Consider the following 114,912-nt stretch of genomic DNA (forward strand, 5'->3'; position numbering starts at 1 on the left):
CAGATACCCATGCCCGACTGGACCATGCGTTTCATCTCGCCATCAGCGAGGCGTCACACAATCCCGTCCTGGTGCATACCCTCCAGTCGTTGAATGATCTGCTGCTCGGATCGGTGTTTGCCTGTATCGCCAACCTCTATCACCGCCCGCCGCAACGCAGGCAGATCGACCGCCAGCACACCCGCCTCTATCAGACTGTTACCCAGCGTTTGCCCGATCAGGCCCGTCGCGCGGCGCTCGACCATATCCACAGTATTCGTGACAATCTACGAGAGATCGAACAGGAAGAGCAACGTCTGGTTCGCGCAACAATGCGGCTGGAGGGATGGGTCTAACCATTCGGGCAGGTTTATTGCCCTATAGCCATTATTGCGACACAGTTCACGGTAATGTATGGTCTAGTTCGGCACTCTCCGCGCCCTGTTCTTCAAGGAAAGAAGGCTCAGCAGGATGCTGGACGCAAATGAAAGCCATATCACCCTTTCGCTCGAAGGCCTGTCGACAGACCTGCAGGTCCTGAGCTTTGAAGGTCACGAAGCCCTCAATCTGACGTATCGTTTCGATATCGAGCTTGTCAGCGAACAGCCTGATCTCGATCTGGAAAGCCTGCTGCACAAGCCGGCCTACCTTGCTTTTGGCCCTAGCGGCTGCGGTGTTCACGGGCTGGTCTACCGCGCCGCTCAAGGCGACTCAGGCAAGCGCCTGACGCGCTACCGTGTCAGCCTTGTGCCTCAACTGGCCTACCTGGCGCACCGCGTTAATCAGCGCATTTTCCAGCAGCTTACCGTCCCCAAGATCATCGAAGCGATCCTCAAGGAACACGGCTTGTTTGAAGGAGCCTACCGCTTCCAGCTCGGCAAGACGGTCTATCCACCGAGGGACTACTGTGTTCAATACGATGAGAGCGACCTACATTTCATCCAGCGTCTCTGTGAAGAAGAAGGCCTGAGTTACCACTTTCAACACAGCGGCAGCGGTCATGTGCTCGTTTTTGGAGACGATCAGACGGTCTTCCCCAAGCTCTCATCTGTGCCTTATCAGCAAGACTCCGGCTTAACGGCTCAACATGAAGTCGTTCGCCGTTTCGGTGTGCGCCTGGCGACGCGAACCAGTCGGGTTACACGCCGCGATTACAACTTCGAGAAGCCACGCCTGTTGATGGAGGCAGCCTACCAGGGTCCGTCCTCCCCTGATCTGGAGGACTATGACTATCCGGGCCGCTTTACCGATCGTACCCGGGGCAAACACCTTGCCCAACGCGCATTGGAGCGCCATCAGGCTGATTCACAACTCGCAGAGGGACAAAGCGACGCGGGCTTGGTCAGCGGATACTTTCTCCCGTTGAGCAACCACCCACGCACGTCCTGGAATGCCCTCTGGCTTATCCAGGAAGTCTTCCATGAAGGAAGACAGCCTCAGGTGTTGGAAGAGTCCGTCACCAGTGACGTCTCCAAAGAAGATGGTTTCACTCAGGGCTACCGCAACCGCTTTACCGCTACCCCATGGGACGTCCCCTACCGCCCGGCTCTTGAGCACCCAAAGCCTGCTGTTTTGGGAAGTCAAACGGCAGTCGTGACAGGTCCCCAAGGCGAAGAAATCCATTGCGATGAGTATGGCCGTGTAAAAGTCCAGTTTCATTGGGATCGCGAAGGCCAAGCTAACGAGCAGACCAGTTGCTGGCTCCGTGTAGCCAGTAACTGGGCCGGTGACCGCTACGGTGGCATCGCCATTCCCCGTATCGGAATGGAAGTACTGGTCACCTTCCTGGAGGCTGACCCCGACCAGCCCTTGATCACCGGCTGCCTGTATCACAAGGAGAACGTAGTCCCATACGACCTGCCCGCCAACAAGACGCGTACCGTCTTCAAGACCTTGAGCACTCCAGGCGGTGGCGGCTATAACGAGCTGCGCATCGAAGACAAGAAAGGTCAGGAACAGATTTATATCCATGCCCAGCGGGACTGGGACGAGAACATCGAGCACGACCAAAAGATCCGCGTCGGCCATGAGCGGCATGACCGCATCGAGGCAAACAGCTACACGGAATTCAAAGCCGAAGAGCACCACACAACAGACCTGGACCGTAAAACCGAGATCAAGGCCAATGACCACCTTACAGTGGGCCAGAATCAGCACATCAAGCTGGGTAACGGGCAATACATCGAGACTGGTAATGAGATCCACCTGTATGCCGGAAGCAAGGTCGTTATCGAAGCCGGGCTTGAACTCACCGCCAAGGCAGGCGGCGCCTTCATCAAGCTCGACCCCAGTGGCGTTACGTTGATGGGGGCAGCGGTAAACATCAACTCAGGCGGAAGCCCTGGTGTTGGCTCCGGCATTCAGATCCTGGGGCCGCTTGTTCCATGGGCAGCGGATAGTGATAAAGCGGGAAAACTACCCAAGCTAGCACTAGCCAATGTACAGCTGCAAATGGCTATAAGGGCCCGGCAGTTAGGTGCAAGCCGTTGCCCAATATGCGAGGCATGTCGTGAAGGTGTGTGTGATATAGGACATTCAGCAAGATGAGCCCTGTCTACTCATGGATCCAAACCCAAACAAATAAGCAGCGATCGCTTTATTTAATTATTGACTCATTAGCCGAACCTAACCCTATACCGGAGCTATTCGGCTCAGGGGCCATCAAGGAATACGCCAATCTTTACCAGGGCACGTCTTATGAAGAGCTTTCTGCCATCGCACCTTGGCTAATCAGAATTGAAGACATGGGCAACGTAGCTATTCAACGTCTAATTCAACATCCAGAAAGGGACTGGGGTTGGTTAGCCTGTACAGAATTTCATGAATTCTCTGCTATAAAAAAACACTTACAGGACAGGATAGAAATACATGAAGATGAGCAAATATCCCTTTACCGTTTTCAAGACCCCCGCGTAATAGCTAGAAGCCTCGCCTATTTGAAACGTGAACAAGCTCCTTATCTTCTAGGACCCTTTGAAAGTGTTTTATATTGGCACGCGGAAAAATGGAAAGAATATAACAATCCAACCCCTAGCCTCTCTCAGTTACCAGAGCCGCCTTTCCCTTGGCTCTACTCAGAACCAGACGAGATAAAGCAAGAAATTAAAATCTTAAACTTGGAACAGTGGCTATGGGAAAACCAACCAGCCGAAACAACTGAGCTGGCCAAGCAATTACATATACGCACGTGGCTGAAAGATTGTTTAGCTAAAGCTGGAATTTACCAATGGAAAGATGCATATCAGGTATTTTTTCTGCTTATGCAGAACAGACTAAAGCAACTCAATCACCCAGCATGGGAGCCCCTACCAGACGAGCCTCCCTTAGCACATTTTAATCGCTGCCAGAGTCTCTTTAGGCCTCAGGAAAAATGAAAAAAATTATCATATATTCATTCCTAGCGGCCCTTACAGCTTGCTCTTGGGTCGGAAACTCCATAAAGGAAGGCGCCATCAAAGGTGCCAGTTACCCCAGCAGTGCACTTTTTTATTTAAAAGGAAAAATCCCAGAAGATTACTCATTCAAAACTACCGCCTACTACCAACAGAGTGAACCAGCCGCATGCACATTCTATAGTGTAGGGATGGGTAGTTATGTTCCTCGCTCTCATATTGATCAGCATAAAGTCGAATACAAGGATAAACCCCAAGATTTTATCCATCAGATACCGCTGGCATATCACGAGGCCGGGTGCGAAATGAAGTTAGTCAATGTGGATCTAACTGTATTTGCTAAATATGGTTCTAAAGACGGGGAATTTGGCCGTGATGGAGGCCGAATAGGCGTTTATACAAGTTTGCCTGAAACCGTGGTTCACTTTCCCAACAGCAAAGAACTGAATTTAAAGGGAAAATGTATGTGGTTATTTCGACTAATGGGCAAAAATGATGTATTCGCCAAAGTTCTTACATGCCATGGAGCTGACGAAAACTGGCAAGTGCCTGACGACTATGATAAGCGCGGCGGAGTAGGCATCTCGCTAAGACGCGATGAGCTCGACGGAAAAACCATTAATGTTGAGTTCCAAAACTCTAAAGAAGAACGCCCTTACTTCCGGGGTACTTGGTTAAGAACAGAGTCTGGTTGGAAGCCTTGCATTAGAACATCAAAATACGCTCAATGCCAAACCCCGCCTACATTTAGAAAGTTTCGCATGGATAGCCGGGAGTGCACGGTCTACCCAAACTGCACGGAATAATAACATGGATGAATCATTTGCAAAATTAATTTCCAGCCCGGACCAAAATTGTCCATTAAAAAAGGCTTGGGTTAGTTTCAGATTAGTTGATGAGTTCGGCCAAGGCGAGCCTTATGCAAACTTATCTTACTCCTTAATAGATAGCCAAGGCAGCGAGCACATAGGAACTCTCGACGAGAAAGGATATGCGAGAGTTGACCCCATTTATTGTGGGCCCGCAATTCTTAGATTTTCTGAAAAATATAAAGGAAATATAGACGTTTGGTACGATGATTTAATAAATCGTCAAAGTTTTTCTCTTCCTATTACACAATTACAGGCTGTAGCAGAGCAGACTCAGAGGCGAAACAGCAACCAGTTAAGCCCAAACCCGAAAGTAGCAGCCAAGGAAAATGCTGAATTTTATCGAGTAGAGGTACGTGATTTAGTAGAGGTTAACAGTCATCTCCCGCCTGCCTCTAAAATTTTAGCACCTCGCCCCTCGATTGATCTTGCATCTAACTCAAATCAAAAGGATAGTAAAAAATTCGGCATTGGTCTTGCTCCCAACAAACATCATATATTGGAAATCAAAGCTTTAACAGCTTGGCGACCATTACTTTCTCTAACATCAGATTTTTCAGCACTTGATGCTTACCAACTTTCATTACTTACCACTCTGGCTTATGCAGATTTCGGAGAAAAATACAGTACTGGCCAAGAAACACCGCCAATTTACCCAGTCCCTGGAACTATTGGCTATGTTTTGAACAGTAGATTGGCCCACATAGAAACTGGCGCTTTAAATGAAGAGCCCCGCCGCTTTTCAAACGTCAACCCTTACCACCTTATTCTAGAAGAAGTCCCTTACTCCAAAAGACTGGAAGTAATCCCTTTCAATCCGGAATATTATAAAAAGCAAGACGAACAAAAAAACCCTGGGAACTTCATAACCTAAATGATATAGACACTAATACCCAAGCATATATCACTCATGACGACCGCATGGTTCTGATTAGTATAAGAGGGACGCAAGAAAACCCGCCTGACTTATTACGCGATATAGATGCGAAGCAAGTTCCCTATAAAGAAGGTGTAGGGCAAGCACATCGAGGGTTTTACGAGGCCTTTCTTGCTGTAAAAAATTTTGTAACGCCCTATTTACGGAACTTTTATACTGAACAAAAGATCGTCGTAACCGGCCATAGCCTAGGTGGAGCCATTGCACTTTTAGTAGCCGAATGGTTACGCCGTGATGCTCAAGGCTATGATGTATTACTGTATACATATGGCGCACCTCGCGCTGGCGATAGAAATTTTGTCGAAGGTGCATCCGAACTAATCCATCATCGGCTTGTTAACCATAACGATCCTATTCCAAGTTTACCTGCAACATGGATGGACACAGACCAGCGAATATTTATCCCTGGAATAGCGGCACTTATTACAGGAGCAACTGGAATAGGCGGTGCAGCATTCTTGGCGGGCATTGTCAATTTAAAAGGTGATAATTACCAGCACCACGGGACACTTCATCACTTTCTACCGCTCCCTATTGGCAGAGGGGAAACCACCTCAGTACTTTGGCAACCGGAATGTTCAGGAATTGAAGAAGCCGCGTGTACTTATTATGCAGCCAACATTAAAAATGACATGCCTGACAGAGCGCTATTCATTGCACAGCTAGCTTCCATGTCACAACACTTTACAGTAGCTGGATATGTTCCGGCTTGTCATGCAACGCTGTTACGCTGGAAAGCTAGCGCTGCGCAGGAAGGTCAAAGCTTGACCAAACGCGAGCAAGAATGGTTAGAAAAGGAAATCTATAGTTATCAAAAAAACTTAGAGTTATGGGAAAAGCAAGCCTGGCAAAAATATGACGCCCTACACCGACACCAAGAAGTTTCCTTAAGTCTACGCAGGCAGCAATTCGAACAGGCTATTAGCTTCGCCGCTGCCGAAAGGAGACGCTTACCCCGTACCTTAGGCCGTATCAGGGAGCTAGCTCAAAAGCCTATTTCGCTTGAAAATGTATACGGATCTCAAATAAACAATCCTATGCTTTTAAGCCTAATAAGCCGATGGCAACAACACGATGAAAACCTACCGTCCAAAACACCTCAACTAGCCTCTATACCTAGAACATATAAACCCAGTTACGTCTAGTTGTCCTACAAAAGGCTTAAGCTAACCGCTTCATAAGTGCGGTTAGCGGCCAATTTATTAGAAGACATATCTCTAACATCAAAAACATCAAAAACATCAAAACACCAACTTAATGTAAAACTTAAAGATCAAAAATCAGGCAATTTAAATATTTCTAACCGACAAACGATAAAATAATTTGCATCTAAATACTTACATGAAATTAGCTATAGGCGAAATTACAACCAACCATCTACATCAAAATTTACTTCTCTCATAGCTTAAATAAAAATTTGATAGATTCATAATCCTTATGCTCCTCTCGATCATTCGAGCAGCCTACCAATACGCCATGTGAGGTCTGCTACTAAAAATACGCTCCTAAAAGTCACATGAATACCGCATCTAATTGTAGATGAAATGGAGTCAGGACCGTACTAAATAGCATTAGCCAAAAGATATGGAAGCCCAACTAAGCTTTGCGGAGCCGTAGCAAATGCAAGCTCGACAAATTTTCTTGACCTCACCATATTACGGAAATATGAGAAATTATTACTTAGAAGATGTCGAATTCTTAAAAATCACCAAGCCGCAAGCGGATACGCCTGAAGAAGCCGAGTCAGTTGCAACTATGCTAATAGCTCGAAATGAGTTTATGGCCTGGATTCTTAATTATACAGCTGGACAGCCAATACAGCAGATCGAAGACTCTTTCGAAAAAGTAATTTCTGCCTACGAGAACTATCAACTAGCTCTCGGGCGTTATGAAAATGAACCCAGGATGTCGCCTCTAGGTCTTGACCAGCTTGAAGATTATGAAGACTGCCTCCAACTGATCGGAATAGCTGTATTACTTAATCGCAAGGATCTCCTAGAGCGTATTACTAAAATTGTTGATCCAGGATATGCAGCTGAAGATACGCTTTATGAAGAGCTTGTAGGAGGTGTACTACCCAATCGTGCAGAAATTGATGAATGGTACCATGATAAGCCTTACACTACCTTGATACATGCAATGTATGCCGAAACTAAAGATGAGGCCTCAAAACTTCTAAATCAGTATTGTAAAGAATGGTATCCGTCATTCAAACGTACAACGTGGCATGATACCCATCTTAGTATGACCTCAACCGAAGGTGCATATTTTGGTTACTGGGCTTTCGAAGCCGGCGCTGTGGCCTATCTTTATGGCATAGATGACAGCCAAATCAGCCACATGGTATATCCCAAAGACCTAGTCGCTTATGCTCGGAACCAAAAAAGAGCTGAATGAACCACAACTAAAGGCTCATACAGGAGAAACTCTCTTCTGACCAGACTCTTAATATTTAATACTAGGCAAACTCATTACAAGGTCTCTGCCTAATTATTAAAGTATCAAACAGAGGCAACGATCTAATAAATTATTCGAAGAAAAAGCGCTGTAGCTAAAACAGGACTGTATGAAGGCACATCTGGCGGTAAATACAGACCCCTATCCGAGATATCCAAGAAGTATGTAGACACACGGTATACCTTATAACTCTTGATAAATAAAATTTTTTAACACACAAATTAAATTAAGTTCTTCAAATTAAAGATGCCCACCCATTTAGGTGGGCGATCTTATTAGCACTCCATATAAACCACCTGCGTATGGGTATATTCATACAACCCATGCTTTCCATCCGCCCCGCCAACCCCTGACTTGCGCACACCTGCATGGAAGCCTTGCATGGCTTCGAAGTTTTCGCGGTTGATGTAGGTTTCGCCAAAGTCGATTTCGCGGCAGGCTTGCATGGCTTTGCTCAGGCTGCGGGTATAGACGGATGAGGTGAGGCCGTATTCGGAGTTGTTTGCCAAGGCGATTGCCTCGTCCAGGCTGTCGACGATCTGGATTGGTAGGACGGGACCAAAGATCTCCTCACGCATGATGGTCATGTCTTCACGGCAGCCAGCCAGTACGGTGGGTTCGTAGTGGAAGCCTTGGGGAATATCTGCGACCTTGCCACCAGAGATGACTGTAGCGCCCTGACTGACTGCCGTACGCACACGTTCTGCAACTTTATCGAGTCCGGCCTGGTTGATCAGCGGGCCCATTTCTACCGAGGGGTCGGCAAGCGGATCTCCGTAGCGCGTTTCACTCATGGCAGCACTGACACGTGAGATGAATTCATCGGCTACGCCACGCTCGACGTATACGCGCTCGGCACAGTTACAGACCTGTCCGGTATTGATGATGCGTGAGCCGCGAATGGCGCGGACGGCAAGGTCGAGATCAGCGTCGGCCAGCACGATGGCCGGTGCCTTGCCGCCGAGTTCAAGGTTGAGCTTGGTGAGGTTGGGTGCAGCCGACGCCATGATGCGGGCACCCGTAGCCACACTGCCAGTAAAGCTGATCATGTCGACACCGGCATGGGCGCTAAGCGTTCCCCCGACCTCCCCTGCCCCACTGACAACATTGAACACGCCGGGTGGTAAGTCCGTTTCGGCGACCAGTTTGGCAAATTCGAAACAGTTGATCGGCGTCTCTTCGCTGGGTTTGATGACGATGGTGTTGCCCGTTACCAAAGCTGGAGCCATCTTGCGGGCAATGAGGAAGAACGGGAAATTCCAAGGCAGGATGCCGGCGACCACCCCCAGGGGCTTACGGAACAGAAAAATGTTTTCGTTGGGCCGGTCGCTGGTGATGATTTCACCTTCAATGCGACGTGCCCATTCGGCCATGTAGTCGATGTAATCAGCCGTAAAGTTGACTTCGACTTCGGCCAAGCCGCTGACCTTGCCCTGCTCCTCAGTGATGATGCGCGCCAGCCGAGGCGCATGCTCGCGGATCTTGGCGGAGATTTTGCGCAAGTACCCAGCGCGCTCAATGGCAGGCCTTTTTGCCCAGGCTTTTTGAACAGCGCGTGCGGCCTCAATGGCACGGTTTACATCATTGCCATTAGAGGCAGGCACGTCGGTCAAGCGTGCACCAGTGGCGGGATTGAAAACCCCTAAATGTTCGCTGCTAGCCTGAAAGGCACCGTTGATGAAGTTCTGATACGGTTGGGTCATGGCCGATTCCTCTTGTTTTAGTAGGTTCGCGAAGGCGCGCTGACGGCCGGGCCTTCCTTGTAGCGACGCAGATTATCCAGGGCTGCCTGACGCATCAGGCTGATATCAATGCCCACTGCAATGAACTGGCAGCCCCAGCTCTGGTAGCGGCGAGCGTCATCCTCTTGGGGGGCAAGAATGCCGCTGACTTTGCCCGCCGCACGGGTGGCATCGATGGCATGACGGATCTTGGCCTGCACGTCGGGATGACCTGGATTGCCGGGATAGCCCAACCCAGAGGACAGGTCCGCTGGACCGACGAAGACCGCGTCGACGCCCTCTACCGCAGCAATCGCTTCGACGTTCTCGACCCCTTTGGCCGACTCAACCTGTACGATCAGGCAGAGCTCCTCATGGGCAGTAGCCAGGTAATCCGGCACACCATCCCAACGGGTTGCACGGGCCAACCCACCGCCAACTCCACGAATACCATGGGGTGGATAGCGCATGGCCCGGACCAGCTCACGCGCCTGCTCGGCTGTTTCCACCATAGGCACCATCAAGGTCTGGACGCCGATATCGAGTAGCTGCTTGATCAGCACGCTGTCACCGGTTACGGCCCTTACCACGGGCTGAGTGGCATAGGGTGCGACGGACTGGAGCTGCGCCAGGATGGTGGGCACGGTATTGGGTGCGTGCTCACCGTCAATGAGCATCCAGTCGTAGCCAAGGCTGGCAATGATTTCCGCCGCGTAGCCTGTAGCAAAGCCGGCCCAGATGCCGTAGGTGGTCTGGTCTTTCTTGAGCGCTGCCTTGAAGGCGTTGTGTGGCATCTGCATAAGAAGTCCTGTTGTGTTGAACGTTAGGGATCAGTGAGAAGCCAGATGGCCCCCTTTTTCAGGAAGCTTGACGACAAAGAAGTAGCTCGCAGCGCCAAGCAGTGCGATTAAAGCCGCAATGACTAGGGCAAGCGTGAAGGAGCCGGTTTGCTGAACGACCATGCCGGTCACCACAGGTGCAAAAGCACCGCCGAAATAGCCGCCAAAGTTCTGGATGCTGGCGAGGGAGGCCACCATGCGTGACGGTACTGCCACACTGACGAGGGACCATGTGCCGGCTACTGCTACATTCAGGCAGAACAGTGCCGCACTGAATAACGCCATGACCGGGACGACGCCCTGGGCATAGGCGCCAAGGACCGTGAAGAAGCCTGCGCCGATCAGGCCGCCGCAGATCGGCCATTTACGGCTGCGGCTGACGCTAGCGCCGCCACGGATCACGCGGTCAACCAGGAGGCCGCCGCTGATGACGCCCGCCGCTCCGGCCAGGAACGGAATGCTGGCGACCCAACCTGCGCTGGCCAGGGACAGATGATGGGTCCGCTCCAGATACGCAGGCAGCCAGGTCAGGTACAACGACAGCATGTAGATGATGCCGACGTAGCCAAAGACGATGCCCCAGGTCACACGCAGCTTGAAAAGCCCGCGCCATTCGGCAAAGGTCATACGGCCCGTGCTGTCACCCTTGGCCATGCCTTCGTCGAGATAGTGTTGTTCCTGTGCGGTAAGGCTGACCTCATCACGGTTGCGGTAGACGGCGTACCAGACGATTGCCACACCCACACCCATGACGCCCATGGCGATGAACATTGCCCGCCAGCCCAGGCCCAGAAGCAGCGCGGCGAGAATCGGCTGGGCAATTGCCGGCCCGAGGGAGGACGCCATGTTGAAGATGCCAGACGGCAGCCCTCGCTCCTTGATGTTGAACCACTCGCTGACAACCTTAGCGCCGGCCGGAAATTGAGGGGCCTCACCGATACCCAGACCGATACGCGCCAGGATCATGTGGTTCAGGCTACTGAGTAATCCCAGCATGCCCTGGGCAATCGACCAGAGGCAGATCCCCAGGCCCAGGGTCAGACGGGCACCAAAACGGTCGAGAATGCCGCCGATCGGCAACTGCGCCACGGCGTACGCCCAGGAAAAGACGGAGAGCAAAAGCCCCATTTCGGTCGGCGTGAAAGACAGCTCCTGGCTAATGGTCTGGTTAGCGATGGCCAGGGTGCTGCGGTCCAGGTAATTGACGAACCCCGCCAGCACCAGCAGTGTCAGCGCTACCCATTGAATACGCTTGAGCCGGGCACTCTTGACCGGGATCACGGTTTCCCGCGAGGTAGACGCAGTCCCCGTTGTTGCACTCGCTGTTGCCTGCATATTGTTGTTATTCATCAAGGCTCTCCAGGAATCGAAATGGAGCGGTGTTCCGAATAAACCCGGAACCGGAAACGCTATTGCAAGTTCACGAACATTCCCCCGTCTACCAGTAGGGATGCACCAGTGACGTACCTGGCCATGTCCGATGCGAGGAATACGACCGGGCCGGCCAGGTCATCCGGCTCCCCCAAGCGTCCCAGGGGTGTCCGTTTAATCATGTAGTCGCGTTTTTCCTGATCGGCCAGGTCGTCCTTGTTGATATCGGTCTCGATAGTGCCCGGCAGTACGGCATTGCAGCGTATACCGTACGGGCCAAGGGCAATGGCACAGGACTGCATGAGTGACAGCAGCCAGAAGTCGTCCCCCACCCGCTCACGCATAGTGGCTAGCGTTTCGATGTTCTTGCGCAGCCCCTCTTCACCTTAAGCAGGACCGTGCTAAAGCGCCAGCTTGCCGCCGATAAAACCCATTTTCTTGGACAGATCGGGCCATGCGCCGGTGGCATAAAACTGAAGCTCGTCCCGCACAGGGCCACCCAGGAGCTGATGGACCGGCCCCTGGCGAATTTTGCCGAGCAGGTCCCACAGAGCCAAGTCCACGCCGAAAATGATGTTGAGGACGATGCCCTTACGCCCGTAGTAGAGCGTGGCGTTGAACATCTAGTCCCAGATCTTGTCAATGTCCGTCACCCTGGCGCCTTCGATGAAGCGAGCCGGGTGCTTCTCGACGATAAACGTGCCCAGCTCACCTCCGGTTGTAACGGCAAATCCCACCGTGCCATCGCTGGCCTCCACCTCTACCACCAGCGTCTCCAGTACGTTGATACCAACGCTGCGGCGCCTCTGCCAGTATTCTGGGTACTTCGCCATGGACGTGGAGATATGGTCGTCGATCCAGTGGGCATCGCCCTGGTAATGATAATCCGCCCCGCCGCCCCGGAGGGTAAACGCACGGGCGTGTTTAATGGTGGGCATGCTTATGGACGTCTCCTTGCAGCGTATCGAAGGAAGCAGCGCGCGTAGTAGGCGCTGCGGGACTGAAGCGGTGTACCGCCAGGATCAAAAGGGCGGCCAGATGGCTGGCACCGGCAAGGAAGTAGAGGCCGGCAGCGGTGGAGTCAAAGGTAGTCTCGACCCAGCGTTTGAGGTTGGGAGCCATGAAGCCGCCCAAAGCGCCAATAGAATTGATCAGGGTAATGCTGCCTGCCGCCGCGCTACCAGCAAGGTAAGCTGAGGGAAACGTCTAGAAGATCGGTTAGACGGCAATGAACCCCGAGGCGGCGAAGCACAGAGCGATCAGCGCCAGCAGTGGCAAGCCGAACGCTACCGAGGCGGCAATACCCAGGCCACCCATGGCAACGGTAAGCGCCGCGGTTGCACGGCAATTGCCGGTGCGGTCTAAGCCAAGAGCTGGAAACCTTTCTGCAACTCTTGCGCCGACGCGCCAATGATCTCGGACTCAGGCCATAAGCCTGACTGTTAAGCTATGGACCTCTAACGGATAGATCACCTGATATGACCCCACGCATACCCTTCTGGCAAAACGCTGCGCAGCTCGACGGCGACGCTCCCCGCAAGTGGCTGTTTGAAGATGAGGGTTCCTTGACCCAGCGCCTGACGCAACTCAGCGGTAACCGCTTTGCGGTGGACGTCATTACTGAAGGATGGCAGCCGCTAAGGGCAGATGAATGCAAGGCCCTGGACGCGCCGCCGGAGACGCTCGGCTGGGTGCGCGAAGTTTTCCTGTTAGGTACGCAGACCCGCTGGGTGTTTGCCCGCAGCGTGGCAACGCGCGAGGCGCTCGAGGCCTCAGGGTTTGAGCTGGCTCAACTGGGCCAACGCCCACTAGGCGCTCTGCTGTTCAGCGATAACGCGTTTAACCGCGGCCCGCTGGAGGCCACGCGTTACCCTGCTGGCTGGCTTCCACAGGAAGAAGTGCAGGATCAGGAGCCGCTCTGGGCTCGGCGTTCGGTCTTTCGCCGGGACGGCCTTGGCGTACTGGTTGCCGAGGTGTTTCTGCCGGCGTTCTGGCAGTTTCTGAAAGATCAAAGGCTATAATCGGCCAGCCCACCGTGAAACGGCTCGGGCTTTCGTTCATTCCGATACGGCGCCGCAATGAAAAAGAACCGCTCCCGTAAAAAACCACAGCCCGCTGCCTCGCTTGCTACCGCCGCCCCGCAGAAAATCATCGGGACCACCCGGCCTAGCAGCCGCATCAAAGACTTCGCCCAACTGACGCGACTGGACAAGCCTATCGGCATCTACCTTTTGCTCTGGCCAACACTCTGGGCCTTGTGGATTGCGGGCGAAGGCCGCCCGAGCGTGAAGAACGTCATCATTTTCGTGCTGGGTGTCGCCCTGATGCGCTCGGCGGGGTGTGTAATCAACGACTTTGCCGATCGAAACTTCGACGGTCATGTCAGTCGCACCAAGGCGCGCCCGCTGGCGACCGGCAGGATAACAACCAAGGAAGCTCTGATTGCCTTTGCCGTGCTGGTTGGGCTCAGCTTCGTGCTGGTGCTGTTTACCAACGCCATCACCATCTGGATGTCCTTTGGCGCCCTGGGTATCGCTGCGCTGTATCCCTTCATGAAGCGCTACACCTATTACCCACAGGTGGTACTGGGCGCAGCCTTCTCCTGGGGAATGCCGATGGCCTTTACCGCCGAAACCGGCTCGCTTCCGCCTGAGGCCTGGCTATTATTCATCGCCAACGTGATCTGGACGGTGGGATACGACACCTATTACGCCATGGCGGATCGGGAAGACGATCTGAAGATCGGCGTGAAATCCACTGCCATCCTGTTTGGCGACGCAGACCGCATCATCATCGCGACGCTGCAGGGCCTTACCCTGCTCTGCCTGCTCCTTGCCGGTGCGCGCTTTCACATGGGCGCGTGGTTCTATCTGGGCCTTGTGGTGGCGCTAGGGTGTTTTGTCTGGGAATTCCTGAGTACACAGGACCGGGACCCCATGAAATGCTTCAAGGCTTTTTTGCATAATCACTGGGCGGGCCTGGCAATCTGGATAGGGATTGTGGTGGATTATTTGGTGCGCTGATCAAGCGGCTTCAGCTTTTTCCCATGCCTTCGGCGCTTCACGTTCTCTACACACTTACAGAGAACGTGAAGCCAGGGCGCAGCGCCTATTGGATACCGGAACAAGCGGTTCTGGTGACTTTACGGCGGCTTTCACGAATGACTCGCTTACCGCCTCCCTGGCACAGGCGATCACTCAGTCGGGCTTGATGAGACCCTGACCCAATCAATCTGCAGTGTTTCACCGCTTCCCATCCGCTGCAAATGATCAGCGACCACCCCTTCCATCCGCTCCAGCTCTTCAGCAGGAAACTCGATCTTTGCCAATAAGACGTCGCCTTGCGCCTCAAGGTGACAGGTTCCCGCCGGGAACTGAATGAAGCCCTTTCCGTCATCGAATTCCACCTGGAATTTATGCCCCCAGTGCTTGCATAACCGTGTGATGTAGCGGCCTGGACTGGCCGTGGCGATACGGGATTCGGACGATGCCATAATCGATCTCCTTGAAGAGGTGATGGGTTTGCGTGCACGCCGCTGTTGCCAGGCGACAGCCAGTCCGCTGAGGCTGATGATTGTCATACCGACCAGGGCGCCCTCGTCAGGTACATGACCAAAGAAAATGAATCCCATCAACCCTGCACAGATAATCTGTCCGTAGCTGAAGGGTGCGAGCAACGCGGGCGGCGCATAGCGGAATGCCTGGGTCAGCAACAAGTGTCCGCCCATTCCACATGCGCCTAACCCTATCATCAAAATGGCATGCGTCCAGCTCGGCGGCTCCCAGAAGAAGGGCAACAGTGATGTCATGATCACACTGTTCACCAGCCCGGCGATGAAATTGCTGGTGGTAGGGCTGTCGGTCGAGGAAAGAATGCGGGTCAGGATCTGGTAGATACCAAACATCACTGCAGACCCCAGCGGTAGCAGAACAGCTGGCGTAAACAGCGAGCTACCTGGGCGAATGATGATCAGAACACCAACAAAGCCGGTTACCACAGCGATCCACTGCGGCCGGGTCACCCGCTCTTTCAACAGGGGCACCGACAGAGCCGTTACGATCAGCGGAGCGAGGAAGTTGACCGCCGTGGCTTCTGCCAGTGGTAGATAACGCAGCCCGGCCGTAAAGAACAGGCTGGTCCCGATCAGGCACAACGCCCTGGCGATCTGCAGTCCGGGCCGCCGTGTGCGGATCACTCCCATCCCCATGCGAGGCCCGAAGACGCCCAGCATCAACACCGTATGGGAAACGTAACGGGCCCAGACGACCATCACGATCGGGTAGAACCCCGACAGGTATTTGGACATCGTGTCATGGCTGGCAAACAAGAGTATCGCGAGACAAATCAGCCCGATGCCCTTGAGCGGTTGCTCGGCAAGGCCGGAAGACGACTGAAGGCTCATTTATTGTCCTGATCGAGCACTACTGATTAGCAGGCTAAGCACTTGATCGCATAAAGGCCTGGCCCGCATAGGTAAGACCAGTATTGAACAGATGAGCCGGGAAAGAAAAGCAGAAACAGCCCTGGGCAAGCATAACCAGGGCCTAAGGGAATCAGGCCGGCTGCACCTGACGGGCACCGCCACAGGCATTGCGCAGGCTAAACTCACGCAGCTCGTGCTCTTCGGCTTCCAGAACGCCGGGCAGTCGCTCACGCAAGAACGCCACGAACGTCTTGATCTTGGCGTCCAGGTACTGGCGGGACGGATACAAGGCGTACACGTTCAATTGTTGCAGTTGATACTGCGGCAGGACACGAACCAGCGAGCCGTCACGCAACCCTTCGATGGCGGAGTAAATTGGCAGGATTCCAATGCCCAGGCCCGCCTGGATCGCTTCAGTCATGGCATCGCCCACGTTGACCTGGAACGAGGTTGTGCCGATGGTGACCATTTCCTGCCCGTTGGGTCCGTCGAAAACCCACTTTTCCAGCGGCACGACCGGACTCACCAGTCTCATACAGTCATGACTTGGCAGATCCGATGGGCTGCGAGGCAGGCCACGCGCTTCGACATAGGCAGGCGACGCACACAGGATGCTGTAGGTATGGCCGATGTTCTGGGAAACAAAGCCGGAATCCGGCAGCTCCGTCGCGACCACAATCGCCACATCGTAGCCTTCATCGAGCAGGTCCGGCATCCGGTTAGCCATGGTGAGGTCAAAGTTGACCTCGGGAAACTGCTGACGATAGCCCGCAATCGCCTTGATCATGTAATGCTGACCGATTCCGGTCATGGAATGGATACGCAGCTTGCCGGCCGGCCGCGCATGAGCATCGCTGGCTTCGGCTTCGGCTTCTTCAACATAGGCCAGGATCTGCTCGCAACGCAGCAGGTAACGCTGCCCCGCCTCGGTCAGGGCGATCCGGCGGGTGGTTCGATGGAGCAGGCGGGTACGCAGATGCGCTTCCAGGCTCGCAACGGCCCGGGAAACATGTGCGGTGGTGGTGCTCAGCACTTGCGCCGCGCTGGTAAAGCTGCCGCTTTCGGCAACACAGGCGAAAACGCGCATATTGTGCAATGTGTCCATGATGCCCCTCATTAGTTAGCAAATAAATTTTGCCATGAACGCAAGAGGGCCATTATTACAAAATGTGAGATAAACATTCACAAACCAGCCGGCTTATCTCAAGACAAGGGGTTTCCTAGAATTCACGTAGGTTTGAGCGACTCTCCCCTCGAATATCTGGACGCCTTCTGTGTCATTCCCCTGTAAGAATTCGCTGCTTGGCATAAGCTTTTTTGTTCTGACTTCAACAATCTCCGGCTGTATCAGTACCCACGGTATCGCGCCGGAGGCTCAACATGTCAATGCCGACACCCTGGCTACGGACGATGCTATCCGTGCGGCCAAGCTGGACGCCCAATGGCCGGCCAGCCAGTGGTGGCGCGCCTACCGTGACCCCCAGCTGGACCGGTGGATCGCTGAAGCCCTGACCAGCAATCCGTCACTGGCAGCCGCAGCGGCACGGGTACGCTCGGCCAAGGCAATGGCCGGACTGGTGGAATCCGCCGAGGCGCCCCACATAAACGGCAGCGTTGACCTGCGCCGTTACACCTGGCCTACGGATAACTTCTATGGCCCGGGCGAGTTGGCCGACCGTACCACCTGGAACAACACCGCCTCCCTGGGGCTCAGCTACAAGCTCGACCTCTGGGGACGCGAGCACGACGACAGCGAACGTGCTCTGGATCGTGCCCATCAGGCAGCTGCCGAAGAACGTGTTGCGGTGCTCGAGCTGACGACCAACATCGTGCGAGCCTACATCCAGTTATCGTTGCAATATGCGCAACGTGATGTGGCCCACGCGACCCTGGATCAGCAGGAGCAGATCGCCAAACTGGCGAAGCGTCAGCTGGAAGGCGGTATCGGCACCCAGTTTGAGGTCAGCCAGGCCGAAGCATTATTGCCGGAAACGCATCGACAGATCGAAGCCCTGGACGAAGCCATTGCGCTTTCTCGCAACCAGCTGGCCGCCTTGGCCGGTAAAGGCCCAGGCGATGCCGCCTCGCTGACACGCCCGCAGCTGCAACTGGGCGCCATGCCAACCCTGCCCTCACGCTTGCCACTGGAGCTGGTAGGTCATCGTCCCGACGTGGTGGCCAGCCGTTGGCAGGTTGCCATGAACGCTAAGGGTGTCGATGTAGCCCGTGCCGACTTCTACCCCAACATTGATCTGATGGCGAGTATTGGTCAGTCGATGACCATGGGCACCTTCAAGGAGTTGTTCACGGCCAAAAAGACAGGTTACTCCTTCGGTCCGGCTATCTCGCTGCCCATCTTCGATGGCGGTGAGCGCCGCTCGCAGCTTGGTATCGCATCAGCAGGCTACGACGCTGCGGTTGCACATTACAACCAGACCATCATCGAGGCGCTGAAGGACATCTCCGATAACCTGATTCGTCTCGACTCGGCCAACAAGCAGGCCGACATGGCCCGTGAGTCCGTGGAAGCGGCGCAGCGCACCTACGACATTGCCCGCAAGGCCTTCGAGCGCGGCCTGACCGATTACCTGCATGTACTGGACGCCCAGACCCGTCTGTTTGCCCAGCAGCGGGTGGAGCAACAGGTCCAGGCCATGCGCCTGAGCGCCCAGGCCGGCCTGATTACCGCTCTGGGTGGCGGTGCCATCGCGCCTGAAGACAGCCCGGACGAAAAGGACCTGAAACCGGCACGTGTTGATATTGCCAAAAAGCCCTAAGGCCCTCATGAAAGCAGAAACGACTTCCACCCCCTCCACCAGCGCGTTTCGCCAGGCGCTTAACGCCTGGGCGAGAAGCGACGGTGTCATGTGGATCTACCTGTTCAAGGTACTGATCGCAGCCGGCCTGACCCTCTGGCTTGCCATGCGCCTCCAGTTGCCGCACCCATCTTCAGCGGTCATCACCGTCTTCATCGTGATGCAGCCGCAGAGCGGCCAGGTGTTTGCCAAAAGCGTCTATCGGTTGCTGGGTACGGTAGCAGGCCTGATCGCCATGCTGGCGCTGGTTGCCCTGTTTGCCCAGGAGCGGGTGCCCTTCCTGGTCTGCATGTCAGTCTGGATTGGCCTGTGCACGGCCGGCGCCATGCGCTATCGCGATATGCGCAGCTACGGCTGTGTGCTGGCAGGCTATACCGCAGCGCTGATCGGCATTCCCGCTGTCATAAGCCCTGAAGGTGCTTTCATGTCAGCGGTTATGCGGGTGCTGGCGATTTCGTTGGCCATTATCTGCAGCGGTATCGTCTCGGCAGCCCTTTTTCCGCAGACCACAGGCGCAGCCATGCGCAACGCTTTGTACAACCGCTTTGGCACCTTTGCAGGCTACGTAGCCGATGTGCTGCGTGGCAAGCTGGAGCGGCATGTTGTGGAGAGCGGTGGAGTGCGCTATGCCGCCGAGGCCGTCGGGCTTGAAAACATGCGCAGCGCCACAGCTTTTGAAGATCCGCACATGCGCATGCGCAGCGGTCGTCTCTCGCGGCTGAACAGTGAGTTCATGACCATGACGACCCGTCTGCACGCCCTGAGTCGATTGCTCCTGCGGTTGCGCCAGCGGCAAGCTGACGTTGTACTGTCAGCATTCGACATGGCACAGGCTGCATTTCTGGAGCTCCTGGACAGCGTGCGTGGTCAGCCGCTGACACCACCGGACGCGGCAGCGGTCGCTGAACGTCTCTCGGCCTTGAGCGACCATACCCGCGTACGCATTCGGGAAGCCCGTGCTTCGCTACTTGCCAACGCGCCCTCCGAAGAAGATCGGCTGGACTTCGAGACGGCTGCCGAGCTGCTCTTCCGTTTGGTGGACGATCTGCACAACTACGTCCAGACCCACGCGTCCCTGGCCGCTCCGCACCATGTACGCGAGCAATGGAAGGCACGCTTCGTGGCCAAGGCCAATGCCATGGCAGCAACCGTGGCAGGCGTACGAACTGCCCTCATGGTGCTGCTGCTCAGCCTGTTCTGGATCATGACAGCCTGGCCCTATGGCGGCATGTTCGCCTCCAACGCGGCTGCCGTGGCCGCCCTCGCCTCGTCCAGTCCGATGCCCCACAAGACCGCCCAACAGATGGCCATCGGTGCATTTTTCGGCGTTACCGTGGGCTTTTTCATGAACTTCTTCGTCTTCACCCAACTGGATGGATACTGGATGCTCATGTTCGCCCTAGCACCCGTCTTCATGCTGGGCAGCTTTGTGGCCTTGCGTCCGGGTTATATGGGTTACGGGCTGGGTAGCATGGTGTTTTTCTGCTTTACCTCGATTCCCGACAACCCACCGGTGTATGACCCGTCAAACTTCATCAACAACGGTATCGCCGTACTGCTGTCCATGGCGACCACAGCCGCGATTTCCTCGATCCTGCTCCCACCCAACAGCGCTTGGCTCTGGCGACGCCTGGAGCGTGACCTGCGCCGTCAGGTCGTTCGTGTAACGAGTGACCCGCTGCCAGGGCTTTCGAGCCGGTTCGAAAGCGCCACGCGCGACTTGCTCAATCAGGCCTACGGTTTGGCCAATGGCCGTCCGCAGGTGCAGAAGGCACTGCTGGGCTGGACCTTTACAGTCCAGGAAGTCGGTCAGGCCATCATTGAGCTGCGTCAGGAGCAGGAGCGCCTACCGGCCGAGCCTCGATTTGCCGAAGCGTCCCCTTGGCGTCAGTCGATCCGCGCCATGGGACGTGCCCTGGCCCGCCTGTTCCTGAAGCCAAGCCAGACCAATCTGCAACGTGCGCTCACTGCGGTGGACCAGGCCATTGCCTGCGTTGAAGCGCAGCGTGAGCCCTATAGCCAGCATTTCGATGAGTCGCCGCTGCGTCGCATCCAGAGCTTCCTGCATTTCATTCGAACCTCCCTGCTCGACCCGCACGCGCCCCTGGCGCAATACGCTGCGCCGAGCGAGCCCGCCACAGGAATCGCCCATGCCTCGTGAGATTGCTTTCCACGGTGTGTACCTGCCCACCGTTACCGTGCTGTTCATTGTTGGCCTGCTGGTGATGTGGGTCGTTGATCGCCTGTTCGCCAGCATTGGGCTGTATCGCTTTACCTGGCACCCCTCCCTGTTCCGCCTGAGCCTGTTCGCCTGCATCTATGGCGTAATGGCGCTGACCGTCTATCGTTGAGAGCCTTGTTTCATGACCTTGAAGAACCTTTTTAGCGTATTGGCGACCCTGATCGTCGTGGTAGCCGCACTGGTGATAGGCCGGCTGCTCTGGGTGCATTACATGAACGATCCGTGGACGCGGGACGGACGCGTGCGCGCCGATGTCATCAACATCGCCCCGGATGTGTCGGGCCTTGTAGTCAACGTGCCAGTGCATGACAATCAGCTGGTCAAGAAAGGCGACCTGCTCCTGCAGATCGATCCGTCTCATTACGAAATCGCTGTGCACCAGGCCGAAGCCCTGGTCGCTTCGCGCAAGGCAACGCTGGACATGCGCCTGCAAAACGCCAAGCGCCGTGCCGATATCGACAGCTTGGTCGTTTCCAAGGAGAGCCGTGAAGACGCCAGCAGCATCGCTTCCTCAGCTGAGGCAGACTACAAGCAGGCCCAGGCTCAGCTTGAAGCGGCCCGCCTGAACCTGTCCCGCACCCGCGTGGTGGCGCCGGTGGATGGTTATGTCACCAACCTCCTGGTCTACCGTGGCGATTATGCTTCGGCCGGTGCACCCAAGCTTGCGATCATCGACAAGAACTCCTACTGGGTTTATGGCTACTTTGAAGAAACCAAACTGCCCCACGTGAAGATCGGCGCACCCGCCGAAATGCGAATGATGAGCGGTATGGTGCTCAAGGGCCATGTAGAGAGCATTGCCCGGGGTATCTATGATCGGGACAACCCGCAGAGCCGCGAGCTGATCGCCGATGTGAACCCGGTGTTCAACTGGGTGCGCCTGGCACAGCGAATTCCGGTGCGCATTGCCATCGATGAAGTGCCCGAGGGGATGGAGCTGTCGGCAGGCACCACCTGCACGGTCGTGTTGGATGACGGCACCGGTCATGATCACCACAACTGGCTGGGCTTTGCCGACTGATCTTGGTACGAGCCCTCTGCGTAATGCACTCCATAGAGTGATACTTCCGACTCGCACCGGCTGAACGCGCATACCCGAGTCTGTGTGCGTTACCGATCAGCCAATAAAAAGGGGCTGCGCCTAACGACGCAGCCCCTCTATCTGCTTTAGCCCGACTAATCAATAACCCAGAGCGAAATCCTCTTCCGCCACATCCATCAGGCTGCCAGCCCCTGCCAGCATCGCTTCGACATGCATGCGGGTACGTGGCAGCAGACGCTGATAATAGAAACGCGCGGTCTGCAGCTTGGCCTTGTAGAACGCAGCCTCATCGGTTCCGGCAGCAAGCTTCTCGCTGGCTACACGCGCCATATCGGCCCAGAAATAGGCTAGGCAGGCATAGCCAGAGTACATCAGATAGTCCACTGCGGCAGCGCCTACTTCCTCACGGTCCTTCATGGCAGCCATGCCGACCTTCAGTGTGATTTCGCCCCATTCCTTGTTCAGCTTGGCCAGTGGCTCGATGAACTCCTTGAGATCAGCATTGCCTTCCTGCGCTTGGCAGAACTTGTGAACGATCTTGGTAAAGCCCTTGAGCGACTCACCCTGAGTCATCAGTACCTTACGGCCTAACAGGTCAATGGCCTGAATACCGGTAGTACCTTCGTACATCATGGCAATACGGCTATCACGCAGGTTCTGCTCCATGCCCCATTCGGAAATGTAGCCGTGACCGCCATAGATCTGCATGCCATGGCTAGCGGCTTCGAAGCCCACCTCAGTCATGAAGGCCTTGGCAATCGGCGTGATGAAGGCCAGCAGCGCATCGGCTTTCTTTCGCTCTTCCTCATCCTGGCTGTAACGGGTCACATCTACCAGCTTGGCAGCAAAGTAGATCATGGCACGGTTGCCCTCGGCGAACGCCTTCATGGTCAGCAGCATGCGGCGGACGTCCGGGTGGACAATGATCGGGTCAGCAGCCTTCTCGGGCGCTTTTGGACCAGTCAGGGAACGCATTTGCAAGCGTTCACGGGCATAACGGATACCACCCTGGAAGGCGATCTCCGCATGGGCCAGACCTTGCAAGGCCGTCCCTACGCGCGCCGTGTTCATAAAGGTGAACATGCAGTTCAGGCCTTTATTTGGCGGGCCGATTAGAAAGCCTTTGGCACTATCAAAGTTCATCACGCAAGTGGCGTTACCGTGGATACCCATCTTGTGCTCGATGGAGCCACAGGTCACACCGTTACGCTCGCCTATGCCCCCTTCGGCATTGGGCAGGAACTTGGGTACGATGAACAGCGAGATACCCTTGGTACCCGCCGGTGCGTCAGGTAGGCGGGCCAACACGATATGCACGATGTTGTCGGTCAGGTCATGTTCACCGGCCGAAATAAAGATCTTGGTTCCGCTGATCGCGTAGCTACCGTCAGCCTGCGGCTCGGCACGGGTACGCAGCATACCCAGATCGGAGCCGCAATGAGGCTCGGTCAGGCACATGGTGCCTGTCCATTCGCCGGAAACCAGTTTGGTCAGGTAGGTGTGCTTCTGCTCGTCGGTACCATGGCTTTCAATGGTGTTCATCGCACCATGGGAAAGGCCTGGATACATGCCCCAGGACCAGTTGGCCTGGCCAATCATTTCCGACAAGGCAATACCCAGTGACTCAGGCAGACCTTGGCCGCCATGAGCAGGATCATGCGGCAGACTCGGCCAGCCACCTTCTACGAATTGCTGATAGGCCTGCTTGAAGCCTGTCGGCGTTTTCACGCCCGACTCGCTCCATACGCAGCCTTCCTTGTCACCGACACGGTTCAGCGGCGACAGGACCTGCTCGCAGAACTTGGCGCCTTCCTCAAGAATAGCGGCAACCATATCCGGGGTAGCATCCTGGCAGCCGGGCAAGCTCTGGTAATGCGCGTCATAACCCAGCAGTTCGTCACGGACAAAGCGGATATCACGCAAGGGAGCCTTGTAGTCAGGCATGACTGTTACCTCTGGAATGCATTTTTATGGGAAGGCGCCGCAGGGATCTCCTGACCGGCGTTAAACAGCTGTTTGAAACTTATGTTTTCCTCTGAGGCCTGTCAAGCGTGTCTGACCACAGGCGACACCTGGATACAAAAACGCCGCGAGTGGTTATCCACCCGCGGCGCTTGTATTACACCTTCTCCCCCTGGAGGGAACAGAGGTCAGGCGTAGGTATCGATAAGGCTTCCCAATGTTGCACTGGCTGCCTGGATAACTCGAGAGCCCGCCAGGGCCTCGCGCTTACCCGCTTGCAACTCGACCAGCTGTGCGGCCTTATCTGCCTGATTCTGAGAAGCTCCATCGACGCTGCGAACCTGGTCGACACGTGTCTGCGCATCATTTGGCAGGCTGCTGGCCGCAATGGCTGCACCGGCCTGATCGACACGGGACTGGCCCGCCTGATAGGCCGCCACCCCGTAAGTAAAACTGTTTCCGGAAATATTCATAAGCCGCTCCCTTTAACTGCTTGAGGCGTTTGGCCATTGAAGCAGATTCCGGCATCGAACCCTATGATTAAAACGTCATGCTTGCCGCTTCGCTTAGCGTCAGTTCGAATAACCAGGGGAACGGTATCAGCCGGGCAACGCCTTCTTGTTAATCTTGCGCGCCCGCCTCTGGTTGGCGCCGAGGAAAAGCCTGGACATCCACTGGTGACTGTGTGGGTCACCATAATGCAGCAGGACCGTTGCGCGCAGTGTATTAGGATCACAAGGCTCATTGGCATGTATGCTTCTATATCCCCAGAAGATATAAAGATTGCCAGGAACAAGTTTTATTTTGATGGGCTTGAGCAGATTGTACTTGATCAATAACGCTATGAACTTCTGACTTAATGGATTTTGAATAAGTGCTTTCTCGATAATATTGATGGCCACACTGCTCCTGATACGGCGGGTATTGGGAAACATAATAAAATCGCCACACTGGTCAGTATCATTTGGAATGAAAACAGGCACAAGCGCCGTTAATGCCGTGGCGTCATAATGAAAATAGTTGGACTCTTTAAGACCGGTTTTACCTTGCAGGCAACGCACGGCCGGAAAGATCTCTTCCTCTTCCGGTACCCGCCTGCCCAGACCGGCTTCCTGAACATCCGCCAGCATTTTCCTGAACCTCACCGAGGTGCTCAGCGCCTCGAAAAGACTGCCGGTTACAGACTTTATGCCATGTAGCGCAAAATATTCGGAGTTATGTTTGTGAGTTTCCCGCAGAACATAGTCACGTGCACTTTCAAGTTGTTCCGTCGAAAGAAAGTGTTCAATAACGGCATAGCCTTGCCTCTCGATGTCGAGCGCCAGCCGAGAAACGTCTTGAGCATCAATACGCTTGAAGACAGGCATACAAAATCCTTTTTCCATTCTTGATATTGTTATAAAACTGGAACTACCACCAACGTCTGAACACCATGAGCAACTATCGGTAAGTCGTATAGCAATAAATATTAAAGGCATACAGTCACGCGCCATGCCGCAATCAATCATTAAGAAGTGATTGACAGGCATAGCGAACAAACAGAAAGCACTCATAACCGCGACGAGAACATCTCTTTTAGATAAGGCGGGAAAGAGATCAATCGAGGCAAATGGACTATATGCGAAGCCGGAAAAAGCTGCGCAAAATTAAAGTAATCGCTGAAAAACTTTGTAATAAATAACGTCTATTCTGATATTAAAGTGCCTTATCACGAGCAGTCAGATACCAAAGGGGCATTAACGCGCCAATTGGCTTAAATCCAGATAATCCGCAACGGCCGCCGGCGTGGCTTCAGCCAGATAAGGAACAGTGCCCAGGCAAGGTGCAGGCAGGCGCTCATGAAGCGTGGCGAGGTTATCCTCCAGGCGTGATGTCTGCGGATCGACAATATTGGCAACCCAGCCGGCCAGGTTGAGCCCATCCTGTGCAATGGCTTCAGCAGTCAGCACCGCGTGGTTGATGCAGCCCAACCGTACACCCACCACCAGGATGACGGGAAAACCAATGGCCCTGGCTACATCGGACAGGTTCGCCTCCCCCTCCAGCGGTACGCGCCAGCCACCTGCACCTTCGACCAGCATGAAGTCGGCCTGTTTGGCCCGCATGGCCTGAATGGGCGCGACCAGGGCATCGACTGTCAAGGATGCTCCTACCTCACGGGCCGCCAGATGTGGAGCAATAGCAGGCGCAAAGGCCAGCGGATTGACCTCGGCGTAACTCAACGGCAACGAACACTCGCCCCAGAGCGACAACGCGTCGCTGTTACGCAGCCCCTCGGGCGTCATCTCGCAACCAGAAGCCACAGGTTTGACCGCTGCCGTGGAAAGCCCCGCAAGGCGGGCTACATGCAGCAGGCCGGAAGCAATGGTGGTCTTGCCGATTTCGGTATCGGTGCCGGTAATGAAGTAAGCAGACATAAGATCAGGATTCTTTCTGGAAAATGCCGTAAACCACGCGATAGCAGGCCGGGAGACCTTGGGGCTGGCGGAAGCGCTCATACGCTTGCGCCAGGGCATTCAGGCGGGCGCGTCCGGTCAAGCCAGTAGCGCGGCCAGGGTTCACGTTATGGGCGCCGAGCGCCTTGAGTTCATGGGTCAGGCTGCGGACATCCGGAAAATGCAGAACGCGTGTTTCGACGTCTAGCACCTTCTGCTTGAGTCCACTGGCCGCACAGACCCGCTGATAGTCTTCAAACTGGCGGAAACGGTTAACGTGAACGAAACCATCCACTGCCTGCCAGCTGTCCCGCAACTCCTGCAGTGTACCGGTACACAGGCTGGTGAATGCAAACAGCCCACCGGGCCGCAGGATACGCTGGGCCTCGGATAATACCGCCGAAAGGTCGCCACACCATTGAATGGCAAGGCTGGTAAACAGCAGATCGCACGCCTGGTCCTTGAGCGGCAGCCGTTCGGCATCACCCGCCACAAAGTGCTCGGCCCCGCCGAGTGGACGTGCATGGCGCAGCATGCCTTCCGCCAGGTCAACGGCGGTACCTTGCGCGTCGGGATAACGGGCCGCTAGCGCCCGGGTGAAGTAGCCTGTACCGCAGCCCAGGTCGACCCAGCGCTCTACAGCCTGCTCGGGCATACGCGCCAGAAGCGCTTCGCCGACATCACGTTGCAGGCTGGCAACGCCGTCATAGCTGGCCGCCGCCCGGGAGAACGAAGCCGCCACTTGCCTTTTATCCGGCAAGGAGGCGCCCTCCTGCATGGTTACAGGTAAAGCATCAGCCATCACGGCCCTCATAAATGAAACGTTCAATCGCTGCGGCAATCTCGTCCGGACGCTCCAGCGGCAGGCCATGGCTGGCCGGCTCGAAGACATGAACTTCGATGTCGGGTATCTCATCCATCAAGGCTTGCGCAGCCGATACCGGTACCAGTGCATCGTTTGACGCAAACAGGTGAAGTTGCGGACCGCTATACGCCTGAAGCGCCTCGCGTGTGTCCAGTTGCGCCAGCAGCTCAAGCCCGGCCACTGCAACTTCACCGGACGTCTCCGGCAAGGCCACCTGCAGCAGGCGCGCAAGCGTCTTGCGGTCCCGAGCCCCCTGGCTGACCAGATGGGTAAAGCGTTTGAGCGTCAGCTCCGCATCGAGCGTGCAAGCCTCGTAAAAATCGGTGAAGACACTGCGTGACATTGCGCTTTGCCAACCATGACGGGCAACAAAGCAGGGATTGCTGGCCATAGTGATCAACCCCAGGGTACGGTCGCCCCGCCGCCGGGTAAGCTCACTGGCGATCATGCCACCCAATGACCAGCCACCCAGCCAGACGTTATCCGGCAGCCGGGCGTCAATATCATCGAACCAGCCACTGGCATCGGCCATGTCCGGCAAGGGTTCGATCAGTACATCCAGATATGGTGCTATTTCGAGGAGCTCATCACGCAGCGGCTCCAAGGGGGCCGTGCCCAGACCCCACCCGGGCAGCAGCACTAAAGTGTCACGCATGTTCCGTTCCTTTCAATTCCGACCAAGCTTCGGCAAGTGCGGCGAGCAGACGATCGACGTGCTGCTCGCTGTGTGCGGCAGACAGAGTAACCCGCAACCGGGCACTATTGTTCGGAACCGTAGGGGGACGGATCGCCGTGACGAGAATTCCATGGCGTTTCAGGGCAGCCGAAAAAGCCAATGCCTGCTCGCTACTGCCGACCAGGATCGGTTGGATCGGGGTAAAGCTGTCCATCAGCGAAAGGCCGATAACCTGCGCACCAGAGCGGAATCGCTGGATCAGTGCATTCAAATGCTCGCGCCGCCAGGACTCTGCCTGGAGCAGCTCTAGTGCCTTCAAGGTGGCGCAGGCCACTGCTGGCGGCTGGCTGGTGGTATAAATGTAAGGACGTGCGAACTGGATCAAGGTTTCGATCAGCTCATCGCTGCCTGCTACAAAGGCGCCTGCAGTACCAAAAGCCTTGCCCAGCGTACCGACCAGTACCGGAACCTCATCCATGCCCAGTCCGAAATACTCAGCTACGCCGCCTCCCTGCCTGCCCAACGGGCCAAAGCCGTGGGCGTCATCGACCATCAGCCAGGCGCCCCGGTTACGTGTCACTTCAACCAGGGCCGGCAGGTCGGCCACATTACCGTCCATGCTGAATACACCGTCCGTTACGACCAGCGTATTACCTTCAGCCTTGTCGAGCCGGCTGGCTAGGCTTGCCGCATCGTTATGCAGATAGCGGGAGAAGCGCGCGCCGGACAGCAGTCCTGCATCCAGCAGAGAGGCATGGTTGAGCCGGTCCTCAAGGACCGTATCACCTCGGCCAACCAGGGCTGTCACGGCCGCAAGGTTGGCCATGTAGCCCGTGGAGAACAGCAGTGCCCGAGGGCGCCCGGTAAACTCAGCCAGCGCCTCTTCCAAGGCATGATGGGGGCCGCTATGGCCGATCACCAGATGCGAAGCGCCCCCGCCTACGCCCCAACGCTCGGCACCCTTTTGCAGTGCCGCGATGACGTCCGGATGATTGGCGAGGCCAAGATAGTCGTTGTTGCAGAACGCCAGGAGCGGCTGTCCGTCGACCACTACTTCAGGTCCTTGCGGGCCTTCCAGCAGCGGTCGGTGACGGTACAGCGCTTGCTCGCGGCGCTCGGCGAGGCGTCTGGCCAGGTCGAACGGCATGATCAGGCAGAAGCAGCGTCGTAGAACAGTGCAGAATTCTTCTGCTCGATCAGGGCCTGCTCAATCGCGGCCTGATGCACTTCATCATCGTGCTCTTCGCGCTCTTCCGGCTTGATGCCCAGACGCTTGAACAGAAGCATATCCTTCTCGGCCTGCGGGTTAGTGGTCGTTAGCAGCTTCTCGCCGTAGAAGATGGAGTTCGCACCGGCAAAGAAGGCCAGGGATTGCATCTGCTCGTTCATCTGCTCACGACCAGCAGACAGGCGCACATGGGACTTGGGCATCATGATCCGGGCAACGGCCAAGGTACGGATGAAGTCGAACGGATCGACGTCCTTCTCCTGCTCCAGCGGCGTGCCCTTCACCTTGACCAGCATATTGATCGGGACGGACTCTGGATGCTCTGGCAGGTTGGCTAGTTGAATCAACAGACCGGCACGGTCATCCACGGATTCACCCATGCCCAGAATGCCACCGGAGCAGATCTTCATGCCCGCATCACGCACATAGGACAGCGTTTCCAGACGGTCTGCATAGGTACGCGTCGTGATGATGTTGCCGTAGTATTCCGGCGAGGTGTCCAGGTTGTGGTTGTAGTAGTCCAGCCCAGCTTCAGCCAACGCCTGTGTCTGCTCGCGGTCGAGCTTGCCCAAGGTCATACAGGTTTCCAGGCCCAGGGCCTTTACGCCTTTGACCATCTGCAGCACGTAGGGCATGTCCTTGGCGGACGGATGCTTCCACGCCGCGCCCATGCAGAAGCGGGTCGACCCGATGGCTTTGGCCTCGGCAGCCGCCTTGAGCACCTTCTCCACTTCCATCAGCTTTTCTTTTTCAAGACCCGTGTTGTAGTGGCCGGACTGAGGGCAATATTTACAGTCCTCAGGGCAGGCACCGGTCTTGATGGAAAGCAGCGTCGAGACCTGAACGCGGTTGGGGTCGAAATGCTGACGGTGAACCGTCTGTGCCTGGAACAGCAGGTCATTGAACGGCAGTTCAAACAGGGCGCGGACATCGGCAAGGGTCCAGTCGTGACGCGTAGCGGTAGCGCTCATGGCTCAATCCTTCGGTATAAAAAGACGGCTGCTCAGGCAGCACACGAATAATTGCCGTCAACTTTATTCGATACGAAGGTTTACATCTGATCAAAAAACAATCAATAGCCTTATTTATTTAAGGTTTTTTGATGACTGACCCCTTCAATAAGAGAACCGACGGCAGAGTATGAAACTGTGAGCAGGATCGCTCGCTTGATTGAACCCATCGCTGGTAACGAACCCAACGGCATTTACAGGTTCCAAGCGACAACATGAGGACAAGGAAAGAAACATGCGTACAGAAGGGTTCTTCGACTGGCTTGGCCAAGCCCTTGGTCAGGTCATCCGCTTCATCATCGATCTGTTCAGCACCGTACTCAATGGCATTGGCGATGCCGTCCATGACTTCCTGCAAGGCATGGCTCGCGCCATCGGCATGGATGACTCCTACATCAGCTTCGTGGTACTGATCGTCGGACTGATTCTGCTCTATGCCGCGGTTCGTGCTTTTATGCGCCGCTCCATTATTGGCGGCATCATCTGGTTGGTGTTGGGCCTGATGGTCATGAGCTGGCTCATTCGCTGAGCCTCTTGCACGCCAGGGAGCGCCGTGCCTGATCCCAATTGATCGATACCGGCAAGGATGCCTATGAATCGCCTGACTACCCTGCTTGCTTACCGTCCTGTCTGGCTTAAACCTCACACGAACTGCGGGTTCTGCGGCTCAGGTGTAGAGTCCAGCCTGCCGCTATGCCTTGGCTGCGAGACTGACCTGCCCTGGCTGCTCATGGGGCATTGCCTTCATTGTGCGATTCCGCTGCCTGACGAGGGGCTGATCTGCGGGGCGTGCCTGAAAAGGCCTCCGTCTTTTGATCATGTCGTAGCGCTCTGGCGTTACGGATTTCCCATTGGTAGCGCCATCAATCGGTTCAAGCATCAAAAGCAGTGGCCGCTGGGGCGACTGATGGCGGATCTGCAGGCTCGCCATTTGATGCATGCCTTTGACGAGAGATTGCCTCGGCCTGACCTTCTGCTTCCTGTCCCGATGGCGCAGAAGCGCCAACGCGAGCGTGGCTACAATCAGGCTGCCATGCTGGCGCGCTGGCTAGGAAAGTCTCTCACGCTGTCTGTAGCAGACGATGTCATTCAACGAGTGCTGGAAACCCCGGCGCAACAAGGCCTGGATGCCGCCCAGCGTCACAAGAACCTGCGCAACGCCTTTGCCCTCACCACTGCCAAGGCCGTACGCGGTCGCTCGATAGCGCTCATCGATGACGTCCTGACCACCGGTGCAACTGCCGAGGCCCTTGCCAGCCTGCTCAAGCGTGCAGGCGCCCTGCGTGTCGATGTGTACTGCTTGGCTCGCACGCCCAGGCCTGGCGACTAAACGCTCTTTTCACCTTGCCATGGGAACGGGCCGGCTCGTACACTGATCTATCGTTATATACTTTTTTATACTCCGACCTATGCTCAGTCACCTGACTCATCACATGACCCGCCGTCCCCAGCGGTTTGCGCTGCTGGAGCAGGTCGCCGCCCAGGGCTCCATTACAAAGGCTGCCAAGGCTGCAGGGCTGAGCTACAAGGCCGCCTGGGATGCCATCGATGAACTCAACAACCTTGCCGGCCAACCCCTCGTCGAGCGCAGTGTCGGTGGCAAAGGCGGAGGCGGCGCACGCCTGACCCAAGAAGGCGCACGGTTGCTGGCCTTGTATCACCGCCTTGAAGCACTTCGCGAAAAGGTGATCGAAAGTGCCGAGCATGTCGAGGACATGGAGCGACTGGAGCGGTTGATGCTGCAAACCAGCGCGCGGAATCAGTTGCATGGGGAGGTTGTTGCTGTAGAACCCAAAGGGCACAGCGATCTGATCACGATCCGGCTGCCCGGTGGCCTTCAGGTGCTGGCACAAATCACCCGTGAAAGCACCGAACGATTGGGCCTTGCACCGGGTCGCAGCGTTATCGTGCTGATCAAAGCATCGTGGCTAAGCCTCCATGAACACGCTCCTGTGGATGCGGCCAATGCACTTGAAGGCCGAGTCGACACTGTTACCCCCGCCTCCTCCGGACCTGCCGAAATTCGCCTGAACCTGCCCAATGGGCAAACGCTCTGCGTGCTGCTGCCAGCAGAAGCCGAGCTGTCTCCTGTTCCCGGTCAGACCGTATTCGCCTGCTTTGAACCCGACCAGGTCTTGCTGGGGGCTCCCCTGTGAAGAAGGAATCCTTGATGAACAAACGGCTTTTGACTGCTGCGGCGCTTGCCACGCTCTTTACCAGCGCCACCGCCCAAGCAGCTGACCACCTGCGCATTGCTGTGGCGGCCAATCTGCTGCCTGTCATGCAGACCATCGCCAACGACTACGAAAAGCAGACCGGCGCCAAGGTGGAACTGGCTGGCGGCTCCAGTGGTGCATTTTTTGAGCAGATTCAGCGTGGCGCACCGTTCGACCTGTTCTACTCGGCAGACGCGATCCGCCCGGACAAACTGGCAGACGCCAGCAAGGGCACTGAAAGCCGGACTTATGCGTGTGGTCAGCTGGCGCTCTGGCAAACCAGCGGCAAGCCCGATATTCACAATCTGCCATTCAAGCGTGTAGTGCTGGCGAATCCCGATACGGCACCTTATGGCGCCGCAGCCCTGCAGGCGCTGGACCGCAGCGGTGTACTGGAAACCGTCAAGCCGCGCCTGGCGTATGGACAGGACATTGGACAAACCTACAACTTCGTTAAAACCGGCAATTCACCCGCTGGCTTTGTGGCTCTCAGTCAGGTCAAAGCAGGGAATGTGCCGCCCGCACAATACACGATTGTCGATGCCACGCTGTACGATCCTCTGACGCAAAAGCGCGTTATCCTGGCGAAAGGCGAGCAACTCGACGCCGCCAAGCGCTTCGTGGCGTTCTTCGATAACCAGAAAGAGACGTTGCACCAGGCAGGTTATTCTCTTCCAGGCGAGACGGGCTGTGCTGCTCAGTGAAGGAGACTGGCAGGCCCTGGCGCTGACGCTCAAGCTGGCTGTGCTATCCACGGTCCTGCTTCTGCTGATCGGTCTGCCGCTAGCGGCTTGGCGAGTGCGTAAGCAGACCCGCCTGCGCCAGGTATTGGATGCAGTTATTGCGCTCCCCCTGGTGCTCCCACCCACCGTACTGGGCTTTTATCTGCTGGTCGTGTTTGCGCCAGACTCGATGCTGGGCAGCGCCTGGGAAACAGTGTTCGGTCACCCGCTGCCCTTCAGCTTTGCGGGCCTGGTCATGGGGTCCATGATCTACTCGATCCCCTTCGTGGTGCAGCCGCTTACGGTTGCCTTCCGCGAGCTGAATCCACGCCTGCTCGAGGCCGCAGCAACGTTGGGATGCGGCCGTATCGAGCGCTTCTTTCGCGTTACCCTGCCCTTGCTAAAGCGCGGCCTGCTGGTGGCTGCAAGCCTTGCATTCGCCCATACCCTGGGAGAGTTTGGCGTAGTGCTCATGCTGGGCGGTAGTATTCCGGGGCAGACCCAAGTGGTTTCCATCGCCATCTTCCAGCACGTGGAAGCCCTTCATTATGCCGAGGCCCACCGGCTGGCCGGCTTTCTTCTGGTGCTGTCGTTCCTGATCCTGCTGTTCGTCTACGGCAATGGCGATACACGGTCTTATTCGGCCCTGCGCGTCACCAGCCGCCGCTAATCGCGGCTGGCGGCCGAATCGCTTCTGACACGAAACGTTCCCGAACCGACAGAGCAGCATTTGTTACCAAATGTAACCTGCAACATCGCCGTCACAATGCCTCACTACCTTCGCCACGACCGTCCAAACCAGCCACGAAACCTGTTTCGACGACGCGACGTGAGCCGGCAGCCTGATTATTTCAAAACAAGGTCTGCGGGGTTCGTTGTACTCGCTCTCGCCTGGGGTTTTGCGCCTGCCACATCCTGTGAGGAGCGCCTTGATGAGCCTGCAAAACGAACAACACCTGAATAGTGATCTGCTTGATGACGATACCCCTACTGATCTGGAACGCATCGTCAATCTGAAGCGCCGCAGCTTTATTGGTGCCGGTGCGCTATGTGGCGCGGCCTTCTTCCTGGGCGGCAACCTACTGTCCAACAACGCACTGGCGGGTCAGGTATCCGAAGCGGCTCGCTGGGGCAGCGCTGGACGTCCTTCACGTCCGCTGTTGGGCTTCAAGAACGTGCCCGCCTCAACGGCTGACCAGGTCATTCTGCCGCCCGGCTATGAGTTCCGTACGCTGATCAGCTGGGGCGAGCCGCTGTTTTCCAACGTACCGGACTTCAAGCATGACGGTACGAATACCTCCGAAGACCAGGAGCTGCAGTTCGGGGATAACAACGATGGCATGTGCTTCTTCCCGTTCTACAACAAGTTCGGCCGTATCGATCCTGATCGTGCCCTGATCGCCATTAACAACGAATACACCAACTACGAGTATCTGTTCTCCGATGGCCGTCAGCCATCCTCCCCGGACGATGTACGCAAGGCGCTGGCTGCAGAAGGCGTCTCGGTGATCGAAGTTCGCCGTCGCGCGGGCCGTTGGGTCTTCAAGCGCGATTCCCGCTACAACCGTCGCGTACATGGCAACGTGATGATGGACATCAAGGGTCCGGCTGCCGGCCATGACCTGCTGCGCACCTCCATCGAGCTGAGCGGCAAACGTGCCCGTGGCACCTTCCAGAACTGCTCCAGCGGCCAGACGCCATGGGGCACTTACCTGACGTGTGAAGAAAACTTCAATGGCTGCTTTGGCAGCACCGACAAGAACATCAAGCTCAACGCCGCGCAGAAACGTTACGGTTTGTCGGCCAATAGTGATAACAACTGGTACCCCTATAACGAGCGCTTCGATCTCGCCAAGCATCCGAATGAAGCCAACCACTTTGGCTGGATCGTGGAGATCGACCCGTTCAACCCGGACTCCACACCGGTCAAGCGCACCGCGCTGGGCCGCTTCAAGCATGAAAACGCTGCCGTAACCACGACCCAGGATGGCCGTGTTGTGGTGTACATGGGCGATGACGAGCGTGGCGAGTTCATCTACAAGTTTGTCAGCGACCGTCGTTACAACCCGAACACGCCCCTGGCGAACCGTGACATCCTCGACCACGGTACGCTGTACGTCGCCAAGTTCGACGATGGCGACGGTGATGTGAATCATCCCAAAGGCCGCGGCCAGTGGATCGAGCTGACCTATGGCAAGAACGGGTTGACCAAGGCCAACGGCTTCAACAGCCAGGCCGAAATCCTGATCCATGCTCGTCTGGCAGGCTCACAAGTTGGCGCTACCCGTATGGACCGCCCGGAATGGATCGCGGTGAGCCCCATCAACGGACAGGTCTTCTGCACCCTGACCAACAACAGCAAGCGTGGCAGCGCCGACATGCCGGTCAACGGGCCGAACCCGCGCGCCAATAACATCTACGGCCAGATCCTGCGTTGGGAAGAGCCAAACCCGGCCGCACTGACCTTTGACTGGGACCTGTTCATCGTGGCGGGCAACCCGGTTGTGCATCCGGAAGATCCATACGATGGCTCGGAAAACATCAACGCCGACAACATGTTCAACAGCCCCGACGGCCTGGGCTTTGACGAAGCCGGTCGTTTGTGGATTCAGACCGATGGTGAAGACAGCAACGAAGGTGATTATGCAGGCATGGGTAACAACCAGATGCTGTGCGCCGACCCGAACACCGGTGAGATCCGCCGTTTCCTGGTAGGGCCGACTGGGTGTGAGGTCACAGGCCTGTCCTTTGCGCCGGACTATCGGACGATGTTCGTCGGCTTCCAGCATCCCACCGGCGGCTTCCCGGACTATCTGCCTAACGGGCGTCCTCGCTCCACCGTCATTGCCATTACTCGTAAGGACGGCGGGATCATTGGGGAATAACATCTCCCTGCATAAAACCGGCAGCTAACCCTGCCGGTTTTTTTATGCCTGTTGATTGATGATCACTGGCACATGCATTGACATGATTTCGTCATACAAGCGCGCTAGCGTCGCGCCATCGCATACAAGGAGTCTGTTATGCATCCTGATACCCCTACCGATCTGGAACGCCTGGCCGGCCTGACCCGTCGCCGCTTCATTGGGGCTGGTGCGCTGTGCGGTGCTGCCCTCTTTCTTGGCGGCCAGCTCATTCCGCGGAGCGTACTGGCACAAAGCGTGTCGCAAGCCACCGGCAGTGCCCTGCTGGGCTTTGAGAGCATTCCGATTTCCACAGCCGATACCGTAATCGTCCCGCCGGGTTATAGGGCGTCGGTACTTATCAGCTGGGGTGAACCACTGTTTTCCGATGTACCGGCTTTCAAGCATGACGGCACCGGCACAGCAGAAGCCCAGGAACGCCAGTTTGGCGACAACAACGACGGCATGAGCTTTTTCCCGTTCCCGAACGATCCCGACCGGGCGCTCATGGCCATCAATAACGAATACACCAACTATCGCTACCTGCTGGCCCAGGGCAAGGTGCCTCAATCGGCCGAGGACGTGCACAAGGCCCTGGCAGCTGAGGGGGTCTCGGTTATCGAGGTGCGCCGTATTGACGGACAATGGCATTTTGCACGTGATTCCGAGTTCAACCGTCGTATCCACGGCAATGCGCCGATCCGATTCAGCGGCCCGGCGGCTGGACATGACCTGCTCAAGACCGAAGCCGATTCAAGCGGCACGCATGTACTGGGCACCTTCCAGAACTGTGCGAACGGCAAGACGCCCTGGGGCACTTACCTGACCTGCGAAGAGAATTTTACGGATTGCTTTGGCAGTACTGATGCAACAATCAAATTCGACGCTGCCCAGAAACGCTATGGCGTGACGGTCGAGAGCAAGGGCAACGACTGGCACAAATACAATTCGCGCTTTGACATGGCCAAGAACCCCAACGAGCTGAACCGGCACGGCTGGGTAGTCGAGATCGATCCGTTCGATCCCAAGTCAGAACCCGTCAAGCGCACCGCGCTGGGCCGTTTCAAACATGAGAACGCTGCGCTGGCCCTTACTGCGGACAATCATGTCGTGGTGTACATGGGCGACGACGAACGTGGCGAATTCATCTACAAGTTCATCAGCCGCGATCGCTATGAGGCCGCCAATCCCAAGGCCAACCGCGAGCTGCTGGACCACGGCACGCTGTACGTGGCGAAATTTGGTGACGGTGACGGCAATCCCGATCATCCCAAGGGCCGTGGCCAGTGGATCGAGCTGACCCATGGCAAGAACGGCCTGACCACCGAGAACGGCTTCAACAATCAGGCCGAAGTGCTCATCCATGCCCGCCTGGCCGGAACCCAAGTAGGTGCGACACGCATGGACCGCCCCGAGTGGATTGCCGTCAGTCCCAAGGATGGCCAGGTGTATTGCACGTTGACCAACAACAGCAAACGCGGCAGCGAAGGCCAGCCCGTAGGCGGGCCAAACCCTCGCGCCAACAACATCTATGGTCAGATCCTGCGCTGGAGTGAGCACGGCAATGATGCCGCTGCCATGGCCTTTGACTGGGACCTGTTTGTCATTGCCGGCAATCCTGAGGTGCACAAGGAGACTGCCAACGGCGGCTCGCACAACATCAACGCCCACAATATGTTCAACAGTCCCGACGGCCTCGGGTTTGATGATGCCGGTCGCCTGTGGATCCTGACCGACGGGGATTACAGCAACAAGGGTGATTTCGCTGGCATGGGTAACAACCAGATGCTGTGCGCCGACCCGAATACTGGCGAAATCCGCCGTTTCATGGTGGGACCGATCGGTTGCGAGGTCACCGGCATTACCTTCTCACCGGATCAGCGCAGCCTGTTCGTCAATATCCAGCACCCTGGCGAAGAAGGCGGCTCGACCTTTCCGGAACACCTGCCCGACGGTCGGCCACGTTCCTCCGTCATGGTCATCACTCGTGATGACGGTGGCGTGATCGGCGCCTGATGACAAGGCTCTAATACGCGGGTACGGCCCTTGAGGCAGTATCCGCGTAGCACGACGCTCGCTGTACCAGGGTCTTTTTTCTCTGCACCGTCAGGCGTTCCAGCGCGCGCGGCATTGCACCTTCGTCACGCCCAGGCATCCAACCTGCTAGCATTCCGATTCAGAACCGGCATATGGCCGCTTCCAGATGCGTTGTAGGAGGATATCCATGTCACACCCGTTCGATACACTCAGCCCTGACGTGGTGATCGACGCCGTGGAAAGCCTCGGCTATCTCAGCGATGCGCGTATCTTGGCGCTTAACAGTTACGAAAACCGGGTTTATCAGGTGGGCATCGAAGACGAACAACCCCTGATTGCCAAGTTCTACCGCCCACAGCGTTGGACGGATGCCGCGATTCGCGAGGAGCACACCTTCTCTTTTGAGCTGGTGGAGCATGAAGTACCTGTCGTGGCGCCCTTGTCGCGTGATGGTGAAACCCTGTTCGAGCACGCCGGCTTTCGCTTTGCCTTGTTCCCCCGCCGCGGCGGCCGGGCGCCCGAGCCTGGTAACCTTGAGCAGCTGTACCGCCTGGGTCAGCTCCTGGGTCGCCTGCATGCCATTGGCGCCAGTCGCCCGTTCGAGCACCGCGAGACGCTTGATGTACAGAGCTTTGGCCATGCCTCGCTGGATACGCTGCTGAGCGGCGGTTTCATTCCCAAGAGTTTGCTGCCTGCGTATGAATCCGTGGCACGTGACCTGATCAAGAAACTGGATACGCTCTTCAACTCGGTCAACTACACCACCATCCGCGTCCATGGAGACTGCCATCCCGGCAACCTGCTCTACCGTGACGAGACCTTCCACATGGTGGATCTCGACGACTGCCGCATGGCACCGGCGGTACAGGACCTGTGGATGATGCTGGCCGGTGATCGGCAAGAACGCCTGTCGCAGCTTTCGGAGTTGATGGACGGGTATCAGGAGTTCCATGACTTTGCACCCCGTGAACTGGCGTTGATCGAGGGGCTGCGCTCCCTGCGTCTGTTGCAATACAGCGCCTGGCTGGCCCGCCGCTGGGATGATCCGGCCTTCCCGAAGAGCTTTTCCTTTTTCGGGACCGAGCGCTATTGGGGCGACCAGGTTCTGATGTTGCGCGAGCAACTGTCAGCGCTTGATGAAGAACCGCTGCGGCTGTTTTGATCCCTAAAGACACCAGGGCCGCCACAAACCGGGCGGCCCTGGTGCTCAGGCTCAATGACCGTTACGGGTCAAGCCGATCAGCGTATCGGCTACATCCTTGGTCCGCCGTGAAGTGCTTGCTGTTGCGCTGCTGGAGCCTTCCAGCGCACCCAACAGCTCAGTCAGGGCATTTACATCCTGAGACTGTACTTCGATCTGCTGTGCAACCTGCCGGATTTCCTCAGCCAGCTTGTCGATATCCGTGCCGATTTCGCCAGCGTTCTGCTGAGTCTTTTCCGCCAGCTTGCGTACCTCGTCTGCTACTACAGCAAACCCACGCCCCTGCTCACCCGCACGAGCAGCCTCGATGGCAGCGTTGAGTGCCAGCAGGTTGGTCTGCCCGGCGATCTGCTGAATCATCTGCACGATGGACTGGATCTTCAGACTCGATTGCGCCAAATCATTAGCACTGCGCACCACACTTTCAGCCTGACTGGACAGACTCTTGACGGTGCCACCCGCCTGATCGATCACGCTGCCCTGCTGATTGATGGTTGAGCTAAGATCATCCATCGACACGTGCAGCTCACCGGCATAGTGATTTAACTGCTGAGCAATCTGCTCCTGGCTTTGATCCGCCTGATGCAGCACTGCACCCAAGTCTTCAAGACCACGGAAAACCGGTTTGATGTGATCATCCAGGCCATTGCTGTCGATGTAGCTGGCAAAGTTCTTGCGCTTGAATTCATCGATCTGCTTGACCACAACCTGGCTCAAGCCCGCCAACTTCTTGATCTGCCGACGCAGGAAGAACGCCTTGAATTCGCCGTAATGCGCGGTGAAGTTATCGATGTACTCATCGCGGAACGGCGCGCCTTCCGGGGTACGGAAGAAAAATACCGCCGTCAGCGTCTGGTTCAGGTTAAGCCCCAGAATCTCGCCAAAGGTAGAAAAGCCCACCACAGGAATATCATCAAATGCTTCGTTCATGCGGCTCAGGTCGTTGCCATTGTTCAAGCGACGCAGAATGCAGTCGTTGAGTAGCCCGCCTACCGGTTTGCCGGACTTGCCTTGCAGGAAACGTTGAAGGTCTTTACGGGTGGCCTCAAGAATAGGCGTACGCTTGACCATCACCAGCTCTTCGCCCGGCGCCACGTCACAGAAAAGGTGGATACGCTCCTTGTCATAATCGATCTGGGCAATGGAGCGAACAAACAGCTCCTCACCCACACGGATAGCAAACGAGTAATTGGCCAGACGCTTTTCCAGGTCCTTGGGCTCGCAGTTCAGCGATTCGCACAGGGCGGCCACCATCGAGCGGATATTGCCCTTAGAGTCGATCACCTGACTGATGTAGCGCTCTTCCAGCGACGCGGTGAGCACGCTCAGGCTAACTGATGTCGGCTCGAAGTTCTGGCTTTTGAACACACCGAAGCGGGCATTACGGGCGCATTTCAGAAATACGATCTGTACGTGGTTTTCGTAGCTGCGCTTGCCGTCATGGATCAAGGTTTTAACGAAGTCGGTCTTGCCACCAGCAGAGCCGCCTACGAACAGGCAGGGAAAACGGCCCGACTCGTAAAGAGCTTCCATGAAGAACGATTCGGATGCCGACAGGCCGTCAAACGTGACGTAAGCCAAGGTATCGCGATGGTCGATAGTCGTGTTGACACGCAGCCGCTTGATCGACTCGATCAGCTTGGCGATTCGCTGCTGCATGGACATACGTGGCCCTCGGGCGCGGATGTCCTGGCTTTCCAACGGCACATAAACGGTTTCGGCCGAGGCGATGATGCTGGCATCAAACATCTGCAGAACCACACGATCCCACTGATTGCCAGTGGCGCAATAAAGCTGATTATTCTGGCTGCACAGCTCACCGGACGTTGTACACAAGGTGATGGCAGCCTGCGGAAAACGCTCCGCCACTGCACGAGCTATACGGTCCAGATCAACATGGGGAGATACGAACCCAGCGATGTAGGTCGGCTCAAACCGAAGTGCTCTCAGATCCTGCTGGATCTTCCCAGAAGAGCTGAGCACGCTGAGAACACCTCCAGACTGGGCGCTAGCGGGCTTGAAACGGGAGAATAGATTCATCGTAAGGGCTACCTGATACAACAGTAGTTGGCCAGATGGACAAGCCCAAACCTAGCGCCGAGGGAAACAGTCGTCTGTGTTTGGTTTGCCATCCCTGCAGCAATAAGTATTTAGAAGCTGAACAGGATTTCGACCTGCCCTGGAGTAACTGAAGGCCATTTGTCATAGCAATTACGTATAAGGCCTATGGAGTGTTGCAAGCTTTTTCCTGAACACCAGTTATGATTCAAGGTTTCTCCATAAAAAGTAGATATGTGTTATGTCCACATCCCCGCGCCAGGGTTACGTACTAGGCCTTACCGCCTATGCGCTCTGGGGACTATTCCCGCTGTACTTCAAACTGCTTGCCAACATTCCTCCCGTCGAGATCCTGATCCAGCGTATCTTCTGGTCGGCCCTGATCGGGGTCTTGCTGCTTCTGATCTGGAAACATCAGGGCTGGTGGCGCGATTTGCGTGCCAATCCCTCCCGCATTGCCCGGTTGTGGCTGAGTGGCCTGCTGGTGGGCGGCAACTGGCTGACCTACATCTGGGCGGTCAACAGTAACCATGTAATCGAAGCCAGCCTTGGGTATTACATCAACCCGCTCATCAATGTGCTGTTGGGCATGGTGGTGCTGGGCGAACGGTTAAGGCCCCTGCAGTGGCTGGCCGTGGGAATGGCTGCCCTAGGCGTTGCCCAGCAGATCTGGACGCTTGGCCAGCTGCCCTGGGTATCCCTGGTGCTGGCCTTCAGCTTTGCTTTCTACGGACTGGTGCGCAAGGGCACCCAGGTGGCTGCCCTACCAGGCATGGTGGTCGAAACCTGGCTGTTGGTCCCGCTGGCTGCGATTGCACTCCCCCTGTTGACCCAGCAGGTCAGCCTGGAACCGGCACTCTGGCAATCACCGATGGCCATCGTACTGATCCTGTCCGGCCCCGTTACGCTGGTTCCCCTGCTCTGCTTCAACGCAGCGGCGCGCAAACTGCCCTATTCGACATTGGGCTTCCTGCAGTACCTGGCCCCTACGCTGGTGCTGATACAGGCAGTCTTCCTGTTCCACGAGCCCTTCCCCATGGAGCGGATGGCCGCCTTCCTGTGTATCTGGGCAGGCCTTGCCGTGTTCAGCTTTGACGCCTGGCGCTCCCTGCGTCGTTACGCAGCGCCTGCTGCCCGCACCTGACCGTCGTGGTTGTCGCGGTAGGCTGCCAGCTCGACCATCAAATCGTCCGCCAGGGTCTCCAGACTCTGGCGGAGCGTATCCAGCTCAAGGGCGGGCGGCAGGGCCAGCAGCGCCGTGGTGTGGAACAACTGTTCGCTGCTCATCGGCGCCGCCCGCACATCGGTACTGAGCCGCTCGACATTGACGCCTAACCGGGTGAGTTGACGGGTAATGTCCCGAACGATCCCGGGACGGTCATTGCCCAGCAGATCCAGCTGGATGAGCTGAGGCTTGGGTGCCTGCTCTATCTGGCTTTCCGCTACCAGCACACGCATGCCCCTCACATCCAGCCCTTTCAGCTGGGCAACCAGGGCTTCGCGCTGTTCCGGCGCGACACTGACGCTCAGGATTCCGGCGAACTGACCTGCCATACGTGACATGCGGCTTTCCAGCCAGTTGCCGCCCCGCTCGGCAACACAGTCGGCTAACTGCTCGACCAGACCCGGCTGATCCGGGGCAATGATGGTAAGGACCAGAACATCCACGATAGCGCTCCTTTTGGTTGATCATCTTTCCAGCGTAGAACAGCCAGCCAACCTTGCCGACCCACTTTTCATGAACGGACCTGCCATCGTTTTGCCTGTGGCAGACACTTTTCCAGCGAGGCCTAGTCACATGGCCAGATAGCCACCGAATGTCGGCGCGTCGTGCAGCCAAGCGAGGCGAACAATGAGTAGAAGAAAAACCATCGGCGGCCTGCAGATAGCCACCGTGCTTCATGAGTTTGTGAAGACTCAGGCGATTCCAGGCACAGGCATCGATATGGACCATTTCTGGCATGGTCTGGAAAGGCTGCTGGATGAGTTCGCCCCGCGGAATCGAGCGCTTCTGGAAACCCGCAGCCAGCTCCAGGCCCGTATCGATCAATGGCATCTGGCGCATGCCGGACAGCCACACGATGCGCACGCCTACCGCACCTTTCTTGAAGAGATCGGCTACCTGCTCCCCGAGCCGGACGAGGTCAGCGTCACGACAGCCAATGTCGACCCGGAAATTGCCCAGCTCGCCGGGCCGCAACTGGTCGTGCCGGTCACGAATGCCCGCTTTGCGCTCAATGCCGCCAACGCACGCTGGGGTTCGCTATACGATGCGCTCTATGGCAGTGACGCGATCCCTGAAGACAGCACGGTTGAAATCTGCGATAGCTATAACCCGCTCCGGGGCGAAAAGGTTGTGGCCTATGCCCGGGGATTCCTCGACGAAGCCGTGCCGCTTGCTGAATACTCCCATGGCAATGTCAGAGGCTACAGTGTCCAGCGTGGCGAACTCATGGCCGAGATTGGCGACAGTCGCTACGTTTGCCTGGCCGAGCCGGACGCCTTTGTCGGTTATCGCGGGCAGGCTTCGCAGCCGGAGGCCATTCTGCTCAGGCACCATGGGCTGCATATCGAAATCCAGATTGACCGCAACAACCCGATCGGCCAAGCCGATGCGGCAGGCGTGAGCGATATTCTGCTCGAATCGGCCCTGACAACCATCATGGACTGCGAAGACTCCGTCGCAGCGGTAGATGCCGAAGACAAAGTACAGGTCTACCGCAACTGGCTGGGCTTGATGAAAGGTGACCTCTCCGAAGACATCACCAAGAACGACAAGGCCTTTACCCGGATCATGAACCCGGATCGGCCCTACATCGCTGCTGACGGCAGCGAGTTGGTCCTGCCGGGCCGTTCACTGCTGTTTGTCCGCAATGTCGGCCTTTTGATGACGACAGACGCCATCCTGGACCGCGACGGCAACGAGGTTCCCGAAGGCATACTGGACGCCGTCTTTACCAGCCTGTGCGTCCTGCACAACCTGAACGGCAACACGTCGCGCCCCAACTCGCGCACGGGCTCAGTGTATATCGTCAAGCCCAAGCTGCACGGCCCGGAAGAGGTAGCCTTTACCGGCGCGCTGTTCGGGCAGGTCGAGGATCTCCTTGGCCTACCGCGCCATACGCTCAAGATCGGTATCATGGACGAGGAGCGGCGGACCAGCGTCAACCTCAAGGCCTGTATTTCTGCGGTGAAGGAACGGATCGTGTTTATCAACACCGGCTTTCTTGATCGCACCGGCGATGAGATCCATACCTCGATGGAGGCCGGCCCTCTTATCCGCAAGGCTCTCATGAAGCGTGCCACCTGGTTCAGAGCTTACGAGGACAACAATGTGGACGTCGGGCTGGCCTGCGGTCTGCGTGGCCGTGCGCAGATTGGCAAGGGCATGTGGGCCATGCCGGACATGATGGCCGCCATGCTCGAACAAAAAATCGCCCACCCCCAGAGCGGAGCCAGTACGGCCTGGGTACCCTCGCCTACGGCCGCTACGCTTCACGCCATCCACTACCATCAGGTCGATGTGGCGGCACGGCAGATTGAGCTGGCCAAGCGCACGCCGGCCTCACGAGAGGATCTATTGAGCATTCCGCTGGTTGATGTCACCGAACTCAACGCTGAAGAGATCCAGGAAGAGCTGGACAGTAATGTCCAGAGCATCCTGAGCTATGTGGTGCGGTGGATTGATCAGGGGATCGGCTGCTCCAAGGTGCCGGACCTCGATGATGTGGGACTCATGGAAGACCGTGCCACACTGCGTATTTCGAGCCAATTGCTTGCGAATTGGTTACATCATGGTGTGATTAATAGGGAACAAACGATCGAAGCTTTCCGTCGCATGGCTCTAGTGGTGGATCAGCAAAATGCAGGCGATCCCCATTACCGCGCCATGGAGCCTGATTTCGATAGCAATATCGCTTTTCGGGCTGCCCTGGACCTCGTTCTGGAGGGAGCGAAGCAGCCCAGCGGCTATACCGAGCCGATCCTCCATCGTAGACGTCGTGAGGCCAAGGCGCGGAGGCAATGAACAGGTCTCGCTGATACGCCTTTGCAGTAGCGGCTGACGGGACCTATGGAACGCATCACCAACTATATAAAAGGCGTTACCCATGACCAATCTTCGTCCCCTGTACGCTTCAGCGCTTGCTATTGCCCTGGCCGGATGTGGCGAGCCGTCCAAGCTTGGCCCAGATGCCGCCTATGGCCCCAAGCCGCAACTTCCCGAGCCCAAGACCAGCCTTATCCCTCTGGTCAACGTAGCGCCCGCCACCGGCTGGCCGGAAGGCGGTAAACCCACTGCTGCCCAGGGTCTTCAAGTCAACGCCTTTGCCACCGGCCTTGATCATCCCCGCTGGATCTATGTATTGCCCAACGGTGACGTTCTGGTCGCCGAATCGAACAAGCCCACACAAGAGCCGGCGGGCTTCAATATCCGCAAGCAGGTCCAGGGCATGATGATGAGCAAGGCCGGAGCCGGCGTACCCAGCGCCAACCGCATCACCCTGCTGCGCGATGCTGACCACGATGGCGTGGCCGAAACCCGAACGACTTTTCTGGAGGGCCTGCACTCGCCCTTTGGCATGACCCTGGTCGGCAATGACTTCTACGTGGCCAATGCCGATGCACTGGTGCGCTTCCCTTACAAGGAAGGCGATACGACTATCCAGGACAAAGGCACCAAGGTGGTCGACCTGCCTGCCGGCATCAACCACCACTGGACCAAGAACGTGATTGCAAGCCAGGATGGCAGCAAGCTGTACATCACGGTTGGCTCCAACAGCAACGTCGGTGAGAACGGTATGGACATCGAGGAAGGCCGTGCGGCCATCTGGGAACTGGACCGCGCCACCAGCAAAATGCGGCTGTACGGCACAGGTCTGCGTAATCCCAATGGCATGGATTGGGAGCCGCAAACCGGCAAGCTCTGGACAACAGTAAACGAGCGTGACGAGATTGGCAGTGACCTCGTACCTGACTATGCCACCTCGGTTCAGGACGGTGGTTTCTATGGCTGGCCCTACAGTTATTACGGCCAGCATGTAGACGAGCGCGTCAAACCGCAGCGCCCGGACCTGGTCGCCAAGGCCATCGTGCCTGACTATGCCCTTGGCACCCACACTGCCTCGCTGGGCTTGACCTTCTCCAAGGGCGATGCCTTGCCGGAGCAGTACCGTTATGGGATGTTCATCGGCCAGCACGGCTCTTGGAACCGTAAGCCCAAGAGCGGTTACAAGGTTGTCTTTATCCCCTTCCAGGACGGCAAGCCCAACGGCGCACCCCAGGATGTACTGACCGGCTTCCTGAACCAGAAGGAAGAAGCCCAGGGCCGCCCGGTTGGGGTCATCAATGACAAGCAGGGTGATCTGCTGGTTGCGGATGATGTGGGTAACGTTATCTGGCGAGTAACCGCGGCCAAGTAAGTAGGCCACCGTGCCTGGGCTGCTCTAAGCAGCCCAGGCACTTGCCTTAATGCTTTTCTAAACGGGCAATGGCTATAAAAACCGCAGCGGTTGTCACCACGCCCCATAGGACAGGCCCTATTGTAGGAATAGGGCGCAACAGGAAAAAGCCTGCCACAGCAACCGCCAAGGCAATCAGAAGCCCTGGGCCGAAGCCTCTGGTGATCTTGAAGGCGTTACGGCATGCCTTGCAATACCGAGCACCGCCGGGCTTGGCAGGCCCCAGGATTGCAGGTGAGAAGAAACTGATGGAGGCGGAGCAATGCGGGCATTTCATGGGCAATTCCTTATGCTAGGCGTCGATTTCACGAGCCAGCATAACGTCTTTCAAACCGGTCCCTTGTGCTATGGTCGGCACGTCTGAACAGGCTTTACCGTCACATAGCTGAAACATGAAACGGAGCGCACTCCAAAGGCGCCCACTATCCTCTGCGTTGTCACTCAAGCGCTAATCGCTTGCTCATCAATAGAGTCTGGCTACAGTTTCAGGAAGACAGGGATGAAGATCATACTTATGCGACATGGACAGCCAACATTGAAACTATGTCCAGGCAAAGTCTCGCCCTCTGATATGCACCGTTGGATCAGTGATTACAACCTGTCCGAGGTCATGGATGATCCTGCTCCGCTAACAACGCGTGAGCTGACAGCTCAGGCGAAATATATCATCAGCAGCACAATGCCCAGGGCACTGACTTCACTCGACAGGCTAGGGCTGAAACCCTTTCAAAACGATACGCTATTTAGCGAAGCGGAGCTTCCTTTCCTGCACTGGCCTGGCCCCAGGCTTTCTCCTCTTACGTGGGCATTTGTTTTTCGAATGCTTTGGCTCTGCGGTTATTCACATGGCGTCGAGTCGTTTTCAGAAGCACGCGAGCGGGCCCAGCGAGCTGCTCAGCGACTCATCTCGCTGGCCGAAGAAGGGACGGTACTGTTGCTGGGTCATGGCATCATGAACCGCCTTATTGCCAGGCAATTACTCGCTCACGGCTGGAAGAGCGAGACGCGCCATGGGAATAAATATTGGAGCGCCTCGTTCTATATACTGCCTGCCAGGACCTTGCAGGATTAGTGTTCACTGCTGCCCTTTTGCATAAAGCGTTACAGGCGAAAGCAGTCTTGCATGAACCCCAAGAGCGGCTTGTACTTATCAGGAAGCCCCTAATGCCTCCTCTAATTGCTGCAGGTTGAAGGGCTTGGGCAGTGACATTGATTGTATATTTGCGGATACAGTCCCTTCCCCTGACATGAAAATGACTCGCAGCCCAGGTTGCTGGCGTACAGCTTCATACGCAAGATCGATTCCGGACATACCCGGCAAGTTGACGTCTGCCAGCAGGATGTCAAACTTCAATCGTCCCAAGACCTCAAGTGCTTTTTCAGCAGTTTCACAACCTTTGGCGGTGTACCCCAGCATTTCGACCATCTCACAGGTCATGGAAAGCAGGTCGGTCTGGTCGTCCAGTATCAAAACCTGCTGTGTACCGACAGCTTTTTCGATAGGCGCAGGCACCAGAACGTTTTCATCTATCCGTACCGGCTTATGGCTGGCCAGTAGCTGTCTAATCTTGCGTGCCAGATCATGCAGCCGATAGGGCTTGCTCAACAGCTCGACACCGGGATCAAGCCGCCCTCCGTGAACGATGGCGTTCTGGGTGTAGCCTGACGTATACAGCACGGCAATGTCAGGCAACAACTGCTTGGCCTGACGTGCAAGCTCAGGGCTGCGCAGAGGACCTGGCATTACAACATCGGTAAACAGCAGATCGATATGCAGCCCGCTCTGCAAAATGCTGAGCGCACTTTGTGCATCATTGGCGCGTAGTACCTTGTAGCCAAGCCCGCTTAGCAGGTCGATGACCGTGGCTTGAACAGCCAGATCGTCCTCAACCACCAGAATCGTTTCATCGCCGCCGATAACCGTGCCGCCAACCGCTGCAGGCGAAGCAATCTCGATCTCATGAGTCCGGGGCAGGTATAGCTTGATTGTCGTGCCACTGCCCAGCTCGCTGTAAATGCGGATATGACCACCACTCTGCTTGGCAAAGCCATACGCCATACTCAAGCCCAGTCCGGTTCCCTGGCCCTCAGGTTTGGTCGTGAAGAAAGGCTCGAAGGCATGCTACATCACATCAGGCGACATGCCTGATCCCGTATCGGATACCGCCAGCATGACGTACTGCCCTGGCGCAACGTCAGCCTGTGACTGGGCGTAATGGTCATCCAGCATGGCATTACTGAGTTCGAGAGTAAGCCTGCCATCGCCTTGCATGGCGTCACGGGCATTAATGGCTAGATTGAGAATGACATTTTCCAGCTGATTAGGGTCGACCATGGTCGTCCACAAACCGCCCGCAATGATTGTCTCGATCTGAACGCTCTCTCCCAGGGCGCGGCGAAGCAGTGCGAAGGCCAATAGCTGCGAGGATAGTTTTGCGCCACGACTAACGGCCGCTACGGCTGCATCCAGCTTGGCCATGCCGCTGCTACTGTTTCCTAATGCAGGTCTTAATAGCTCAAGATTGCCTTCGATAATCTGAAGGACGTTATTAAAGTCATGGGCAACGCCGCCGGTCAGCTTGCCGATCGCCTCAAGCTTCTGGGATTGATGCAGCGCCAGCTGGCTCCGTTCCAGTTCCCGGGTACGCTCCTCTACCAGCATCTGCAGGTTTTCCCGGGAACGTTGCAATTCCTCCTGGGCGAGCTTTTGAGCCGTAACGTCATGTCCTTGGAAGAAGATGCCGCTTACCAGCCCGTTCTCAGCAATGACCGGCTGGAAAACAAAATCGATGTAACGTGTTTCTGCCGGTGCATCCGGCACACGTTGCACATAGACCGCCATGCTACGCCCCGTGTGGGGTCGCTTGGTGGAATACACCCGATCCAGCCACTCCAAGAGGGCTTGATCCTTGAGTCGAGGAAACGCCTCCGAAGCGGGTTTGCCGATGATATCGCGATGACCAACCAGTTGATAAAAAGCCCGGTTAGCCAGTTCAACCAGATGCTGCGGGCCTTGGGTGACTATTACAAACCCCGGCGCCTGTTCGAACAGCTGTTGTAAATGCTGCCGTTCCTGTCGGATGACGCGTCCAAATTCCTCATGGGCCAGTCGCTCAGCGACCAGTGCCGAAACATCACGAATGGTTACTGATACGCCAATCAGCGTACCTGACTCATCGCGAACACCCGACAGCATCACTTCAAGAACGGCTTCGGCATCACATACCATGCAGTGATACTCGATCACATGCATCTTTTTGCCTGCCATCACCTGCTCAACTGACTCGTCCAATACGGGTGCCCAAAATGGCAGAGCTCGGATATTACGGCCTACCGTCTCGTCGGCACTTAGACCAAACAGCTCTTCAGCACCTGCGCTCCAATACAGTACATCCAGCCGCACATCGACACCGATGATGGCTTCCTGCGCCGCATTGATGAAATTAGCTAGGTAATAATCAGCAGCTCGCAGGCGACGATACTCATGATCGTCTACGGATCGCGTAGCACTTAGGCTGACATTGGCCTGATCCAGAGTAGTACGCAGCTTGATTCGACGCCGCGCTCGACTGGCGGCCTGGGCGGCCTGAAGGGCAAGCGTCCCTGGAACCAGCTCGGCAATGGACCAGTGTGATCCCAGCATGGGTGCCAGCCCCAGGTTTTTCCTAAACGCATCACCTTGTTCAGGTGCACGAACAAAAATCAGCTCGCACTGAGACCAGACAGCTCTCACTGCCTTGGCCACTGCAGCCGGTTTAATGAGCGACGGCATAAGAATGACAACAGCGGGCTCATCGCTTGCGATAAGCCCGTTTGAAACGTCTGTATCCAGGCAGTAACGAACGTCTAATGCCTGCGATTGGAGCGCCGCGCCAAGCATGGACAACTCATTACCAGCACGGGGTTCGTCTGGCGCAATGATGACAGCGGTCTGAAATATCACAACAGGTACTCAAAGCAAGGGAAGACCGAGCAGACTTCTGCCCGTCCATAATTTCAAAAGATCCGTCGTGGGTGACATGACATGGCTGGCGCGGGCATCACGGAGCATCTGAGACACTCGGCTGTTCTCCCGATAAGCCGCGCCGCCGCAGATGGTCATCGCTTCGTTAGCCAGCATAACAGCGGTATCACCTGCATCCGCCTTGCAGGCCAGGATGAAAGGCAGGGCATTCGGGTCTCCCAGATCGCCTAATCGGGCCGCCTCGCGAACCAGTGATCGGGTCTTTTCCAAAGCAATCCACATGCTGCCATAGCGACTCTGCAAGGTTTCGATATCCCGCAGCGTTTCACCTGAATGCGCATAACTGCGCGTACGCAAGTGCTCACCGGCCGCATCCAACGCGGATTGAGCGATACCCAGATAGGTACCCGCCATGGCCATCAGAAAAAACGGGGCAACCACTTCGAAGACGTACCACACCTGATCACCTGGCTCACCCAGAAGATTTTTGGCAGGCACACGCACGTTGTTCAACCCTAACGCTCGAGAAGAATTGCCACGCATTCCAAAACCGTTCCAGGGCGCCTGCCACTCCAGGCCTTGCGCAGTGCTGTCCACGATCAAACAGCTGAAATCGCCTTCCTCGTTATCTTCCTCGCTTGCCACTGTAGAAACTACGTACGAATCGGCATGACCACCATTGGTGACAAACTGCTTAATGCCATTCACAACAAACTCATCGCCAACCGTGGCGATCTGAGTTGCAGGCAGATAAAAATGAGCGCCTGAGCCACTTTCAGAAAGCGCTAAGGTTGTGAGGTGACGACCGGCAGCAATCGCCTCCAGATAATGCTCTTTCTGATATGAAGTGGCTTTGGCCGCAATGACAGCGGTCCCGACACAGTGCATACCAAAACAAAGCGCAGAAGAAGGACACGCCTTACCAATGGTTTCAGTAATCACGCTTAAGGCCAGGAGCCCCTGACCGTGGCCACCCTGGGCCACAGGAACCTGGAGGCCCATGAGGCCAGCTTCGGACAAGGCGTCTATCGAATGAGCAGGCCATAAGCAATTCTGGTCCACCTGACTCGCAAGCGGAGCAATAGCCTGATCAACAACCTCTTCAACGGTTGATTTCAGGGCGGTGAGCTTAGACGACAAATGATAATCCATCGCTTGTATCACCTTTAAAAGAGACAAGTAGCCATCATGCCTGAATTCAAGCCTCAGCGATCACTACTTCATACTGAGTAATAAGTGATGGGATAGTGCCCCAGTGGCTACCCTGACCACCTTTTATGCTTGAAAACAGACGCTTCGTTATCCATTTCGTCGAAACGACGAAAAAGCCCCTTAATAAAAGACGCTTTGCGCCTTATGCCCAACAGTACGCCTCCCTAAGCTGATGCCATCTCCACACAACAACAAGGAATGGTCATGAACATCACGCTTCTCGGGGCTGGCCATATTGGCTACACCATCAGTCAACTGCTGCAGGACTCCGGGGATTACCGGGTGATTGTGGCTGACCGTGATCCCAACGCCCTGGCGCGACTGGCCGCGCTGGGCATCGAGACACGGGAAGTGAGCCCGGACGGCAATGATCTAGAGCAGGTACTTGAAGGCAGCGACGCGGTACTCAACGCCCTGCCCTATCACATGGCCATTTCGGTAGCCCGTGCCGCCAAGACCACAGGCACCCATTATTTTGACCTGACCGAAGACGTCCATGCTACCAAGACGATCCGTGATCTGGCAGAGGACTCATCCACAGCCTTCATGCCGCAGTGTGGCCTGGCTCCTGGCTTTATCGGCATTGCAGCGCATACCCTGGCGTCGCGCTTCGACAGCGTGCGCGAGGTGAAGATGCGCGTAGGTGCATTGCCCGAGTTTCCCACCAACTCACTCAAGTACAACCTGACCTGGAGCGTGGACGGGCTGATCAACGAATACTGCCACCCCTGTGAGGCGGTTCGTCACGGCACGCTGAACCTCGTGCAGCCACTGGAAGGCTTGGAGCATTTCTCGCTGGACGGCGTGGAATACGAGGCCTTCAACACCTCGGGCGGCCTGGGCACCTTATGTGAAACCTGGAGTGGTCGCGTCGAAACCCTGGATTACAAAACCGTCCGCTATCCAGGCCATCGGGACTTGATGAAATTCCTGCTTGAAGAGCTGCGTCTGGCAGGTGATCAGGAAACGCTGAAACGCATCATGCGCGACTCGGTGCCCACGACGATGCAGGACGTGGTACTGGTCTTCGTGACCGTGAACGGCATGCGCGACGGCAAACTGGTGCAGGAGGTATTCAGCCGCAAGATCTTTGCGGCCGAACAGCGAGGCAAGCTGACCAGTGCCATTCAAATCACCACAGCGGCCGGTATCTGTACCGCACTGGATCTGTTCCGCGAGAAGAAACTGCCGCAGTCAGGCTTTATCCGCCAGGAAGAAATCGACCTGAACGTCTTTTTAAGCAACCGCTTCGGCCGCGTTTACGGCGAACCGGCCTAAGCCTCTGCCGCCATGGGCCGTCGGCTACCGGGACGGCTCACTGCGGCGGTCGATCTTGCGGGTCAGAATGATGGAGGTCTGGGTCTGCTTGACCCCATCAATAGCACCGATCCGATCGAGCAGCTCATCGAGCTGCTCATGCCGTTCACAGCAGATAAAGGCCAGGTAATCGAACGCGCCGCTCACGGCCGACACCTCCTCTACTTCCGGCATCGAGGCCAGTGCCTTGATCACCTGCGCCGCGCTCCGGGGCAATACGCTGATGCTGCAATAGGCCCTGACCGCACCCGCCTCCACCGAGGCCCCCAAGCGCACGCCATAACCTGCGATTACACCCTCGCGCTCTAGCCGGGCCAGCCGTGAAACCACTGTCGTCCTCGCCAGATTGAGCTTGCGGGCCAGCGTGGCCGTAGACTCGCGGGCGTTGGCCTGAAGCAGACGGATCAGTTGCCAATCGGTAGCATCGACTTTCGGATACATGAAGAACACGCGCCAGGGTTCGGAAAAGCGGAGCCTAGGAGGCTCTGCAGCCAGCGTCAATGCCCGGCTCCGCTTAACCCCGGTCTTATACTCTGCGCCTCTTCGCGACCCGGCCACCGAATGGTTGTCAGCGGCTCGCCCAGCAATAGACGATCACCCAGATGCCCAGGCCGGTGCCAGGTAGAACCACATCATTACGCGAGACGCCGCTACCAGCGCCGCGCTGCCGCCAGAGCACCGGCAAGACAACCAGCTCAGTCCCCACAGGGACCGCCAATGATTAAAACGGCTTCGGGTGCAAACGGCTTAGTCATCCTCTTAGCTCTTGGCGACAATGACCGGGATGCCCATGACCTCAGGCACGTCCTAGTCGACTTACCACGCAGGGGCACGAGCAAGGCTGGTGCCAGAAAGGTGAAAAATACCGTAAAGGAGGGGATGCAGACATGCGCCAGGAGTAGGCAATACCGCACCAGATACATGCAGCTATGCATTTAAAAAATGGCAGCCTTCCTTGGCTACCCAACGTCCGGAGTGAGCGCAGGTCAGAGGTGGAGCTCTCTACCTGCGCTCGTTAAACGCGCCGGATCACGCGGTACGGCTTACGCCGAGAGAAATCGCCTTGGAAGGCTTGTTGCAGTAATAGATACCCAGCAGAACCAGACCGCCGCCTACCACCATCAATGGAGTGAGCTGCTCGCCCAGAATCACCACGCCCATCAGGACAGCAGACACCGGATTCAGGGCGATGAAGACACCCGACTGGGTAGCCCCGATCCGCTTGATGCCGTCGTAGTACCAGATATACGCCAATGCCGAGCCAATCACGCCCAGATAAGCCAGGCTGAAGCACTGAGCCTTGGTCAGGCTGGCAACAACGCTCCAGTTCAGATCACCCGTGCCGATCGACACACATAGCAGCAGTACCGTCCCGCACAACACCGAGAAGGTCACGGTATGCAGCGGGCCGATCTCGCGAACCAGAGGCCGCGAAAACACGCTGTAGATCACCCAGCTGACCACACAGCCAAAGATCACAAGATTACCCAACCAGCTACCGCCTGCGGCTTCAAGCACCGAGGCGTCTTTGCTGACGATGACCGTTGCGGCGCCCAGGATGCAGGCCGCAATGCCACCGGTCTTGACCAGCCCCAGCCGCTCGCGATCAACAAAGAAGGTCGTCAACGCAATCATGGCTGGATTCAGTGCCACAATCAGTGAGGCCTGTGAGGCGCTGATCAGGTGCAACCCGTAAAAAAAGCACAGGTTGTACGTGAAGATGCCAAAGAACCCGAGCCAGAAAAGATGAATCACCTGTTTCACGCTGAGCCTGACAAACAGGCGTCGGGTGACTGCCAGCACAAGCACTAGGGTGAGGCTGGCCAGCAGAAAGCGCAGGCCGGCAGATGCCAGCGGCAGCACCCCGGCCGACAGGTAACGCCCGGCCACGAAGGTTCCACCCCAGATCACCGAGACCGCCGTCAGTTTCATGTACACCAGGAGCTTGTCATCTGGCTGCGCCAGGGCTGTTGCGTCCGACATTCAAATCACCTTTGCCTACATCAACATCAATCGCTCAAGCTCGGCTTGAGACTGTACGTGGGCCTTGCAGAAGTTTAGGGTCAGGTCGAGCAGCTCCCGTTGCGCACGACTGCCGCCCAGGCTCGTCCATTGATGTCGACTGGCGGTAAGAAGGTAATAACACTCCTCGTAGTGGCCTCGGGCGAACAGAGCAATGGCCCTAATAATGTCCAGACCGGCGAGATGCGCGTCAGGCTCGATACCAAAGCCGTCACTCTCGGCCATCATTTTCTCGATAAGCAGAGGCTGGTTGGCGCCGGCAAAGGCAAAGGCCGCGTGCATATTGTGAAAATGAGAGGTCGAGGTGGCGATGCTGCCAGACCAGAGAATGGCCAGCTCCTTCCAGACCTCATCAAATTCATGGCTGTTGACATCCTCAAGCTTGAAGCGCCAGAGAAAGCCCACCGCATCCAGATCCTGCTTGGAAAAGCGGTCGTTCTTGAGCGCATAGAACTCCAGAAACGCCATCTTTGCCGCCGCGTGATTGCCCAGCTGCTTGTAGGTAATCGCAAGATGCCAGTACACGTGCATACGCATGCCCGGGTTGCGAATCCACTCTTCCTTGGAGTCTTCCAGGAAGTCACGCAGCTCTACCCACATACCCTTTTCGTGCAAGGCATGAGCAACGGCGTGGATGCCGTAAATATTCGCGGAGCAGTACCGCACGGACTCCAGCCCCGTCGCCAGAGACTCATCGAATAGCCCGCATTCGCACAGCACGAATGACTTGATCGACAGGTAGAACGAGTACAGCGGATGCGATTCCTCCATGTACTCATCACACAAGGCAAACAGCGGCTTCAACTCGGCGGTTCGGCCGGTGCAGAAGTCCAGCATGTGAATAAAGAAGAGCGCCTGCACATCCGTGGGATACGCGTGAAGGTGCGCCTGAAAGAGCGAGCGTGCCCCAACGTAGTCGAATTCGACCCATTTGCGGAAGGCGCGCACCACATTGACCAGCTCGGCAGGCATATCCTCCGAGATCGCATTGAGGTAACGGGCAAACTTGTAGATGTCCTTGAGTTCGCAGCCGGTAATGGCATCAAAGCCTTTGAGCAGCGAACGAAAGATGGCCTGGGTAGGCTCTTGGGCAATGACCGCCTCGGGCACGCCTTTGAGCGACAGGAACGGCACGTTGATTTCGGGCCATATGGACGAACAGCCGTCGGTTAGCAGACAGCCATTGAAACACCTGACATTAGCACTCATACCCGCCCCTCTATATCCCTATGCCGAGTAAGAAAAAGCTCTGGATAGCGTTAACCGGATAGCACCTGCTGTTGTCGCTCTTATCGTGCGTGGTGTCGGCTGCCGGTGCGTTACAGGGCAAGCCGTCGTTCTATCCAAAGCGCCTATAACCCCATCAGGCAGTGCGCAGGACATGTTGTCGTTGTGGGTAGGTCCTGAACGATGCGTATAATTCCACTAATCCTTACTCATAGAAAAATGAGTATTTACTCATGAGGCCAGCGAGGCGCCATGACCTTTACCCAGCTTGAAATCTTTGTGCTTGTGGCAGAGCTGAAAGGCTTCACGTCGGCAGCTTCGCGGCTGTCCATCACTCAGTCGGCGGTGTCCCATGCGATCAAGGCGCTGGAGGCCGAGCTGGGTGTCGAGCTGATCAACCGGCACCAGTCGGCCCTGGAGCTGACTGCAGTAGGTGAGCGCCTCGTACTACGTGCCCGTGGCATTCTCGGGCTGGCCGAAACGATGCGGCAGGAGGCCGGCGATGCGCGCGGCATGAAGCGAGGCACGCTGCGCATCGGCTCCTTCGGCCCGACCTCTTCGGTCAAACTGCTGCCTGTCATTCTGGATGCCTATCGCCAGGCCTATCCGGGCATCGAGGTGCATATCGACGAAGGTCGGGACCGGGAAGTGGTCCAGTGGCTGCAGGATCGTCGTATCGACATCGGCTTTGTCGTCCTGCCCGATGAGCGCTTCGACACCTTCCCCATTGCCGAAGATCAGATGGTCGCCCTGGTGCCCATTCACCACGCACTAGCCAGCAAAGCTGACGTCACGCTCAAGGAGCTTTGTCCCGATCCGTTCATCATGACCGAGGCCGGGTCGGCACACCTGGTAGCGCACATGTTCAATGCCGCCAAGCTGGTGCCCAATACGCGCTACCACAGCACCCAGCTGCTCAGCACCTTGTCCATGGTCGAACGGGGCGATGGCGTGACCATCCTGGCGGAACTGGCGCTGCCGGCGGAACGCGGCCACGAGGGCTACGTGAAAAAGCCCCTGCGACCACGGGTCAAGCGCAGTGTCGGATTGGCCCTGCTCGATGAGCGCCAGGCGTCGCCCGCCACTCAGGCCTTTATCAAGATTGCCCAGAAACTCAAGCGCCAGGGCCTGCTTCGGTTTAATGCAGACGCCTGAACTGCCCTACAGGCATGCTCAAGTGTCTGTAGGCGCTCGATACAACCGCGCAGCGAATCACCATCACATTTTCGCGGCTCACCCTGAACCAAATGACATTTGGCGCCTCTGTTTGAGCCACTTACTTAACCGGCCCAGCCCAAAGGCGCTGGGATGCACAGTGACGCTCCGTGCACTGTGTCAAAATAGCTCATACCTCAGGATTGGAAGACCGTCATGGATACACTTTCGGATTTGCGAGCTGGCAAGCTGGCCGGCGCGACACGACTGGACCTGTCGTGCGGACTCACGGAATTTCCCCGCGAGATCTTTGAGCTGGCCGACTCCCTGGAGATTCTCAACCTCTCCGGCAACCAGCTCAGCCACTTGCCAGATGACCTGGGACAATTCAAGAAACTGCGTATCCTGTTCTGCTCCGACAACCCGTTCACGCATCTGCCCGAAGTGCTGAGTGAATGCCCTCAGCTGAGCATGGTGGGCTTCAAGGCCAATCAGATCCGCCATGTACCGGCAGCGGCGCTCTCACCTTCGCTACGCTGGCTGATCCTGACGAACAACCAGATCGAAACCCTGCCCGACTCGCTGGGTCAGTGCAGCGGCATGCAGAAGCTCATGCTGGCAGGCAATCGCCTGCAGGCACTTCCAGAGACCATGATCGACTGTCATAAGCTGGAACTGCTCCGTATCTCCTCCAACCGCTTTGCCGCCCTGCCGGACTGGCTGTTGTCGCTGCCGCGGCTGACCTGGCTTGCCTACGCCGACAATCCTCTGAGCGAGGCACGCGAAGCGGCCAACGTTTCTCCCAGCGCACCCATCAACCGGATCGACTGGAAGGACCTTGCACTCCAGCACAAGCTGGGCGAAGGCGCCTCGGGCCTCATCTACCAGGCGGATTGGAAACAGCCTTCCGGCCCCTCAAAGACCGTGGCGGTCAAGCTGTTCAAGGGCAGCATGACCAGCGACGGTACACCTCAGAGCGAAATGGCCGCCTCGATTGCCGTAGGGGCACACCCGAACGTGATCGATGTGGAAGGTCAGGTCGTGCATCACCCCGAGGGCACAGATGGGCTGGTCATGCAGCTGATCGACCCACAATTTCAAAACCTGGCCGGCCCGCCCAGCTTTGCCACCTGCACCCGCGATGTATACCCGGCGGACACGCGTTTTTCGCTGCCCGTCGCGCTGCGCATGGCACTCGGGATCGCCTCGGCCACCGAGCACCTGCATGAGCGCGGTATCGTGCATGGCGACCTGTACGCCCACAATATCCTGTGGACTGAACAGGGCGATGTGCTGCTGGGTGACTTTGGCGGCGCGTCCTTCCTGCCCTCCGATAACCCGACGCAACAGAAGGCTTTGGAGCGCCTTGAAACCCGGGCGTTTGGCTGCCTGTTGGAAGAGCTGCTGGAACGCTGTGAGCCTGCCGCGGGCGAAGAAACGACCCATGCGGCGCTGTCAGACCTGCTCGCGCGCTGCCTGAGCACACAAGTAGTGTCCCGTCCAAGCCTGAGCGAGGTTCACGCGCAGCTGGCAGCACTCCAACAGCACCTGAATTAAGCAGAGAAAAGCCCTTCGCCGGTCAGGCAGGAAGAGCTTTGTACACCGGTTGGCCTTTACAGCCGGAACTGCTGCGCCAATCCATTAAGCGATACCGCCAGTTGCGACAAGTCATTCGAAGCAGCTGCCGTTTGATGGGCGCCAGAGCCTGTCTGCATGGATAGATCGCGAATGCTGACCAGGCTGCGGTCCACTTCCCGCGCCACCTGTGCCTGCTCTTCAGAAGCCGTGGCGATCAGGAGGTTGCGCTCGTTGATCTCGGCAATGGAGCTGTTGATCGTGGTCAGCGCCTCGCCTGCCGCGCGGGCAATGTCCAGGGTTCCGTGAGCGCGGCTGCTGCTCTGGGCCATGGACTGCACGGCTTTGTCCGTACCCGCCTGAATCGAGCCGATCATGCTCTCGATTTCACGGGTAGACTCCTGCGTCCGATGGGCCAAACCACGCACCTCATCGGCCACCACCGCAAACCCACGCCCGGCATCCCCCGCACGCGCCGCCTCGATGGCAGCATTGAGTGCCAGCAGGTTGGTCTGCTCTGCCACTCCGCGGATCACGTCCAGCACCTTGCTGATATCCTGTGTCATGACGGCCAGACCCTGAACCTCTCCAGCCGTCGCTTCCACGCTGTCGTACAGCTCGTTAATGGCCTCAAGCGTTTGGGACACCTTCAGCTGCCCGGTTGCGGCCGCCTGGCTGGAACTCAACGCCGCCTCGGACGCTGACGCCGCGTTGCGAGCGACCTCATCTACCGCGGCGCTCATCTGGTTAACCGCCGTAGCCGCCTGCTCGATTTCATCATTCTGGCGCATCACACCACGGGTCGTTTCCTCAGTGACCGCGGACATCTCCTCGGAAGTTGATGCCAGCTGAGCCGACGAATCACTGATATGACCCAGTGTTTCACGCAGGTTCGACTGCATCACGGCCAATGCCTTGAGCAGACGGGCAGGTTCATCGTTACCATGGCTCTCAATCGCAACACTGAAATCCCGGTTGGCAATGCGCTGGGCAACCTGCAGGGACTGATGAATCGGTGCGACCAGGCTGTGCGTGAGTCGCCAGGCGAGCAGTACGGTAGCCAGCAATGCGGCCACTACGATGATAGCTGTCATCATCCGGGTGCTGCTGTACACGTCATCGGCATGCAGCCCTGCATTGCTGGCCTTTACATCAGCTTCCTGTTTGAGCGTGGTGATAGCGTTCTTGACCGCCTCAGCGGCGGCAAACATCTCACCGCTGGAAAGCGCCACGGCCTCCGTCAGCTTGCCGTTGGTCAACAGATCCAGATAGCGCTGATGGATACTGAGGTAATCGCTCAGGCCTTTGGAGAGCGCATTGAACGTGTCATGGCCTGCCTTGGTCACGATCACCTTGCCGAGTTGATCGACGTAACCCAGCAGCTCCGTACGGGCGATCTGGATATCCTTCAGGGCATCAGCCTTCTTGGATGCAGGATCGCTTTCCACACGCAGCCGGGAGTTATCCAGACGAATGCGCATCAGGGTCGTATCGATCTGGCCGAGCACCTTGAGCGTTGGCAGGACATTGAGTTCGACCATTTTTTCCGCTTCATTCATCGAAGCGGATTGTTTGAGTGAATAGACGCCTTGAAAGAGGATAAGCAAGGCAAAGAGCGCAAAACAGATCGCGGAGCGCGGCGCGATATTCAATGAACGAAAGCCCATAAAGCACCTGAAATAGATTGTTACTATTGGGCTTATCGCTGCATTGACGGGCAACTTTAATTACCCGGCTAGCCATTAGTCGGACAATCAACTACCACTTGAAACCAAACAATCTGCGAGGTGTGTCCCAGAGCACTTGCCGCCTTGCACCCGGACTTGGGATCAGATTCTCGATCAGCTTGAGGAGCAGTCCGTAGTCGATTCGCTCCGGTGAATTCAGAAAAGGCCAGTCCGACCCCCACAGGCAGGCCTCGGGGCCGAAGGTTTCGAGAAGCGCCTGGACGTAGGAATGGGTATCAACGTAGGGATAGGCCTCGGCGGAAAACTGCGAAAGCCCTGATAGCTTGACGTACACACGCCCAGTTCCTGCCAGCGACAGCAGGCTCTGGAATCCGGGTTGCGCGATGCCTGCCGTCACATCAGGTCTGCCACAATGATCAATGATGAGCCGGGTGCGGGTGCGCTCGATCAATGGCACCAGTTCGCTTAGCTGCGCCTTTTCGACGTGCAGCTGGGCCAGCATCTCCAGCTCAGCCAACTGATTGAATAGCTCTTCCGCTTTCAGGCAGGCCGACACACCATTCGTGACCACATCGAGTAGGACGCCTGCTACACCGGCCTCCTTGAGCCGCTTGAGCTCTCGGGTACTCGTGCGAGGCCCGACCACGGCAATGCCCTTCCAACGACCAAACCCCAGGGCAAGCCCATCGAGCAGGCAGCGGTTGTTCTCGCCATAAATGGCCGGTGGCGTGACTACAACGGCGTGACGTACGCCATAGGCATTGAAGACATGCTGGAGTTGCGTCGAGGTCCCTACTTCCTGAGCGACGGGGGTATACACAGCATTATCGGCAATGGGAAAACGGGCGGGCTCTAGCAGGTGGGTATGGCAGTCGATCTTATACTCGCCGTAAATGCTCACTGCGGCTCCTTTTCGGTGGCGTGGCGTGCGGTCTGATAAGTCAGGGGTGGAGGCAGGATAGTCTACCGGGAAGCATTACCCGTCAGGCCGGCCGTACTCGTATAGCTAAGACTGACGAACCCTCAAGCGGTTCAGGACGGGAAGACGGTCATCGGATGATGACTTCTACCCGGCGATTGCGCAGCTCTGCTGTATTAGGCGGCGTTTGGATCAGCAGGTTCTCCTCGCCATGGGAGGCGACAGTCAGGTCCAGCAAGTCGAGATGCCGGGCCTGCAACTGGCGGGCAATCAGCTGGGCACGCTGCAAACCCACCTTTTCATTGATCGAGGCACTGCCCAGGGTATCGGTATGCCCGATAATGGAGACGGCCGCGGGTGTGCGTTTACGCAGCGTATCGACAATGCGCTGCAGCGTGTCCTGTGACTCATCAGTGAGCCGGTTGCTGGCACCCTCAAAATACAATGTGTAATACACCGGAAGCGTCGGCTGGGCTGCCAGCGCGGGGGTAAAGTCCATTAGGATCTGCTTGGGCGGCAGGGTAAAGGTCCGCCCCGGCGCCTCCTTGTCGAGGCTGATAGCCTGCTGGGTTCTGTCGATCTGGGTCGTGCCTGTGGGCGTCGTGACCGTGACATCTCGCGTCAGGCCATAAGGGCTATCCACCAGCACCACATAGGACTTGGAACTACACCCTGCCAGCCACACGGCCAACAACAACCACACAGCTTGGCGAAACGCTTTACTCATGGTCAACCTTGGCCATGAACTGGGCGCTGCGTGAGGCAATGGTTCCGTGAGGCGTAAGAATCTCGACCGCCTCGGGCTTGAGCCTGGCAATGCTCCCCGCCACGTAATTCAATGTGCCTTGCTTGAGTCTTGCAGCCAGCTTCAAGGCCCCCTTGGCTGGAGCAAACGCAAAAGCCTCGAGCGTGAATGTCGATTGCGGCCCGAACGACATAACAGACCCATCCTCGAGCGTAATCCCGAAGGAGCCATCGTCTCCGGCCTCGAAGGTACTGCCGACATTCACCGGCGTGCCCACCTTGATCGCGACAGGCTTTCCCTTGAGTGTGGTGGTCACGCTGCCTTGTACGGTCATGACATAACCTACCGGCCTGGGCGCGCCATGGGCAGGCCATGCCGCCAAAAGGCCCGAAAGGCAGAGAACGAGCCACGCATTCTTATTCATGAGCGTTGACCTTGAAGTCCGTATCGCACCACGCCTGGCCCTGGCGTCCTTTCTCTGCTCCGTTTCCCTGAGCGTTCCGTGCAATCGCTGTATACATACCGATAACCGTTACGTTAGTTCAAAACGTGCGGGCCATCGGACTAAAAATGCGATGCAGTCCAAACTGCCAGATACTGACTCTCCTCCAGTGCCCGACAGGTATTACAGGTTGTGCAGCAGCTGCCAGAGCGAGGCGCCAATGCCCGTAATGCTTTCCCCTGCAATCAGGCCTGCTGCCGCTGCAATGGCAAACCGCTCGGTTAGCCCGCGCCAGCGCAGTCCGGCAGCCCAGGTCAGGATTGCGCCCAAGGCCATCATCAGGGAAATCGAAGCCGGCAGAATAAACGCCAACCCCAACGCCGCGGCACTGGGCAGGTAACGCGCCAGCCGATCCTTGGCACAGGCATCCAATACGCCCAGGGCCACGCCTGCAACGGCAGCTATCAGCATGGCCCACTGAATGCTGGCAGAAAGTGAGTCCAGGCCCGAGGTCAGCGTCTGCGCTACGGCCTTCCAGGTCGCCACGGCCGGAGCAGGCCATTCCTGCGTGAGCAACATGGTTTGCGGATCTGGAATAAGCGTCTGGTAGACCAGCACCCCGACCACACTGCCTATCGCAATCCCTAGGCATTGAGCGATCACCTGCTTGGAGGGAGTCGCCCCGATGGCATGGCCTACCTTGAAGTCATTCATCAAGTCCGTGCATTGTCCGGCTGCGCCACCGGCCGTGTTGGCACTCATCAGGTTGATGGGCACCTGCCCCGGCGCCACGATGCCAAAGCTCAGCTGCGACAGCTGCCCGATGGCACCGATTGGAGGAATGCCGGTTGCTCCCACGACACGTGCAGCCACAGCTGCCAGGCACAGCGCCAGCGGAATGGTCAACAAGGCCATGAACCAATCAATGCCAAATAGGGCCGCCTGTAGCATGATGATCAATCCGATGGCTAACGCCAGACCTGCCAGCGGGCCGGGTTTTGGCCGCTGCCAGACAGTGGAGGTCTCTGCCGAGCGGGATTTCCCCAACGTTCTTACCTGCAGTACACGCAAGGCCAGAGACGACAAGGTCGAAGTCACCATGATCGTCACCCCAGGCCACACCAGCCATTCCACCAGCGTTGCGAACTGCGGCCCCTCGCTGCCAGGCGCAAGCTCTACCAACCCGTGCGCCAGCAGCCACGGCGCTATGCCGCCCCAGGCCAGGGCCGCACCCAGAAGGAGCGTCAGCCCGACGCGCAGTCCGATGATGCCGCCAAACCCGACCAGTAGCAGCGACGGATCGAAGGTAAAGGTCAGTCGCTCCAGATGCGCCGTGGGCGACCAGCGAGGAAAGGTCCAGTAAAACGTATCGACAGCCTTGACCAGTCCGGAGAACACGGCCGTTCCAAACAGCACCCACAGGCGCCGCATGGCTTCCTGTCCGTGGGTATAGATATGGGTCATGGTTTCCAGCGTGGCCATGCCTTCAGGAAACTTAAGATTGCCATCAGTAATCAGTGATGGCCTTAAATACCAGGCGATCCATATGCCCAGAAAGCTGACCGAAAAGACCCAGGCCATCATCGGAACGGCATCCAGCTGCTCACCGGTCAGCAGTGTGTAGGCTGGAATCGGCGCTACCAGTCCACCTGAAATAATGGACGCCGCCGCCGAGGCGACGGTCTGGTTAATATTGCTCTCATGCAATGTCCAGGCAGGCCAGTGCCGGTTACGGACCAGCAGCCCCTGCCAGAAGCCAAAGCCCACCAGCAGTGCGATGATCGACATGTTGAATGACCAGCCGATCTTGAGCCCGGCATAGACATTGGAGGGAGTTAGCACGATGCCTAACACCAGACCGGTCAAGACAGCGCGCAGGCTCAGCTCGCGCTCTACCTTCATGGGCACTCCCCGGCAGGCGCTGCTTGCTGATCGATGCATAAAAAGGAGCTATCAACAGGAGGAAAATTCGAAGCAATCACACCAGATCCTTATTGTATTGGGTAGGGTGTGCAGCACTTTGTCCCTCGGAATCGCCAAAGCGCTCAAAACAACGACCATGAAAAACCGGTCAAGGTCCCTGCCCGCTCCCAAATTGTCCGTCATGAGCGCCTTGTATATGGATTGCTCACTTAAATTGTCCTGTTCAAGGCAAAATCCATGCTTTTCGCTGGTCTTTACCGCAGCTCCCCTGATCTTTAGAATACGTGAGAACGGTTCTCATTTTTCCACTTGCGGAAATGTTCATGACGACGGGCGAAATAAAGGCAGCTCCTGGGTTGAACGTGCTGTACCGTGACCACAGCGACTGGCTGACAGGCTGGCTGCGCAGGCAGACAGGGTGTAGCCAGCGCGCTGAAGACCTGCGGCAGGACACTTTCGTACGGCTGCTGACCAAGCCTGAACTGCCTGCCATGCGCGAACCGCGGGCTTTTCTGACCCAGATTGCCAAAGGCCTCCTGATTGATCATTACCGCCGCGCCAGCCTTGAGCGCAGCTATCTTGAGGCCCTGTCCACACTGGCAGACGAGCATTACCCCTCCGCTGAAGCCCTGGCTTCGATTATCGAGGCCTTGGCGGAGCTTGATCACCTGCTCGGCAAACTTTCCAGCAAGGCTCGAGCGGCCTTTCTATATAATCGCCTCGACGGCTTGACCCACTCTGAAATTGCCGAGCGCCTGGGCGTATCGGTTCCACGGGTTCGCCAATATATTGCTCAAGGGCTACGGCAATGCTATGTAGCCCTCTACGGGGAACCTGTGTGAATGTAAGACCTGTGAGCCGTCAGGTTCTGGATCAGGCGATAGACTGGCAAGTACGCCTGGAAATGGGAGAAACCAGCCAGGAGCAGCTAAACGCCCTGCAGACCTGGCTTGCCGAGCATGCTGAACACCGCCGTGCCTGGGAGCAGCTGAACGGTATCAACCAGCGCCTGCGCATTGCAGAACAACCCGCTGCGCGAAATGCCCTGTTGCAGCCCTCTGCCAACGGGCGTCGGCGCCTGGGTCGCAGTACGCTAGTCATCGCCCTTGCGGGCCTTCTGAGCCTTATTGCGGTAAACCGTTATGTACCGGTGCGTTACGCCCTGGCTGACAACGTAACCGCCACGGGGGAACAGCGCACGCTGATGCTGCCTGATCACACCCGCATTGTGCTAGCGGGTCGTAGTGCCTTGAATGTTCGCTTCGATGAGCAGGAGCGTCGGGTAATTCTCCTGGCAGGAGAAGCCTTTATCGAAACCGGGCACGACACCGCCAGTCGTCCGTTCATCGTAGAAACCCAGGCCGGACGAATGCGGGCGCTGGGTACGCGTTTTCTCGTGGAAGAGGAATCACGCGGCTCGCGTTTGACGGTCCTGCAATCGGCTGTGGCGGCACAGCCGCGCTTTGGCCTTGGCGAGGCGGTCATTCCCCAGGGCGAGCAGGTCCTCATGATGGCGGACCGACTGGATGAGCTCAAAGATGCACCAGCCAATGCCGACGCCTGGACTCACGGCATGCTGGTGGTCGATAACCAACCCCTGAGCGATGTCGTGGCGGCATTGAGTCACGAGCGCACCGGACTCATTACCCTTGATCCGGTCATTGCCACGTTACGGGTAACGGGCACCTTTCCTCTGCACGATGCTGACCAAGCTCTGCGCGCCCTCGCCCTCAATACACCGATACGAATCGAGCAACACACGCGCTGGTGGCTGGCCGTTAAACCCCGTTAACCAACGGGGTTTCAGCACGACACGCTTGTTTTCTGCGTTTTTCTATCTTCGTTATTCAAAAATATTCCAAGACGGCTCTATCACTTTGCCATTCTCATTCGGCAATGAAACGAATTCGCATTCGCCTCTTGGAGAGAGCCATGTCGTCGCTGTTCCGTCCTTCCTTGCTTGCCGCTGCACTTGTCTTAGGTCATGTCACGTTAGTCCACGCCCAGACGACCACCGCTGAGCGCACCTACCAACTCCCCGCTGCGCCTCTGACCAGCACGCTGAACCGTATCGCCAGCGAAGCGGGCCTGACCCTGAGCCTTGACCCTTCGGTGGTCTCCGGGCGTACGTCGAATCCGGTCAATGGCCGCTACGCAGCGACCGAGGCCCTGCGCGAGGCCCTGCAGGGAACCGGGCTTGAGCTGACCGAACGCGAACCCGGCGTCTACACCGTACGCGTATTGCCAGCAACGGGCGACACCTTGAGCATGGCATCAACCACCATTACCGCCGGTGAGCTGGAAAATGCCTGGGGCCCTGCTGAAGGCTATGTGGCAACCCGTTCTGCTTCCGCCACCAAAACCGATACGCCAATCCTGGAAACGGCTCGCTCCATGTCGGTTGCCACCCGCGAGCAGATGCGCGACCGCGCCGTGCATAACATTGATGATGCCGTTCGTTATATGCCTGGCATCGTAGCCAGCAGCTACGGCAGTGATACCCGGGCCGACTGGCTGCGGGTACGGGGCTTTGAGCCGACCCGATTCCTGGACGGGCTGCGCCTGCCGGACGGCGTCTATGTCGACCCCAAGCCTGAAACCTGGAACCTTGAACGCCTGATCCTCCTGCGCGGCCCCGCATCCTCCATCTATGGACAGACGCCGCCCGGTGGCCTGATAGACATGGTCAGTTTGCGTCCCCAGGCTGAAACCAGTCATGAAGTGCGTGCCGAAGTTGGCAGTGACAACCATCGCCAGATCAACTTTGATACCACAGGCGCTCTGGATGAAAACGCCAACGTGCTCTATCGCGTGAGCGGCGTGGTACGTGACAGCGACACGCAGGTCGATCACATCGAAAACAAGCGCTACAACATCGCCCCCAGCCTGACCTGGAATATCGATGACGACACGCACCTGACATTCCTTTCGCAGTACACGCGCGACGATACAGGCACGACTAGCCAGTTCCTACCTCTTCAAGGCACCAAGATTGATGGCCCGTGGGGCAAGGTTTCTCATCATAAGAATCTGGGCGATCCGGATTGGGAATACTATGACCGCACCTATTACTCGCTAGGCTACGCGTTCGATCATCGTATCAACGATGTGTGGCAGTTCCGTCAAAACGCACGGTATACCAAGAGCGACCTATCGTTTCGGACAATCACACCGGCGTCCTATCCTGGCCTGTATGTAGACGCCAATACGACAATCCCAACCGTTTTGGCCGACGGCACCTTGCAACGCAGCACTACGTCTGTAAATGAGGATATCAGCCAGTTCGCTATCGATAATAATTTCCAGGGGGACTTCAACACAGGCAACTTGCAGCATACGTTGCTTTTAGGCCTGGACTACCAGCGCTCCAACAATAACTACACCTCTATTTTTGGATCTGCGCCTGCGAGCAATATTCATAACCCCGTGTATGGCCTGCCTATCGACAAACCAGCGCGCTCTACGGCGTATTACGACTATGACCAGAAGATTCACCAGACTGGTCTTTACATTCAGGATCAGATCGCTCTTGACCGCTGGCGCCTCACTTTAGGTGGGCGCAAGGATTGGGTTACAACTGACACTGAGTTCTATACCGTCCGGGCTAACGGTGCACATCCCAAACACAGCGATACAGCGTTTACCGGTAATGCATCCCTGAGTTACATCTTCGATTCTGGAATAGCACCTTATATTTCCTATTCAGAGTCTTTTCAGCCCAGTACTGGTGCAGATATAGATACTAATGAGCCACTCAAGCCCACGGAGGGTAAGCAGTACGAACTTGGTGTGAAATATCAGCCTACTGGATCAGATACTTTACTCACAGCGGCCGTCTATGAATTGACTCAAGAGAATGTCAAAACATCTAACTTAGTTGGTGGGGCTCAGTCGCAGGTTGGGAAAGTTAAAGTACGTGGTGTGGAGCTAGAAGCCACCTCAAATCTAACGGCAAATCTAAAGCTCATTGCAGCTTATTCATATACCCACACGGATGTACGTGACCCTGACCCTCTACACAACGGCAACCGCCTGCAGCTCATCCCTGAACACCAAGCCTCGCTCTGGGCTGACTATACATGGCATACAGGCATAGTAGACGGCTTCGGCATAGGCGCTGGCGTCCGCTACGTAGGTGATACCTACGGTAATCAAGGCAACACTTGGGAAGGCCATGCCGGCTCCTACACCCTGTATGACGCTGCCGCACATTACGATCTAGGCCGCCTCGACAATCGTCTGAAGGGCGCTTCCGTAGGCGTGAATGCCACCAACCTGTTCAACAAGGACTATATTTCTACCTGTGATGGTTATTACTGCTACTACGGTGACCAGCGTAGCGTGATCGCCAACGTTACCTACAAGTGGTAATCGCGTAAGTTGTGACAAAGCCGGTGCCAAGCCGGCTTTTGTCCATCAGAAAGGGACCTGATGATTCGACACTAGTAGCATTGAGCATGCATAAGGCTTGCATAACAACCCATGCATCGCGGACGATCACAGTTCAGCTTTTGTTAAGCTTTGATGAAGAGAGTGCGTGATGTCGATGATCCTCTATCACACCCCCGCATCCCCGTTCGGCCGCAAGGTCGTCGTGATGCTGCACGAGACCGACCTGATCGAGCAGGTTGAGCTGGAGATCGTCCAGCAGACGCCCCTCAATCCCAATCGTGATGTCATCGATGCCAACCCGTCAGGCAAGATTCCGGCGCTGCGCCTGGAAGATGGCACTACCCTGCATGACAGCCGCGTCATTCTGGATTACCTGGATACGCTGCATCAGCACACCCCCATGATTCCTCAGCAGGGTCCCGAGCGCTGGCGGCGAATGACACTGGCCTCCCTAGCCGATGCCATGACCGAATCGGCCGTACAGATCCGCTACGAGACGTTCATGCGGCCACCGGGCATGCAGTGGAAGCTCTGGCTGGATAACCAGCATGAGAAGATTGCCCGTTCGCTGGATTACTTTGAACAGACAGCATTGCCCGAGCTTGAAGGCCACTTCGATATGGCCTGCATTGGACTGGCCTGCCTGCTGGGCTATCTGGACCTGCGTGTATCCAACTGGCACTGGCGCGGTGAGTATCCCAAGCTGGCGGCCTGGTACACCGAGGCGGATCAGCGTCCCTCGATGCAGGCAACCCGCCCCGAGGCACGCTAATCGTTTCCAGGCGCCAGCCCTGGCTGGCGCCTCCCAGCCTTAGCAGCGAGGCGACCCGGACACGTATTTTTCCCTGGGATCAACCGCGGCATCCAGCTTGCGCAAGGCCTTGGCTCCAATCAGCAGCGGATAGCGGAAGTGACTGCGGTCCGTCAGATTGACCTCGATGGTACGGGACACATCGCCTACACAGACTTCCATCTCGATGACAGGGCGTTGTGCACTGGACGGCGTATCATCCTCACCGTCTTCATCGCCCTCATCCGAGCGGCTCTTGATCTTGCTGATTCGCGCCAGACGGTGCTCAAATACCGTATCGTCCGCCTTCTCCGTCGCCAGACGGAAGCTGACCCACTGGTCTCCGTCACGCTCGAACGTCTTGATGTCCTTGGCCGACAGCGAGGCGGTCCAGGCCCCAGTATCCATCTTGGCCGGCAAGGATACACCCAGCTCAGGTAGACGGAATGTCTCGTAGCGGCCGTAGAGCGTCGGCTCGGCCGTCGCTAGCACAGGCAGGCTCAAAAGGCCCAGCAGGGATAAAAAACGTTTCACTCAATCACTCCGGCAGGATCACGGATAGAAGTCTCCCGCGCCAGGGCCGCTATGTCCACAACGTACTGAGATTATCGAATCCCCAAGCCTCGGGCGACTCACGTCCAATGATGCGGTCGTAGCCTTTCAGGCGTGGCAAATCGATCACTTCATGCCCGATCGGCTTCTTGTGCCTTGCGTCATAAAAGACCTTTACGGTCGGTGTCAGCAATGACTTGGGGTTCTGCTCCACCACCACCGCAAGGCGCTCGCTTTCCAGCTTTACCAGCGAGCCGACCGGGTAAATGCCGACCGCTTTGACAAATGCCTGAAAGACATGCGGATCGAAGTGCCCTTTCCATTCAGCCATCCGTTTGACGGACTCGGCCGGGTCCCAGCCTCTTTTGTAAGGGCGATCCGACGTTACCGCGTCATACACATCACATACCGTGGCGATGCGGGACATCAGGCTGATCTGCTCACCGGACAGCTTATCCGGATAACCACTGCCATCGTATTTCTCATGATGATGCAGGCAGACATCGATGGCTGTCTCATCAGCTTGCCACGCTGTGAGAATGCGCTCCCCGGCCTTCGGATGACCCTGCATGATGATGAACTCTTCATCCGTCAGCTTGCCCGGCTTGTTGAGCACCTCCAGCGGCATCGTCATCTTGCCGACATCATGGAGCAAACCGGCCAGACCCGCCTGCCGTGCGGCCGTCTCACCCAGGCCAAGCGTTCGAGTAACGGCAATCATCAGCGCCGACACGGCCACCGAATGCAGATAGGTATATTCATCCGAGGTCTTGAGTCGCGCCAGGCTGATCAAAGCATTGGGATGGCGCAGCACCGAATTGGAGATTTCCTCGACCAGACTGGCAGCATCGCTCACCTCAACGACCTGTCCCATTCGCGCATCTTCCAGCATGCCTTTAACGGCTGTCTTGGCGCTATCGCAGAGCACTTTGGCCCGCTTTATTTCTTCAGCCATCTCGACCTGAACGGCAACCCCGGCCCCATGCGCCTCCAGGGAGCACCCAACATGAGCCGGATCTACATCAGCCCCTTTGCTAACATCGATCCACAACCCGTCGATGTCGCTGTCCAGAATACGCTGCAACTCATTCGGCGAGCGAATGACGAAGTGCCCCTTCCAGAAGGGATGATCCACCCATGGTGCACAAAATTCGCTCACATACATGCCCAGACGGGCCTGCGAAACGGGAATACGCTTAAGCATAATGAACAATTACAGCCGTTATCAGTGTCCTAGATAATCCATAGACGCCATTGCTGCCTAAGCGGCCCGGTAGAGGCTCAGAATGTTTATGGCGCTAACGAAAAGAATAGTACTCAGGGAGACTTCATGCGTCATCTGATCGTCGGACTGACTAGCGGCATTTTGCTCTTGATCAATACCCTCATTTTGATTGGCCCCTTGATGCTGGTTGCGCTGCTCAAGCTGCTCTGCCCCTACAAGCCGTGGCGCGACGCCTGCTCGCGCGGGGTCATGACCATCGCCGAGACCTGGGCAGAAATCGACAAGGTCATCTTCGCACTCTGCACTCCTACGGTCTGGGACATACGCGGTGACGAGAATCTGCGTAAGGATCGCTCTTACCTGATCATCTCCAACCATCAGTCCTGGGTGGATATTCCAGCCCTTGTACAGACCTTCAATCGTCGGTCGCCTTACTTCAAGTTCTTTCTGAAAAAGGAGCTGATTTGGGTTCCCTTTCTTGGCCTGGCCTTCTGGGCACTCGACTACCCGTTCATGAAACGCTATTCGAAAGCCACGCTGGAAAAACGCCCGGAACTCAAAGGGATCGACCTGGAAATCACGCGTAGGGCCTGTGAGAAATTTCGCGATCAGCCCGTTACGGTCGTGAATTACCTGGAGGGCACGCGGTTCACGCCAGCCAAACATGCCCAGCAGCAATCACCCTACCATCATCTACTCAAACCCAAGGCAGGTGGAATTGCCTTTGTACTAGCTTCACTGGGTAAGCAGCTCGATGCCATTCTGGATGTCACGATTCTCTATCCCGAAGGAAAACCGCCCGGCTTCTGGGCTTTGCTCAGTGGCCAAGTCAAGCGCGTCATTGTAGATATCCGCACTCTTCCTCTAGAGCCTTCACTGTGTGAGGGGGACTACCAGAGTGATCCCGTTTTTCGTGAGCAGGTCCAGCAATGGGTCGGCGCATTATGGGCCGAGAAAGATCGGCGGATCGAAGCGCTGCAAAAAGAAATGCGCCAGGAATAATCCTGGCGCATCGGGAGAAACCGTACACAGGCACGGATCGAAATCCGCGCCCGGGCAGGTTTACTGCTTGGCGGCCTTGACCGTTACCGCCTTGATGTCGGCCTTCGACAGCGGGTTGCTGGTCGAATTGGACAATTCCTGGCGATACGGGTTGGTCAGGCTGGACGTCAGGCGGATATCGTTGGATGCCGCACCCACCGAGATCTTGAACGTATCAGCATCCACAACCCAGTTGTTGGTGGCTTCATTGAAGTAGGCCAACGAACGGTCGTTGAGCTGCAACGTGACACGCTTGGTCTCACCCGGATTCAGGAACACCTTGCCAAAGCCCTTGAGCTCCTTGACCGGACGCGCCACCTGCGGCTTGTTCTGACCAATATAGAGCTGAGCGACTTCAGCACCCGCACGCTGCCCTGTGTTGGTCACATCGAAGGACACCTTGATAGGTGCGTTACCCACTACCACCTTGGGCGTTACCTTGATGTTGGAATACTTGAAGCTGGTGTAGGACAGGCCATAACCGAACGGATACAGCGGCTTGATACCGCTCATCTCATAGCCACGGTAGCCTACGTACAGACCTTCGCTGTAGGCCATACGGGTAATCTTGCCGGTGTTGTCGAACTCGGGGAAGCCGGCATAGACGGGGTTATCCTGCAGCTTCTTCTCAATGCTGAACGGCATTTTCGCGGACGGGTTGACTACCCCGTACAGGATTTCCGCCAGCGCCTGGCCACCGTACTGGCCAGGATAGAAGGCATGCAATGCGCCATCGACCTGGTCTATCCAGTCGGTCATGTTCAGACCGGTGCCGCCATGCATAACAACCACAGTTTTCGGGTTGACCTTGGCAACGTTCTGGATCAACTGGCTCTGGTACTCAGGCAGATCAAAGCCGTGGTCGAAACCTTCGCCTTCATACTCATTGCTGTTACCCACAGCCATGACAACCGCATCGTACTTGGAGAGGTCCTGCGGAGCAGCCAGCGAGGCCCAGCTCATCTGCACGCCCACCATGCCACCCATGGTTGAGATATAACCCTTGCGGCGGGAGTACTCGAGCTTGATGTCGTAGGACTTGCCCGCTTCCAGATTGACCTTGCCGTATACCGGAATGGTCGGCGGAATGCTGTTGTTGGGCAGCGGATTGCCATCGCCATTGTCGATGATCTTCTGACCATTCACATACAGACGCACAGCGCCATCCGCACGAACCTTGAAGACTTGCTCGCCGGAAATGGTCGGCGTTACCGATCCGCTCCAGCGAACAGACGTATTCTGATCGTCGCCGGTAACGGGATAGTTCGCGCCGTTGGTGGTATTGGAAACATAGTCCACTGTTGTGGTCTTGTTGCCATTGGCCCAGTCCAGGTTCACATGCTGATCGATACGGGTGTCAGAAGGAGTACCGGACCAGTTGGCATTATTGAAGAACTCAGCCTTCAAACCTTTTTCGGTATTGCCGGAGGCATCGGTGGTCGTCCATTCGGCCGCATTTGGGTCCAAGGACAGCGAGTCGATGAAGTCGACCTTGGCGTTACCAGCCACTTGCTTCAGGCCACTCAACTCACTGACGAAATTGCGTGCATCGACATTGGCACTACCGAAACCGGTAGGCGGCGCGTACTTGGCCAAGTTGCCAATGACCGCAATGGACTTGACCTTGTCGCTGGACAGCGGCAATAAGTGATCCTTGTTCTTCAGCAGAACGATACCTTCACGAGCACCTTCCAGGGCTGCCTGCTGGCTGCTGGCACTGTCCATGTCCTTGGACGCGGCAGGAATAGCCTGGTCGAAGCGGTACGCATAAATCTGACGCAGGATACGGCGAACCTTGTCATTGATGGTCTCGGTCGAGAGCTTTCCTGCCTGGATATAGGGCGTCAGGATGGTGCTATTCATCTGATAGCCCATCATGTCCAGATCGGTACCGGCATCAGCCGCCAGATAGCCATGAACGACGGCGTTGTAGTCGCTCTGCATGAGACCTTTCCAGCCCCATTCCTTCTTGAGCACGCCGGTGATCAGATGCTGGTGCTCACAGCTGTAAACGCCATTGATCAACTGGAACGCGCACATCATCATCGCAACGTTGCCGTTCTTGGCAGCCGACTCGAAGGCGGGCAGGTACATTTCGCGCAAGGTACGCTCGCCGATCCGCTCGTCCAGTGTAAAGCGGTTGGTTTCCTGATCGTTCGCGACAAAATGCTTGGCGTTGGCCCAGACGCCCTGGGATTGAATACCGTTGATGACCGCAGGCGCCATCACCGCGCCCAAATAGGGATCTTCGCCGGAAAGGTATTCGAATGCACGGCCGCTATAGGGCGAGCGGTACAGGTTGGCACCCGGACCCGTTACGAACTGGTAGCCACCGGCACGCGTATCGTAACCCAGTGCTTCACCGAAGGACTTGGCGCGTTCGACGTTCCAGGTAGCAGCAAGGTTGGGACCCGCCGGGTAAACGATACCCTGGTTGTTGTCCTGACTGGTGTAGCGGATACCCACACCGCCATCCGCACCATGAATCTGGGGCAGACCAAATTTATCCAGCCCCTTGACATCCCAGGGGCCCGTTCCGCCAATCAGTGAAAGCTTCTCGGAAAGGGACATCTGTCCCAGCGTGTTCTCGACCTTCTTTTCAACCTGGGCAGGGTTTGCCTGGGTTACCGCATATGCTTGACCAACTGCCAGAGCCAAAGCCGTAAGCACAGCTCCCTGTAGCTTTATATTTCCCATTATTAATTAAGTCCTGCTTTTAAGTTAATAAAAACGAGTCACTTCGATATTGCCGAATATCAAGTTTTACTGACTTAACAGCGTCCCGCGTCCTGCGACAAATAACCTCAATACAATCAATTAAAGTTATTTGTACAAGTTGAGATTTTTTTGTTATGGGAGCAAACGAGAACAAAAGGTAGCAAAATGATGGCAACAGAAAATCGCGTAAACGCGCGAAAAACCCGAAAAGATTAAGGCAAAAAAGACGAAAAATTGTCAAATGAAACGGTTTAGCAAGTAGCAAACCATTTCTCTAATTTAACTTGAACTTTTACCCTTAAACGATGTCTGGCCAAACTCTCAGCTTTAATCTATCGATTAGAACTTAGTCAAGAATCGAAAATTTAGAGTTGATTTTTTCTTTCAGAAGAAATTAGCTAAATATATCTACCTAACTCAGGCAGATATTTATCCGAAGAGTGAGAGCGTAATGAAAAAGTTTATTTCCAGCCTATGCCTGGTAGCAGGTTTTGCCGTAACAGGATGCGCCCTGGCAGCTGAAGACTCAGCCACTGCCACTCAAGCGTCCGGCACCTCCAACGGCCTGATGCAACAGGAGCACAACAGCAAGGCCGCCCAGAAAGCCAAACAGGAGCAGAACACCAAAGGTGGTCGTCCTGACGGCGTGTCCAACCCGAACGCCCTGAGCACCAAGTAAGCAATGCTCAGCGTTCAAGCGCCTGCCGTTAAATGAGGCAGGCGCTTTCGGCCAGCTCCAGCTTCAAGACTTGTGAATACAACGACACTGGCTGACTAAGCGTTCAGGTTCTATTCAGAGCGGCTTGGATGCTCGCTAATATCCCCTTCCGTTGACATGCCCTTCTGAGACAAAACCGACGAAGCGCCTCTTGCCCTTTTGTCAGCTTTTGTTCAGCTAAAAACAGGTAATAGAAGTAACTTTGCAGCTAAAAGGCGATTTAGCTCACAGCCAATTTCGGCGGCCTACAGCAGCAAACACGTATTATTAAGCGTCCATCTGTACACTAAGTGTTCATTTAACGGTGCGATTATCATCCGTTAGGCTTTGTTTTCTCGTTTAGCCAACGCCCACTGCTTTCTACGCTACCGCCTATAACCATGAACCTACTCCAACCCGCCTCGTCGACCACGGCTGAACGCAGCCCTTCCCAGAGCGCTTCGCTGCCCTCGGTGCCTATGAGCGAGCCACCGCTCACGTCTGTGGATTCCCACAAGCCGGGTGACGATGATGTATGCGAATGGCTGGTCAGCCAGGGAAAGCTCAAGCCTGGCGATCTGGAGCGGGCCCGCCGTCTTCACGAAACCTCCTCTGGAGAAAGCTTCAGCCATCTGCTGTTGCGCCTGGGCATGGTATCCGAGCGAGACATGGCGCATGCGTGGGCCTCACTACTGGACGTTCCGCTGGTTCTGGAAAGCGATGCGCCAGAAATCCTGGAAGACCCACTTGACGTTTCCACACGCTTTCTAAAGCAGCATCAGATTGTGCCGTTGGGGCAGGACAGTAACGGTCAGATCCATCTGTTGGTGGCCAATCCCGCCGAGCGTTATGCCATCGAGGCGCTTGAGTACGCCTGTGGCCGCGCGGCTCGGCTGTCCATAGGACTTCGCAGCGACATCGAAAACCTGATCGAGCGTTATTACGGTCAAGGCCGCTCGGCCATGGGTACCATCGTGGAAAACCTCGACGCCCAGGCTAATTCGGAAGACGACATCGAGCACTTGAAGGACCTGGCCTCAGAAGCGCCTGTGATTCGCCTGGTGAACCTGATTATCCAGCGCGCTGTAGAAAACCGCGCTTCGGATATCCACATTGAGCCCTTCGAGAATCGGCTCAAGGTACGTTATCGCATCGATGGCGTACTGCATGAGTCCGAAGCACCGCCTTCCAGCTCAACGGCCGCGGTGATCTCGCGCGTCAAGATCATGGCCAAGCTCGACATTGCCGAGCGCCGTCTCCCCCAGGATGGCCGCATCATGCTGCGTATCCAGGGCAAGGAGCTGGACCTGCGGGTATCCACTGTTCCGACCAGCTTTGGCGAGTCGGTGGTAATGCGTCTGCTCGATCGCGAATCGGTGAGTTTCGATTTTGACACCCTGGGCTTTGCCGGCAAGTCACTGGACAACTTCCTGAGCGTGCTGGAGCGACCCCACGGTATTCTGCTGGTCACCGGCCCTACTGGTTCGGGTAAGACCACCACGCTGTATACCGCGCTGTCGCGCCTGAACACCGCCGAGCGCAAGATCATTACCGTAGAAGACCCGGTCGAATACCAGATCGAGGGCATCAATCAGATCCAGGTAAAGCCATCCATTGGATTGGATTTCGCCGGCGCCCTGCGTTCCATCGTGCGCCAGGACCCGGATGTCATCATGATCGGCGAAATGCGCGATCTGGAAACCTGCCGTATCGCCATTCAGTCTTCCCTGACCGGTCACCTGGTGCTTTCGACACTGCATACCAACAGTGCGGCGGGCAGCATCACGCGTCTTTTGGACATGGGAGTGGAAGACTATCTGCTAGCTTCTACAATCAATGGCATTCTGGCTCAGCGCCTGGTACGCCGCCTGGATCCAGCGTTGTCAGAAGCCTATGAGCCGCTTCCGGAAGTTATCAGGGAATATGAACTCGAAAAATACACGGATGAACGCCCGATCCGCCTGTACAGGCCACGTCGCGACTTGCCACCCAATGAGGGCTACCGTGGTCGTAGTGCCATCAGCGAACTGCTGGTCATGAGCGATACGCTCCGCAGCCTGCTCATGCAGCGCGCCGATGCCGCGACACTGGAACAGGCCGCTCGCGCAGAAGGCATGTATACCCTGTACGAAGACGGGCTGCGCCAGGCGCTGGCAGGTACGACTACCTTGGAAGAGGTCCTGCGTGTGACGAGCGGAGACTGAGCATGGCCCAGTTTCGCTATCGCGCACTGGATGCGGCCGGTGAGTCTGTTACCGGCCATCTGGAAGCCGCCGGCCAGGATGAAGCTGTCAGCCAGTTGCAGGATCGTGGACTTCTGGTCCTGCAGGTCACGCCCGCGCAAGGCAATGCCTCGCAGGGTTGGCGTGCCTGGTTCAATCGAGACCCGTTAAGCGGGGCCGGGCTTGCCCAGTTTACCCAGCAGCTGGCCACGCTCTTGGGTGCAGGGCAGCCGCTCGATCGCGCCTTGAATATTTTGCTCAGCCAGCCAACGGAAGATAAATCCCGCCGACTGATCGAGCGTATCCGTGAGCGCGTCAAGGGCGGCAAGCCGCTTTCCGCCGCGCTCTCCGAAGAAGGCGGACAATTTTCGCAGCTCTACATCAGCATGGTCCGTGCAGGCGAAGCCGGCGGCTCACTGGAGGAAACTCTGGCGCAGCTCGCTCAATACCTCGAGCGCTCGCAGGCCTTGCGTGGCGAAGTGATCAACGCCCTGATCTACCCCGCCTTCCTGGTCGTTGGTGTGCTCGGCTCACTGGCCTTGCTGATGGCGTATGTCGTACCCCAGTTTGTGCCTATCTTCGCTGATTTAGGCGTTCCTGTACCGTTCATGACACAGTCCGTACTCTGGATGGGCCAGTTTCTTTCGCAATATGGCCTATTGCTGCTGGCGGTTCTGGTTGCGCTCATCTGGCTCACCGGCGCTCGCCTTCGTGATCCGGAACGCCGTATCCGCTGGGATCGCCGGATGCTGAGCATTCGGATGATGGGCCCCCTTGTACAGCGCCTGGAAACCGCGCGGCTGGCCAGAACACTCGGCACCCTGCTGACTAATGGCGTTCCACTGCTGACCGCACTGTCGATTGGCCGCCAGGTCTGTTCAAACCATGCCTTGCAGGGCGCCGTTTCGCAGGCAGCCGACCAGGTTAAGGACGGCGGCTCACTGGCCGCTGCGCTCAGCACCAGCAAGCTGCTGCCACAGCTATCACTGCAAATGATTCAGGTCGGCGAAGAATCCGGCCAGCTCGATACCATGCTGATCAAAGTCGCCGACGTCTTTGATGCCGAAGCCAAACGTGGTATCGATCGACTTCTTGCGGCATTGGTACCCAGCCTGACCATCGTCATGGCCGTACTTGTGGCCTTCATCATGTTGGCCATCATGCTCCCGCTGATGAGCCTCACCAGTAACATCTAACCGTAACGAGCCTTGTTTATGACTAGAAAAATGCGCTCCCTCCCCCACCGCAGCGGCGGTTTTACCCTGCTTGAAATGCTGGCTGTCATCGTACTGCTTGGTATCGTGGCTACCATTGTGGTCCGCCAGGTCGGTGGTAACGTCGATAAAGGCAAGTACGGCGCTGGCAAGGCTCAGCTGGCCAGCCTGAGCATGAAGATCGAAAACTATGCCCTGGATGTCGGCGCACCGCCTAAGAATCTGCAACAACTCACTACCAAGCCAGCCAACGCTCGTAACTGGAATGGCCCTTATGCCAAGCCCTCGGATCTGCAGGACCCGTTCGGCCATGAATTCGGCTATCGCTCGCCCGGTCAGCACGGTTCGTTTGACCTGATCTTTTATGGTCAGGACGGACAGCCAGGCGGCGAAGGCTACAACGCCGACGTTGGCAACTGGGAATAAAGAGTGTCATGCCGCGCCAGCCCTCCTGTACCCGTGCCCTACGCACCGTCTCGAACGGTATGCGCTTACAGGGCCGGACATCGCAGCGCGGCTTTACACTTCTTGAGCTGATCGTTGTCATCATCCTGGTCGCCATTGGTCTGACCCTGGTCTCCTTTGGTGTTACCCGCGGACTCGACAGTGTTCGATCCCGCGAGGCCGGTCGTGACCTGACCCTGGCACTGCGTGCCGTACGCACCCAGGCCATTACAACCGGCCAGACCACCACACTGAATTTCGATCTTGCCAACCAGCGATACCAACAACCCGGCCGGCGTCCTCAGTCGCTGCCCAAGGGCATGCGCATGCGGGTAACCACAGCGGCTGACCTGAGTACAGGTCGCAGGACCGCCATCGCCTTCTTTCCAGATGGCAGCTCAACCGGTGGAAATGTCAGGCTGGAAAAGGATGGACGCGCCTGGCGCGTCGATATCGCCTGGCTGACCGGCACCGTCAAATGGCAAGAGGTAAACCCGTGACGGGACAGCGCAGGCCCCGTTCAGAGGGTGGCTTTACCTTGCTGGAATTGCTGGCAGCCGTGGCATTGCTCGCCGTCACCTTTTTCGTATTGATGGGAGGCATTGGCCAAGCCACCCATGCCTTGCTGAAGGACAGCCGAGCGACCCAGATGGCCTTGACGGCCCGCTCGCTACTGGACGACACGGTCCATCGTCCTCTGAAACCAGGCTCCAGCCAAGGTTCATTGCCTGACGGTACACGTTGGAAGCTGGATATCAGCAAAGCGGGCACAGCGATGACCAGTCAGCTGTATCGCCTGGACTTGTCATTGACGGCGGGCCGGCATCAGGAGCGCTTCAGCACATTAAGGCTGCAGGGTATATCCGAGGTCCCGCAATGAAGGTCTCAATGCGCGGCTTCACCTTGCTGGAAGTCCTACTGGCTATCAGCCTGCTGGGTATCCTGCTGGTCCTGATCGGCTCTGCCCTCATCAGCGCCAATCGGACATTGGCTCGCAGCGAGCAGTACAGCGCCCGACTGGATGAGCTGCGCTCTACACAGAATTTTTTACGTCGCGAACTGCAGCAAGCCCTTCCGCTGTCGATCCAGCGCACCCCCACCGGGCAGGGAATGGTGTTTATCGGCGAGCCACAGGAGATGCGCTTTATCGCAACGTTGCCTTCGCATCTCGGCGGCGGCATCCATATCCAGACGCTCCGCTTGGCAGGTGACAGCCGAGACCAATGGCTACAGGTCGACTTCGCCAAGATTGTTGGAAACAACCGCACTGAATCCTGGGGAGATCCCCAGCGTTTGTTGCGGCGGGTCAGAAACCTGCGCTTTTCCTATAGCGGCCTTGACCAGAACGGACGACCTACGGACTGGCTGCCGCGATGGCCCTGGCCGCAACACCTGCCCCAGCGGGTTAGGGTTGACCTGACGGCCGATGGCCCCATTGCCTGGCCACCTCTACAGGTCGCCGTACGCCTCGACCTGGGCAACTCAAACAGCATGGGGTCTCTGCAGTGAAGCGGCAGCACGGGGTAGCGCTGCTCATTACGCTATGGGCACTGGCACTGCTCAGTCTGGTCATGGCCGGCGTCGTAACCGCAGTACGCCTGGAAAACAAACAGAGCGTCCATCAGCTTCAGGATGCCAGGGCGCATCTTGCGGCGGAAGCAGGTCTGGCCCTGGCTGTCCAGCATCTGACAGGCCTTCAACGAGAGCAGCGCTGGGTTGCGGATGGCCGCCCCTATCAACTCGAATTCGACCGCATGCGCCTGACCATTCAAGTGCGCAGCGAGCTGGGAAAGCTGGATCTTAACAGCACCTCATCCGCCTTGTTCATCAAAGTGGCGACTGCATTGGGCGTTCCGGCTGGACAAGCGAAGCAAGTCGCGGCAGCCTTGCAAGCCCGTCAGAACGGGACGGATCCGACGCCCATGCGAACCCTGGAGGAATTGATTCAACTCCCCGGTATGGACAATGCGATGTTTACTCGCCTGGAGCCCTACATCACCGTCTGGAGCGGGTACGATCAGCCGGTTGTGAGCTTTGCAGCGCCACCCATACGGCAAGCCATGGGCCAGAAGAACATCATTTCCCTGGAGGGAGAAGATCCAGGGCAGGTATTGAGTGTGTATAGCCAGGCTGAACTGGACAATGGTTTCCGCTCTGCCTTGAACGTGACCCTTTTACTCAACCCAACGGATAGCAACATGCAACCTTACCGCGTGCTGCGCTGGCAAGAATGAAAACAATTCGACTGGAATGGCCCAATAGCCTGCGCCCTGCCGTGAATGCCTTTCAGGCGCAATGGCACGCCTCCGTGTTTCCCCGCTTTTTCAACTGGTGGTTTACCGAACTTCGGGCCTGCCTGCCCCCTCGCCTACGCAGCCTGTTCGAGCGAAGCGAACATGAACAGATCATCCGCTGGGACAATGAAGAAGCCTGGCTTCACTCGGCGGAGGGTAAGCATCCATTAACCAGCGCCGATTCGCTGGGTACAGAACGCTGCGTTCTGCTGTTATCGCCTCGGCAGGCGCTGGTCAGAACTATCAATCTACCTGCTGGCGCAGCCCAGGACGTCATGGCGGCTGTCGCCTTCGAGATGGATCGCCATACCCCTTTTAAGGCCAGTCAGGTCTATTATGCGGTCCGCCGCTGGCCAAGCCAGCCCAAGCAGCCGCTCCGTGTGACGGTTGCCACCGTACTGAAGGATCGCCTCGATCCATTACTGGAGCGCCTGCAGGCGCAGGGCATTCGTCCCGACGAGATCGATGTGCAACAGCCTGAAGGGGGGCGCCTGGGTATTAACCTGTTGCCATCCGAACGCCGTCAGCTTCGCAAGAATCCGAGGCGTCAGCTGAACATTGGTCTTGCAGTCCTGGCTATCGCTTTGACATTCGCAGCCATGCAGGTCTGGTTGTATAACCGCGCCGTTGCGCTCGAAGCCATGCGTCATGAGGTCAGCCAGCTTCGCGCCGGCGCCCAGGAGATCGAAAGCCTGCGCCAGCAGATACAGAATGGCCTGGGCGCCACTCGCTACCTGACGGAGCGTAAGGCGGGTACTCCACCGCTGAGCGTGATGCTTAGCGAGCTGACTCAGTGCCTGCCCAAAGACACCTGGCTGACGGAGCTGTCCGTTGAAGGAGACGGACAGGTCAATCTGGCCGGCCAGAGCCAGAAGGCTGGCGCCTTGATTGGCGAGATGAAGAATTGTCACTCGCTTACCGGTGCGCAGTTCCAAGGCGTCATCCAGCCAGACGAAAACACCAAGAAAGAGCGCTTCTACCTGCTCGCCCACCTGCGTCGGGAGGAAGCCAGCAATGCGCCGGTCACTGACACCCCGTGAAAGTCGCATCGCCGCGCTGGCCGTTCTGGCGTTCGCGTTGTATGTGCTGTACTGGATTTGTCTGGAATGGTGGTTCGTCGCGCCCCAGCAGGCCATGAACGACGAAATGGAGCAGCTCCGCCAGACCCAGCGCCGGTATGCCGCGCTGCAGGCCCAGCGTGAACCCTTGCAGCGCCAGCTCGAAACCGCACAGGAGCGAAACGCTGGGAGTGACAGCCTGCTGCCCGGTGACGACCCCAGTGCCGTAGCAGCCAACCTGATGCAACATACGGCTGAACTGATCGAGTCGCACAAGCTGGACGGCGCCGGCTGTGAATTGCTCAACCGCACGCCCATCGCCGGCAACCCTGGCGATGAGCCCTATGCCCAGGTCAAAGTCAGCTTCAACCTCAGCTGCGCCATCGAGCCGCTGGAAGCCATCCTGTACGACATTGAAAACGATCGCCCTTTCCTTTTCGTAGAGGAGCTTCGCGTCGAGCGTCATGAGGATGCTCCGCCCAAGGGTGGTGCCGGCAGGCTTGAAGTCCAGATGCTTGTCACTGGCTACATGCAGCGTAAAGCCGGTATGGACGATAACGAAAACACGGATTCGGATGACCCGACATGAACGCCGCTGATCAGCATCGCCTCACCCCCTGGCTCGTCCTGATTACGGGACTATCGGCCGCGCTTCTGGTCATGTTCGCGCTGGGCATTGGCCGTAACGTACAATGGCTGCCTCCTCTTGAAGCACAGCACTCGCCTGCAACCGTCAGGTCGCCGGAGCTGCCGAACGCACCGCCCCTGGATGCCTATGCCAACACCTGGCAGCAGCCCTTGTTCAGTCCGGACCGTCAGTCTGATCAGAAAATGGCCGCGCCGGGTCAGCCGACTTACCTTACAGGCTATGTGCTGACCGGCATTATCCTGACCGACTCGCTGCAGCTGGCCCTGCTCAAGGACAACTCAGGCAAGGCGCTCAGCGTTACCCGAGGCAAGGCACTACCCAACGGCTGGAAGCTAGAGTCCGTGGCTGCCAACAAGGCGGTATTTGTCTCCAGTGATCGTCAGCAAAGCTTGCCGCTCGTGATCGAAAAGGCACCTCTTGACGACGTGTCGGCCCCAGCCGCCGAGGCGCCCAGCTCTACCACGGAAACGTCCCCGGAAGAGGATGACGACTCCGATAGCGAAGATTGATACGGAACCCGGATTCAGTGGCCGACGCGGCCGCCCCCTATTATCAGGAGCACTACAATCGTGACCTTGCGTTACCCCTTGGCCTGCATGGCCACCGCCACCTTGCTGGCAGGTTGTATCTCACCGGCCACCGATACGCAGCAAGACGATGCCCTGCTGCGTGAAGGTCTGGCCGGAACAGGCAGCCAACGCCCCTTGGTAAGAGAGCCCTCGCCCAATGTTCCCAGCTCGGCCGAAACGGGCGATAACCCCCGTACACCGGCCCGCAGTCAGATCATTCGTGGTGATAACCGCTTCATCAACAGTCGAGTGACACCTGCCGCCAAGCCGTCAGCCGCGCCGGACGGCGGTGTAGTATTCAACTTCAACAACCAGCCGATTCGAGCAGTGATCAACAGTATCCTGGGCGATCTGCTTCAGGTGAACTACACCATCGCGCAGGACGTAAAGGGTGAGGTCACTTTCTCCACGTCCAAGCCCGTTGCAAAGACCGAAGCCCTGTCGATCCTGGAGACGTTGCTATCCTGGACCAATAACGCCCTGGTGCGTGAAGGCGATCGCTACATGGTTGTACCAGCCAACCAGGCCGTGGCAGGCCGCATGGTGCCGGCGCTACAGATGCCGGAGCCAGGCAGTGGCCTGTCTGCCCGCCTGTTCCAGCTGGACTACATCTCCGCCACGGAAATGCAGAAGCTGCTCAAGCCCTTTGCCCGTGAAAATGCTTTCCTGCTGGTGGACCCCTCGCGCAATGTCATCGCGCTGGCCGGTACGCCCGACGAGCTTGCCAATTATCAGCGAACCATCAGTACCTTTGATGTGAACTGGTTGAAGGGCATGTCTATCGGCGTCTTCGGCCTGCAACGTGCCAGTGTGGCAGAGCTGATGCCGGAGCTGGATCGCCTGTTCGGCCCGCAGAGCGGCACCCCGCTGGCCGGTATGCTCCGCTTCCTGCCGATCGAACGCACCAATGCGGTGGTGGCCATCTCTTCACAGCCTGAATATCTGAACGAAGTTCGTCAGTGGATCGAGACCATCGATAAGGGCGGCGGCAACGAGCCGCAGATGTATGTGTACGACGTACGCAACATGAAGGCTACAGATCTAGCCCGCTATTTACGCCAAATCTATAGTAACGAAGCAGTGTCTGAAGAACCAGAAGCACAGGTTGCTCCGGGTTTGCGTACAACGACACTCTCAACAGGAACAAATACCAGTACAACAGGTACCACCGGTATTACTGGTAGCAGCCAGGGCTTGGGAGGATTGGGCAGCAATGGCCTTTCTACCAGTATTGGCAGCAACAGTGGCATTGGTGGCGGTAACACAGGTAACAGTACGACAGGTAACCGGAACGCGTCTGATACGGATAACGAAAACTCGAATAGCAGTGCCTCGGGCGGCAGTGATTCTAATACCAACGACGCAGGCGTTCGTATCACGGCGCAGAAAAGTAGTAACCAACTGCTTATTCGGACCCGCCCTTCACAATGGAACGAAATTCAGTCCGCCATCAAACGGTTGGATAACGCCCCCATGCAGGTTCAGATTGAAACTCGTGTCTTGGAAGTTAGCCTGACAGGCTCACTTAGTCTTGGTGTGCAGTGGTATTTAGGCCATCTCGCCGGAAACTCCAGCACTGAGGGTATCGCCAATACCTCTGGCAGCCAGGGTGCACTAGGGCAAGGTGGCGCTGCGTTAAGTTCAAGTGATGCCCTATTTTACTCTTTTGTCAGCAATAACCTGCAGGTAGCCTTGCATGTCTTGGAGACGAACGGTAATACGCGTGTGCTATCTGCCCCGTCCTTGGTTGTCATGAATAACCAGCAAGCGCAAATTCAAGTAGGAGACAATATTCCGATCACTCAAACGTCTGTTAGTACAACCAGTGACTCAACATTTAGTAGTGTGCAGTATGTACAAACCGGCGTCATTCTTGATGTGGTACCCCGAATAAATCCCGGCGGCTTGGTTTACATGGATATCCAGCAGCAGGTCAGCGATGCAAGCTCGACGACTGATGCTAATGGGAACCCATCAATTTCTACCCGAGCCGTTACTACACAAGTAGCAGTGCAGAGTGGGCAAACCGTATTGTTAGGAGGCCTGATTCAGCAGAGCGAGGCTGAAACTGACAATAGTGTTCCCTATCTCAGCCGGATCCCCGGACTACATTGGCTATTCGGTAGTACAGCACGTAATAAAGGTCGCTCCGAGCTAATAGTTCTCATCACGCCACGTGTGATCACCAGCAACAGTCAGGCGAGCCAGATCACGGATGAGTACCGCCAGCAACTCCAGCTGATCAGTCCCATCAAGCCTATCAGCCAGATCGACACCTCCCGTTGACAACCCTGGTGGGTCGCCTGCATCGTCAGGCGGCCCCCAGGTGTTCAGGCATTTCCCTTCGCGACATGGGCAGAACGCTTGAGGCGTCCTGCGTTCCAACCCTTTGGCCACAAAGGAAGTACGATCACTCATGTCCGCTTCGCTACTCGATGCCCGTACCGCTCGCTATTTGCCCTGGCTGGTTGCCATTGCATTCTTCATGCAATCGCTCGACGCCACGATCCTCAATACTGCACTTCCCAGCATGGCACATGATCTCAATGAAGATCCGTTGCGCATGCAGGGCGTCGTGATCGCCTACATGCTGACGGTCGCGCTGCTGATTCCGGCCTCAGGCTGGATCGCCGATCGCTTCGGAACACGGCGGGTCTTTTTCAGCGCCATCGCTTTGTTCACTTTTGGCTCACTGTTATGTGCATTGTCCCCCTCGCTCCCCTTGTTGATCGCAGCCCGCGTCATTCAAGGTCTGGGAGGCTCGCTGATGCTGCCAGTCGGGCGGCTCGCCATCCTGCGGGCTTATCCTCGTACCGAGTTGGTGCGAATACTCAGCTTCGTCACCGTGCCGGGTCTGATCGGCCCGCTGACCGGCCCTACCCTAGGCGGCTGGCTAGTGGAAGCAACTTCCTGGCACTGGATCTTTCTGATCAACCTGCCGGTAGGCTTGTTGGGCTGTTATGTCACCTCAAAACTGATGCCTGACCTGCGCAGCCCCATTCCCATGCGCTTCGACGGGTTTGGATTCCTGCTGTTTGGCGCGGCAATGATCCTGATATCGGTTGCCCTGGAGGGTTTGGGCGAGCTTCATATGCCCCATGCCCGGGTGGTTCTGCTGCTAGTGGGCGGCCTCGCCTGCATGATCGCCTACTGGCTGCGAGCCTTACGTATCGAGCGTCCGCTCTTCTCGCCGCAACTGTTCCGCACCCGCAGTTTTGCCGTTGGCATATTCGGTAATCTGTTTGCCCGCCTGGGCAGTGGCGCGCTGCCCTTTCTGACGCCTCTGCTGCTTCAAGTGGGCATGAATTTTCCACCGGCCAAGGCAGGTATGACCATGATTCCGCTTGCGCTGTCGGCAATGCTGGTCAAGCCCATCGCCAAGCCTATCATCGACCGCCTGGGCTATCGCCGATTACTGATCGGAAACACCATTTTACTGGGCTGCATGATCGCCAGCCTGAGCCTGATCACCACGGAGACGCCTTATCCACTGTTGCTGATTCACCTGGGTCTTCTGGGCGCCGTCAACTCGATGCAGTTCACCGCCATGAACACCGTGACGCTGATCGATCTACGCGATGAGCAGGCCAGTAGCGGCAACAGTCTTCTGTCCGTGGTCATGCAGCTGTCGATGAGCTTTGGCGTCGCCTGCGCCGCTGCCTTGCTGGGTGGGTTCAAGGATGATTACGCCGATACCGATGTGCTGTCCGCCTTCCATGCCACCTACCTCAGCGTTGGGCTGCTCTCTATTCTGGCTGCCGCAATTTTCGGGCAGCTTCCGGGTAATCCTGACCGCAAGGCGCCTTCGCATCGCGTTGAGGAGCCGGAAAAGAGCCCGCAGAGCGCAGAGGCCTGATGATTCAGCAGGCATAAAAAAACCCGAGAGCATTCTCGGGTTTTTTGCTTCGGCGCTCAGCGGTCAGACCACCTGAACGTGCTCAGCCTGCATGCCTTTCTGGCCTTGCACAACTTCGAAGCTGACGCGCTGGCCTTCTGCCAGGGTCTTGAAACCATTGCCTTCGATGGCACGGAAGTGAACGAAAACGTCGGGACCGCTTTCAGGAGTAATGAAGCCATAGCCTTTGGTTTCGTTGAACCACTTGACGGTGCCGTTCTGACGATTCGACATGAAGATGTTGCTCCTTGGTAAATCGGGTTTTGTTATTAAAGCTTTTAATGCCCTGAACGATGCGCCATCAGACCATTCGCCAGGGACTGCGTTGCAAGGAGAAACACCAATCGAGCAGGACGGGGCCACGTGGAAACCTACCGCCTCAGGTCACGATCAACAGCGACCCAAGCAAACACAGTGGTTTGAACTCTACGATAAATTTATTACGAAAGCGATTACACGAAAGCCGCCTGTCGCAAACGGGACAACCGGTACTTCAGATGCGATCAACGGCATAATCAATGCCGTCATTAGGTTTACTTCTCCTAGCATGACATGTCTATAGAAACACTAAATAAGTGTGTTTTTGGACATATGCCATGCTTGATGAGCACCACTTCGGGAATCCATTTCGTGCGTAATATTCTGGTCGTAGAAGATAGCCAACTGGTCCTCAAGCTTTTGTCGCACCTCTTTCGACAGGAGCCCTTGTTCGAACCGGTATTCTGCGCATCGCTGGCCGAGGCTGAACTTCTTCTGGAGACCAGCCCCGGTCAGTTCTTTGCTGCCATAGCCGACCTGAACCTGCCCGACTCGCCCAACGGCGAGGTCGTGGATGTCATCCTTGCCCACAAGGTGCCCTGCATTGTCCTGACCGGTCGCTACGATGAGCGTCATCGCGATGAGCTCATCAACAAGGGCGTCGTCGACTACATTATCAAGGAGAGTCAGTACTCCTATGACTATGTGCTGCGACTCCTGCATCGGCTGGTCCAGAATCAGAACGTCAAGATACTGGTTGCGGAGGACTCCTGCGTCTCGCGGCACTACATGTGTCGGGTGCTCTCATCACAGCTGTTTCAGCCGCTGCAGAGTACGGATGGGAACGAGACGCTCAGGGTGCTTCAGGCGCAAAACGATATCGACCTGCTGATCCTGGACCATGACATGCCCGGCCTGTTGGGCTTCGAGCTAGTCAAGCGCCTGCGTCAGCAGCTCAAACGGCACGACCTGCTGATCCTGGGGGTTTCGGCTGATCCACAGGGTATCCTTAGCGCACGCTTCATCAAGCACGGCGCTGACGACTTCCTACGCAAACCCTTCTGCCCGGAAGAACTCAACTGCCGTGTCATGGCCATGCTCGAGCGACGCGACTTGCTAAGGGCGTTACAACAGGCAGCCCGCTATGACTCACTAACCAACCTCCTGAACCGGCGAGCCTTTCAGGAAAAAGCCGAGCTGCACATCAGCCTGGCGCAAGCCCAGTCGCAACCCATTAGTATTGCCCTGCTGGATATTGATCTTTTCAAGAACATCAACGATCAGATGGGACATGCCGGTGGCGACACCGCCTTGATAGCGTTTGCCCATGCCCTGCGAACACATTTTCCGCAAGACATCATTGGCCGCCTGGGCGGAGAGGAATTCGCACTGGTGAGCCAGTCAAGCGAACAGGAGCTGGCCAGACGCCTGGATATCTTCCGCAAACTCTGCACCCGGCTCAATTACCTGCCTAACGCCCCCCTGCTGTCCTTTAGTGCCGGGGTTGCCAACCTGCAGACCCAGGCGCTGGAGCCGGCACTTCACGTGGCCGACCAGCGTCTTTATCAGGCAAAGCGCAGCGGGCGTGGCATGACGCTATGTCACTGACCTGCTGAGTTGGCGGCCACACTAGGTCGTAGCGGGCAAAAATGTCGGCATAGGTACCATCTGCCTTCATCCGCTCGATCGTATCGTCAAACTGAGCAATGATTTTTTCCTGCTCAGGATGATCTTCCGATACCAACATATGCAGGCCTTTTTCCGCCAGCGGCTTGTCCAGAAACTGAAGCCGGGACGATTGAGCACTGGCCACGCGCTCGATCACACGCCTGGCCACATGCTCCTCTTCGATTGCCAGATCGACACGTCCCGCCAACAGCATTCTCAAAGCCTGCTCGAAATCGGCAACCGCGACCTTGTCCAGGGTTCGATCCTGATCGAACTCTTTCGAATAGGCATATCCCCGTACGACGGCCAACCGGTACGGCCTCAAATCTTCCAGCGTGGAAAAGGTAATCGCGCGCGTTTTCAATGCGATAAAGCGTAGGCGGTTTGCCAGGAAGGGCTTGGAAAACTGCCCCAGGCGCTCTCGCTCGGGCGCATACCAGATGTCGACAATCACATCATGGGAGCCATTTTGTATGCCATACAGCACCCGCTCCCAGGGCTCCTCACGAAACGTTGTCTCGTATCCGGAGCGGCCAAGGGCTGTCCTGACGATATCGACAGCCAAGCCCTGACCAGCCGGCGAAGTCATAACATACGGCTCCCAGGGGTTTCCAACCAGTCGAAGTGGAGGGCTGGCCCAGGCCAGGAGCGAGCACGACCAGGTCAAAGCCAGGCAACAAAAGGTGAGGACACGCATAGAGCCTCCCTACCGGCATGACAATGCAATGAACAGGATCTTCTTAAGTATGTAGTCTCTAAGACGGCTTTATGCCAGCGGCAGATGAAAACAGAAATCGCTGCCCTCACCCAAAGTACTGCTGGCCTGGATCGTACCGCCATGCGCCTCGACAATGGTTTTCACGATTGCCAGCCCCAGGCCAACCCCCTGGTGTTCACGCTTTTTAACCTGCCAGTAGCGATCAAAAATAAATGGCAGATCGCTTTCAGCAATACCGGGCCCGTTGTCACTGACCGTAAAGCGCACCCCCTGTGCCTCACGAACGACCGATACCCAGACCGTCGAGCCGGGCTGACTGAACTTCACGGAATTGCTTACCAGATTGGAAAAGACGCGCAGCAGGCGTTCGTAATCTCCTTTTATGGTTGGCAGCTCCTGCTCACAGGACGTCAGCAAGCGTATGCCGCTCCGCTCGGCTAACGGCTGCAGCATCGCAACGGCGTCTTCCAGAAGCTTGTGCGGATCGAGCAAGGCGAGCCGAAGCTCCAGCTGGCTTTGCTCCATCTGAGAGATTTCAAGCAGCTCATCGATCAGCTTGCCCATATGACCACTGGCTTTTTGTGCATGGCTGACCACTTCGCGCTGCCGCTCATTCAAGGTGATCCCGTCGAACAGGCTGAACGCCATGGTCAACACTGATAAAGGCGTTCGCAGATCGTGCGCCACGACCGCCAGCAGCTCTTCACGCGCCCGAACGGCAATACGGGCGCACCGGGCATGCTGACGCACCTCCTGAACTGCCAGACGCAGTTTGATTTCACGTGTCGCTGAGTAGGCCAGCTCGCCCAAAAGCTCCAAATCGCGGGGACACCAGAGTCGGGAACACTGATCGGCAACAGCAAAATAGCCCAGCAGCTCTCCATCACTGTCCTTGAGCGGCACGGCTAAAAAGGCACCTGTTCCAGTGGGAAGCATCGTCAAAGATGCAGCCACAGGATGCTGTGCAGCAGCATCGATAATCAGCGGCACCCTTTCAGCCAGGATACATTCACCCAGCGCATAGGCCGATCGTTCCCAGTGACTGGCCAGAAAATCCGGCAGGCCATACTGACTTTTTAAAAAGGCACGTCGGTCATCCACCAGTGATATAAACGCGATGGGCACGCCCAACAGGCGAGCCGCCATGGCGGTCAGCCGGTCAAATCCCTCTTCCGGTGGCGTATCCAAAAGCTGCGTCCTGTGCAACGCCGCCAACCGTGTTGCATCTCCAATCAATTCTGCCGGCTTGCAAGCCGATACGCACGGCGCATCATGGCTCATCCCAAGGCTCCACACCAAAAGGCCCTAACGCTCGCGGCTGCAAAACTTTTTCTGTGCAAGCCCTTCTAATGAGGCGGTTCCAGAGCCATTACGGCCTGTTTTTCACAGCCGAGAGTCCTGTCTCCGCGTGGAGACACAATCCATGAACAAGGCAGAAGCGATTACACTACGTCGAGGCAGTGCCTTTTGCCCATACCCTAGCCTCACTTTAAATAATTTGTCCCCTGTCTCATGTACAACGTGGCAGGCAACCCAGCAGTGCAAGCCAATGATCAGCGGAGCGCTGTTTGCAAACGACCTGTCATCCAGACAGGCTCAGTGTCCCCTCCTCTTGTCTGCGGCCATACTGGTCAGCCGCACTAAGGACGTCTTTGATGAAACCACACGTGATCGAACTACTCATCAGCGACTGTGATGGCGTACTTGTCGACAGTGAAATCCTGTCGGAGCGCATAGTCATGGACGAGTTGAGCCGTCATGCCCCCAGGACGGAGCTCGAAAAACTGCTTGAGGGTACGTTCGGACTGACAACGCGCGATATTATCCAGCGGGTTGAAGAGCGCTTTGGCATTACCCTCCCTGAAGGCATTCACAAGGATATTCGTACTCGCGCCGAGCAGCTAATTGCAACGCAAGTCGAGCCCATACCCGGTGTCAAAGAGGCTCTCGAGCGCATTGACCTGCCACTGGCCGTTGCCTCAAACAGTCAACGCCACAGTGTAGTATCCTCCGTGGCGCGTGCAGGACTGACCGAGCGCGTTGCCGGTCATATCTTCAGCGCGGACATGGTGGAGCATCCCAAGCCGGCACCCGATGTCTATCTGCTGGCTGCCCGTACCATGGGTGTATCACCGGAAAACTGCCTGGTGATCGAGGACAGCGCCACGGGCGTTCGCGCAGCGCTGGCTGCCGGCATGCGTGTGATCGGTTTTACAGGTGCAAGCCACATTCCTCCCGAGCACGGTGAAACACTTAGACGCCTGGGCGTGACAGCGCTGATCAGCCATATGGATCAACTGCCGCAGCAGGTTGCCGCCCTGCGGGAAACGGCCACCAGCGGACACGCCTGACGGCTATCTCTTGCGACCAACCGCGATAGCCCCCATCGAGCGGCCTGTTACACTGCACGTTTTATTTTGCATGCTGCAGGCCCTCCGTGACCGCTACCTCCTTTACCACCCTTTCACTTTCCGATGCACTGCTCGGCAACCTGGAGTCGCTGGGTTATCAGCAGATGACCCCCATCCAGGCCCTGAGCTTGCCGGTTATCCTGAAAGGGGAAGACCTTATCGCCCAGGCCAAGACCGGCTCGGGTAAGACGGCCGCCTTTGGCCTGGGTCTGCTGAATGGCCTTAATACCCGATATTTCGGCTGTCAGGCACTGGTACTTTGCCCTACACGTGAGCTGGCAGATCAGGTCGCTCAGGAAATACGCAGGCTGGCGCGATCAGCCGACAACATCAAGGTGCTGACATTATGTGGCGGGGTCCCTTTCGGACCACAAATCGCTTCGCTCGAACACGGCGCTCATGTGATCGTTGGAACACCGGGCCGTATTCAGGAGCATCTGCGCAAAGGGACGCTTTCTCTTGAAGGCCTGAATGTCGCTGTACTCGATGAAGCGGACCGGATGCTGGATATGGGCTTTCATGACGCTATCGCCGACATCCTTGGCCAGACCCCGACACGACGCCAAACCCTGCTGTTTTCTGCGACCTACCCCTCAGGCATCGAACAGCTAGCGAGTAACTTTCTACGCAACCCCAAGACCATCAAGGTCGAAGCGTTACATGACGATACCCGTATCGAGCAACGTTTCTATGAAATAGACCCGCGCCAGCGACTTCAGGCGGTTCTTCAGCTGCTTCAGCATTTTCGGCCTCAGTCTTGCGTTGCGTTCTGTCATACGCGCCAGCAATGCCAAGAGGTTGTCGACTACCTGAAGGCGAACAAGATCTCCGCGCTGGCCTTGCACGGGGATATGGAGCAGCGCGACCGCGATCAGGTTCTTGTACAGTTTGCCAATCGCAGTTGCACGGTTCTGGTAGCAACTGACGTGGCTGCCCGGGGAATCGATATCGCCGGCCTTGAAGCTGTCATCAATGTGGAGCTGTCCCGTGATGCCGATATCCACATTCATCGAATCGGCCGAAGCGGCCGGGCTGGCGAAACCGGCATGGCCTTCTCCCTGGTAGCACCTGCAGAGGCCGGTCGCGCGCAAGCCATTGAGGACAAACAAAAGGCCCCGCTGAATTGGCAGTCCATCGATACGCTGACGCTGGAGAACCCTGCTCCTTTGGTACCTCCCACGGTCACGCTCTGCATTGCTGGCGGCCGTAAGGAAAAAGTCAGACCTGGCGACGTCCTGGGCGCTTTGACAGGTGAAGCAGGTATTCCCGGAGACAAGGTCGGAAAGATCACCGTTCATGACTATCAGGCCTATGTTGCCATCGAGCGTGACACAGCACGTCAGGCCCTGAAGCGGTTAAGCGAGGGCAAAATAAAGGGACGCTCTTTCAAAGTGCGCATGCTGTAACTCAACAGCAGCCGGCGGGTCACTGTCGGCTGCCTTACTCAACGGAAAGCATCATTTCCAGGCAAATCGAAAAACTCATAAAAAACAACCTTTCAATTGCGAAAAAATATTTCGCCTTTTTACCCTTCCGGCTGAACTTGCTAGGCCAAAGTGATCAAAGAGTCAGGCTAACGCTTAGGTGGCTAACCTAATAATTCTAGCGGTGTCGCATATCTGATTGATCGACGTTGTACCGCCTCGTGAAACGCAAGCAATGAGTTCTATTCATCACTTCGTAACGTTCGTTTTTGTTACCTTGAAATAACCTCTTCTAGATAGCTGTGACCACGCCGTCAAACAGGCTGCTTTCCGGTACGCCTGCGGGGTCGCCACTTCGCTCTAGGCCGCAGCTTACTTCAAGGAAAGTAAAGGCCATCCGGCTTTTACCGAAGTATGAATATCGACTATGACTGGTAAGGACGAGACAGTCTGATGAGAAGATTTACCGTACTCGATAGCTTTCGTGGCCTTTGTGCTTTGGCTGTTGTTCTTTTTCATACGTACGTTGTAAACAGCTTTGCGGAAATGAGCTTGTTTACCAACGCTTACCTTTTTGTCGAATTCTTTTTTGTGCTTAGCGGCTTTGTCCTCTATCACACCTATGGTCATAGACTTTCCAGTCTCACCGACTACAAGAACTTTTTCATCAATAGAACCCTGCGCCTCTATCCCTTGCATCTCACCATGCTTGGCGTCTATGTAGCGCTGGAATGCGGAAAGTACCTGGCTGAGCGCAAAGGCCTGCACTTCAATGACGGTGCCTTTTCCGGCGCAACGGCGCCTCACGAGTTTCTCCCTAATCTCCTGCTGGTTCAGGCCTGGCTCAATAACACCATTACAGGCTCATTCAATTACCCCTCCTGGAGCATTAGTATTGAGTACTACATGTACCTCCTCTTTGGGGCTATTCTGATTCTGGCTCGCAGAGGCCATCTCAAGATCTTTGCGCTAATTTCCCTGCTCTCGTTCGTTGTCCTGTGCCTGCCGGAGTCGCCTCTTAAAACGGGCATCTTCAGAGGCTGCTCCTGCTTTTTTGCCGGCGCCTGCACGTATGTCATCTTTACCAAGATCAAGGATTTTCAACTCAGCGCATTAAGCTTTACGGTGCTTGAAGTACTCAGCGTTGGCATTACCTATGCCGTTATCATCTCTCACCTTGAGTACAAGGGTATTATTGCAAGCGTATTGTTCTGCGGCCTGATTCTGGTCTTCTCGTTCGAAAAAGGCTCTGTCTCACGCATCCTGCAAGGTGAATACTTTGTAAAGTTGGGTAACCTGTCTTTTTCAATCTACATGACTCACGCAGCCATTCTTTATATATTCAAAAGTGCTGCTATCGTATTGTCCAAAGTAACAGGCAAAGAACTTACAACGATGCTGCCGTCGCATGACACTCCGGCAGATCTGATCAAATACATCACAACTGGTGGCGCTGTAACGGATGATCTGGTTGTCTTGGCACAGCTCATTACTGTAGTACTGGTTTCCCGGTATACCTACCAGTACATAGAACTCAAGGGCGTAGCGATAGGTAAACGCTTGACCCGCAAGAAAGAAGTTACCACGGAAGCTCTACCTAACGGCTCAATCTGATCTCTTTTCATCCTTATAAAAACCGGCTCTATTACAGCCGGTTTTTTATTGCCTTTAAGCCAGCATATATCTTTAATTCGATAAACAGAATTTGAGAACATCTTATAATTTACCAAGCCGCTGCTTCGGCCTTTAACAAACCAAAACCAGTAGTAATTTATTAAGCAGACATGTGTCCGCCTCTAACTACTGTAAAAGTGCAGACAATAAAAAACCCTGTAATGCTTGCCGCATTACAGGGTTTCTTCAGCGCTTAATTAAACGACTGGGATAGTTCCAAAACCTTCATCAAGCCCTTTGCCGAAAGGAAATGCCTTGCGAGGTTCGTTGGTATTCAACAGGCCCGGCATTTGTGCCTGAATAACGGCTCGATGTTGTTCAATAACAATGTCCAATGCACGGCTAGGCACAAGTTCGATGTCATCAAACGTAATCACCTGGCCCGGCGCAACAGCACGTTTGAGGACGGAATGCTTCAGCAAGCCGATCGGTAGATGATCAGGGTTTTCCGCAATCTTGACGGCCTCACCGCGCACTTGGAAGCCACCAATACCACGTTCGATGATGTCACCTGCCTTCATCGGGTTCTTAACGACAGCAGCGACACTCAATGTGGGAGTCGTCGAGTTGTTCAGCAAAACGCCACCACCCGCGACCACACGGCGAATCGTCTTGCCGACCTCCAACGAGCAGAGATGGTAAGGACGAACGAGCACATAGTAAGGACCAGCGCCCAACTTGAAGTATTCGATCGCAGGTGCCTGATCTTCATCATGGCGGCACACCACAAACACGCCGCCAGCCGGATAACCGCTCGGTACGACATAGTCGACGATAGGCTGACCTAGCTGCTCAGCCATCTGAGCCAGCACGTTGGCCGTCTCGTTCAGGTTGGTGGACTTGAGGCCTTCCAGTCCCTGACGCGTAATAGTAGCGCCAAAGCCGTTGCCTACGACTACCTGTTCAATCTGCACCTTGGTGCCATCGGTAAACGAGGTTGTCTGATCGATACTGATACCCTGCCGCTTGGCCCAGTACGCCATGTCTTCCGGCTTAGGATCCAGGTTCAGATAGCCTTTCATGTTGCCGTATACGAGGGGTTTGAAACCCATCTGTATGGCATCTTCATGCAAGGCAGCCAACGAACCCGGCTGATCTCCTTCAGCCTCTGTCAGGAAGCCTTTTCCGGCCAGATAGGAGCCTGTGGTGACCTGCAGTTCAGCATTGATGGTCACCACCTGCAAACCTGCCTGAAAGGCGCGCTCGATGACCTCTGTACCGTGGTAGACATCACCACTGCATTCAACGATAAGGTCGGAATTGTCCAACACCTCATCCAGCGAATTGGTCAGGCACTCAGGAAGTGGAAAATCCGAAATGGTGTTCAGGCTACGGCGAGTAAAGACCTTGGAAATAACCAGGTCTTTATAATGCTTTGCAATCAACCTTACAAAGCAGCGGGAAATCATGCCTGTTCCGACAACGCCGACACGTTTTACTTGGAGGTTAGACATACGAACGAATCCTTTCAGAAGTGGTAGGTATGCAGCGAACAGAAGAGAAAGCGCTGCATATGTCGTAACTAAGAGTTTGAATTAGTTGGCAGCAAGGCCTTGGCGATTGCCTACAGACATAACGCGTTCACAATCGTGCTGTAGGACACAAAGCTAGTTTAAAAAGTTCCTAGTTACTTGTTTTATTTCAAAAAAATACTGTCAAAAAGAAAGCGCCAATTTATCTAATGGAATTAATCCTTATAATTCCAGTGGATTAATTAATGCTCTAGATCAAACTACTGCCCGCACAAGCTCGCAAAGCACTTTAAATTAAGTCTAAAGCGCTATAACCAGCCTAAATCAAATTCTTAATTTAAATAGCGAATAAATTTAAAATTGTGACGATTGCAAGACAGTGACCGATAAGGAATTCGCAGGTTAGCTGATCCCTCAGCTAACCTGTCAGATTTAGGCTGTTTTTACAGCGGTCCAGTACGAGCGCTTGAATAGGTCACGCTCACCCAGAACGACCAGACAGACCAGCAGGCACAGCAGCAAGGCCACTATGTAGGCCACCAACTCTACAAACCCGTCAGGCTGAGGGCTTACATACAGCGTGGCAAACGTAACGGCCAGGGCAGCAGCCGTCCAGCGGGCAAGCACTGCAATGCTTAATCCCTTGGGTGATGCTTGATAAAGGAAATAGGCCATGCATAGCGCTTGCACGAAAAAGCCAATCGACAGTGAATACGCAAGGCCATTGGCACCGTAGATCTTGTACAACACAGCATCCAGCAGCACCGTCAGAGCGGAACTGACCAAGGTTATGATGAGGAATGCACGCCCCCTTTGCTGAGCCAGCAAGGCACGTCCCCAGATCAGAGCGAGTCCCATCCAAGGCAGGCCAATAGCGTAAGCCACCACCAGGGAAGCCGTAGCCTGTGTCTGGGCCGCGCCAAATGCACCGCGCTCAAGCAAGACCTTGACTACAGGCTCAGGGAAAGCGATCAGTACCACCGAGGCAGGCACCAGGAACAGCAACGTTGCCAGTGAAGCCTTGCGGGATACAGTATTGAAACGATCGTGCTCGGAATCTGCCCAGCTTTTCGCCATGTCTGGAAACATAACAGCCAAAACCGACAGCGCATAAAGTGTAAGCGGGATGGTAACGATGCGATAAGAGAACGACAGCATACTGATCGTCCCTTCGGCCAGGAAGGAAGCGAAGAAGCGCTCAGCTAGCATGCATCCTTGCTGTGCACCTGCGGCCACCAGCACGGGCGCAAACGTCAGCACAAATTCGAAGCCTCGACTTTCCAGCTTTCCTTTTACTGCTCGGCCAGTCAAATAACCAATTCGCTGATGCTGGATAAAAATCAGTATCACCTGCGGAATCAGCATGCCCGCAAACAGGTAGATTCCGCTGGGATAGAACGCATAAATGCCAATGATGGCACCTAGGTTCATCGATACCGTACGCGCCATCGGCAGGATGAAGATCCGGTCAAGACTCAGCAGTGCTCCCTGACAATACAGGATGGCCTGTACGAAAATCAGGAAGGCGCCTACGGAAAATACTAGCAGTCCCGCATTGACCTGATCAGCCGTCCAGCCAGGCGCCAGTGCCTTAAGTACCCAAGGGCTGCCCAGGGCTGCACACAATGAAACCAGAAGACCAAACAGCATGACTCGCCAGTAGAGCCACCGACTGGACAGGATGAACTGATCCTCACTTTCTGATCGTATGCGTTGCAGGTAGGGAATCATGGCATCGCGTAACGCGAGGCCGAAAAAATTCTCGAAGAACAGCGGCAGGATCATCGCAACGAAGATGAGATCCGTTTCCCAGCTAAGCCCGAACTCCTTGGCGATCAACAGATCACGCAGAAAGCCGAGAAGAAAACTCGCAACGGTGATGAGAAGGATAATTACGGTCTTCTTCATGTTTCTTTCCTAGAAAAATTACATCCATACCAAGCCCGATCGCTTGCAAGAAACACAAGGCATTTAGTCAAGACACAGCAGGCTTCGGACTCGATACCACAGCACGGGCTTACCGGCTCCCGTATAAGTCTCCCGGAGCAGATATCACACGTCCGGGATTTTGCTGCTGCACTGACAACGTAATCCTAAAAATATTTCGTAACATTCCTAAAATTTAGGCTTTTCCTGCTCATACCTGGCTGGCGCACACAAAATCTGTGCGCCAGTCTCCAATTAACGAGCAGTCGTTGGCGATCACTCAGCCTTGCAGGCCCTGATAAGCCGCCAACCACTATAAAGAGCCAATCCCACCGCGCCAGCCAAAGCCGCTGTCTTGGCAGGCTGCTGGCTGGCCTGGGCATACAGACTGTGGCGAAACATGGGACCGGGATTACGTCCCCTTGTAGAGCCACTAGTGACAGGTTCGTACAACGCATCTGACGGGAAAGCATCGGCTGTTTTACTCTGCTGAGCTGCGAACAGCGTCTTTATAGCTATCCAGTCAAATAACCGTGGCGTCAGTTGAGCCGCCCGAGTTATGAGCTTGCTGTTCCCGATGTACACATCCCGCTTGGGCCGTTCAGCGGCGCGCAGGATTGCCCGGGCGACGGTTTCCGGGACATAAGTCGGGGCTGGCAAGTGAGGCGTATGGGCCAAGTAATTCTTGGCCCTGTCGTTAATGGGCGTGTTTGTTGAGGAGGGCCTGATCAAGGTTACGGCTACAGGCACATTGTCATGGCGAAGTTCTATGCGCAAAGCATCCGTGAAGGCTTTAACGGCATGTTTGCTGGCGGTGTAGATACCTTGCAAGGGAGCAACGGCTTCCGATAAGGCACTCCCCAGATTGATCAGGGTTCCACCTTCCCGCTGCCTAAAGTGCTCGACAGCCACCAGTGATCCATTGACCACGCCCCAGAAGTTCGTTTCAAACACTTTTTTGAGGTCGGCCTCACTTACCTCCCACAGTCGTCCCCATACCAGCGTGCCTGCATTGTTGACCCAGGTATCAAACCCATCAAACCGCTCGACTGCTCTTTTTGCCACTTGCTCCAGATCCGCTCGATTGCCTACATCGGCTGCAACATGAATAGCCTGTGCGCCCCACTGCTGACTGAGCTCATGCTGAAGGGACTGCAGAGCAGCTTCATCACGTGACACCAGTACCAGCTTCGCGCCCTTTTGAGCAGCCATTCGGGCAGTTGCCAGACCAATACCGCTAGTGGCGCCGGTAATAACGATCGTTTGCTGATGTAACGGCTTGGGTACAGGCTTCATCAAAGGCTCCAATAGTCATCTATTCCTATCGGAGCCTTTCAAGCCCTTCAGGATTCCTTCAACCGGATATATGGATGATCAGACGCGGCTATCTGAACGACACCTTGCCAGCAGGGATAGGACGTCCTGGTCAGAAACCGGACAAAAATCCTGATAGTAGGTCTCGATGTGCTTGACGACATCGGGCGTCGCCAAGCAGACCACGTCATCGGCCAGTGTTCTCAGCCCCTCGGCGACGCCTGCAGGCCCAACGGGGGCCGCCCATACTAGACGTGCAGGCGCAGCCTCGGCCAATGCGAACAGCGCAACCCTGGCAGTGCTACCCGTCGCCACGCCGTCATCCACCACAATGACTGTACGACCGGTAATCACCATTGGATCGGTATGGCCGCGGTACAGCCGCCTGCGCCGCTCGATACTGTCTATCTGTCGGTCCCGCTCCGCCTCGAACCATCCGGCTGGCGGGTTGAGATACTCCAACATTGCCTGGTTTGCTACCCACCGCCTTGCAGCCCCATCAGTAACGGCCCCCAACGCCATATCCTTGTTACCTGGCGCGCCGATCTTGCTCACCATCAGCACATCCAGAGGCGCCTCCAATTCTCTGGCGACCTGATACCCCACCGGGACACCTCCGCGAGGTACTGCCAGTATGATGGGGTTATGGTGGATATACGGACGCAGCCGCGCAGCCAGCACCTGCCCTGCCTGGCTGCGATTCTTGTAAAGTACTGCCGGGCTCCATGCTGGTTTCATTGCCTGCCCTATGCCGTTCGGTCAGCCACCGACTGGTTATTTACGGATCTCTACCTACCTATTTATAGACCCAAAACTGAAAAATGACTCACCGGTCATAAATAAAACTCAGTAAGTCATCCAGAGATTTAAAAGGCGATTATCAACGTCTCACACTCTGGTTTCTGTCACGTACCGGCACCTTTATGACGAAACAGCAGCTCTACCAGCACATTGTGAGTACATTGCAAAGTGACCTTCAGGCCGCCATAGCCGCCGCGCAAGCTGCACATGAAACGGCGACACATGAAGAGAACGTAGCGGAAAACAAATACGACACTCGCGGACTCGAAGCGGCATATCTAGCGGCTGGCTATTCAAAGCGCATACAAGAGATTCAGCAGTCCTTGCAGGCTTACCGTAATCTCGTCATACGTACCCACGAGGCGGAACATGGTGTTCAGCTGTCTTCCCTGGTCGCTGTCTGCGATACCGTAGGCAAGCAACAAACCTTTTTCCTAGGCCCGGCAGGAGCGGGTCTTAAAATCAGGACGGATACCGGAGACATCATGGTGATCACACCCAATGCACCGCTCGGGCAGGCGCTACTGGGAAAAACCGAAGGGGAAGAGATCAGTCTTTCAATCGGCAGCACAAAGCAAATATTTGAAGTTGTATCGGTCGAATAAACAGGCCTTTCCGGGTTTTTCTTTGCTCAGGTGCTGGTCAAAGCCAGTCTGGTAAGATATACTGTATATATAAACAGTAATGACGAAGGCGATGAGGTGATGAATGGCCGTCGAAGTCTTGTACCGCAGCAGCCGAGATCCGGAGCGCTTATTCATGGATAAAGCTGAAGCTGATCGCTATGACAAAATGCTGGAGCTTGCTGAGTCTCTGGCAGAAGTATTACAGAAAGCCGTACCCGATTTGACTGACAAACAGGCAGAAGATGTCGGTATCTACATGGCTCGTCATCGCGATCTATTCGCCAAGGCGTTCAAGAGTCAACCCGATGTGCTAGCCGAGCTGAACGGAAAAGAATCTGCCTGACTACAATGTTGCCGAGGCTGCCTTTTCCTGATCTCGCCAGAGCAGGAAAACACGCAGATCAAACTCGATCTGGTGATAACCCGGCAACATATGCTCGCATAACTGATAAAAGGCCCTGTTGTGCTCGTGCTCTTTCAGATGCGCGATCTCATGGACCACAATCATTTTCAGAAACTCGGGCGCTGCCTCTTTGAACAAAGAGGCAATCCTTATTTCTTTTTTCGCTTTGAGCTTGCCGCCATGTACGCGTGAAATGGCCGTATGCAACCCTAGCGCTTTCTGCATCACATCAAGCTTTGCATCGTAAAGCACCTTGTCTATACCAGGCGCATTCTTGAGGTGCGTCTGCTTGATCTCCAGGGCATAGGTATAAAGTGCCTTGTCGCTTTGTATGGAGTGAGACCCAGGATAGCGACTGGCCAGGTATGTCTGTAGGCAGCCTTGTTCACAGAGCAGACGAACCTGCTCCTGCAGTGAAGCCGGGTAGCCTTGCAGGTATTTAAGAGAAGCCATGATTAATCGTGTCACTCGCTACCGTGGTGGGACCACTGACGCCTGAACAGTGAACCAGCCCACTATTGTAAAACACAGTCGACCTCCGCTCCTAAAAATGCGAGTCAGGCACAGCAAAGTGCCATCGAAACCGTGTAAAAGCGTGGGCAATCCTGTGGTTTATATCTGGCTGTTTCGCTGCAAATGCCGTGACGCTTGTTGTCTCTTTCATTCAGCGATCAGCATCGACCATACCCTCAGCGTTGCAATGGAATGCATATGTCTCATACCGACTTGGCTATAAGCGGAGAAGAGCTGACCCCGCGTGCTCCAAAGGATTTGGCTGCTGATCTCCTGCAGCAGATCGGCCTGGACGTTCAACCCGCTGAACCCGCTGAACCCGCCTCCTCTTCCTTTGCGGAAGCAACACACGCATCGAGTTCTGCCTCGCCTGCATTATCCGAGGTGCTACCGCGCTCACCCTTCAGCCTTTTGCACATGCTTCACCTTGTACTAGTTGTGACTGGGTGTGCAGCGATCGTGCTCTTCTACGTGGCGGTGGTCACCGTTATTGCCGCTCTCCTGTTCATAGCACTGCCTGCCCTCGATGTACAAAGCCTGACCTCAGTTGAATTACCTGAATGGGGGCCTCTCGCAGTAAAGTCTTTCCTGGCCTGCCTGGGCGGATTCATCCTGTTCTTTACCGCAAAGCCTGTATTCACGGCTCGTCGTCGCGAGAAGCCAGCCGTCATTCTCGCACCAGGGCAGGAGCCAGCACTCTGGGAATTCGTGGTTCCTTTGTGCACAGCCATGCAAGTGCGTACCCCTATAGAAATTCACCTGAGCAATGAAGTAGATGCCAAGGTCCACCTGGCTTCCGGCTGGAAAGGTCTGGTTAAAGGCGATGTCACCTTGACGCTGGGGCTACCGTTAGCGGCAGGCTTTTCCAGGCAACAGCTTGCCGGCGTCCTGGCGCATGAGTTTGGCCACTGCGCCCGGCGCTTCAATATGCGGTGCTACTACTTTATCAATTTCTGTAATGCCTGGCTGGACCAGCGGGCCCACTTCAAGGACGCACTAGGTGAGCGCCTCAAGCACCTTAGCGAAGCTGAAACCTCGCGAGTGACCAACCTGGGTGTTCTGGTCGCTCGCATCGGCATGCGTCTGCCACGCCAGCTTCTGCACCATTGCTTTTTGCTTAGTTACCGCTTCTCCAAGCCTGCCTGTAAACGGTTGGAGTTAGAGGCAGACCGTTATGCGGCACAGATTGCAGGCAGCGATACGTTTCGCGCCGCCACCCTGCATCATCATGCGTTGCGCTGGGCATTCAGGCAGGCAGATCGCCAGAACGTGAGTACCTGGAGCGAAGGCGCGCTGCTGGCAGACATGCCACAGGCTGCTGCCCTGGGCGCCACCCGACTCGATATCGAGACGCAACGCCGCCTGGAGGCCAAGCTGCGCGACAGGCAACGCTATTGGCGTGTTCATCCTGCCGATGTCGAACGTATCGAGGCAGCAGAAGCCTTGGGTAGCACAGCGCTGATAACAGATGCGTCTCCTGCTACCGGGCTATTCGAATACTTCTCTCAGTACTGCCGACAAGTCACGACTGCGTACTATCAAAAACTTGGACTCGATGTGAGCCTGACTCAGTTTCGTGAAGCCAACGCGGCTACCTTCGATATGGACCAGAACAACGAAACTGCCTTTCTAAATAAGTGGACACTGGGTCAATGGGCTGACCTGCCCTGGCTTCCTCTGCATGCGCCTGCCGGTAAAGAAAAGGCCACCATGGACTGGGCAGCCGTCATCTCGGTCTTGAAAAACCGCACAGAGGAAACAGGCCTCAACTGGCAGCATGCACAGAAAGAAGTGCAGCGGCGCTTTACGTTGGCTTATTGTGATGAGCTGAACGCTCATCAGATCACAAACCATATCCATGGCGTAAACACGTTTGATCCAGAGCGCTATCTGAACGAGTACAGGAATATCGATACCTGGCAAAGCCCGGCTCGTACCGTCATGAGTGACGTGGCAGCGCTGCTCCGCCAGCGTATCGACCTGACGCTCAAAAGCCATCATCCGGGGCATGCACAAGCCCGCGACCTGGCCCAGTTGCTGTTTTCCCTCACCGAGCTCTATCCCGATTATGAGCGACTGCGCGAGTCGCAGTTATTGGTCAAGGAATACAACAGTCTTCATCGTCTACAAGGCAGCATGCAGACCCACCAGCTTAGCCACTATGCGCTTCTGGACTTCCGGACCCGGACACAACGCCTGGTAAAACAAGCCGAAGCCATCAAGCAATATATCTTGCCCGGCGAGAGTATTGGCGGTTACCTCAAGCAGCAACATCCCTACCTTGAAGCCGAAGCAGGTCCCCTCCTCGACTTCTACCAGAAAAGTGATGCCTTGCTTGAAGCGTTTACCTATTGCTATCGATACACCTTCAACCTGCTTGCCAAGTGGTGTCTTGAGGCTGAAGCCGCCAAGAGACTCTAAATTGCAGCCAATAAAAAGCCCGCATCGAGGCGGGCTTTTTATTAAAGCGTGATCAGTTGACCTTGGGGTCCAACTCACCCTTTGCATAACGCTCGAACATTCTGTCCAGCGAGATCGGCTTGATCTTGGAGGCCTGGCCTGCAGTACCGAACGCTTCGTAGCGAGCGATACAAACATCACGCATGGCCGATACCGTCTTGGCCAGATATTTACGTGGATCGAACTCGCTGCGATTCTTCGCCATGAATTCGCGAATCGCACCGGTAGAGGCCAGACGCAGGTCGGTATCGATATTCACCTTACGAACACCGTACTTGATGCCCTCAACGATCTCTTCGACCGGTACACCGTAGGTTTCCTTGATGTCACCGCCATACTCGTTGATGATGGCCAGCCACTCCTGAGGGACGGAGCTGGAGCCGTGCATGACCAGATGAGTATCTGGAATGCGTGCATGGATCTCCTTGATACGCTGGATGGAGAGCGTATCCCCAGTTGGCGGCTTGGTGAACTTGTATGCACCGTGGCTGGTACCGATGGCAATTGCCAGGGCATCAACCTTGGTAGCCTGTACGAACTGGGCAGCCTCTTCTGGATCAGTCAGAAGCTGGCTGTGGTCCAGTGTACCTTCAGCGCCTACACCGTCTTCCTCACCTGCCATGCCAGTTTCCAGGGAGCCCAGGCAGCCCAGCTCACCTTCTACCGAAACACCACAGGCGTGGGCAAAGGCAACGGTCTGCTGAGTAACGCGCACGTTGTATTCGTAGTCAGAAGGTGTCTTGCCGTCTTCTCTTAGAGAGCCGTCCATCATGACCGAGCTGAAACCCAGCTGAATGGAACGCTGGCAAACGTCCGGGCTGGTGCCGTGGTCTTGGTGCATGACCACGGGAATGTGTGGAAACTCTTCAACGGCAGCCAGAATCAGGTGACGCAGAAACGGCGCACCTGCGTACTTACGAGCACCTGCAGAAGCCTGCACAATGACCGGAGAATCGGTCTTGTCGGCTGCTTCCATGATGGCCCGCATCTGCTCGAGGTTGTTAACGTTGAAAGCTGGTACGCCGTAGCCAAACTCGGCTGCGTGGTCCAGCAGCTGACGCATGCTGATGAGTGCCATGGTGATCCTATCTCCCGGTATGGACCTATTATGTTTTCAGCCTGCACCACTGGCAGGTTGTTTTTCAAGCAAGAGCAGCGCACTGCTCTTGCTGTATCGTTTAACTCGTCAATTTCGAGTGATCACTCGGTCCGCAGACTACGTCCCGCTTAACGGCAACCATCCGCACTTGTTGTCTGATCGGATGCACCGGTTGTCGTGGCTACCCGCTCATCATTCTGGCCGGTGGGTGTTGCAACGGAGACCGGTGGCGGCGAGAAAGCACGACAGGCCTTGTCGGATGTTGCTCCGGCACAGCCAGCCAGCATGAGGCAACTAAGTACAGAAAAAGCAGCGAGACGTATCATGGCGGTTATCCTTTAGCGCGTTGTTCCAGGACTTCGACCGCCGGAAGAACCTTTCCTTCCACGAACTCAAGGAATGCACCACCGCCAGTGGAGATATAGGAGATCTTTTCACCTATACCGTACTTGTCGATAGCCGCCAGGGTGTCGCCACCGCCAGCAATCGAAAATGCCTCGCTGTCAGCAATGGCTTGAGCCAGCACTTTGGTGCCATTACCGAACTGGTCGAACTCAAAAACGCCGACCGGGCCATTCCACAGAATAGTCTTGGCCGATGTGAGCAGCTGGGCAAATTGCTTGGCCGTTTCTGGGCCGATGTCCAGAATCATGTCGTCATCCGCAACATCGCTGATGGATTTAACCGTTGCTTCGGCAGACTCGGCAAATTCCTTGGCGACGACCACGTCGACCGGCAGAGGCACGCTGACCTTGGCAGCAATGGCCTTGGCCGTATCGACCAGCTCGGCTTCGTACAGAGATTTGCCTACCTTGTGACCAGCAGCAGCCAGGAAGGTATTGGCAATACCGCCGCCTACAATCAATTGATCACAAACACTGGACAAGGAATTCAGAACGTCCAGCTTGGTAGAGACTTTAGAGCCCGCCACGATGGCAGCCATTGGACGCGCGGGCGCCTTGAGAGCTTTGCCCAGCGCATCCAGTTCGGCGGCCAGCAGCGGACCGGCTGCGGCCACTTTCGCAAACTTGGCAACACCGTGGGTAGAGCCCTCAGCACGGTGAGCGGTACCAAAGGCATCCATGACGAACACATCGCATAGCGCGGCATACTGCTGAGCCAGCTCATCAGCGTTCTTTTTCTCGCCCTTGTTGAAGCGTACATTTTCCAGCAGAACGATATTACCCGGCTGTACATCAACACCGCCCAGGTAATCCGTTACCAGCGGAACCTCACGATTCAAAGCCTTGGACAGGTATTCCGCTACAGGCTTCAAGCTGTTCTCGGCGCTCGCCTCACCTTCGGTCGGTCGCCCCAGGTGCGAGCAGACAATAACAGCAGCGCCCTTCTCCAATGCCAGCTTCAGCGTCGGAAGCGCGGCGACCAGACGAGCATCGCTCTTGATCTGTCCATCCTTTACCGGAACGTTCAGGTCCTCGCGAATCAGGACACGTTTACCGTTCAGATCGAGGTCGCTCATTTTCAACACGGACATGTATGCAATCCCTTCGTTGTGCTTGTTCAGATCGGCTTGGCGACGCGCAAGAAATGACTTGCCACGTCGATCATGCGGTTGGCAAAGCCCCATTCATTGTCGAACCAGGCCAGCAGATTGACGAGCCTTGGCCCCGATACACGGGTTTGACTGCCATCAACGATGGCGGAATGGGGATCATGATTGAAGTCGCAGGACGCGTGCGGCAACTCGGTGTAGTTCACCAGATGCTGCAAAGGGCCACCCCTGGCAGCCTCGCGGAGCAGACCATTAACTTCCGAGACAGTGGTATCACGCGAAACATGACAAGTGATATCCAGCGCCGACACATTTACGGTCGGTACACGAATGGCCTTGGCCTGAACGCGCCCCGCCAGCTCCGGCAACAGACGCTCGATTCCGCGATCCAGCCCTGTAGAGACCGGAATGATCGATTGGAAGGCCGAGCGGGTACGGCGCAGATCATCGGCGTGATAGGCGTCGATCACGGGTTGGTCATTCATGGCTGAATGAATCGTGGTTATCGAGACGTATTCAAGACCCACGACTTCGTTCAAAAGTTTCAACAGCGGCACGCTGCAATTGGTGGTACAGGAGGCATTCGAGACAAGTCTCTCAGTACCGCGCAAGCTGCCCTGATTGACGCCATACACAATGGTGGCGTCTACGTCGCTTTCGCTGGCCATCGGCTGGGAAAACAAGACGCGGGGCGCACCGGCTGCAAGAAAACGCTCACCGTCTGCACGGGCGCTGAAGGCGCCAGAACATTCGAGAACCAGATCGACGCCCAGACGCCTCCAATCAATGTCGTCAGGATTGGCGCAGCGCTGCACATGCATGCTGCAGCCATTGATGCACAAGCGATCCCCTTCTATGGCAACTTCGCCGGGGAAGCGTCCGTGAGTCGAGTCGAAGCGTGTCAGGTACTCCAGACTTGGCAGGTCAGCCAGGTCATTCAACGCCACGAGCTCGAAATCAACCGAGGCGCTGCGCTCATGTAGCGCACGGACCAGGCACCGACCGACACGGCCGTAGCCATTGAGCGCAACACGATAAAGAGAATCAGCCATGAAAGTGGGTTTCGGTGTCCGGAATTGAATAAGCAATGGCTAGTGATGTTACAAGTGTAGCCTGAGCAATGACACACTACACAAGCCCTAAGTGTAGGCTTTCAGACAATCTAGGCGAGCGAATCCAGAAAAGATTAGCGTAGCTAGAAGCGAATTTGCTGAAGATGCCGCTTCATTTGCAAAATAAAACACGCTTTTTCGTAGTCGATAGACGGATTGGCTACAAAATACTGGAACAACGCAGTGTCGTTGATTCTAAAGCACACTCTGAGATCGTAAATATGGCAAAAGAATCTTCCTCAACGCTCTTAATGGATGACTGGGCTGGTATTACAAAAATAACGGCGTTTATCTGGTAAACACCAGATAATAAAAACGCCACGGTTCTCACCGTGGCGTTTTTATTACCTCACTGGAGGATCAGTCCTCAAGCAGCTCGTTTGCAACTGCCAGCACGTTATCCAGCGTGAAGCCGAAATGCTCCATCAGTGCCGGCGCCGGAGCTGACTCACCATACGTTGTCATGCCGATCACACGACCATCCAGGCCAACGTACTTGTACCAGTAGTCCGCAATACCCGCTTCAATGGCAATACGGGCACCGACCTCAACCGGCAATACCGATTGACGATACTCGGCGCTCTGACGCTCGAATGCGCTGGTGCAAGGCATGGATACTACGCGGACCTTGCGCCCTTCCGCGGTGAGCTTGTCGTACGCCTGAACAGCCAGCGACACTTCCGAGCCGGTAGCGATAAAGATCAGCTCTGGCTCACCTTCACAGCTCTTCAGCACGTAGCCACCGTGGGCAATGGCCGCTTCGGTTTCATTGTCACGCAGGTGATGAGGCAGATTCTGTCGAGAGAAGATCAGCGCTGACGGGCCATCCTTACGCTCCAGGGCCGTCTTCCAGGATACCGCAGCCTCGACCGCATCGGCAGGACGCCAAGTGTCCAGGTTGGGCGTATAACGCAGAGATGCAATCTGCTCGACCGGCTGGTGCGTCGGGCCATCCTCGCCCAGACCGATGGAGTCATGGGTGAAGACATAGATGATGCGCTGCTTCATCAGTGCCGACATACGCACGGCATTACGAGCGTATTCCATGAACATCAGGAAGGTGCCGCCGTAAGGAATCAGGCCACCATGCAAGGCCACGCCGTTCATGATGGCGCTCATGCCGAACTCGCGTACGCCGTAATACATGTAGTTGCCGGAGGCGTCTTCTTCGACAACCGGCTTGCAGCCCTTCCACATCGTCAGGTTGGAGCCGGCCAGGTCGGCCGAGCCGCCCAACAATTCAGGCAGTAGCGGGCCAAAGAAGTGCAGGCAGTTCTGGCTGGCTTTGCGGCTGGCGATGGTTTCGCCCTTGGCAGCCACCTCACGGATGAACGCCGACGCCTTTTCATCAAAGTCAGCTGGCAGCTCACCGGCCATACGGCGGGTAAACTCGGCGGCCAGTTCAGGATAAGCCTCAGCGTAAGCGTTGAATCGCTTGTTCCACTCGCTTTCCGCTTTAGAGCCTGCGTCCTTGGCGTCCCATTCGGCGTAGATATCCTGCGGGATTTCGAAGGCAGCGTGTTTCCAGCCCAGCGCTTCACGGGTGGCCGCTACTTCGGCGTCACCCAAGGCTGCGCCATGGGATTCTTCCTTGCCCTGCTTGTTGGGCGAACCAAAACCAATGATGGTCTTGCAGCAGATCAGGGTCGGCTGGTCGCTTTTGCGAGCCGTCTCCAGTGCCGTCTTGATTTCTTCCGGGTCGTGACCGTCGACGTTACGGATCACTTGCCAGCCATAGGCTTCGAAGCGCTTGGGCGTATCGTCGGTAAACCAGCCGTGGACTTCGCCATCAATGGATATGCCGTTGTCATCATAGAAGGCGATCAGCTTGGACAGGCGCAGCGTGCCAGCCAGTGAACAGACTTCGTGAGAAATGCCTTCCATCATGCAGCCATCACCCATGAAAACATAGGTGTAATGATCAACGATGTTATGGCCTTCGCGGTTGAACTGCGCCGCCATAACCTTTTCAGCCAAGGCGAAACCCACAGCGTTGGCGACGCCCTGCCCCAGCGGGCCGGTCGTGGTCTCGACACCGGCGGTATAGCCATACTCGGGATGGCCTGGCGTGCGGCTGTGAAGCTGACGGAAATTTTTCAGATCGTCGATGGAGAGGTCGTAACCGGTCAGGTGCAGCAGGGAATAGATCAGCATGGAGCCGTGACCATTGGACAGCACGAAGCGGTCGCGGTCGGCCCACTTTGGGTTCACCGGGTTGTGCTTGAGGTAATCGCGCCAGAGCACTTCGGCAATATCGGCCATCCCCATAGGGGCGCCGGGGTGGCCGCTGTTGGCTTTTTGTACGGCATCCATGCTGAGCGCGCGGATGGCGTTGGCACGGTCACGACGACTGGGCATCGCTGATCTCCTGAAAGGGGGTCAAACGTTTAAAGGAAGTTTTATTGTGCCTAGCCGGGCACGCAGGAGCAATCCGAACGGTCATATCCAGCTTGGCTTCAGCCACGTTAATGGTTCGTCATGGCCTCGATTGCGTGATGGCCTCCGCCACCAGCTCCAGAAACCAGCGCAATGCAACAGAGGTGTCACTGCGCTCATGCCAGTGCAGCGTGACCTTAAAACTAGGCACGTCGAAAGGCAGGTTACATATGCGCAACGGGTGCTCTGCTGCAAACAACGTGGCGATCTGTGAGGGAAGGATGACGAGCAGGTCCGTTTGAGGAATGATTTTTGGAAGTACGGAAAAATGAGGAATGCGCAATGCAATACGCCGCGAGATACCCAATCTCTCTATTACATCCTCTGCCATACCATGACCAGAGGCTCGAGTTACCAACACATGACTTTCTCTCTGGAATTGCTCAAGAGTCAATTCGCGCTTTATCCGTGAGTGTTTACGACTGAGCAAACAGACATAACGCTCATCGATCAGAGCCTGCCGAACGATACCTGTACTCGAAAGAGGCCGGCTGCAAATGGCTGCATCAACCTTGCCTATGCTCAACCACTCATTTACCTGATCAATTTCCAAGGGCACGACTTCAAGCTCCGCCTGAGGTGCCAGTCTGTTGAGTCGATGCAGGATCAAAGGCAGCAAGGCCATTTCACCCAAATCTGACAAAGCGATACGGAAACACCGCGCCGTCTTATGCGGATCGAACTCTCGAATCCCTTCAACCGTTCCCTCGATACGGCTCAAGGCGTCTTTGAACGTGGCATAAAGCGTTCGGGCGACAGAGGTTGGCTGCATCCCATCACGGTTACGAACAAATAACGGATCGTCAAACAATTCCCGCAGCCGCGCAAGGGCATAACTGACAGAGGGCTGTGTTACGAACAGCCGCTCAGCAGCGACCGTTACACTGCCGGAATCGTAAAGCGTCACAAACGTCCTGATCAGATTAAGATCAATCTGGCCCATATCTTTATAAACCAGCTTTATTTTTAGAAGAAAAACTATCGATTTGATCAATTTATTGTGAAGCGACAGAGTGCCAGCGACAAGAACACCTATAACAGGCTCGCTGATGAAAACCGTTCACTCCGTTTCATACGATATTTTGCGCCGCTATGGCTTGACTACCATTTTTGGCAATCCCGGCTCCAATGAACTGCCTTTTCTCAAAGATTTTCCCAAAGACTTTCGCTACATCCTGGGATTACATGAGGGAGCGGTAGTTAGTATGGCGGATGGCTTTGCACTAGCCAGCGGTAAGCCAGCGCTCGTCAATTTGCATGCTGCTGCCGGTACCGGCAATGGCATGGGTGCTCTCACCAACGCCTGGTATTCGCATAGTCCGCTTGTCTTAACGGCAGGACAGCAGGTTCGCTCGATGATTGGTGTTGAAGCAATGCTCGCCAATGTTGATGCGCCTCAGCTACCCAAGCCCTTGGTAAAGTGGAGCTATGAGCCAGCAACGGCTGAAGATGTACCTCGTGCGCTGAGTCAGGCCATTCATACCGCCAGCTTGCCGCCCAGAGCGCCGGTATATCTGTCTATTCCTTACGATGACTGGGCGAAAGAAGCGCCACCAGGTGTAGAACATTTGACTGCACGGGAGGTTGCCCACGCAGGTCTCCCCTCTTCTGCTCAATTGCGTGAGCTGACCGATCGCCTTTGCGCTGCGCGTAATCCCGTATTGGTGCTGGGCCCTGATGTAGACGGTTATCAGGCCAATGAATCTGCCGTTGCCCTCGCTGAAAAGCTACGCATGACGACTTGGATAGCGCCCTCTGCATCGCGCTGTCCTTTTCCAACACGTCACCCTTGCTTTCGAGGTGTATTGCCTGCAGCCATTGCCGAGATCAGTCGATTGCTGGCTACACATGATCTGATCTTGGTCGTTGGTGCCCCCGTGTTTCGCTATCATCAGTATGCACCGGGCGATTACCTTCCTGCCGGCACGCAGCTTTTTCATATCACCTGCGATCCACAAGAAGCCGCCCGTGCGCCCATGGGAAATGCCCTGGTCGGGGACATTGCCCTAACCCTGAAGGCTTTGACCGATGAGGTTGCCCCGAGCAGTCGCCCAATGCCCGAGCCACTGCAGCATCCGGAGCATTATACGGATGAGCCTCACCTGCTCCGCCCGGAAACCGTTTTCGATGTGATCAACGAGTGCGCGCCGAAAGACGCCATTTACGTGAAAGAGTCCACTTCCACGGTATCTGCCTTCTGGCAGCGCATCGAGATGAAACAGCCTGGAAGCTACTTTTTCCCCGCAGCCGGGGGATTGGGTTTTGGCTTACCGGC

The 114,912-nt window shown here is 56.2% G+C and carries 101 protein-coding genes and 3 pseudogenes (2 of these 104 cut by a window edge); 56 read left to right on the forward strand and 48 right to left on the reverse strand.

From position 1 onward, the window contains the following. The 7 genes from glcC to HMPREF1487_RS07425 form a co-directional block, all read left to right on the forward strand. Positions 1–335, forward strand: partial view of a transcriptional regulator GlcC gene (glcC, locus tag HMPREF1487_RS07400; RefSeq protein WP_010796003.1) — the end only. Its footprint begins 439 nt before the window's first position; only the last 335 of its 774 coding nucleotides appear in the window; its start codon lies beyond the left edge, outside the window; it ends in the stop codon at positions 333–335. A 115-nt stretch (positions 336–450) separates the two neighbouring features. Beyond that, positions 451–2,526, forward strand: a complete 2,076-nt coding sequence (locus HMPREF1487_RS07405) for a type VI secretion system Vgr family protein (RefSeq protein ID WP_010796004.1) — start codon at positions 451–453, stop codon at positions 2,524–2,526. Next, positions 2,523–3,353: a DUF4123 domain-containing protein gene (locus tag HMPREF1487_RS07410; RefSeq protein ID WP_010796005.1), complete on the forward strand. Its 831-nt coding sequence runs from the start codon at positions 2,523–2,525 to the stop codon at positions 3,351–3,353. Before HMPREF1487_RS07405 ends, HMPREF1487_RS07410 begins: the two co-directional genes overlap by 4 nt. Beyond that, the gene (locus tag HMPREF1487_RS07415; protein WP_010796006.1) at positions 3,350–4,177 is read left to right on the forward strand and encodes a hypothetical protein; all 828 of its coding nucleotides are present in this window, start codon (positions 3,350–3,352) and stop codon (positions 4,175–4,177) included. Before HMPREF1487_RS07410 ends, HMPREF1487_RS07415 begins: the two co-directional genes overlap by 4 nt. Before the next feature lie 4 nt (positions 4,178–4,181). Then, positions 4,182–5,114, forward strand: a complete 933-nt coding sequence (locus tag HMPREF1487_RS26275; RefSeq protein WP_010796007.1) for a hypothetical protein — start codon at positions 4,182–4,184, stop codon at positions 5,112–5,114. Positions 5,115–5,161: 47 nt separating this feature from the next. Further along, entirely contained in the window at positions 5,162–6,322 is a 1,161-nt protein-coding gene (locus tag HMPREF1487_RS26280) for a lipase family protein (protein WP_010796008.1), read from the forward strand. Positions 6,323–6,797: 475 nt separating this feature from the next. Next, positions 6,798–7,574, forward strand: coding sequence for a PoNe immunity protein domain-containing protein (locus HMPREF1487_RS07425; protein ID WP_010796009.1), 777 nt, complete (start codon positions 6,798–6,800; stop codon positions 7,572–7,574). Between the two features lie 335 nt (positions 7,575–7,909). Here HMPREF1487_RS07425 and aldA read toward each other — a convergent pair whose 3' ends face one another. The 6 genes and pseudogenes from aldA to HMPREF1487_RS27895 all read right to left on the reverse strand — a co-directional run bounded on the left by aldA (position 7,910) and on the right by HMPREF1487_RS27895 (position 12,503). Beyond that, on the reverse strand, positions 7,910–9,337 hold the full coding sequence (gene aldA / locus HMPREF1487_RS07430; RefSeq protein WP_010796010.1) for an aldehyde dehydrogenase: 1,428 nt from the start codon (positions 9,335–9,337) through the stop codon (positions 7,910–7,912). 17 nt (positions 9,338–9,354) lie between these two features. Beyond that, complete coding sequence (locus HMPREF1487_RS07435; protein ID WP_010796011.1) at positions 9,355–10,155, reverse strand: HpcH/HpaI aldolase family protein; 801 nt, start codon at positions 10,153–10,155, stop codon at positions 9,355–9,357. A gap of 30 nt (positions 10,156–10,185) precedes the next feature. Then, on the reverse strand, positions 10,186–11,544 hold the full coding sequence (locus tag HMPREF1487_RS07440; RefSeq protein ID WP_010796012.1) for an MFS transporter: 1,359 nt from the start codon (positions 11,542–11,544) through the stop codon (positions 10,186–10,188). 59 nt (positions 11,545–11,603) lie between these two features. After that, positions 11,604–11,879 (reverse strand): annotated as a pseudogene (locus HMPREF1487_RS27265) (SDR family NAD(P)-dependent oxidoreductase); the annotation flags it as partial. An 87-nt stretch (positions 11,880–11,966) separates the two neighbouring features. Beyond that, positions 11,967–12,188 carry an L-rhamnonate dehydratase gene (locus tag HMPREF1487_RS27890; RefSeq protein WP_010796014.1) on the reverse strand — a complete coding sequence of 74 codons (222 nt, stop codon included), beginning with the start codon at positions 12,186–12,188 and terminating at the stop codon, positions 11,967–11,969. Beyond that, positions 12,189–12,503: an L-rhamnonate dehydratase gene (locus tag HMPREF1487_RS27895; RefSeq protein WP_010796015.1), complete on the reverse strand. Its 315-nt coding sequence runs from the start codon at positions 12,501–12,503 to the stop codon at positions 12,189–12,191. A 4-nt stretch (positions 12,504–12,507) separates the two neighbouring features. Here HMPREF1487_RS27895 and HMPREF1487_RS27690 point away from each other — a divergent pair, with 4 nt between their 5' ends. The 3 genes from HMPREF1487_RS27690 (at position 12,508) to ubiA (ending at position 14,588) form a co-directional block, all read left to right on the forward strand. After that, the gene (locus tag HMPREF1487_RS27690) at positions 12,508–12,762 is read left to right on the forward strand and encodes a hypothetical protein (RefSeq protein WP_177325217.1); all 255 of its coding nucleotides are present in this window, start codon (positions 12,508–12,510) and stop codon (positions 12,760–12,762) included. A 281-nt stretch (positions 12,763–13,043) separates the two neighbouring features. Continuing rightward, the gene (locus HMPREF1487_RS07460) at positions 13,044–13,586 is read left to right on the forward strand and encodes a chorismate--pyruvate lyase family protein (RefSeq protein ID WP_010796017.1); all 543 of its coding nucleotides are present in this window, start codon (positions 13,044–13,046) and stop codon (positions 13,584–13,586) included. Positions 13,587–13,643: 57 nt separating this feature from the next. Next, entirely contained in the window at positions 13,644–14,588 is a 945-nt protein-coding gene (gene ubiA / locus HMPREF1487_RS07465) for a 4-hydroxybenzoate octaprenyltransferase (protein ID WP_010796018.1), read from the forward strand. Between the two features lie 170 nt (positions 14,589–14,758). Here the strand turns inward: ubiA and HMPREF1487_RS27900 are convergent, their stop codons facing one another. The 3 genes and pseudogenes from HMPREF1487_RS27900 to HMPREF1487_RS07475 form a co-directional block, all read right to left on the reverse strand. Beyond that, a complete protein-coding gene (locus tag HMPREF1487_RS27900) occupies positions 14,759–15,058 on the reverse strand; it encodes a DUF2218 domain-containing protein (RefSeq protein WP_167670396.1) in 300 nt (99 codons plus the stop codon). Between the two features lie 36 nt (positions 15,059–15,094). Next, positions 15,095–15,967, reverse strand: a pseudogene (locus HMPREF1487_RS07470) (DMT family transporter); the annotation flags it as partial. Positions 15,968–16,118: 151 nt separating this feature from the next. Then, on the reverse strand, positions 16,119–17,093 hold the full coding sequence (locus tag HMPREF1487_RS07475) for a LysR family transcriptional regulator (protein WP_010796020.1): 975 nt from the start codon (positions 17,091–17,093) through the stop codon (positions 16,119–16,121). Positions 17,094–17,262: 169 nt separating this feature from the next. On the opposite strand from HMPREF1487_RS07475, the gene HMPREF1487_RS07480 reads away from it, so the two are divergent. The 4 genes from HMPREF1487_RS07480 to HMPREF1487_RS07495 are packed head-to-tail and all read left to right on the forward strand — an operon-like array spanning position 17,263 to position 22,067. Beyond that, a complete protein-coding gene (locus HMPREF1487_RS07480; RefSeq protein WP_010796021.1) occupies positions 17,263–18,765 on the forward strand; it encodes an efflux transporter outer membrane subunit in 1,503 nt (500 codons plus the stop codon). Positions 18,766–18,772: 7 nt separating this feature from the next. Then, positions 18,773–20,965, forward strand: a complete 2,193-nt coding sequence (locus HMPREF1487_RS07485) for an FUSC family protein (RefSeq protein ID WP_010796022.1) — start codon at positions 18,773–18,775, stop codon at positions 20,963–20,965. Further along, positions 20,955–21,155: a DUF1656 domain-containing protein gene (locus HMPREF1487_RS07490; protein WP_010796023.1), complete on the forward strand. Its 201-nt coding sequence runs from the start codon at positions 20,955–20,957 to the stop codon at positions 21,153–21,155. Before HMPREF1487_RS07485 ends, HMPREF1487_RS07490 begins: the two co-directional genes overlap by 11 nt. A gap of 12 nt (positions 21,156–21,167) precedes the next feature. Beyond that, positions 21,168–22,067, forward strand: a complete 900-nt coding sequence (locus HMPREF1487_RS07495; RefSeq protein ID WP_010796024.1) for an efflux RND transporter periplasmic adaptor subunit — start codon at positions 21,168–21,170, stop codon at positions 22,065–22,067. Between the two features lie 159 nt (positions 22,068–22,226). On the opposite strand, the gene HMPREF1487_RS07500 is transcribed toward HMPREF1487_RS07495, so the two are convergent. The 8 genes from HMPREF1487_RS07500 to bioB all read right to left on the reverse strand — a co-directional run bounded on the left by HMPREF1487_RS07500 (position 22,227) and on the right by bioB (position 30,225). After that, entirely contained in the window at positions 22,227–24,032 is a 1,806-nt protein-coding gene (locus tag HMPREF1487_RS07500) for a phenylacyl-CoA dehydrogenase (protein WP_010796025.1), read from the reverse strand. Positions 24,033–24,238: 206 nt separating this feature from the next. Further along, positions 24,239–24,523, reverse strand: a complete 285-nt coding sequence (locus HMPREF1487_RS07505) for a hypothetical protein (RefSeq protein WP_010796026.1) — start codon at positions 24,521–24,523, stop codon at positions 24,239–24,241. Between the two features lie 126 nt (positions 24,524–24,649). Beyond that, on the reverse strand, positions 24,650–25,417 hold the full coding sequence (locus tag HMPREF1487_RS07510) for a hypothetical protein (RefSeq protein ID WP_010796027.1): 768 nt from the start codon (positions 25,415–25,417) through the stop codon (positions 24,650–24,652). Between the two features lie 369 nt (positions 25,418–25,786). Then, entirely contained in the window at positions 25,787–26,467 is a 681-nt protein-coding gene (gene bioD, locus HMPREF1487_RS07515; protein WP_010796028.1) for a dethiobiotin synthase, read from the reverse strand. Positions 26,468–26,471: 4 nt separating this feature from the next. Then, positions 26,472–27,287, reverse strand: a complete 816-nt coding sequence (gene bioC / locus HMPREF1487_RS07520; RefSeq protein WP_010796029.1) for a malonyl-ACP O-methyltransferase BioC — start codon at positions 27,285–27,287, stop codon at positions 26,472–26,474. Further along, positions 27,280–28,005, reverse strand: coding sequence for an alpha/beta fold hydrolase (locus tag HMPREF1487_RS07525; protein WP_010796030.1), 726 nt, complete (start codon positions 28,003–28,005; stop codon positions 27,280–27,282). The genes bioC and HMPREF1487_RS07525 overlap by 8 nt, the downstream gene beginning before the upstream one ends. Continuing rightward, a complete protein-coding gene (gene bioF, locus HMPREF1487_RS07530) occupies positions 27,998–29,173 on the reverse strand; it encodes an 8-amino-7-oxononanoate synthase (protein ID WP_010796031.1) in 1,176 nt (391 codons plus the stop codon). Before bioF ends, HMPREF1487_RS07525 begins: the two co-directional genes overlap by 8 nt. Before the next feature lie 2 nt (positions 29,174–29,175). Continuing rightward, positions 29,176–30,225, reverse strand: a complete 1,050-nt coding sequence (gene bioB / locus HMPREF1487_RS07535) for a biotin synthase BioB (protein ID WP_010796032.1) — start codon at positions 30,223–30,225, stop codon at positions 29,176–29,178. A 274-nt stretch (positions 30,226–30,499) separates the two neighbouring features. Between bioB and HMPREF1487_RS07540 the strand changes: the two genes are divergently transcribed. From HMPREF1487_RS07540 to HMPREF1487_RS07575, 8 genes are all read left to right on the forward strand, one after another. Further along, positions 30,500–30,793: a hypothetical protein gene (locus HMPREF1487_RS07540; protein WP_010796033.1), complete on the forward strand. Its 294-nt coding sequence runs from the start codon at positions 30,500–30,502 to the stop codon at positions 30,791–30,793. 63 nt (positions 30,794–30,856) lie between these two features. Then, positions 30,857–31,594, forward strand: coding sequence for a ComF family protein (locus HMPREF1487_RS07545; protein WP_010796034.1), 738 nt, complete (start codon positions 30,857–30,859; stop codon positions 31,592–31,594). 103 nt (positions 31,595–31,697) lie between these two features. Continuing rightward, positions 31,698–32,420, forward strand: a complete 723-nt coding sequence (locus HMPREF1487_RS07550; protein WP_083603092.1) for a TOBE domain-containing protein — start codon at positions 31,698–31,700, stop codon at positions 32,418–32,420. Between the two features lie 14 nt (positions 32,421–32,434). After that, the gene (modA, locus tag HMPREF1487_RS07555; RefSeq protein ID WP_010796036.1) at positions 32,435–33,184 is read left to right on the forward strand and encodes a molybdate ABC transporter substrate-binding protein; all 750 of its coding nucleotides are present in this window, start codon (positions 32,435–32,437) and stop codon (positions 33,182–33,184) included. Beyond that, the gene (gene modB, locus HMPREF1487_RS07560) at positions 33,171–33,872 is read left to right on the forward strand and encodes a molybdate ABC transporter permease subunit (RefSeq protein WP_010796037.1); all 702 of its coding nucleotides are present in this window, start codon (positions 33,171–33,173) and stop codon (positions 33,870–33,872) included. The genes modA and modB overlap by 14 nt, the downstream gene beginning before the upstream one ends. Positions 33,873–34,134: 262 nt before the next feature. Further along, positions 34,135–36,087, forward strand: a complete 1,953-nt coding sequence (locus tag HMPREF1487_RS07565; RefSeq protein ID WP_010796038.1) for a PhoX family protein — start codon at positions 34,135–34,137, stop codon at positions 36,085–36,087. A 138-nt stretch (positions 36,088–36,225) separates the two neighbouring features. Beyond that, entirely contained in the window at positions 36,226–38,121 is a 1,896-nt protein-coding gene (locus tag HMPREF1487_RS07570) for a PhoX family protein (protein WP_010796039.1), read from the forward strand. Positions 38,122–38,329: 208 nt separating this feature from the next. Further along, entirely contained in the window at positions 38,330–39,304 is a 975-nt protein-coding gene (locus HMPREF1487_RS07575; RefSeq protein WP_010796040.1) for a serine/threonine protein kinase, read from the forward strand. 51 nt (positions 39,305–39,355) lie between these two features. Here HMPREF1487_RS07575 and HMPREF1487_RS07580 read toward each other — a convergent pair whose 3' ends face one another. Further along, the gene (locus HMPREF1487_RS07580; RefSeq protein ID WP_010796041.1) at positions 39,356–41,383 is read right to left on the reverse strand and encodes a methyl-accepting chemotaxis protein; all 2,028 of its coding nucleotides are present in this window, start codon (positions 41,381–41,383) and stop codon (positions 39,356–39,358) included. Between the two features lie 259 nt (positions 41,384–41,642). Here HMPREF1487_RS07580 and rarD point away from each other — a divergent pair, with 259 nt between their 5' ends. Next, positions 41,643–42,545 carry an EamA family transporter RarD gene (gene rarD / locus HMPREF1487_RS07585; protein ID WP_010796042.1) on the forward strand — a complete coding sequence of 301 codons (903 nt, stop codon included), beginning with the start codon at positions 41,643–41,645 and terminating at the stop codon, positions 42,543–42,545. Here rarD and HMPREF1487_RS07590 read toward each other — a convergent pair. Then, entirely contained in the window at positions 42,518–43,069 is a 552-nt protein-coding gene (locus HMPREF1487_RS07590; protein ID WP_010796043.1) for a glycine cleavage system transcriptional repressor, read from the reverse strand. The two genes, rarD and HMPREF1487_RS07590, sit on opposite strands and share 28 nt — an antisense overlap. A gap of 184 nt (positions 43,070–43,253) precedes the next feature. Here HMPREF1487_RS07590 and HMPREF1487_RS07595 point away from each other — a divergent pair, with 184 nt between their 5' ends. Both HMPREF1487_RS07595 and HMPREF1487_RS07600 read left to right on the forward strand, forming a co-directional pair. Then, entirely contained in the window at positions 43,254–45,428 is a 2,175-nt protein-coding gene (locus HMPREF1487_RS07595; RefSeq protein WP_010796044.1) for a malate synthase G, read from the forward strand. A gap of 82 nt (positions 45,429–45,510) precedes the next feature. Further along, positions 45,511–46,821 carry a PQQ-dependent sugar dehydrogenase gene (locus HMPREF1487_RS07600; protein ID WP_010796045.1) on the forward strand — a complete coding sequence of 437 codons (1,311 nt, stop codon included), beginning with the start codon at positions 45,511–45,513 and terminating at the stop codon, positions 46,819–46,821. Between the two features lie 46 nt (positions 46,822–46,867). Here the strand turns inward: HMPREF1487_RS07600 and HMPREF1487_RS07605 are convergent, their stop codons facing one another. After that, on the reverse strand, positions 46,868–47,137 hold the full coding sequence (locus HMPREF1487_RS07605) for a hypothetical protein (protein ID WP_010796046.1): 270 nt from the start codon (positions 47,135–47,137) through the stop codon (positions 46,868–46,870). Positions 47,138–47,359: 222 nt separating this feature from the next. Between HMPREF1487_RS07605 and HMPREF1487_RS07610 the strand changes: the two genes are divergently transcribed. Further along, on the forward strand, positions 47,360–47,932 hold the full coding sequence (locus tag HMPREF1487_RS07610; RefSeq protein WP_010796047.1) for a histidine phosphatase family protein: 573 nt from the start codon (positions 47,360–47,362) through the stop codon (positions 47,930–47,932). Positions 47,933–48,010: 78 nt separating this feature from the next. Here HMPREF1487_RS07610 and HMPREF1487_RS26715 read toward each other — a convergent pair. Further along, positions 48,011–50,803: pseudogene (locus HMPREF1487_RS26715) on the reverse strand (response regulator). A gap of 9 nt (positions 50,804–50,812) precedes the next feature. Then, positions 50,813–51,976 carry an acyl-CoA dehydrogenase family protein gene (locus tag HMPREF1487_RS07620; RefSeq protein ID WP_010796050.1) on the reverse strand — a complete coding sequence of 388 codons (1,164 nt, stop codon included), beginning with the start codon at positions 51,974–51,976 and terminating at the stop codon, positions 50,813–50,815. A gap of 264 nt (positions 51,977–52,240) precedes the next feature. On the opposite strand from HMPREF1487_RS07620, the gene HMPREF1487_RS07625 reads away from it, so the two are divergent. After that, positions 52,241–53,314, forward strand: a complete 1,074-nt coding sequence (locus HMPREF1487_RS07625; protein ID WP_010796051.1) for a saccharopine dehydrogenase family protein — start codon at positions 52,241–52,243, stop codon at positions 53,312–53,314. A 24-nt stretch (positions 53,315–53,338) separates the two neighbouring features. On the opposite strand, the gene HMPREF1487_RS07630 is transcribed toward HMPREF1487_RS07625, so the two are convergent. The 4 genes from HMPREF1487_RS07630 to HMPREF1487_RS07645 all read right to left on the reverse strand — a co-directional run bounded on the left by HMPREF1487_RS07630 (position 53,339) and on the right by HMPREF1487_RS07645 (position 56,584). After that, positions 53,339–53,794, reverse strand: coding sequence for an Lrp/AsnC family transcriptional regulator (locus tag HMPREF1487_RS07630; RefSeq protein WP_026003906.1), 456 nt, complete (start codon positions 53,792–53,794; stop codon positions 53,339–53,341). Positions 53,795–53,921: 127 nt separating this feature from the next. Continuing rightward, positions 53,922–54,059 (reverse strand): hypothetical protein, encoded by a 138-nt coding sequence (locus HMPREF1487_RS27270; protein WP_156913090.1) that lies wholly within the window; start codon positions 54,057–54,059, stop codon positions 53,922–53,924. A gap of 323 nt (positions 54,060–54,382) precedes the next feature. After that, the gene (locus HMPREF1487_RS07640) at positions 54,383–55,336 is read right to left on the reverse strand and encodes a DMT family transporter (RefSeq protein WP_010796053.1); all 954 of its coding nucleotides are present in this window, start codon (positions 55,334–55,336) and stop codon (positions 54,383–54,385) included. A gap of 15 nt (positions 55,337–55,351) precedes the next feature. Then, a complete protein-coding gene (locus HMPREF1487_RS07645) occupies positions 55,352–56,584 on the reverse strand; it encodes a tetratricopeptide repeat protein (protein WP_010796054.1) in 1,233 nt (410 codons plus the stop codon). A 270-nt stretch (positions 56,585–56,854) separates the two neighbouring features. Here HMPREF1487_RS07645 and HMPREF1487_RS07650 point away from each other — a divergent pair, with 270 nt between their 5' ends. Together HMPREF1487_RS07650 and HMPREF1487_RS07655 are read left to right on the forward strand one after the other, a co-directional pair. Beyond that, a complete protein-coding gene (locus HMPREF1487_RS07650) occupies positions 56,855–57,757 on the forward strand; it encodes a LysR family transcriptional regulator (RefSeq protein WP_010796055.1) in 903 nt (300 codons plus the stop codon). A gap of 216 nt (positions 57,758–57,973) precedes the next feature. After that, the gene (locus tag HMPREF1487_RS07655) at positions 57,974–59,314 is read left to right on the forward strand and encodes a leucine-rich repeat-containing protein kinase family protein (protein WP_010796056.1); all 1,341 of its coding nucleotides are present in this window, start codon (positions 57,974–57,976) and stop codon (positions 59,312–59,314) included. Positions 59,315–59,370: 56 nt separating this feature from the next. Here the strand turns inward: HMPREF1487_RS07655 and HMPREF1487_RS07660 are convergent, their stop codons facing one another. The 5 genes from HMPREF1487_RS07660 to HMPREF1487_RS07680 form a co-directional block, all read right to left on the reverse strand. Continuing rightward, entirely contained in the window at positions 59,371–60,999 is a 1,629-nt protein-coding gene (locus HMPREF1487_RS07660) for a methyl-accepting chemotaxis protein (protein WP_010796057.1), read from the reverse strand. A gap of 91 nt (positions 61,000–61,090) precedes the next feature. Beyond that, on the reverse strand, positions 61,091–61,921 hold the full coding sequence (locus HMPREF1487_RS07665) for an amidohydrolase family protein (RefSeq protein ID WP_010796058.1): 831 nt from the start codon (positions 61,919–61,921) through the stop codon (positions 61,091–61,093). Between the two features lie 148 nt (positions 61,922–62,069). After that, the gene (locus HMPREF1487_RS07670; RefSeq protein ID WP_010796059.1) at positions 62,070–62,666 is read right to left on the reverse strand and encodes an OmpA family protein; all 597 of its coding nucleotides are present in this window, start codon (positions 62,664–62,666) and stop codon (positions 62,070–62,072) included. Beyond that, positions 62,659–63,108 (reverse strand): FecR family protein, encoded by a 450-nt coding sequence (locus HMPREF1487_RS07675; RefSeq protein ID WP_010796060.1) that lies wholly within the window; start codon positions 63,106–63,108, stop codon positions 62,659–62,661. Before HMPREF1487_RS07675 ends, HMPREF1487_RS07670 begins: the two co-directional genes overlap by 8 nt. A gap of 201 nt (positions 63,109–63,309) precedes the next feature. Further along, positions 63,310–65,028, reverse strand: coding sequence for an OPT family oligopeptide transporter (locus HMPREF1487_RS07680; protein WP_010796061.1), 1,719 nt, complete (start codon positions 65,026–65,028; stop codon positions 63,310–63,312). Between the two features lie 344 nt (positions 65,029–65,372). Here HMPREF1487_RS07680 and HMPREF1487_RS07685 point away from each other — a divergent pair, with 344 nt between their 5' ends. The 4 genes from HMPREF1487_RS07685 to HMPREF1487_RS07700 all read left to right on the forward strand — a co-directional run bounded on the left by HMPREF1487_RS07685 (position 65,373) and on the right by HMPREF1487_RS07700 (position 70,213). Then, positions 65,373–65,891 carry a sigma-70 family RNA polymerase sigma factor gene (locus HMPREF1487_RS07685; protein ID WP_010796062.1) on the forward strand — a complete coding sequence of 173 codons (519 nt, stop codon included), beginning with the start codon at positions 65,373–65,375 and terminating at the stop codon, positions 65,889–65,891. Beyond that, entirely contained in the window at positions 65,888–66,841 is a 954-nt protein-coding gene (locus HMPREF1487_RS07690; protein WP_037029831.1) for a FecR family protein, read from the forward strand. Before HMPREF1487_RS07685 ends, HMPREF1487_RS07690 begins: the two co-directional genes overlap by 4 nt. 140 nt (positions 66,842–66,981) lie before the next feature. Beyond that, positions 66,982–69,420, forward strand: a complete 2,439-nt coding sequence (locus tag HMPREF1487_RS07695; protein ID WP_010796064.1) for a TonB-dependent siderophore receptor — start codon at positions 66,982–66,984, stop codon at positions 69,418–69,420. A gap of 169 nt (positions 69,421–69,589) precedes the next feature. Next, a complete protein-coding gene (locus tag HMPREF1487_RS07700) occupies positions 69,590–70,213 on the forward strand; it encodes a glutathione S-transferase (RefSeq protein WP_010796065.1) in 624 nt (207 codons plus the stop codon). A 39-nt stretch (positions 70,214–70,252) separates the two neighbouring features. On the opposite strand, the gene HMPREF1487_RS07705 is transcribed toward HMPREF1487_RS07700, so the two are convergent. After that, positions 70,253–70,765, reverse strand: a complete 513-nt coding sequence (locus HMPREF1487_RS07705) for a retropepsin-like aspartic peptidase RloA2 (RefSeq protein WP_010796066.1) — start codon at positions 70,763–70,765, stop codon at positions 70,253–70,255. Positions 70,766–70,814: 49 nt separating this feature from the next. Next, positions 70,815–71,987: an HD-GYP domain-containing protein gene (locus tag HMPREF1487_RS07710; RefSeq protein ID WP_010796067.1), complete on the reverse strand. Its 1,173-nt coding sequence runs from the start codon at positions 71,985–71,987 to the stop codon at positions 70,815–70,817. A 126-nt stretch (positions 71,988–72,113) separates the two neighbouring features. On the opposite strand from HMPREF1487_RS07710, the gene HMPREF1487_RS07715 reads away from it, so the two are divergent. After that, a complete protein-coding gene (locus HMPREF1487_RS07715) occupies positions 72,114–73,010 on the forward strand; it encodes an acyltransferase (RefSeq protein ID WP_010796068.1) in 897 nt (298 codons plus the stop codon). A gap of 60 nt (positions 73,011–73,070) precedes the next feature. On the opposite strand, the gene HMPREF1487_RS07720 is transcribed toward HMPREF1487_RS07715, so the two are convergent. Further along, entirely contained in the window at positions 73,071–75,746 is a 2,676-nt protein-coding gene (locus tag HMPREF1487_RS07720; RefSeq protein WP_010796069.1) for a beta-glucosidase, read from the reverse strand. Positions 75,747–76,218: 472 nt separating this feature from the next. On the opposite strand from HMPREF1487_RS07720, the gene HMPREF1487_RS07725 reads away from it, so the two are divergent. From HMPREF1487_RS07725 to mdtD, 13 genes are all read left to right on the forward strand, one after another. Then, entirely contained in the window at positions 76,219–76,446 is a 228-nt protein-coding gene (locus tag HMPREF1487_RS07725) for a hypothetical protein (RefSeq protein ID WP_010796070.1), read from the forward strand. Positions 76,447–76,943: 497 nt separating this feature from the next. Beyond that, on the forward strand, positions 76,944–78,668 hold the full coding sequence (gene gspE, locus HMPREF1487_RS07730) for a type II secretion system ATPase GspE (RefSeq protein WP_037029833.1): 1,725 nt from the start codon (positions 76,944–76,946) through the stop codon (positions 78,666–78,668). 2 nt (positions 78,669–78,670) lie between these two features. Beyond that, on the forward strand, positions 78,671–79,882 hold the full coding sequence (gspF, locus tag HMPREF1487_RS07735; protein ID WP_010796072.1) for a type II secretion system inner membrane protein GspF: 1,212 nt from the start codon (positions 78,671–78,673) through the stop codon (positions 79,880–79,882). A gap of 18 nt (positions 79,883–79,900) precedes the next feature. Then, entirely contained in the window at positions 79,901–80,326 is a 426-nt protein-coding gene (gene gspG / locus HMPREF1487_RS07740; protein WP_010796073.1) for a type II secretion system major pseudopilin GspG, read from the forward strand. Positions 80,327–80,334: 8 nt separating this feature from the next. After that, a complete protein-coding gene (locus HMPREF1487_RS07745) occupies positions 80,335–80,844 on the forward strand; it encodes a GspH/FimT family pseudopilin (RefSeq protein ID WP_010796074.1) in 510 nt (169 codons plus the stop codon). Next, positions 80,841–81,224, forward strand: a complete 384-nt coding sequence (locus HMPREF1487_RS07750; RefSeq protein WP_010796075.1) for a prepilin-type N-terminal cleavage/methylation domain-containing protein — start codon at positions 80,841–80,843, stop codon at positions 81,222–81,224. The genes HMPREF1487_RS07745 and HMPREF1487_RS07750 overlap by 4 nt, the downstream gene beginning before the upstream one ends. 8 nt (positions 81,225–81,232) lie before the next feature. Further along, positions 81,233–81,853: a prepilin-type N-terminal cleavage/methylation domain-containing protein gene (locus HMPREF1487_RS07755; protein ID WP_230382162.1), complete on the forward strand. Its 621-nt coding sequence runs from the start codon at positions 81,233–81,235 to the stop codon at positions 81,851–81,853. Further along, positions 81,850–82,578, forward strand: coding sequence for a type II secretion system protein GspK (locus HMPREF1487_RS07760; protein WP_010796077.1), 729 nt, complete (start codon positions 81,850–81,852; stop codon positions 82,576–82,578). Before HMPREF1487_RS07755 ends, HMPREF1487_RS07760 begins: the two co-directional genes overlap by 4 nt. Continuing rightward, on the forward strand, positions 82,575–83,678 hold the full coding sequence (locus HMPREF1487_RS27275) for a PilN domain-containing protein (protein WP_010796078.1): 1,104 nt from the start codon (positions 82,575–82,577) through the stop codon (positions 83,676–83,678). The genes HMPREF1487_RS07760 and HMPREF1487_RS27275 overlap by 4 nt, the downstream gene beginning before the upstream one ends. Continuing rightward, positions 83,653–84,285, forward strand: coding sequence for a type II secretion system protein GspM (gspM, locus tag HMPREF1487_RS07770; RefSeq protein ID WP_010796079.1), 633 nt, complete (start codon positions 83,653–83,655; stop codon positions 84,283–84,285). Before HMPREF1487_RS27275 ends, gspM begins: the two co-directional genes overlap by 26 nt. Next, positions 84,282–84,854 carry a hypothetical protein gene (locus HMPREF1487_RS07775; protein ID WP_010796080.1) on the forward strand — a complete coding sequence of 191 codons (573 nt, stop codon included), beginning with the start codon at positions 84,282–84,284 and terminating at the stop codon, positions 84,852–84,854. Before gspM ends, HMPREF1487_RS07775 begins: the two co-directional genes overlap by 4 nt. Before the next feature lie 87 nt (positions 84,855–84,941). Next, the gene (gene gspD / locus HMPREF1487_RS07780; protein WP_051370217.1) at positions 84,942–87,200 is read left to right on the forward strand and encodes a type II secretion system secretin GspD; all 2,259 of its coding nucleotides are present in this window, start codon (positions 84,942–84,944) and stop codon (positions 87,198–87,200) included. A gap of 130 nt (positions 87,201–87,330) precedes the next feature. After that, positions 87,331–88,770, forward strand: a complete 1,440-nt coding sequence (gene mdtD / locus HMPREF1487_RS07785; RefSeq protein WP_010796082.1) for a multidrug transporter subunit MdtD — start codon at positions 87,331–87,333, stop codon at positions 88,768–88,770. Positions 88,771–88,833: 63 nt separating this feature from the next. Here mdtD and HMPREF1487_RS07790 read toward each other — a convergent pair whose 3' ends face one another. Continuing rightward, positions 88,834–89,043: a cold-shock protein gene (locus tag HMPREF1487_RS07790; RefSeq protein WP_010796083.1), complete on the reverse strand. Its 210-nt coding sequence runs from the start codon at positions 89,041–89,043 to the stop codon at positions 88,834–88,836. Between HMPREF1487_RS07790 and HMPREF1487_RS07795 the strand changes: the two genes are divergently transcribed. Together HMPREF1487_RS07795 and HMPREF1487_RS07800 are read left to right on the forward strand one after the other, a co-directional pair. Further along, entirely contained in the window at positions 89,042–89,371 is a 330-nt protein-coding gene (locus HMPREF1487_RS07795; RefSeq protein WP_037029835.1) for a hypothetical protein, read from the forward strand. The two genes, HMPREF1487_RS07790 and HMPREF1487_RS07795, sit on opposite strands and share 2 nt — an antisense overlap. A 68-nt stretch (positions 89,372–89,439) precedes the next feature. Beyond that, positions 89,440–90,675, forward strand: a complete 1,236-nt coding sequence (locus tag HMPREF1487_RS07800) for a diguanylate cyclase domain-containing protein (protein WP_037029836.1) — start codon at positions 89,440–89,442, stop codon at positions 90,673–90,675. Here HMPREF1487_RS07800 and HMPREF1487_RS26720 read toward each other — a convergent pair. Continuing rightward, positions 90,560–91,432 (reverse strand): substrate-binding periplasmic protein, encoded by an 873-nt coding sequence (locus HMPREF1487_RS26720; RefSeq protein ID WP_010796085.1) that lies wholly within the window; start codon positions 91,430–91,432, stop codon positions 90,560–90,562. The genes HMPREF1487_RS07800 and HMPREF1487_RS26720 overlap by 116 nt on opposite strands. A 69-nt stretch (positions 91,433–91,501) precedes the next feature. Next, positions 91,502–92,734, reverse strand: a complete 1,233-nt coding sequence (locus HMPREF1487_RS07810; protein ID WP_010796086.1) for a sensor histidine kinase — start codon at positions 92,732–92,734, stop codon at positions 91,502–91,504. 374 nt (positions 92,735–93,108) lie between these two features. Between HMPREF1487_RS07810 and HMPREF1487_RS07815 the strand changes: the two genes are divergently transcribed. From HMPREF1487_RS07815 to HMPREF1487_RS07825, 3 genes are all read left to right on the forward strand, one after another. Next, positions 93,109–93,804, forward strand: a complete 696-nt coding sequence (locus HMPREF1487_RS07815) for an HAD family hydrolase (protein ID WP_010796088.1) — start codon at positions 93,109–93,111, stop codon at positions 93,802–93,804. A gap of 86 nt (positions 93,805–93,890) precedes the next feature. Continuing rightward, positions 93,891–95,270 carry an ATP-dependent RNA helicase DbpA gene (gene dbpA, locus HMPREF1487_RS07820; protein ID WP_010796089.1) on the forward strand — a complete coding sequence of 460 codons (1,380 nt, stop codon included), beginning with the start codon at positions 93,891–93,893 and terminating at the stop codon, positions 95,268–95,270. A gap of 471 nt (positions 95,271–95,741) precedes the next feature. Then, on the forward strand, positions 95,742–96,902 hold the full coding sequence (locus HMPREF1487_RS07825) for an acyltransferase family protein (RefSeq protein ID WP_010796090.1): 1,161 nt from the start codon (positions 95,742–95,744) through the stop codon (positions 96,900–96,902). A gap of 257 nt (positions 96,903–97,159) precedes the next feature. Here HMPREF1487_RS07825 and HMPREF1487_RS07830 read toward each other — a convergent pair whose 3' ends face one another. From HMPREF1487_RS07830 to HMPREF1487_RS07845, 4 genes are all read right to left on the reverse strand, one after another. Further along, positions 97,160–98,371, reverse strand: coding sequence for an NAD(P)-dependent oxidoreductase (locus tag HMPREF1487_RS07830; protein WP_230382176.1), 1,212 nt, complete (start codon positions 98,369–98,371; stop codon positions 97,160–97,162). A 495-nt stretch (positions 98,372–98,866) separates the two neighbouring features. After that, positions 98,867–100,342, reverse strand: coding sequence for a lipid II flippase MurJ (locus HMPREF1487_RS07835; RefSeq protein ID WP_010796092.1), 1,476 nt, complete (start codon positions 100,340–100,342; stop codon positions 98,867–98,869). A gap of 294 nt (positions 100,343–100,636) precedes the next feature. Beyond that, complete coding sequence (locus HMPREF1487_RS07840) at positions 100,637–101,656, reverse strand: SDR family oxidoreductase (RefSeq protein WP_010796093.1); 1,020 nt, start codon at positions 101,654–101,656, stop codon at positions 100,637–100,639. Between the two features lie 78 nt (positions 101,657–101,734). Next, positions 101,735–102,412, reverse strand: coding sequence for a phosphoribosyltransferase (locus tag HMPREF1487_RS07845; protein WP_010796094.1), 678 nt, complete (start codon positions 102,410–102,412; stop codon positions 101,735–101,737). A 185-nt stretch (positions 102,413–102,597) separates the two neighbouring features. Between HMPREF1487_RS07845 and HMPREF1487_RS07850 the strand changes: the two genes are divergently transcribed. Both HMPREF1487_RS07850 and HMPREF1487_RS07855 read left to right on the forward strand, forming a co-directional pair. After that, entirely contained in the window at positions 102,598–103,080 is a 483-nt protein-coding gene (locus HMPREF1487_RS07850) for a GreA/GreB family elongation factor (protein ID WP_010796095.1), read from the forward strand. 103 nt (positions 103,081–103,183) lie between these two features. Further along, positions 103,184–103,444 carry a YebG family protein gene (locus tag HMPREF1487_RS07855; RefSeq protein ID WP_010796096.1) on the forward strand — a complete coding sequence of 87 codons (261 nt, stop codon included), beginning with the start codon at positions 103,184–103,186 and terminating at the stop codon, positions 103,442–103,444. On the opposite strand, the gene HMPREF1487_RS07860 is transcribed toward HMPREF1487_RS07855, so the two are convergent. Continuing rightward, positions 103,445–103,957 (reverse strand): YgjP-like metallopeptidase domain-containing protein, encoded by a 513-nt coding sequence (locus HMPREF1487_RS07860; RefSeq protein WP_010796097.1) that lies wholly within the window; start codon positions 103,955–103,957, stop codon positions 103,445–103,447. A gap of 258 nt (positions 103,958–104,215) precedes the next feature. Between HMPREF1487_RS07860 and HMPREF1487_RS07865 the strand changes: the two genes are divergently transcribed. Continuing rightward, positions 104,216–106,438: a M48 family metallopeptidase gene (locus tag HMPREF1487_RS07865; protein WP_010796098.1), complete on the forward strand. Its 2,223-nt coding sequence runs from the start codon at positions 104,216–104,218 to the stop codon at positions 106,436–106,438. A gap of 52 nt (positions 106,439–106,490) precedes the next feature. Here the strand turns inward: HMPREF1487_RS07865 and fba are convergent, their stop codons facing one another. From fba to HMPREF1487_RS07890, 6 genes are all read right to left on the reverse strand, one after another. Beyond that, on the reverse strand, positions 106,491–107,555 hold the full coding sequence (gene fba / locus HMPREF1487_RS07870) for a class II fructose-bisphosphate aldolase (protein WP_010796099.1): 1,065 nt from the start codon (positions 107,553–107,555) through the stop codon (positions 106,491–106,493). A gap of 149 nt (positions 107,556–107,704) precedes the next feature. After that, positions 107,705–107,902, reverse strand: coding sequence for a hypothetical protein (locus HMPREF1487_RS26725; protein WP_010796100.1), 198 nt, complete (start codon positions 107,900–107,902; stop codon positions 107,705–107,707). Positions 107,903–107,907: 5 nt separating this feature from the next. Further along, positions 107,908–109,071, reverse strand: coding sequence for a phosphoglycerate kinase (locus HMPREF1487_RS07875; RefSeq protein ID WP_010796101.1), 1,164 nt, complete (start codon positions 109,069–109,071; stop codon positions 107,908–107,910). Between the two features lie 26 nt (positions 109,072–109,097). Beyond that, a complete protein-coding gene (epd, locus tag HMPREF1487_RS07880) occupies positions 109,098–110,141 on the reverse strand; it encodes an erythrose-4-phosphate dehydrogenase (protein WP_010796102.1) in 1,044 nt (347 codons plus the stop codon). A gap of 420 nt (positions 110,142–110,561) precedes the next feature. Beyond that, positions 110,562–112,559 (reverse strand): transketolase, encoded by a 1,998-nt coding sequence (gene tkt / locus HMPREF1487_RS07885; RefSeq protein WP_010796103.1) that lies wholly within the window; start codon positions 112,557–112,559, stop codon positions 110,562–110,564. A gap of 118 nt (positions 112,560–112,677) precedes the next feature. Beyond that, a complete protein-coding gene (locus tag HMPREF1487_RS07890; RefSeq protein WP_010796104.1) occupies positions 112,678–113,580 on the reverse strand; it encodes a LysR family transcriptional regulator in 903 nt (300 codons plus the stop codon). A 106-nt stretch (positions 113,581–113,686) separates the two neighbouring features. On the opposite strand from HMPREF1487_RS07890, the gene mdlC reads away from it, so the two are divergent. Next, on the forward strand, positions 113,687–114,912 hold the 5' portion of the coding sequence (mdlC, locus tag HMPREF1487_RS07895) for a benzoylformate decarboxylase (RefSeq protein ID WP_010796105.1). 361 nt of this gene lie beyond the right edge of the window; only the first 1,226 of its 1,587 coding nucleotides appear in the window; its start codon is at positions 113,687–113,689; its stop codon lies beyond the right edge, outside the window.

The organism is Pseudomonas sp. HPB0071, from assembly GCF_000478505.2.
Taxonomy (GTDB): domain Bacteria; phylum Pseudomonadota; class Gammaproteobacteria; order Pseudomonadales; family Pseudomonadaceae; genus Chryseomonas; species Chryseomonas luteola.

Excerpts from the sequence above, each read along its gene's own strand:
- HMPREF1487_RS07620 (WP_010796050.1), bottom strand. The coding sequence starts at position 51,976 with ATGGATTATCATTTGTCGTCTAAGCTCACCGCCCTGAAATCAACCGTT.
- HMPREF1487_RS07645 (WP_010796054.1), bottom strand. The coding sequence starts at position 56,584 with ATGAGTGCTAATGTCAGGTGTTTCAATGGCTGTCTGCTAACCGACGGC.
- ubiA (WP_010796018.1), top strand. The coding sequence starts at position 13,644 with ATGAAAAAGAACCGCTCCCGTAAAAAACCACAGCCCGCTGCCTCGCTT.
- HMPREF1487_RS07550 (WP_083603092.1), top strand. The coding sequence starts at position 31,698 with ATGACCCGCCGTCCCCAGCGGTTTGCGCTGCTGGAGCAGGTCGCCGCC.
- HMPREF1487_RS07410 (WP_010796005.1), top strand. The coding sequence starts at position 2,523 with ATGAGCCCTGTCTACTCATGGATCCAAACCCAAACAAATAAGCAGCGA.
- HMPREF1487_RS07850 (WP_010796095.1), top strand. The coding sequence starts at position 102,598 with ATGACGAAACAGCAGCTCTACCAGCACATTGTGAGTACATTGCAAAGT.
- HMPREF1487_RS07720 (WP_010796069.1), bottom strand. The coding sequence starts at position 75,746 with ATGGGAAATATAAAGCTACAGGGAGCTGTGCTTACGGCTTTGGCTCTG.
- HMPREF1487_RS07830 (WP_230382176.1), bottom strand. The coding sequence starts at position 98,371 with ATGATTTCCCGCTGCTTTGTAAGGTTGATTGCAAAGCATTATAAAGAC.
- HMPREF1487_RS07605 (WP_010796046.1), bottom strand. The coding sequence starts at position 47,137 with ATGAAATGCCCGCATTGCTCCGCCTCCATCAGTTTCTTCTCACCTGCA.
- HMPREF1487_RS07685 (WP_010796062.1), top strand. The coding sequence starts at position 65,373 with ATGACGACGGGCGAAATAAAGGCAGCTCCTGGGTTGAACGTGCTGTAC.
- gspD (WP_051370217.1), top strand. The coding sequence starts at position 84,942 with ATGGCCACCGCCACCTTGCTGGCAGGTTGTATCTCACCGGCCACCGAT.
- HMPREF1487_RS27275 (WP_010796078.1), top strand. The coding sequence starts at position 82,575 with ATGAAAACAATTCGACTGGAATGGCCCAATAGCCTGCGCCCTGCCGTG.
- HMPREF1487_RS07815 (WP_010796088.1), top strand. The coding sequence starts at position 93,109 with ATGAAACCACACGTGATCGAACTACTCATCAGCGACTGTGATGGCGTA.
- HMPREF1487_RS07680 (WP_010796061.1), bottom strand. The coding sequence starts at position 65,028 with ATGAAGGTAGAGCGCGAGCTGAGCCTGCGCGCTGTCTTGACCGGTCTG.
- HMPREF1487_RS07725 (WP_010796070.1), top strand. The coding sequence starts at position 76,219 with ATGAAAAAGTTTATTTCCAGCCTATGCCTGGTAGCAGGTTTTGCCGTA.
- HMPREF1487_RS07655 (WP_010796056.1), top strand. The coding sequence starts at position 57,974 with ATGGATACACTTTCGGATTTGCGAGCTGGCAAGCTGGCCGGCGCGACA.
- HMPREF1487_RS07625 (WP_010796051.1), top strand. The coding sequence starts at position 52,241 with ATGAACATCACGCTTCTCGGGGCTGGCCATATTGGCTACACCATCAGT.
- HMPREF1487_RS07825 (WP_010796090.1), top strand. The coding sequence starts at position 95,742 with ATGAGAAGATTTACCGTACTCGATAGCTTTCGTGGCCTTTGTGCTTTG.
- HMPREF1487_RS07650 (WP_010796055.1), top strand. The coding sequence starts at position 56,855 with ATGACCTTTACCCAGCTTGAAATCTTTGTGCTTGTGGCAGAGCTGAAA.
- HMPREF1487_RS07875 (WP_010796101.1), bottom strand. The coding sequence starts at position 109,071 with ATGTCCGTGTTGAAAATGAGCGACCTCGATCTGAACGGTAAACGTGTC.
- HMPREF1487_RS07660 (WP_010796057.1), bottom strand. The coding sequence starts at position 60,999 with ATGGGCTTTCGTTCATTGAATATCGCGCCGCGCTCCGCGATCTGTTTT.
- HMPREF1487_RS07425 (WP_010796009.1), top strand. The coding sequence starts at position 6,798 with ATGCAAGCTCGACAAATTTTCTTGACCTCACCATATTACGGAAATATG.
- HMPREF1487_RS07840 (WP_010796093.1), bottom strand. The coding sequence starts at position 101,656 with ATGAAGCCTGTACCCAAGCCGTTACATCAGCAAACGATCGTTATTACC.
- HMPREF1487_RS07415 (WP_010796006.1), top strand. The coding sequence starts at position 3,350 with ATGAAAAAAATTATCATATATTCATTCCTAGCGGCCCTTACAGCTTGC.
- HMPREF1487_RS07460 (WP_010796017.1), top strand. The coding sequence starts at position 13,044 with ATGACCCCACGCATACCCTTCTGGCAAAACGCTGCGCAGCTCGACGGC.
- HMPREF1487_RS07565 (WP_010796038.1), top strand. The coding sequence starts at position 34,135 with ATGAGCCTGCAAAACGAACAACACCTGAATAGTGATCTGCTTGATGAC.
- HMPREF1487_RS07755 (WP_230382162.1), top strand. The coding sequence starts at position 81,233 with ATGCGCGGCTTCACCTTGCTGGAAGTCCTACTGGCTATCAGCCTGCTG.
- HMPREF1487_RS07845 (WP_010796094.1), bottom strand. The coding sequence starts at position 102,412 with ATGAAACCAGCATGGAGCCCGGCAGTACTTTACAAGAATCGCAGCCAG.
- HMPREF1487_RS27900 (WP_167670396.1), bottom strand. The coding sequence starts at position 15,058 with ATGGCATCGTCCGAATCCCGTATCGCCACGGCCAGTCCAGGCCGCTAC.
- HMPREF1487_RS07505 (WP_010796026.1), bottom strand. The coding sequence starts at position 24,523 with ATGAATATTTCCGGAAACAGTTTTACTTACGGGGTGGCGGCCTATCAG.
- gspG (WP_010796073.1), top strand. The coding sequence starts at position 79,901 with ATGACTAGAAAAATGCGCTCCCTCCCCCACCGCAGCGGCGGTTTTACC.
- HMPREF1487_RS26720 (WP_010796085.1), bottom strand. The coding sequence starts at position 91,432 with ATGCGTGTCCTCACCTTTTGTTGCCTGGCTTTGACCTGGTCGTGCTCG.
- tkt (WP_010796103.1), bottom strand. The coding sequence starts at position 112,559 with ATGCCCAGTCGTCGTGACCGTGCCAACGCCATCCGCGCGCTCAGCATG.
- HMPREF1487_RS07700 (WP_010796065.1), top strand. The coding sequence starts at position 69,590 with ATGTCGATGATCCTCTATCACACCCCCGCATCCCCGTTCGGCCGCAAG.
- HMPREF1487_RS07810 (WP_010796086.1), bottom strand. The coding sequence starts at position 92,734 with ATGAGCCATGATGCGCCGTGCGTATCGGCTTGCAAGCCGGCAGAATTG.
- HMPREF1487_RS07695 (WP_010796064.1), top strand. The coding sequence starts at position 66,982 with ATGTCGTCGCTGTTCCGTCCTTCCTTGCTTGCCGCTGCACTTGTCTTA.
- gspF (WP_010796072.1), top strand. The coding sequence starts at position 78,671 with ATGGCCCAGTTTCGCTATCGCGCACTGGATGCGGCCGGTGAGTCTGTT.
- modA (WP_010796036.1), top strand. The coding sequence starts at position 32,435 with ATGAACAAACGGCTTTTGACTGCTGCGGCGCTTGCCACGCTCTTTACC.
- bioB (WP_010796032.1), bottom strand. The coding sequence starts at position 30,225 with ATGAGCGCTACCGCTACGCGTCACGACTGGACCCTTGCCGATGTCCGC.
- HMPREF1487_RS07630 (WP_026003906.1), bottom strand. The coding sequence starts at position 53,794 with ATGTATCCGAAAGTCGATGCTACCGATTGGCAACTGATCCGTCTGCTT.
- HMPREF1487_RS07715 (WP_010796068.1), top strand. The coding sequence starts at position 72,114 with ATGCGTCATCTGATCGTCGGACTGACTAGCGGCATTTTGCTCTTGATC.
- HMPREF1487_RS27690 (WP_177325217.1), top strand. The coding sequence starts at position 12,508 with ATGGACGTCTCCTTGCAGCGTATCGAAGGAAGCAGCGCGCGTAGTAGG.
- HMPREF1487_RS07600 (WP_010796045.1), top strand. The coding sequence starts at position 45,511 with ATGACCAATCTTCGTCCCCTGTACGCTTCAGCGCTTGCTATTGCCCTG.
- HMPREF1487_RS07575 (WP_010796040.1), top strand. The coding sequence starts at position 38,330 with ATGTCACACCCGTTCGATACACTCAGCCCTGACGTGGTGATCGACGCC.
- HMPREF1487_RS26725 (WP_010796100.1), bottom strand. The coding sequence starts at position 107,902 with ATGATACGTCTCGCTGCTTTTTCTGTACTTAGTTGCCTCATGCTGGCT.
- bioC (WP_010796029.1), bottom strand. The coding sequence starts at position 27,287 with ATGGCTGATGCTTTACCTGTAACCATGCAGGAGGGCGCCTCCTTGCCG.
- HMPREF1487_RS07795 (WP_037029835.1), top strand. The coding sequence starts at position 89,042 with ATGAAGATGTTGCTCCTTGGTAAATCGGGTTTTGTTATTAAAGCTTTT.
- HMPREF1487_RS07540 (WP_010796033.1), top strand. The coding sequence starts at position 30,500 with ATGCGTACAGAAGGGTTCTTCGACTGGCTTGGCCAAGCCCTTGGTCAG.
- HMPREF1487_RS07435 (WP_010796011.1), bottom strand. The coding sequence starts at position 10,155 with ATGCAGATGCCACACAACGCCTTCAAGGCAGCGCTCAAGAAAGACCAG.
- HMPREF1487_RS07675 (WP_010796060.1), bottom strand. The coding sequence starts at position 63,108 with ATGAATAAGAATGCGTGGCTCGTTCTCTGCCTTTCGGGCCTTTTGGCG.
- bioF (WP_010796031.1), bottom strand. The coding sequence starts at position 29,173 with ATGCCGTTCGACCTGGCCAGACGCCTCGCCGAGCGCCGCGAGCAAGCG.
- epd (WP_010796102.1), bottom strand. The coding sequence starts at position 110,141 with ATGGCTGATTCTCTTTATCGTGTTGCGCTCAATGGCTACGGCCGTGTC.
- HMPREF1487_RS07710 (WP_010796067.1), bottom strand. The coding sequence starts at position 71,987 with ATGCTTAAGCGTATTCCCGTTTCGCAGGCCCGTCTGGGCATGTATGTG.
- HMPREF1487_RS26280 (WP_010796008.1), top strand. The coding sequence starts at position 5,162 with ATGGTTCTGATTAGTATAAGAGGGACGCAAGAAAACCCGCCTGACTTA.
- HMPREF1487_RS07790 (WP_010796083.1), bottom strand. The coding sequence starts at position 89,043 with ATGTCGAATCGTCAGAACGGCACCGTCAAGTGGTTCAACGAAACCAAA.
- HMPREF1487_RS07475 (WP_010796020.1), bottom strand. The coding sequence starts at position 17,093 with ATGGACACATTGCACAATATGCGCGTTTTCGCCTGTGTTGCCGAAAGC.
- HMPREF1487_RS07570 (WP_010796039.1), top strand. The coding sequence starts at position 36,226 with ATGCATCCTGATACCCCTACCGATCTGGAACGCCTGGCCGGCCTGACC.
- HMPREF1487_RS07595 (WP_010796044.1), top strand. The coding sequence starts at position 43,254 with ATGAGTAGAAGAAAAACCATCGGCGGCCTGCAGATAGCCACCGTGCTT.
- HMPREF1487_RS07640 (WP_010796053.1), bottom strand. The coding sequence starts at position 55,336 with ATGTCGGACGCAACAGCCCTGGCGCAGCCAGATGACAAGCTCCTGGTG.
- HMPREF1487_RS07865 (WP_010796098.1), top strand. The coding sequence starts at position 104,216 with ATGTCTCATACCGACTTGGCTATAAGCGGAGAAGAGCTGACCCCGCGT.
- HMPREF1487_RS07545 (WP_010796034.1), top strand. The coding sequence starts at position 30,857 with ATGAATCGCCTGACTACCCTGCTTGCTTACCGTCCTGTCTGGCTTAAA.
- gspM (WP_010796079.1), top strand. The coding sequence starts at position 83,653 with ATGCGCCGGTCACTGACACCCCGTGAAAGTCGCATCGCCGCGCTGGCC.
- HMPREF1487_RS07670 (WP_010796059.1), bottom strand. The coding sequence starts at position 62,666 with ATGAGTAAAGCGTTTCGCCAAGCTGTGTGGTTGTTGTTGGCCGTGTGG.
- HMPREF1487_RS07490 (WP_010796023.1), top strand. The coding sequence starts at position 20,955 with ATGCCTCGTGAGATTGCTTTCCACGGTGTGTACCTGCCCACCGTTACC.
- HMPREF1487_RS07440 (WP_010796012.1), bottom strand. The coding sequence starts at position 11,544 with ATGAATAACAACAATATGCAGGCAACAGCGAGTGCAACAACGGGGACT.
- rarD (WP_010796042.1), top strand. The coding sequence starts at position 41,643 with ATGTCCACATCCCCGCGCCAGGGTTACGTACTAGGCCTTACCGCCTAT.
- HMPREF1487_RS27890 (WP_010796014.1), bottom strand. The coding sequence starts at position 12,188 with ATGTTCAACGCCACGCTCTACTACGGGCGTAAGGGCATCGTCCTCAAC.
- HMPREF1487_RS07510 (WP_010796027.1), bottom strand. The coding sequence starts at position 25,417 with ATGCCTGTCTTCAAGCGTATTGATGCTCAAGACGTTTCTCGGCTGGCG.
- HMPREF1487_RS07580 (WP_010796041.1), bottom strand. The coding sequence starts at position 41,383 with ATGAATCTATTCTCCCGTTTCAAGCCCGCTAGCGCCCAGTCTGGAGGT.
- HMPREF1487_RS07485 (WP_010796022.1), top strand. The coding sequence starts at position 18,773 with ATGAAAGCAGAAACGACTTCCACCCCCTCCACCAGCGCGTTTCGCCAG.
- HMPREF1487_RS07890 (WP_010796104.1), bottom strand. The coding sequence starts at position 113,580 with ATGGGCCAGATTGATCTTAATCTGATCAGGACGTTTGTGACGCTTTAC.
- HMPREF1487_RS07775 (WP_010796080.1), top strand. The coding sequence starts at position 84,282 with ATGAACGCCGCTGATCAGCATCGCCTCACCCCCTGGCTCGTCCTGATT.
- HMPREF1487_RS07745 (WP_010796074.1), top strand. The coding sequence starts at position 80,335 with ATGCCGCGCCAGCCCTCCTGTACCCGTGCCCTACGCACCGTCTCGAAC.
- HMPREF1487_RS27895 (WP_010796015.1), bottom strand. The coding sequence starts at position 12,503 with ATGCCCACCATTAAACACGCCCGTGCGTTTACCCTCCGGGGCGGCGGG.
- mdtD (WP_010796082.1), top strand. The coding sequence starts at position 87,331 with ATGTCCGCTTCGCTACTCGATGCCCGTACCGCTCGCTATTTGCCCTGG.
- HMPREF1487_RS07855 (WP_010796096.1), top strand. The coding sequence starts at position 103,184 with ATGGCCGTCGAAGTCTTGTACCGCAGCAGCCGAGATCCGGAGCGCTTA.
- aldA (WP_010796010.1), bottom strand. The coding sequence starts at position 9,337 with ATGACCCAACCGTATCAGAACTTCATCAACGGTGCCTTTCAGGCTAGC.
- HMPREF1487_RS07495 (WP_010796024.1), top strand. The coding sequence starts at position 21,168 with ATGACCTTGAAGAACCTTTTTAGCGTATTGGCGACCCTGATCGTCGTG.
- fba (WP_010796099.1), bottom strand. The coding sequence starts at position 107,555 with ATGGCACTCATCAGCATGCGTCAGCTGCTGGACCACGCAGCCGAGTTT.
- HMPREF1487_RS07835 (WP_010796092.1), bottom strand. The coding sequence starts at position 100,342 with ATGAAGAAGACCGTAATTATCCTTCTCATCACCGTTGCGAGTTTTCTT.
- gspE (WP_037029833.1), top strand. The coding sequence starts at position 76,944 with ATGAGCGAGCCACCGCTCACGTCTGTGGATTCCCACAAGCCGGGTGAC.
- HMPREF1487_RS07860 (WP_010796097.1), bottom strand. The coding sequence starts at position 103,957 with ATGGCTTCTCTTAAATACCTGCAAGGCTACCCGGCTTCACTGCAGGAG.
- HMPREF1487_RS07405 (WP_010796004.1), top strand. The coding sequence starts at position 451 with ATGCTGGACGCAAATGAAAGCCATATCACCCTTTCGCTCGAAGGCCTG.
- HMPREF1487_RS07525 (WP_010796030.1), bottom strand. The coding sequence starts at position 28,005 with ATGCGTGACACTTTAGTGCTGCTGCCCGGGTGGGGTCTGGGCACGGCC.
- HMPREF1487_RS26275 (WP_010796007.1), top strand. The coding sequence starts at position 4,182 with ATGGATGAATCATTTGCAAAATTAATTTCCAGCCCGGACCAAAATTGT.
- HMPREF1487_RS07500 (WP_010796025.1), bottom strand. The coding sequence starts at position 24,032 with ATGCCTGACTACAAGGCTCCCTTGCGTGATATCCGCTTTGTCCGTGAC.
- bioD (WP_010796028.1), bottom strand. The coding sequence starts at position 26,467 with ATGTCTGCTTACTTCATTACCGGCACCGATACCGAAATCGGCAAGACC.
- HMPREF1487_RS07610 (WP_010796047.1), top strand. The coding sequence starts at position 47,360 with ATGAAGATCATACTTATGCGACATGGACAGCCAACATTGAAACTATGT.